This is a genomic window from Haloarcula amylovorans (assembly GCF_004681185.1).
GTDB lineage: Archaea > Halobacteriota > Halobacteria > Halobacteriales > Haloarculaceae > Haloarcula > Haloarcula amylovorans.
Genome location: NZ_SRIF01000002.1, coordinates 649,900 through 760,722, shown reverse-complemented (window position 1 = coordinate 760,722; position 110,823 = coordinate 649,900). Strand labels below are relative to the sequence as shown.

Sequence of the window (110,823 nt, the reverse complement as noted above, 5' to 3'; positions counted from 1 at the left end):
TGACCATCGGCTCGATGTGCGGACTCGGTGCGCTGTGGATATCGAATACGGTACTCAACGGGCCACAAGGTCAGTTTCAGGTGGCAGCCGGGGCGGCGACGCTGGCGGTGTTGGCGACGGGGCTGATAACGTGGCCGCTCGATATCGAGGAACCGTCGGCGTACTCGACGGCGCTGCTAACGCTGCTGGTGCAACCGTCTCAGCGGATGCCCTTCGTCGGTAGCATCTTCCTCGCCAGTTCGCTCGTTGCGATGGTCTTCGTCGTCTGGCGCGACCGCTTCTACGACCGGCGGGCGACGGTCCTCTATAAGTCCACTACCGGTGACGACCACGTCCTCGTCCCAATGCGCGGGGACGATGCGGGCGCGACAGCGATGCTCGCAGCGCGACTGGCGGCGGCCCACGACGCGGGGAAAGTCGTCCTCCTCGACATCGTCGACGATTCCGAGGTCGCTGAAACCGAGCGAGCGTTGCTGAACCGGCCGGGCGGACAGCGAAACACGTCGAACACCGCTGACATCACCGGCGAGGACGTGAGCGACGCGATTCGGGACGAGGTCGATCGGCTCGAAACGCGGGCATGGGAGGTGAAAACACGGGTCGGTGTCCCTTGTCAAGTGGTCGTCGCCGCGAGCGACGAACCGGCGGCTACGACGACGCTCCGGGCGGCCGACGACGCAAACTGCGACCTCATCGCTGCCCCCTACGAGAGCGAATACGGCGCATTGACGCCGTACCTGCGGCAGTTGTTCCGCGGCGATACGGACGTGCTGGTCCACCGCTCGCGGAACGGCCGTACTCGGTGGAAGCGCGTGCTGGTGCCCGTTCGCCGGGCCAGCGACATCGCACACAACATGGTCGATTTCGCCATCCGACTCGCCGGGGCGAGCGGTCGGGTCGCGGTAGCGACCTGTATTGGGTCGAACGGCGACCGCCGTCGCGCCGAGTCGATGCTGATGAATCTCGTCGAACCGTTCGACGCGCCCATCGAGACGCGAGGGGCGCGGACCGACATCCAGTCGTTCCTCGTCGACACTGGCTCACAGTACGACCTCGTCATCATCGGGGCCAGCCAGGACCGGAGCGCCGCCTCGCGGTTCATCGCGCCGCCGACGTTCGAACGGCTGCAGGACGTCGACACCGATGTCGCCATCATGGACCGGGGCCACTAGAGGTCGCTTTCGCGCTCGACGTCGAGTAAGTGGTCGGCGATGTTCTCCATCCCCTGTCGACCCATCGCCGACTGGACGAGCAGGTGCCCGCCGATGAGCGCGGGGCTGATGACCGTATTCGCGCCCGCTCGACGGAGTTTCTCGACGTTCTCGCGGTCAGTCGCGGCGGCGACGATGTTCAGGTCGGGGTTGAGGTTGTGTGCCGTCAGAATCGAGAGGGCGTCCTCCGCGTCGTCGTCGGTGGCGACGACCGCCGCGCGCGCGTCCTCGATAGCCGCTCGCCGGAGCGGTTCCTCGTCGCTCGGATTCGCGGTCAGCACCGCTATGTCTCGTTTCTGTAACCGAGCCGCCGTCTCCGAATCCGGCGTGATGACGACGAATTCGGCGTTCTCTGCGAGTTCGTCCAAGATCGGTTCCGTCAAGTCGCCGTAACCGAGGACCAGCACGTGGCCCTCCAGCAAGTCTAGTTGTGCATCTGTCATGTTTCCGAGTGCCTCAGAGAGGCGTTTTTCGATGGCCGGGCCGAGCAACGTCCCCAGCGCGATGGCGAAACTGGCCGTGCCGATGACGACGACCGAGAGGGCAAACAGCGTCGCCTGTTCGCTCTCCGGCGTCACGTCCCCGTAGCCGACGGTGCTGGCGGTGACGAGCGTGTAATAAAACGCGTCCGTGAGCGTCGAAACGTTGTTGAACTCCTCGCGCAGCGCGTAGGTGCCGACGGTGCCGTACACCTGCGCGCCCAGTAGCGCGGCCCCAGCCGCCAGTTGCGCCGCCGAGAGGTCGATCGCCCGGTCGAACCGCTTTCGGTTCAGCAACAGCGTCGGCAACGACACCAGCGAGAGGACGACGAGCGGCAGGGAGACCGGCGAGGTCTGGACGACGCCCTGTAGCGCCGAGATAGGCAACAGGACGAGGGTGACGAACCAGGCGACTCGCAACCGTCGGCGCAGCCCGACGACCGCGAGAAGCAGCGAGAACCCGGTGAGCGCGCCGGTAAAGCCGGCCGCCCGCTGGACGCTCTGTGGGACGAAGTCGAACATCGGTTCGGTGATAGCCACCTGGCTGATGTAGACGACGCCCGTCGTGAAGGAGAGCAGCGCCACTACCGCGGACAACAGTATCGCCGCGCGCGCGCCAAGCCAGTCCCGCCGTCTGTCCATACGCTTCGTAGCCATCGGACGGTGTAAATATACTGTCATCGGGCGGTCGGGACGGCGGCCGTCGGAAGCGATATATCATCCGATGCGCACGTAGGGGACATGGCTTCGCTCCCGATCGAGATTCTCCTCGGCATCTATCTCGGGTTGCTGTTCGGTGTCATCCCGGCGCTCGCCTCGTGGACGCTCGGATTCGGATTCAAGTACCTGACCGGGGTGACCCTACCGGGGTTCGGTGTCGCCGTCCTCGCCATCGCGCTGGCGGGTGTCAGCGGCGGGCTGCTGGCGCTGGCCGACGAGTCCATTACGCAAGCCCCCAACGCCGAGCGGGTCATCACCGCCATCCTGCTGGTCGGGATGGTGTCGATGTACGCCCACAGCAAGGGCGACCAGATGGGCGCGACGTTTCCGAAACGCCTCTCACTGAAGGGACTCCGGGACAGACGCATCTCCGCGGACGTGGTCGAACTGGTGGGCGGCGGCGACGAAGTGCGCATCAGCGTCGTCGGCGAAGTGGCCGACATGGAGGGGTACCCACCGCTCCCGGAACCGCTCCGGGCCGAGATCCGCGGCGTCGAGTACACCTTCCCCGTGGACCTCCGTATCGGCGAACTGGAATCACGCATGGCCGAGCGCCTGAAGACGGAGTTCGACCTCGGCGACGTCGAGGTGAGTATCGACGAACGCGGCCGCGCCAGCGTCGTCGCCGCCCCACCCTTCTCCGGGCTCTCGAAGCGGGTGGGCGACGGCCGTCACGCCGTCTCTGTAGACGCCGTCCTGCCGACCGGACTGGCCCGAAACGACGAGGTGACGGTTCTCACGCCGGACGCGCAGGTCCGCGGAACCGTGATGAGCGCGCGCTGTGACGACGCGAAAGACACGGCGGTCGAGATGCCCGACGACCCGGAGCTAGCCGACGCCGAGAAACCGCCGACGCCGGTTCAAGCCCCGACGACCGACGGCGGGGAGGGGCGGTTAACCGTGGCGGTCAACCGCACCGACGTCAAACCGTTACTTCGAAGCGCCGACGCGAAAGTAGTCGTCGAACCGCGGGGCACCCGCCGGGAGTACGAACTCGTCTCGCTGTTACGCCGGGCTGGCAACCGATTCCGGCGCGTCGCGGTTCGCTCGGCGGAACCGCTCGACGGGACCACCCTGGGCGAGGCGCGCGTTCGAGAGACCTACAGCGTGGCCGTCTTCGCCGTCCGTACGCAGGACGGCTGGCAGCTCGCGCCGCGGGGTGGCATCGACATCGAGGCGGGGAACGAACTGTACATCGCCGGGACCCGCGACAGTCTCGACGCCTTCGAGGAGGCAGTCGCGTGAGCGCCGCGTTGCTACAGGGCGGGTTCGTCCTCCAAAGCGGGTCCACGACGGCGGCGCTCGTCCGTCTGGCCGTGGAACTGCTGGGTCTGGGTATCGCCGCGGCCGCGGCCGCTGCCGTGGTCGCGATGGGATATCGGTGGTACGTCCGCGAACGCGTCCCGACTGGCCTCGGCGTCCTCTTCGGGTTGAGCGTCGTCGCGGTGTCTCTCGTGGGGATGCGAGGCGGGCTAGGTGACGTTATCCTCCAGAAGGAGGTCGCAGTGCTCGAATCGACCCAAGTCTTCGGCAATCTTGCGGCCCTCGTCGTCGGCGGGTTCGCCGCACTGACCGGGACGAAGGTCGGCGACCACCTCGGGACCGACCTCTTCGCCGCGACGGGGGGCCGCGACGTGAACGCCGACGTGAGCGAGATCGTCCAGACCGTCGGTCGGGTCACGTCGGTGAAACTGCCCGACAACATCGACCACATCGTCGGCTACGACGCGGTTCCCGAGGCAACCCAGGAGAAATTAGCCGGGCGGCGCTTCCTCTTTCCCCGGCGGCTGACGAAGGCGGAGTTACGCGACCGGCTGGTCACTCGGCTCAAGACCGACTACGGCGTCGGCCACGTCGATCTCGAACTCGACGATGACGGGAGCATCTCGTATCTTGCCATCGGATCGCGGGCGGCCGGTATCGGTCCGACGCTGCCGCCGGCGACCAACGCCATCGCCGTTCACGCGGACCCCGCACACGCTGCCAGCGCTGGCGATCTGGTGCAGGTCTGGGAGACCGACCCACTCCGACGAGTGCTCACGGGCGAACTCCGCGGCGTCGCCGGCGAGGTGGTGACCGTCGCGATCGACGCTGCCGACACGCAAAAACTCGACCCGAACGAGCAGTACAAACTCGTCACGCTGCCGGTCCAGAGCCGCCCCGACCGGGAGTTCGCCTCTCTCCTCCGAGCGGCCGACGAGACGATGGGGACGGTCCACGTCCAAGCCGGTAGCGAACTCGTCGGACAGGCGGTCGGCGACCTTGGCGTCATCGTCGCCGCCATCACCCGGGAGGGCACCGCGCCAGAGACGATTCCCTCCCGCGAACGAGTCCTCGCCGCCGACGACCATATCTACGCCATCGCCACGCCCGACGCCCTCCGGCGTCTGGAAGCGGCCGCGGTCGGCACTGAGGAACCACCGAGCCCGGTTGCTGTCGACGAAGACGACGAAGACGGCCGAAGCAACGAGTCCGAGGACGGCGAGCAGTCGTCCGCGACCGAACTCTCCTCAGAAACCGACGCGGTGGCGATCCCCGACGCCGAATCGCTGTCCGTGAACGACCCGGTCGAGTCCTCCGATGGGCGAAGCGACTCGCCACCGGCCGACGACGAGCCAGTCGAGGTGTGGGATCCGGACGAACGCGTCGGCACAGCGACCGAGGAGGCGGACGAAACCAACGAGACAAGCGCCGACGACGCTGAGAACGCGGCCACCGATGTCGCAGACGACGCGGCCGACGACGACACGTCTGTAACTGCTCCCGAACGGACCGACGGCGACGACACCGAACGCGACGGTGCGTGAGCGACGGTCGGTGAGCGGGTCGCAACCCTCTTTGTTCCGGCCCTCCCGTCCTCTGATATGGAGTGGAAACTGTTCGCGCACCTCAGAGACGCCGCCGACGGCCGAACCGTCAGCGTCGACGTCGGGGATGGCGCAACGGTCGAGACGGCGCTCGACGAACTGCTGACCGCGCGGCCAGCCCTCCGAGAGGAGGTCACGACGGACGGCGAGCTCGCCGACCACGTCCGCGTGCTCGTCGACGGCGAGGACCCCTTCGCCGCCGGCGACGGACTGGCGACGACGGTCGAGTCGGACACCGAACTGGCACTGTTCCCGCCGGTCAGCGGCGGGTGATGGGCGGGTCGGAGACGGTTTTCTCAGGTCAGATCCACCGACAGCACGAAGTCGGGCCAGTCGGCGAGGCTCGCGCGGACGGCTGCCGCCTCGGCAGCGTGTCGCGGCGTCTCTGGAATCAGGACGCGAGTACCATCGACGCCGAGGTCAGCGGCGTCGACTCGAATCGCCTCGAACAGCGCCGCGGCGGCGTCGCGATCCTTCCACGCCCCGACGGCGTACTCCGCGAGTGACTCCTCGGCCGTTGGGTCGACCGTCTCGCGGACCCGTGCGGCCATCCCGCGCGTGCCGTCGCCCTTGACGGAGAAGACCGCCTGCTCGTCGGCCAGCGTGTCCAGGCGCTCGTGGGTCAGCTCCGAGAGCGCCCACGCCTGCGTCGGGTCGAGCGCCAGTCCCGAGAGCGCGGTCCGGGCGTCGCTTCCCGTCCAGTAGCTCCACGCCGCCGCCGGGTCGCTCTCGACGACGAGTTCCTCGGGCGGCGTCTTCCCGCTCCCGCCGGGTTCGGGATGCGCCCACCGGAACTCGGCGAGGGGGTCGAACCCGGCGGCGATGGACTGGCCCAGCCCGGCGTCGTTCCACGAGAAGACCATGTTGCGACCGACGGTCGCGCCCTGCTCGCGAGCCCAGTCCATGAGGCGGTCGACCATCCGCAGGCCGAACCCCTCGCCGCGGTAGGCCGGGTCCACGCGGATGCCCTGAAACCACGCCTCGCTCTCGGTGAGGAAGACGGCCTGACAGAGGCCCGCCGCCGCGCCGTCGGCCTCGACGACGACGGTGTGTTGGGTCGGCCCGTCGCTCTCGACCCACTCGCGGAACACGTCGGGGATGTAGTCGACGGTCTCCGGTCGGTCGGCCCAGACCTTCTCGGCGAAGGCGACCACGTCCTCGTAGTCGTCGGCCCGCGCCTGCCGGACGGTCGGTTGCATGCGCTACCCGACGGCGGGAAGCGTGAAAAAGCTACAACCGAGGAGTCGATGAACGCGGCGTTGTGAACCGCCGTCACCGACGAATCACCGAATACATCGCCGAGGTCTGTGCGGTGTAGCTGTACGCACCGTATCCCATCGTCCCAAGTCCTAACAGCAGGACGACAGCGATTTGGGAGGGGCGTGGAGGGACCGTTGAACTCGAACTCCATATCGGCGACACAGCGTAGAGATTGTTATAAACAGGTGCCGTGTTTCGCACTCTGCACCGCCCTCGACAGGGAGGTCCGAGTAACCGACCTGTTATTTGAATCCAGTTGATGGGAGTTCAGATTCTTGGCTCTGTTGAAATCCTATTAGTTCGATACTTCTGCCGCTGAAACAGCCGTTAGGTAGCTACTGCATATTGACTACCTTAGATATTATCAAGAGGAGATAATGACACGAACCAGCTACTGAATAAAGAGTGCGTATCGGCCAGTAGCGTTTGAGCGTCAGTGGAAATGAAACTCTATAGATACGGCCCAGGCCTCTCTTATTGATTTCAGTTTGCCTCGCCCTGTTCAACTTCAAATATTTCATCTGCGGTGAGTCCGTGAGCTTCTTCGTGAACTTTCTCACCCGCTTCTTTGTTTGGGCCTTCGAATAGACAGAAGACGGCACCTTCGTCCTCGTCAACCCAGTAGTTCAGATATTTCACATCGTATTTCTCTTGGGTTTCGACGTCTTTCTTGTGTGCCTCTACAACGTCTTCAACGGATGCGTCAACATCTCTGTGGACGTCCATATATAGTGGCATGACATATAGCAATACAGCCGAGAACATAATAAAATACTAACAATTTCACGCAAAGCCGACTATTGATTAACTGAGTGACTATTTACAGTCACAGTTCTTGATACGGATTGGTAGATTGCAATCCGCAGTGAGACAGTGTTGCCCTGTATTGACCACAGCCGGGTCAGGACTTATTACCTGCTGAGGGCTTCAACAGAGCGATATTCTTCGAATTCAGAAAGCGACCGGTATAGAAGAATAGTAAAGCCAAGGGAATAGATACCGCTAAGGAGATACCAATCGCTGCTTTGTTCGCCGGCGGTGGAGCGCCACTCACAGGACACTCATAGAATAGCCTTGGAAACGGTTTCAGAGAATATGGATCCATCCCGAGTCCCACTGAACAACTCGCAGAATAGAAACTAAGTGTCGGGATGAACAGTAAGGCAAACGACTCGACCAGTGATCCATCGCAATAGGAGAGTATGACGGAGATTGCTGCGAGAGGGAGTAAAACCGTGAGAAGGGACGGAAAGGGTCCCGCAAAGTCGGAATTATAGGTGAGATAGCCGCCGGCCAGCCCTAGCAGGAACACGGTTGAGATTCTCCATAGATTGTAGCCCCGTTTTATCATCTCGGTCGACGGAAATGCCAACTCCATTATCCGATCAATATCTGCTGTGGAATCAAAAAACTATCCACTGAAATTTTCGCTGCGCCGGTAGCGTGTCCGTCAGCCTATAGCCACGGCGTCGAGCGGTCCTGAATCTCGCCAGCCAGCGATTCGCCCATCGCATCGGCCACGTCGTCGGCGTTTTCGAGCACCCACATGAGCTTCACTTTCGCGGTTCCGGGCAGCATATCCTCGCCCTCGATGACGCCGGCGTCGAGCAGGTCGCGGCCGGTGTCGTAGACACGGTCACAGACGCGCCCCTCTATACACTGGCTAGTCATCACGACTGGGATATTGAGGTCCTCGATGACGTCTATCCACGCCGTATTGACGTGGCCGAGACCGGTGCCTTCGAGGACGATGCCGTCCGCGCCGGCGGCGGCCGCCTCTAGTAGCGAGACGTCCATGCCGGGCGTGAACTTCACGAGCTCGACGGCCGTCGAGAGGCCGTCGTGGAGCGCTAACTCGGCCGCGCCGCGCTCGTCGTACTCGCGGTGGAACGTGACCTCGTTGGCCTCGCTGGCCGCACCGTACTCGACTTCGCCCAGCGGTTTCGCGCCGACCGTCTCGAAGGCGTCCCGGCGAGAGGTGTGGTTCTTCCGAACGCGAGTGCCCCGGTGGAGTGCACAGCGGTCGTCGGACTCGTCTGCGTGCATGCAGACCAGCACCTCCGCGCAGTCGCTCTTTGCGGCCTCGACGGCGCAGACAGCGTTCATCACGTTGTCCGAGGAGGGACGGTCCGCCGAGCGCTGACTGCCGGTGAAGACGATGGGGACCGGCGTATCGAGCATGAAGGCCAGCGCAGATGCGGTAAACTGCATCGTGTCGGTGCCGTGCATGACGACGACGCCGTCCGCGCCAGCCTCTATCTCCTCCTCGACGGCGTGTGCCAACTCCTGCCAGACGGCGGGCGTCATGTTCTCCGAGAGGATGTTGGCGACGACGCGCCCCCGGTAGTTGGCCATCCCCGCGAGGTCCGGCACCGCGCGAAGCACGTCCTCGGCGTCGAACTGGGCCGTCACCGCGCCGGTGCGATAGTCGACGGTCGAGGCGATGGTCCCGCCCGTCGAGATGAGCGACACCGTCGGGAGGTCCTCGTCGAACTCGATTTCCGAACTACCCTGCTCGTCCTGTGCGCTCTCGACGTCGTAGACGTCCGATTCGAGGACGTCTACGTCGGCCTCGTCGCGGTCGATCCCGACGTTGTACCCGCCGTCGAGTTTGACGACGACGTGGTTGGGCGTCGAAGAGGGGAGCAAGACGCCCTCGTAGCTCTGGCCCGCGCGTTCGACGCGGACCCGGTCGCCTGCGTTCATGCGCGAGGCTTCCCGCCGGCGTGACTTGAACCCATTCGTTTGACCCCGGCGAAATCGACAATCGGTAGTCGGCCTCGGACGTGCCGTTATCGAGCGTCCCCGCCTCGATGTAGCGCTATCCCGACGAAATAGCGGAAAATTTTATACCCGCATGTAGTAATCATTCAGTAGATGGTTGCTTAGGAGAAAGCCGTCAAACGAGAGCGCGAAGCCACACCCCTCTCGTGTCGACGGGCGTCGAAGACGACGGTCGCTTTTCGAAGGCTGTCAGCAGCGTATCGTAGCGGTATCGGCTCGGCGAAACGGCCGAGCGACGGCGGTGGTGAAACGCCGAAGCACCGACCGAGGGATAACCCCGGCCACGTCGGTTTCCCGGTGATTCGTCCCGTCGCCCGCGATTCGGCCGCTGCGGCTCCGAGAGAGCGGTACAGCCGCCCGCATCGCTCACGAAATGTCTCGAGAGAGATAGCGACTGCCAGAGAGAACACATGAATTCAACTAGCGTAAGCCGACGACACCGTTCGAAGAACCCAACAACACAGGCGACCGAGCAGCAGCCCGACGAGAGAGGGGCGATTGCCGCTCGGACACAAACGGAGGGAACCGCATGACGGAACGTCCCAGAGAAGACAATACAGACGACGTCGGAGCCGCGAACCAGCGGCTCTGGGACGCCTGGAGCGACGGGTTCCAAGCGATGTGGAACGCCGACACAGCGGAGGGGGAACTCCCGCCGGCCCCCTTCCCGCTTCCCGACGCCAGTTCCTCGGAGTGGTCCACGGATGAGCGTCCCGAACTCGATGGCGCGGACTTCGTCGAACTGGGCTGTGGCGGCGGGCAGGCCACGGTCGGTGCCGCCCGCGAGGGGGTCGAAACCGCCGTGGGACTCGACTTCTCGACGGCGCAACTTCGTCACGCGAGGTCCTTGCGGAACCTATACGGAGTCGACGCCGAGTTCGTCGCGGGCGACGTGACGGACACGCCGTTCGCCGACGATGCCTTCGATATCGCGTACTCCGGCTGGGTGTACTTCATGATCGAAGACATCGAGGCGGCCTTCCGGGAGGCACGACGGGTGCTGCGAGACGGCGGTCTGTTCGTCTTCGACGTCCCGCATCCGTTCTACGAGCTGTTCGACCCGGAGACCAACGAACTCGAACGGAGCTATCACGCCGCCGGTCCCAGACGCAACAACATCGACCACGACTTAGAGGAGGACATGATCGTCTTCGACCGGACAGTCGGGGAACTCCACAACGCGCTCGTCGAGACGGAATTCACCGTCGAGCGCGTTCTCGAACACCCCGACATGGACGACCCGGACGAGTACGAGGACAACCCCGTCGATAGCTTTCAGCCGGACCTAGTGTCGATGGTCCCGCGGTCGCTGCAGTTCTGGGCGCGCGTGACGTAGCGGGGTCTCGGTGGCCTTCGCACTGCGCGTGGCTGTCACTGGCCGGAACAGCCCCCACAAAGGACATACGTTCCGCGAGTGGAGTCACTGGTATGGCAGAGCGCACGGAGGAGCGAACCCGCGAGACCGAGGCGACCGTCGACAGCGCTGCCGCGACCCAAACGGATACCGGCGTCGACGTCGGTCGGCTCGACGGGTTTCAGACCGACACTGCCGAGGAAGAAGCCGAGAGCGGTGGGAGCTACTTCTCGCTGCGGGCGCTGCTGGTCGCGTTCGTCGCGATCGGCGGCGGAATAGCCATCGGGAGCCTCGTTCCGGTGATTCCGTTCGTGGCGCTCCTCGGCATCCCCGCGGGCGCGTTCGTCCACGGATTGGTCGCCAGCGAGCGCCGTTACGCCGAGTCGGCGCTGGCTGGCGGCGTCTCTGCCGGTCTCGTCACGGTCTCGTCGTTTCTCTCGCAGTTCGTCCTCAGGGGAGTGGCCGGCGGCGACCTCGGGATGGGACGGCTGTTCGCCATCGCGGCCGCCGTCGGTCTGGTCCTCGCTCTCGTGGGTCACTACTTCGGTCGGGACCTCAGAGACGGCGTGACGCGAGACATCGAGTAGCTATCGCAGTCGCCAGCCGTCGGCCGTCTCCTCGACGACGCCCTCGCCGTCGAGGCGACGCAGTGCCTCCTCGACCAGTTCAGGCGGGGCCTCGATGTCCCGCGAGAGCCGCGGAATCGAACGCTCGCCGCGAGCGAGCGCACTCACCAGTTCGGCGTACAGTCGGCCGTTGTCGTCCTCGACGCTCTCGTCGAACTGATCGCGGATCTTGGTTACGCGCCCTTGCACCCATCGTTGGGCCAGCGAAAGTTCGTTTTCGAGCTGTTCGAGGCGTTCGAGTTCGTGGGCGAGATCGCGGAGGTCGCTGCCGTCCTCGTCGCTGACGTCGATCGAGAGGTGCCGACAGGTGGAGATGTCGAGTCCCGGGTTCGCGGGATAGGCGCTTTTCGTGCCGAACTCGTAGGGCGAGACACGCACTTCGAGGCGGAGGTTCCGGGCGATGGAGAAGTACTTCCGGCGCTGGTCGTCGGTGCGAGACTCGACGAGGCCGGCGTCTTCGAGTTTCTGGAGGTGGTCGATGACGGCTTTCGGGCTGACGCCGATGTACTCGCTTATCTCGGTTACGTAACAGGGTTTGTGTGCGAGCAAGCGGAGGATGCGCCGCCGGTTGGCGTTCCCCAGCAAGTCGAGCAACTCGGCGGAGTCCATTCACCTGAGGGTAGCGGGTCGCGGTAGAAAAGGGTGACTCTCAGCGGCCGTCAGTTCCCGGGGTCCTCGGGCGGTTCTGCGCCGCCGTTGCCGGATGCTGCTTCGTCGCCATTACTACTGTCGCCGCCCTGTCCGTCACCGCGTTGTCCGTTTCCCGAACCACCGGCGCTCCCATCGTCGCTCTCGGTGGTCTCTGTCGACTCCTCGGTGTCCGTACTTCCGTCCTCGGGCTCTGATTCGGTCACGGTAGCGGTTTCGATAGCGGCCGTTGTCCTTTCGGTTTCCTCGGTATTGGCCGTCGCTGTTTCGATTTCAGGAGTATCGGCCGTCACCGTTTCCGTACTGTCTGCGTCGGTCGTCTCCGTCTCGTCCGTGCTGTTCGCGGCCGACGGCGGTCCTTGCCTGCCAGACGCGTTTTCCGCATCGACAGGTGGACCGTCATGTGACTGATTCGAGAGAGTTTGTGCCTGTGTGCTTCCGTTCGTCCGGTTCTGGACGTTTGAGCGAGGGGCGCTCTCGTTCGTCCGGTTTCGGACGTCAGTCGGTGGACCGTTCGCGTTCGATTGATTTTGCGCGCTTGAGGGCGGAGCGCTCTCGTTCGCTTGGTTTCGAACGGCCGTCAGTGGACCGCTTCCGTTCGCTCGCTCTCGAACGTCGGTCGGCGGTCCCCCCCGCGTCTCGTTTTCGCTTCGTGGCCCTGCATCCGTCGGCGGACCTGCGTTCCCCGGCGGGCCGCCACCGACCTCACGGGCGGTGACAGCAATCTCCGGTCCCGATAGCTCGCTGGCGTTCTCCTTGAGGCGCTGGATCCGGTCGGTGTCGACGTTCGCCTCGGCCGCCGCCTCGTCGGTATCGTTGACCGCGGCCCGTAGCGCCTTGATGCGAGCGTCGAGTTGGCTCTTCTGTGCAACGTAGGCAGGACGGGGCACCGAATCGTTCTCGTAGCGCGCCTGCAGACGCTGATTCTTGGTCCGCAGCCGGTCGAGTCGCTGTTCGAGTGCACCAGTTCGGCTCGTCACGCGATCGCTCTTCTGACTCCCGTTGGCCCGCTCAAACCCGGCTTTCCACATCTCGTTTTCGACCGTGCCGTCGGCGGCGGCCGAACTGGACTGCAGAAAGACCGTCAGCTGTGTGCCAAGACCGGGGCCGCTCCCGTTGGTCGCGGCCTCGTCGGGCGTCACCGTCTCCTGTGCCGCGACGGCCGGCAGGCCGACGAGGGCGACGGCGACGACGCAGGTCACGAGCAACACACCGTGGCGTCGAGTCATCTATACTGTTCCAAGGCCGACGTACCATAAAAACCGACACCTTCGTTCGCTTCGTTCAACCCTCGTCGAAACGGCCTGAAATAGTCCAACAGTGTTTAAGCAGCGCGCTGCTCCATCCTCGGCATGATAGCCCATGCAGCGACGACCGAGAGAACCGACAGCGCACCGGTGGCCCCGACGAGCACGAGTCCGGGGTCGTACCGAAGTGGCGGATAATAGCCGAAGCCGTAGTCGAGGACATCGTTCAACAGGGCCAGCGCGAGTGCGGTGATGAGCGCCCCACGCGTCGTCCGAGCGTAATGGGGAACCAACAGCCCCTCGGCGACGAAGCCCACGTGCGTGACGATGATGCCGAAGTACGCCCACGGCGCGGGGAAGTAGACGTCGAACCCGAGATTGAGCGCAACCACCGTCCAGACGCCCATTTTGACGAGCCAGACGAGCGCGATGGTGTGGAGGTACGCGAGCGGCAAGTTCGTCGGCACGTCGTCAAGTGACCGGCCGAGGAACGGCAAGAGGGTCACCAGCGACAGCGTCATCAAGAACAACGCGGCGGGTGAATCGGCGTATAGCGGCCAGAGGAACGTCGAAACCTCCGGCATCGTCTCGACGTAGTAGCGGACGCCGACCAGTATCGCTACGGCGTTTAGCACCACCAGCCACACCAGACTCGGCGTGTTCTCCAGATAGTACCGCGCGTAGCGGCGCGGTAACGGCCCCCGCTCGTTGCTCATACGCCTTCTCTCACCCCGGCGGGCGGAAACCCTGTCGGTCCCGTGGTACATCCCACACGATTGTTCGGTGAGATTGCACGACGGGAAAAGGATGGCGGCGAAAGCTTATGTGTGTGAATGACAAACATGAGGTCGTACGGATGTTCGAACAGTTCTCCCGCGGCTACTACCTCGGTCGCCTGTACGTCGAGCCGCGCGCCGACGGCGCGGCCGCGATGTGTCGGGACCAGCACGAGCGCGTCAACGAGCAGTTATACACCACGGACGAGGGCGTCACACGCACAGACCTCCCGCTCGTAATGAAACTCGGCTCGCGGCACTTCGCGGTTCAGGGCGACGAACGGGTTCCCGCAGATACACTCGCGGTTCCCGAGGACGTTCTGGACTCCGCGAATATCCGGAACCCGCCCAGTCTGAGCGAAGTGTTCCTCGCCAAGGCCGACCACGCGGCCCAGTTGCTGTCGGTGACTGACGCCACGTCGGCGCTGCCCGATAGCGCGGTGTAGTCCCGGCAGCCACTTTTAAGCCCGTCCCACTTCGCTGTCCAGTCGATGCTGGACCGGGTTCTGGGGCGCGCGTCGCTGAAGGCGCGTATCGACGAGTTAGAAGAGGAGAAGCGCCACCTTCAGCGGCAACTCGACGCCGAAGCGGAACGCCGCGCCGAGGCGTCGACAGAACGGCAACGGGCCGAAGAAGAGGTCAATCGACTGGAGGACCGAATCACGGAACTCGAAGACAGAGTCGAGCGACTGCAAGCCGACGCCGAGGACCGGGCCTTTCGCGTCGAAGAGCAGTTGCGCGGCGAGCGTCTCGGCGAGGTGCTAGACCGCCTCGAATCACTCGAAACGGAGCGCGAGGGCGTCTTCACCGCCTACGTCGCCGACGAACACGACCTGCCCGAGGCCGTTCGAGAGGCGTTCGGCGAGCGCGCCGATCTGGTAGCTCGCGCCGCTCCCTGCCTCGCGGTGACCGACGACGGGGGCCTGCTGTCGGCCTGTCTCTCCGTTCCCGTCCCGCCGGAACCGTTCGCTTCGTGGGACGACCACGTCGAACTGGACCGGTCGTGGTTCGAGCCCACCGGAAACCACACCGTCGCACTCGTCCGTTCAGACCTGTTCGCATTGGGTGAGTACGACGGCCCCGAACGTACCGCCTTCCACGGGTTCGACGCCCATCTCAAGAGCCAGCACTCGAAGGGTGGATTCTCCCAATCTCGCTTCGAGCGCCTACGCGACCAGCAGATAGAAAGCCACGTCGAGCGCTGTCGCGCCGCAATCGAAGAAGTCGATCCCGAGACGCTGTACGTCGTCGGCGAGGGCTCCGTCATCCACGAGTTCGCCGACACCGCCGACGTGACCCGCGCTGTCGACGCCACCGGCGACCCCGAAGAGGCCCTCGCGGACGCCGTTCGGTCACTGTGGACCGTGCGATTGCGCGTGCCCTAAAACCGACCGGCCCGCTCTCAGCGGTCCTCGACCCGAACGCGGAGGACGTGCCCGCCACAGCCACACTGGTCGACGTAGGTCCAGTCGATGCTGTCGCCGAACCTCGCATGGAGCACCGGCCCGAGATATGACTCCGGTCGGCCGTGTGCGCCGTGCGTGACGAGGTTGACGTGGTAGCCCGGCGCGGTGTGTTCGACCGCCTGGATAGCCCCGGTGACGACGGCATCGCGTCGTTCCTCGTGGACGGGTTGCTCTAGGTTCGCCGACCACGAGTTGTGGTGGACGCGGTCGGTCACGGGTTCGGCCGCCGAGAGAGTGTGCTCGCTCATCGCTCCTCCGGGTCGAACACCGCGTCGTTGGTCGGGCCGTCCGCGTGGATGACCGCAAGCGCGCCCTTCCGCGCGACCCGCGAGAGTGCGTGGTCAACCAGTTTGTAGTCGCCGGGCACGGGGAAGTGTGACGTGACGACGGCGGCGCTGCCGGGCAGAACCGGCGTGGTCTGGACGTAGCGGTCCGGTTCGGAGGCCAGCGCCCCCTGCGGGTACACCTCGTCCCAGACGCTCCCGATTGCGTGGAAACTGCTGAAGAGGTTCGGGCCGCCGACGGCGTAGTAGATGCGAACCGTCTCGTCGGTCCCGACTCGCATCTCGTCGTACCCCTGCGGACCGATGGCGTACTTCTCGCCGTTGGCGAGGACGTAGGTCGGGTTCTCGGCAGCCATTCCCGTGTGATCGAACTCGTGGTGTCCCTCTTGTCCGGCTTTTCCGTTCGTGTACACCTCCATCTGTCCGAGGTAGAACTCGCGGTCGACGGCCGGAAGCCCGTCCTCGGGTTCGACGAGGATGAGGCCGAACATGCCACTGGAGATGTGATAGTCCACATTCGCCACGGCGCAGTGGTAGACGAACGCGCCGGGGTAGGTCACCGTAAAGCGCAGGCGCTTCTCCTCGCCGGGGTTGACCGTGGTCGCCTCCGCGCCGCCGCCCGGACCGCGGCAGGCGTGGAAGTCGACGTTGTGGGCCATCGTGCTGCTCTCGTGGTTCCTGATAGTCAGGTCGACGGTGTCACCAACGCGCGTCCGGATGAACGGTCCGGGAATCTGCCCGTCGAAGGTCATGTACGTGAACGTGACGCCGGGTTCGATCTCGGCGACGACCTCGCGGGTCTCCAGTTCGACGGGGACGGTGGCCGGTTTCGACCGCGTGATGGGTTTCGGGATGTCCCGCGGGTCGGCGGCGACGCGGTCGACATCGGCGGGCTTCGCGGCGTCCAGACTCGCTTCCTCGACGCCGAGGTCGAGCGGTTGGGACACCTGTACGTCGTTCGTGGGCGAGCCGACCGTACAGCCAGCGAGCGCCCCGGCGCTGCCGACAGCCAGACCCTGCAATACGCGTCGTCGAGTGGGAGTGTACGTCATCTTAGTCTCTCCGATAGGCTGAGATTCCCCACGAGAGGCGATATAACTGGACGCACGTCCCCACCCGGCGAGAACCGTTCCCACCCGGCGAGAATCGTGTTTCTGAGTTAACTAATTGTGCCGACACTGTTCACCTATGCCCACCAACACATCCATTCAAGCCACCGAACTTAGCCGGCGAGACGTGCTTCGCGCCGGAGCCGGCGCGACGCTCGGGGCCGCCGCGCTCGGATCGGGCGTGCGACCAGCGTTGGCCGCACCCGACCCGGACGAGTTCGAAACGTGGCTCGCTGACGTCGACAACTACGACGGGATCGCCGACGAACGCGGCACGGCCGAGGTGACCGTCGCCGTCGGCGCGCCGGGTAACGACGGCGACTTCGCGTTCGAACCGGCAGCGGTGCGAATCGACCCCGGCACCACCGTCGTCTGGGAGTGGACCGGGAAGGGCGGCGTCCACAACGTCCTCGCCACGGACGACGCCTACGAGAGCGAGATGCTCGACGACGCGGGCGCGACGTTCGAACACACCTTCGAGAGCGAGGGCGTCAGTCGCTACGCCTGTCTACCCCACGAATCGATGGGGATGAAAGGCGCGGTCATCGTCGGCGGCGTCGTCGCCGGGGACGCCCCGCCAGCGGTCGACTACGGCGACTGGTTCGACGAGGTAGAGAACTTCACCGGGACCGTCGACCGGACCGGACAGAAATTAGTTCGGGTCGCCGTCGGTGCGACGGGCAACGGCGGATACTTCGCGTTCGAACCGGCGGCATTGCGGGTCGATCCCGGTACCACCGTCGTCTGGGAGTGGACCGGCGACGGCGACGCCCACAGCATCGCGGCGGCCGACGGGAGCTACGAAGCCGACCTGACCGATAGCGAGGGGGCGACCCACGCCTTGCAGTTCGACGGCGTCGGCGTCAGTAAGTACACCTGTCCCTCGCACGCGGCCCAGGCCATGCGCGGGGCCGTCGTCGTCGGCGACCCGATGGAAAGCGTCGTCGACGTCCCGCTCTCGGTCAGTATCGTCGGCGGTGGACTCCTCGCTGCCGCCCTCTCGCCGCTCGGTCTCGCCGCCCTGCTCAAACTGCGAGGGACCGACAACTAGGCGATCACGCCCCAACACGCCGGTGAGCCGTGCGAAACGACGGGTCGAGCCGTGGGATTCAGTCTAGTCGGGCCACTCTCTTCGGGCGGGAACTAGCATGATTTTTCAGAGTGATCCGAGCGTTCGCTCATCTCGTGAACAAATTTGTTCATCCCGTACAGTCGGCGTCGTCTCGATGTGTGACGCGTGTCGATGCCGAGAACCAGCGATAATCCACAATCTAGACGGTTTACACGCAATTTCTGCGAAGATCGTTAATAGATGAAGAGATACTACACCATAATTAGGGCGAACAATTATCCAAATGATTTATTAACCATGCACATCTCGTGAGCGATTGCATGCAGAATAAGCACAATCGGACCCGTCGGACATTCATCAAGAGTGCAGGAGCCATCGGAACCGTCGCCCTCGCAGGATGTAGCGGCGGAGACGGTGGAGATGGCGGAGACAATACCGCTGACGGCTCGGGAACGAGTACCGGAACCGGCTCTGAGTCGATGGCGGAGAAACTCGTCTTCTACAACGCCGGGAGTCTCAAATACGACCCCGGAACCGAAAAGAACATCGAGCGCTTCGAGGAGGAGACCGGCATCACAGTCGAGGTCAACGAAGTCCCCTGGAACAACCTCAAGACCAGCCTCACCACCATCTGGAAAAACGAGAGCGCGAAGGTCGACGCGTTCAACGGCCCGACGTGGTGGCTCGCCGACTTCGTCGCATCGGAGTGGCTCGAACCGCTCGGCCTCGGCGACAGTCACATGTCGAACTACCCGAAAAATCTGCAGAACCTCGTTACGCTCGACGGGAAGACGTACATGGCCCCCGAATTCGGCAAGTGGGGGACGTACCTCTACGATAAGCAGCACTTCGAGAAGCAGGGAGTCAGCGAACCGCCGAGCACGTGGGACGAGGTCGTGTCGAAGGGGAAAGAACTCAAGACCGAGAACACGTCGCCGTTCGCCTTCACGTGGTCGAACAAGGACGTGTTCACGTTCAAGCAGTTCCTCTATCAGGCCGGCGGCCAGCTATTCAACGACAGCAACCAGCCGGTGTTTGCCGAGGAGGGGACCAAGGTCATGGACTTCTTCACGCAACTTCGCGAGAACGACCTGATTCCCGACGGCATCTCCAGTATGGGCGAAGGCGGCGCTGGCGATACGTTCATCGCAGGCCAACTCGCCACGGTCGAGTCATGGACGCCGCTCGCCGCCCGTGCCTTCGAAGCCGACGGCTGGAGCAAGGAACGCGTCGGCAGCGCGAAACCGCCGAAGGGTCCCGACTCCCGCGCGACGTTCCAGGACACGAACGGGATCAGTGTCTCGGCCTTTTCCGAACGCAAGGGAGCGGCCAAGAAGTTCGCCAAGTTCATGACGACGACGGAGTCCTCGAAGACGAACATGAAAGTCGAGGGGAACCCCGCAGTCATCCCTGCGGTGTACGACGAACCGGAGATCCAAGAGCAGTATCCGTCGTGGCTGCTCGAAGACATGAAGTTCAACCTCGAACAGGCAAAGAGCGAGACCTACCTCGCCCAGCCACAGGTCGACGACTACCTCTCCGAACAGATTACGCCCGCGCTACTGGGCGATAAAGACCCGAAAGAGGCGCTCGAAACCGCCCAGAGCAACATCAAGACGCTCTATCAGGACATTGGCCTGCTCTAATCGGCGGTCGAACCGAGCGAGCACCACTAGCTAATCGTAGCGAGTATTTCAGCAAATGTCGACACAGAAACAATCACTGCGACGCATACTCGACCGACTGTTCGTCCCCCTGACGGTCGGCCCGACGATGCTCTGGATAGCCGCCATCATCGTCTACCCGACCCTGAAGCTGTTCTGGAGCAGTTTCTTCTGGACGAATCCCATCAACAGCGAACGGGAGTTCGTCGGCCTCCGGAACTTCGAGCGTCTCATCTTCGCCGATGGGGGAAGCGGGACCGTTTTCGGACTGGCTCCGGATTTCGTTTCGATCACGTGGCACACGTTCGTCTACGTGGGACTGAGCGTCAGCATTTCGTTCGTCCTCGGGTTGGGAATCGCACTCCTCCTGGATAAGGACCTCAAGGGACGGGGCTGGTTCCGTACCGCCGTCATCGTTCCGTGGATTCTTCCATACGTGATGAGCGGCCTGATGTGGCGCTGGATGTTCCAGTCGGAGTACGGCGCTATCAACGGCCTACTCACCCAATCTGGCCTCCTCTCCAGCAAGATCGCGTTCTTCTCGGACGGAACCCTGTCGATGATGGCGCTCATCATCGCCGACATCTGGGTGTTCACCCCGTTCATCATCATCATCCTGCTCGCGGGTCTCCAGAACGTCCCCGAGCAGTTGTACGACGCCGCCGAAGTCGACGGCGCTGGGAAGGTTTCGCGGTTCGTGAACGTCACGTATCCGTTCCTGAAGCCGTCGATTCTGGTCGCGCTGACCATCCGTATCATCTTCGACATCCGCGCGCTCGACCTCGTGTGGGTCATGACCCAGGGCGGTCCCGGGAAATCGACCGAGGTCTGGGCGTCGTGGCTCTATCGCACTGCACAGGTATTCAACCGCCCCGGAGAGGGTGCAGCACTCGGTGTCGTCCTGCTCGCGGTGACGTTCGTCATCGTGGCCATGCTGTACCGAATCTTCGGTGAGTCACCCTACTGACAATGAGCACGAAACAATCACCCCTCGACCAACTGGCCACCAGCCTCGGACTCAACACCGAGGACGAGTGGTCACACATCGTCCGCGAACGCCTCGTCGCCTACGGACTGTTGGGACTGTACGTCGTCGTCATCTGGTTCCCGATCTACTTCATCTTCATCACCAGCCTCAAACCGACGGGAGCGGTGCTGAACGTCCCTATCTCGTTCTTCCCATCGGAACCGACGGTCAGCAACTACGTCGAAATCTTCCAGAATCGGCCGTTCGAACTGTACACGCTGAACAGCATCATCGTCGCCAGCACGACGACGCTCATCTGCGTGACGCTGGGGACGGTCACCGGCTATTCGTTCTCCCGGTACGACTTCATCGGCAACAAGGCGCTGTTGCTCTCGATCGTCGGCGCGCGGATGATTCCGCCCATCGCGCTCATCGTGCCGTTCTTCAGCATCATGTCGGCACCGCCGCTCATCGGCGGCATCACCGGGAGTCTGTACGACACCCGCATCGCGCTTATCCTGACGTACACGTTCTTCAACCTCCCCTTCGCCGTCTGGATAATGAAGAACTACTTCGACGGCGTGCCCGAGTCGCTCGACGAACAGGCCCGTATCGACGGCTGTTCGCGCTGGGAAGGGTTCTTCAAGATTATCCTCCCGATGGCGAAACCGGGCATCGCCGCGACGGCGATTCTCGCCTTCATCTTCTCGTGGAACGAGTTCGTCTTCGCGCTCGTTCTCACCTCTTCGGAGCAGGCACAGACGCTGCCCATCGCCGTCTCGCTGTTCGTCGCGGACGACTTCGTGGACTGGGCACACCTCGCCGCCGGTGGCATGATCGCCGCGCTACCCGGCATCCTGTTCGGCCTGTTCTTCCAGCAGTACATCGTGAGCGGACTGACGCAAGGAGCTGTCAAGGAGTAATACACAATGGCACACGTAGAACTCAACGACCTCGTAAAGGAATTCGACGACGTCACCGCGGTCGACGGCGTCTCACTGGACATCCCCGACGAGAGCTTCACCGTCTTGGTCGGCCCGTCGGGCTGTGGGAAGACGACGACGCTCCGTCTCATCGCGGGACTGGAACGCGCGACCGACGGCGAGATTCGTATCGGCGACGAAGTCGTCAACGACCAACGCGCGTACGAGCGGGACATCGCCATGGTGTTCCAGAACTACGCGCTGTACCCGCACAAGACCGTGCGCGAGAACATGCGCTTCGGGCTGGAACAGCACGACACGCCCGAAGACACGATAACCCAGCGTGTCACGGAGGCCGCGGAGCTACTGCAGATCAACGACCTGCTGGACCGCCGGCCGTCCGAACTCTCCGGCGGACAACAACAACGTGTGGCGCTCGGTCGCGCTATCGTCCGGGACCCCGCCGTATTCCTGATGGACGAACCGCTGTCAAATCTCGACGCGAAGCTCCGTGTGCAGATGCGCGCCGAGCTCAACAAACTCCACGAGGAGCTCTCGACGACGACGGTGTACGTCACCCACGACCAGGTCGAGGCGATGACGCTCGCCGACCAGATCGCGGTCATGGACGACGGGCAGATACAGCAGGTCGGCGAGCCGACCTACGTCTACACGAACCCGCGTAATATGTTCGTCGCCGGGTTTCTCGGGTCACCGTCGATGAACTTCATCGAGGGGACCCTCGAAGAGTCCGGCGGGAAGTTCGAACTCAACCTCGGGACCGACACGCACGACGTCCCCGACGAGTTCATCGACCAGCTAGAGGGCCACCTCGGCGAACGGGTCGTCCTTGGCATCCGCCCGGAGAACATTGCCCTCAATCAGGACGGCGTCCCCTCGAACGTCCACCCGGCGACCGTGCAAGTCGTCGAGCCACAGGGGGAGAAGACCGTCCTCGAACTCAACCTCGACACTGGCGAGACCATCAAGGCCGCCGTCGATCCCGATACGACCGTCGAGATGGGCGACAGCGTGAACCTCCGGTTCGACCGGGACTCGCTGCAGTACTTCGACCCCAAGACCGGCCGATCGCTGACTCACGAGCCGAAGCCCGAGCGGAAAGCGGCGGTCTGACGATGCGACCGGACACTGTACGGGACCTCCCGCCGGCCGTGCTCGCCTCGTTCGGCATCGCCGTCGTACTTGCGGGTCTCGCCGTGTACAACTACGGTACCGGTGTCTACGGCGGCGCAATCGTCAGCAGCATCGGGACAGTGATTGCGGCGCTGTTCGGTGTGCTGGCTGATTGATACAGGAGAGATAGTATTTATGAACATTGATGTAGAACATCGTACAATCGACGACCACATCGAAGAATATCTCTGATACCTGTATGCCGCACACTATCCAATGGAACCGCGAATCGGTGACGACAGCGCCGTTGTGCGCGATACTAATGGAGATTATAGATAAAAATATACCTCTCGTAACCGTATGTCGTCGTACGACAGTGAACCGCCGACTTCGGGGCGATGATTGATAATGTTGCCTGAAGAACGACGGGATCAGATCGTCGAGAAAGTGAACAATTCCGACCGGGTAACAGTCGAAGAACTCACTGAGACGTTCGGCGTCTCGGGAGCCACGATCCGGCGTGACTTGGCCACGCTGGCCGAAGACGGGCGTATCGAACGATTTCACGGCGGTGCCCTCCCGGCGTCCAACGGAGACACCGGCGGCACCCAACGGCGAGATGGCATCAAAAACCCCAACGGCAAGCGAGCAATCGCCCAGCGAGCGGTCAAAGAGCTGAGCGATGGCGATGCCGTCTTCTTCGATACAGGCGCGACGACGATGGAAGTCGCTCGCGTGATTCCGGATTCGGTCTCGCTACTGGTCGCCACGAACTCTCCCGAGAACGCGTTCGAACTCCGGAAGACGTGTGGCGAAGTGAAAGTCGTCGGTGACTCGCTCCGGCGGACGTCCGACGCCTTGGTCGGGCGCAGCGGCGAATCCTACCTCCGGAAGACGAACTTCGACATCGTCTTCCTCGAAGCGGACGGCATTCAGGAGGACGGCGGTCTCTCCGTGTCCAACGAGGACGAAGCGCGAATCAAGTCGCTCCTCTGTGAGGGCGGCCGCCGGGTCATCCTCGTGGCGGACGGAAGCAAACTCGAAACCCAGAGCTTCCGGGAGTTCGCCACCGTCGACGACATCGACATGCTGATCACGGATGTCCCGCTGAGCGACGAGATGCGAAACGTGTTCGACCGCGCCGACGTCCTCGTCGTGGAGAACCTGGTCGCGGTCACGTGACCAACGCGCTAGAATCCGGTTATCACGTGGGAACTGTACACACTGCTTCCGACAAACACGATGTCGCTGCGAGCGCGACTGCCACTCAGACCAGCACGCGCCACAGGATACCCGGTCGAAACAGCGTGCTGGGCGGTCGTTCCATCATCATCACGCGCATGAACGCGTCTCGGAGCCGTCCGTCCGTCTGGGCCTTTCGGTTCAGTCGGGCGACGTAGTGATTCAGCAGGTCCGTCCCGCGCGGTTTCGGGCCGGTCGTCTGCGGAAACTGGAAGTCCGCGCCGACGGCCATCGCCCACGCGATGTCGACGACGTCTTCGCTCCGCTCGAAGAAACGCGGAGCCAGATTCTCCAAGCCGTCCGTGCGTAGTGTGTCGTGGAGCAAGAGCGCTTCGAGCGCGGCGACGGACATCCCCTGTCCGTACAGCGGGTTGAAGCTGGCGACGCCGTCGCCGACGACGAGCAGCCCTTCGGGGAAGCGGTCCAACGTCTCGTAGCGATACCTGCGGTTGGCCGGGAACGGGTAGTGGGCGATGTCCTCGCTGACCCACGCATGCTCGTCGAGCAAGTCGTTCACGTCCGAAACTGGGAGACTTGCCGCGAACGCCGCGAACCCCTCGCCGTCCGTCGGCGGGTGGTCGCCGTGGACGCCGCCGAGGGTCACCACCCACCGGTCGTCTTCGACGGGGAGTACCCCCGCAGCGCGTGGCTGTGCGCCGGTGGGCGTCACGAGATACGCGCGCTTGTCGTCGGTCGGTCGATCGACGAAGATGGTACTGTACGCCAGGTCGATGTGGACCTCGTCGGCCACGGGCGGCGTGTACCCGTGTTCGTCTAACCACGCGGGCGTCCGACTCGGGCGACCGGTGGCGTCGACCACCAGCGTCGCGTCGAGTTCCTCCGTCGCTCGCGCCTCGTTCCGGACCACGATACCCGTCACGCGCTTCGCCTCCGCATCCGTGAGATAGCCAGCGTACTGGCACTCGTCTCGGACGGTCACACCGTCTAGCTCGGCGAGACGGTCGCGCACCAGCCACTCGTACAGCGGCCGCGTCGCGGCGTAGTGCGGCAGCGGTTCCGGCCCGTCCGCGAGGAATCCGTCCTCGGCGTAGAAACTGACGTCCCGTGCGCCGTCGATTTCCAGGCCACCGGCCGAAAGCAGGTCCGTGCGATAGCCGGGAAACAGGTCCCCCAGCGTGGCCCTCCCGGCTTCTAACATGACGTGAACGTGCCGAGCCTGTGGAACCCCGTCGCGGACGCGCGGCCCGTCCGGGAGCGAGTCGCGCTCGACGACCGTCACCGCCTCGAACGCGTCGTCGAGCACTCGCGCCGCGAGCAATCCGGCGATACCGGCCCCGACGACCACGGCGCGGTCTCCGATCACGGCTGTCCGGTCGCTATCGTACTGCGGAACGGTTGCGAGCGTCATGTCGGGTGCCCTCATCGTATCGTTCGCAGCAAGTGGCGATAAGCGTTGACACGCAACACATCCTGGACGACGAAACGAGGGAGACGAGAGAGTCGATAGCGACCCGAATCAGTGTCCCGAGAGCCGACGAAGCGGCGCGAACAGTCGGCGCGGGAGCCAGCGCCCGAACGCGACGATGGGATGAAGGCGGCCCCAGCGCGGCGGCGTCGCGCGATAGCCGTCTGGCGTGCGCTCAGCGGGGCCCTTCGTTTCGAGGTAGGAAAGCGCCGGTTCGACACGGGTCGCAGTGAGGTCAATCTCCGCGGCGAGGTCGGCCGGGGACTGCGGCATCTCGGCGTCTTGCAGCGCCTGGTTGACGACGTTCAACGTCTGCAGCCGGAACATGACCTCGGCCGAATCGTCGTCGCCCCCGGAGACGAACTCGTGGCGATCACTCGATTCCTCGAAGCGCATCGCAGTGTACGCATCGAAGACGAGCCACGCACCGCACGTGGCGATGAGACCACCGAGAGCGTAACCGAGGCGTGTCTGACCGGGGTCGGTCCCGAATACAGGGAAGGCGAGGCCGAGCAGGAGGACCAGCACGCCGTATCCGAGGCGCGGGGTCTCCTCTGGGAGGACGAACACGTCGGTCGCCGCGTTTATCGCCGTCACTCCGCCGAGGAGGGCGAGCATCGGTACGAGGGTCGTCGGATCTGCATCCGATAACGCGACGAGGATGCCGGCGAGGGCGACGACGCCGAGGAGGGAGCGAACGTGCTCGTTTTCGGGGAGGAGGGAGGGCGTATCCATATGGGGAGGTCGTTCGAGGCGAACAAATTTCTTGGGTCGCGCTCGACGGATTCGCTGGCCCAGCGAATCCGGGTAATCGCCTTATTAGGGGGTCGTCTATGCAGAGATGTGTCAGACAACCCGTCACTCGGGGCGCGTCTCAAAGCCGACCTGACGAGCAACGTCACGGTGAGCGTCGTCGCCGTCCTGTGCGCCCTCGTTGCCCTGTTCGCGTTCGCACAGGTCGATGGGTCGCCCACCGGCAGCCTGCTTCTCGCGCTCAACGTCGCGGTGTTCGTACCGTACGCCTACGAGCAGTACTGGCCCGTCGAGTACGCGGGCGGCGCGGCCGTCGTCTGGACCGTCTCGGCGGCGCTGGTCACGACGGGCCTGTTCGTCGGCGTCTACCAACTCGCGCTCGGCGTCGCACCCACCGAGTACACTGCCGGAATCGCTTTTCTGGTGACCGTCGCCGTTCAGTACGCGGCCACCACGCTGTTCATGCGCGTCCGACAGAATGCGTGAGGTGCAAACAGCCGAGGACGGACGGCCCCTGGAGCACCCAAGATGAGTGCCGTCACAGCGACCACTCTTCGGGTCCACCACGAGTTACATGAGTCCCGCGCCGAAAGGAAGCGCCGACGCGTGACCGACGACGCGGACGCAGCGGAAGTGCTCGCCCTCCTTGACGATACGTACGCACAGTCAATTCTCCGGGAGACGCGCAACGAAGCCATGTCGGCGAAGGAACTCAGCGAGACCTGTGATATCTCTATCTCGACGGTGTATCGACGCGCGGAACGGTTGGTCGACTGCGGCCTGCTCGCCGAGCGACGCATCGCCCAGCCCGACGGCAACCACCACAGCATGTACGAGGCGCGACTGGACGAACTGACCGTCCGCCTGACTGACTCGGGACTCGACGTGACCATCTCCAAGAAGCCGACCGGTGACCTCGCGGACCGCTTTACCGACATGTGGGAGGGACTCTGATGGTCGCGCTTCAGGCCGCCGAACAGACGCAATCAGACGATCTGCTGTTGCTCGCGGCGTCGCTGATCGCGGTCGGGCTGGCGCTGTTCATCACCTTCCACGCCTATCGCGGCTACAGGCGCAACGACAGCGTCCGAATGTGGTACCTCGCCGCCGGACTCGCGCTCATCACCGTCGTCCCGATGACACTCTCTATCGGCGTCACTTCGCTCGGACAAGTGGTCGGGCTACAACCGCGCGTTCGGACGTTTTATCTGCCGATACTGAGCCGAGTGAGCGAGATTGTCGGGCTCTGCTCCCTGCTGTACTCGCTGCTCGTCACACCGGGCGGTTCGAGCGAGCGATGAGCCGGGTTCGGCGACTCCGACCCCGACCGCGGTGTTATTTCACTGTGGGTCCGGTACGGTGGGCGATGGCCTCGGAAAAGGAGAAGATGCTGAACGGCGACCGCTACGACCCGAGCGACCCCGAACTCGTCGCGGAGCGCGAACGGGCGCGGGAACTCACCCGCCAGTTCAACCGAACCGGCCCGAGCGACGACGAGGAGCGAGCGGCGATACTCGACGACCTGTTCGGGTCGCTGGGCGAGACGGTCACCGTAGAGCCGCCGTTTCGCTGTGACTACGGCTACAACATTCGCGTCGGCGAGGGATTCTTCGCCAACTTCGACTGCGTCTTCTTGGACGTCTGTCCGATAGAATTCGGCGAGAGTTGTATGCTCGGGCCGAGCGTCCACGTCTACACCGCGACCCACCCGCTCGACGCGAGCGAGCGGGTCGCCGGCCCGGAGTACGGGAAGCCGGTCACGGTCGGTGACAACGCCTGGATAGGTGGACAGGCCGTCCTGAACCCCGGTGTGACGCTCGGCGACGACGTCGTCGTCGGTTCCGGCGCGGTCGTCACGGAAGACGTCCCCGACAGCGTGGTCGTTCAGGGAAATCCGGCGACGGTCGTGAAGGAGCTGGAGTGAGCGGCGCTCTCAGGACGAAAACCGCTCGAAGTGGCCTCGACTGTCACAGTATCCCTATCAAGGACGTTAAACTGCTCGACCACGTACAGCCGCAAAATGGAAGAGGCACCGTCCGTTGTCGCCGTCTGTGGCAGCCTTCGTGAACCGAGCACGACCTATCTCGCTCTCGAACACGCATTGGACGCCGCCGAAGAAGCGGGTGCGGAGACCGAACTGATCGATCTCCGGCGCTGGGACCTGCCGCTTTTCGACCCCGACGCCCGTGAGCGAGGTGACGCCGACGCGTTGCGGACGCTGGTCAGCGACGCCGACGCGGTCCTCATGGGGACGCCGGTCTACCACGGGATGGTCTCCTCGGCGCTGAAAAACGCCTTCGACTATCTCGGCCGGGACGAGTTCGAAAACACGACCGTCGGCCTGCTGGCGACCGCCGGCGGAGGTTCGTACGCACAGACGCTCGAACACCTGCGGACCGGCGTTCGAACCGTTCACGGCTGGACGCTCCCCCACGAGGTCGGCATTCGCGGCGCGGCCGACGCCTTCGACGCGGACGGCGAGTTCGTCGATTCCGCACTCGAAGCGCGTGTGAGAAAGCTCGGTCGGATGGCCACCGAAAACGCTTTCACCGAACCGAAGCCGACCTGAGTGGCGAATTCGAGAGCTGCAGTTCTCTTCGATCACGGGCGTGAATCAGCGGCTCTTCGGTCGGCTCTCGAAAATACGTCTGTACCGAGAGGCAGTAACCGGTAAATCGGCTTCAGCGACATATTTCTGTGAGTGGCGCCGATATTAACGATTATGTACTCATATACAAGGATCTTCCCCATCTCTCAAACACATATAGCACCAATACACATATATTTGTGAGTGTTTTCTGCCAAGATGAGATTGTTTTTCAGCATTCTAGGACACACCAGCCACCGTTCTCCGTATTGTGACGTAGAACGAGAGGGAGCCGAGTTCGCGGAAGTGCCCGTGTTACTGAAGGTTCTACTGGCAGTGTTCAACTATCTTGACCACAGATCGATCGGAATCATCTTCGGGACGAATCGACGAGCTCTGTCACAAGCCTATCTTGCCGGAATAGCAGGCTTCAGCTCGACTGAGCGAGCGATCATCAGTGATGAAAGTCTACGACACCACTCAAAATAACAATAGTACGTCCGATATTTTCACCGTTTGTCGTTAGATATTATGCCCGGTCCAATTATCCAAGGATGTTGAACAACGAGCGCCGAGGGCAGGGTCGCCACAGATAGAAGCTCAATAGTGTGAGTAACTGAGTTCAATCACGTTTGCAGCCTTCTTCACGGCGGCGACCAGTTCGTCGAAACGCTCGTTTTCCTCGATTCGACTCTTCGGCCCGGAGACCGACACGGAGCCGACAACCTCGTCGGTACTTCGACTGTGAATCGGTGCACCAATGGTGAGAACGCCCTGTCGCCGGTCTTGGTCCTCGACGGAGTAGCCGCGTTCGCGCGTCTCGTCTAACTGCGCGAACAGCGCTTCCCTGTCTGTTACCGTGTACTCGTTCGCGCGAGGGAGTCCGTGCGTATCGAGAATAGCTTCGACGCGCTCTCTCGGATAGTGAGCGAGTATCGCCTTTCCGAGTGCCGTCCAGTGCATCTGCGTGTACTCTCCGACCGGTGCGTTGTCGTGAATTGAATCAGGCCCTTCAGACTTATAGATGAGTACTCGAAGCCCGTTTTCTTCGATTCCGAGGCTTGCAACTTCTCCCGTCTCCGCTTCGAGTTTGTCTACTTCGGGTCTGGCGGCGCGAAACAACTTCGATTGGTTTCGAAACGTCCCACCGAAATCGAGAAACCGATAGCTCAGCGTGTATTTCCCGCCAGCTTGGACGACAAACCCCTCGCTCTGCAGGGTCTGTAGATAGATGTGGACGGTACTTTTCGGGATGTCGAGCTGGCGTGCTAACTCTGAGAGTCCCACCGGTCCCGCGGATTTGACCTCTCTAAGGATGTTGAACGCTTTCTCAACCGAACCGAGCGTGTTATCGGTGTCGTCCGATGGATTAGCGGCCATGTCCGTATAGAACCGCTTCGTCGGTTTAATTGTACCTCTGTCCTCGCGGCTACCCCCTGTCGAGATAATCGAGACAAAGAGCGACATCGTCGAGGAGGATTCAGGATGAGTGGTATTCTTAGCCGTCCGGAGAAGTGAGTAACTTTGATTTCGTCAGGGCTGGACGAGATTCTCCAGAGATGCGGTGTCCCCCGTTTCGGAAAGTTGCGTGGCGTTCCTTGCGACGATCGCGGCGAGTCTATCCCAGTGTTCCGGGCTGTGGCCCGCGTTGTGTGGCGTGATGATGACGTTCTCGAAGTCCCACAGCGGATGGTCAGAGGGGAGCGGTTCGGGGTCCGTAACGTCGAGCGCAGCACCGCCGATCTGGTTCTGTTGAATCGCAGTGACGAGCGCGTCGGTGTCGATTATCTTTCCACGTCCCACGTTCAGAACCGTCGCATCCGGTGGGAGCGTCTTGAACTCCTCTTCGGAGAGGAGGCCGCGCGTCGTATCGGTGAGCGGAGCCGCGACGACGAGGTAGTCCGTTCGAGCAAGGGCCGTTTCCAAGCCATTCTGTTCGAAGCCGACAACGTCGTCCGTGGGCCCTCCTTTCTCAGGTGTATACCGGACACCGATCGTCTCCACGTCGAAGCCCGACAGACGCTCGATAATCGCCGTTCCGATAGCTCCGAGACCGACGATAGTGACGGTGCTCCCCATCAGCTCGTCGGCTTGATAGTGACGCCATTCGTTGCGCCGTTGGCGGTCTAGTCCCTCACGAAGTCGCCGCGAGAAGGTCAAGATGTAGCCCATGACCTGCTCTGCGATGTTGGGGGCGTGGATGCCCGAGGCGTTGGTTACCGCTACGTCCATCTCGTCAAACGTATCCAGTGGGAGATGGTTGTAGCCGGCCGCAATGCCTGCGAACAACTGAAGGTTCTCTGCGTGGTCTAGTAAACTCTCGTCGATGTCGACGGCGGAGACGACAGTCGCGTGTTCGATGAGCTCGCGCTCTTCGGCGGCCGTCGTCGCCAGTCGGACGTCGTGATTCGGTAATTGTTCCGCGAGCAGGTCCGCGTAGTCCCTGGTGAGGAGTCCGTGCGTGTTGGACCGCAAGACGAGAACGTCGGGTGCGTTGTCTGTCATGGATAGCTCTGCCTACAGGTGTGAGTGGGCACACTGTGGCTGTATGTCCACCCAACTGGAGAAGAGTATATTAAAGTTTCCCAGCGGCCTGCGGAGCATCAGCCGTCGATACCCCGAGACAGCCCGCAGAAACGAGATAGCGGGTCAAACAGCGCACTGACACACCTCAACTCGCCCGATCGATTCCGCCGAGTCGAGACAGCGATTCGGAGGGTTACCCAAACTATTATGTAGATTGACGGTAACGGTGGCAGTGTAGCACTCACCATGCATAGGCGTCAATTCCTACAAGCAGCGGCCGTCGGCGGGACGGCGGGGCTCGCTGGTTGTATCGGCGGATCGGACGGATCGAGCGGTTCAAACAGCTCCGGTAGTACAACTGTCGGCTACTGGGAGTACTTCCATTCCCAGTCAGAGGTCGCAAAGACGTTGATGGAGTCCTCAGTCGAGGAGTTCCAGAACTCCAACGACGTCCAGTTGCAGATGAACTGGGCGAGTTGGAACGACATCAACGGCGGCAAGTGGAAGAACAACATCCAGAACGGGAACCGGCCTGTCATCTACGACTCGACGAACTCCCTCGACGGGCAGTTCATCGAACCGGGATGGGTCAAGCCGGTTAGCGAGTACAAAGACCGACTCAACGAGGAGGCGCTTCAGAACATCGAGTGGGCCTTCGAGATGACGAAGAGTTGCTACAGAGGATTCGACGAGGACCTCTACGAGATACCGATTGGCCTCGAGGTCGGCGCGCCGTTCATCGCTCGGAAGGATCACTTTGAGAAGGCGGGCCTCTCTATCGAGGACGACTTCCCTCCAGAGAACTACGAACAGCTCGTGCAGGTAGCAAAACAACTGCAGGAGAAGGGCCCCGGGGACTACGGCTTCCAGATATACGGCGCGCAAGGCGACGTCACCGACGAAGCCCTCGTGACATGGACCACCTCGGAAGGCGGCTACGACGGAACGTATCTCAACAAGGACTGGTCGGACGTCAACTACGACAACGAAATTTGGAAGGAAGCGACGAGGAAGTACGTCGACTTGTATCAGAAACACGGTCTCTCCTCCGAGAAGGCACCAACCGCCTCGAACGAGGGTGCCGCACAGATGCTCATCCAAGGTGACGTAAGCATGGTGCAGGGCAGTACGAAGGACTTCGGTCTGCTTCGGAGTCGCGCCGAAGACATGCTCTCGGACGGAACGATCGTGTTCGGACCGTCGTGGGAAGGGGCCGCTGGTAACCGCGGTGACTTCTTCACCCAGTGCATCGCACTGATGCGGAAACCCGACGACGTTTCGGCGGATGTCTGGAAGCAGCGCGAAGACGTGGCCATCAACTGGATCAACAAAGTCCTCTCGAAGGAGTTCCAACAGGAGGTTCCCCGCTCGCTGGCCACCCTCCCCGCCCGCAAGGACGTCTGGTCGACGCTCAAAGAGGACGAGATGCTCAACCAGAGCAACTTCATCTCGACGCTGGAGACGACCGTCGATGGGATGGAACACGGCTGGTCGAGTCATCCCGGGATGAACGCGATTCAGTACAACATTGCCGGCCCACTCTTCCAAGAGGCCGTGCGCGGAAAAATATCTCCAGAAGAAGCGTGTGATCGGAGCGCGACCCAGATACGCGAACAACTCTCGCTCTAAGATGTCTTCACAAACTAGCCACACGCTCGCAGGAAAAACGCAGCACTACCGCGACGTCCTCACGGAGAACTGGTTCGCATATCTGTTGATTCTCCCCGTGCTGCTGTTCCTCGTACTGCTCATGTGGCTCCCCTTCGTGCAGGGAATCTTCATGAGCCTTCATAACTGGCCGTTCGGGGGTGACCCCTCTTGGGTCGGGCTCGGAAACTACGAGTACCTGCTCAGTTGGGAGCCGTTCATCACGTCACTAAAAGCTACGCTGATATTCTCGCTGACGACGCTCTTCCAACTCGTTATCGCGGTGGCGGCGGCGCTTGCCGTCCGCGAGATCCGGCGTGGAAAGAGCTTTGTCACCGGTGCCTTCCTCCTCTCGTATACGCTCCCGCCGCTCGTGACGGGAACGATCTGGGCATACATGCTTCAGCCGGACCTCGGGCCGGTCTTCGGGTACCTTACCCAGTGGGATCTCCTCGAAGAGACGATTTACTGGGGAAGCCACGGCGACTCGGCGCTCGCGGTGATTCTGTTCGTAACGACGTGGACGTTCTGGCCGTTCATGTTCCTCATTATCTCAGCCAGCCTAGAGAGTATTCCTGAAGAACTGTACGAGAGCGCGCAGATGTACGGAGCCAACCGTCTCCAGACGTTCCTTCGCGTGACGCTTCCGCAGTTGAAGAGTGCTATCCTCATCGCGGTCAGCATCCGAATCATTTGGAATATGACGAAAATATCCCAAGTGCTCCAACTTACGAACGGCGGGCCGGGATACGAGACGTCCATCCTCGCGGTGTTGCTCTATCGGTTCAGTTACGAGCAGGGACAGATGGGAATCTCGTATGCCGTCGGCGTTGTCTTGCTTATGCTGACGATCGGGTTCGTCTTCGTGTTCATCCGCGAGTTCGAGCGGGCCAGCGGAGGTGAGGCGGCATGAGCACCGCAGACTACGACGTCCTCGGCGTGACGCTGAAGGCGTCGACGTACGGCGTCATCACGTTCCTCGTGTTGTTGAACCTCGTACCACTCCTGTTCATCCTCTCGGTGTCGTTCATGCCGCCGGGCGAGTTCTTCGGAGCACCGCACCTCATCCCGCACGAACCCACCCTTGAAGCGTGGACTAGCGGCATCGCGGAACTACGAGACAACCTCATCAACAGCTTCCTCATCGGCGCTGGAACGGCGCTACTAGCGCTCGCCATCACCATTCCTGGCGCGTACGCGTTCGCTCGCAAAGAATTCTACGGCAAGAAAGTGGGATTCTACGCCATCATCTTAGCGATGATGTTCCCGTATATTCTGCTTGTTATCCCTATCATGGGACTGTGGAACGATCTCGGTCTGTACAACACGATTCCCGGGATGATTCTGGCCTATCAGGTATTCGTCGCACCCTTCGCTATCTGGATACTCCGGGATTTCTTCGAGAACCTGCCGAAAGACATCGAAGAAGCCGCGCAAGTGTACGGCTGTACGCAGTTCTCGGCATTCGTACGAGTCATACTGCCGCTTGCGGCCCCGGGCATCGTCGCCGTCGGGTTCCTCGCGTTCCTCACCGGCTGGAACGACTTCCTGTTCGCTAATCTGCTCACCACTGGGACTGGCCCGGTTCCGGCTGTGCCCGTCCTGTACGGAACTATCGGCGGTGGATCCGGCGAACGAGTCTACTGGGGGAAGCTGATGGCAGAGACGCTCATCATCGGAGCGCCACCCACGGTCCTGTACCTCGTGGCGAGACAATACCTCGAGAACGCATTTACCGTATGAGTGAAAACACCACCACAAAGAGAGAGCCGGATCGACCTTCGGACAATCGAGACGATACACCTATGAACGCTGCTACCGATCAAAATCACACCATGGACGGGACGGGCGACCATATTCGCATCCAGGGAATCCGAAAGACGTTCGATAACGGTGACATCGTCGCCTGTGACGACGTCAATATCGACATCGACGAGGGAGAGTTCGTCATCCTCGTCGGTCCCTCTGGGTGTGGGAAAACCACCACACTCCGCTGTATCGCTGGACTGGAAGAGCCCGACGAGGGCCAGATTCTCGTCGACGGCGACGACATAACCGGTCTCCAGTCCAAAGACCGGAACCTCGCGTTCGTCTTTCAGAGCATCGCACTGTTTCCCCACATGAGCGTACGAAAGAATATCCGGTTCGGGTTGGACATGAACACCGACCTCGACGGCGACGAAAAGAACCAGCGTGTCGAGAAAGTCGCTCAGACGCTCGGACTAGCCGAGATGCTCGACCGCAAGCCCAGCGCCCTCTCCGGCGGCCAACAACAACGCGTCTCGCTCGGACGCGCGATGGTGATGGAGCCCAAAGCATTCCTCCTTGACGAGCCATTCTCCGCGCTCGACGCGAACCTCAGAGACGAGATGCGCGTCGAGGTCAAGAAAATTCAGCGTGACCTGAACACGGCGATGGTATTCGTCACACACGACCAGGAGGAGGCGATGACGCTCGGCGACAAGATCGTCGTCATGAACGACGGACACGTCCAGCAGATAGGGACTCCGTACGACATCTACAACGACCCAAAGAACCGCTTCGTCGCCGATTTCATCGGATCGCCGTCACCGAACCTCCTCGAGTGTACGGTCGAACAGACGGCTGACGGAATCGCGTTCGTCTCGGAGTTCTGTACGATACCGGCGACCGAGCGCCAAGTCGAGCACGTCGAACATCGCGTCGGTGAGACGGTAATCTACGGGCTTCGACCGGAGTATCTCGACATCAAGGACAGTGACGGAGCCTTCGCTGCCGACCTCGACGTCGTCGAACCACTCGGTGACAGGGACGCCGTCCACCTCTCCGCGAACGGCACGTCTCTGTCAGCCGTCACCCCACAGGGCGAGGTCGCACGTGGGACAGACAGCGTCCACGTCGACATCCAGACCGAAGAGTCGTGGCTGTTCGAACGGGACGGGACGCGCATCGTCTGATCTACCGTCTCGAATCACAGCCCTCCGACCAGACAAAGAGTTAAGAAACGACACGTCTCACTACACAGTACGCAATCATATGTCACGACACGAGATCACACAGCGCGCTGCGACCGCTGGAGCGGAAGTCGCTCACGACCTCTTTCGGACGGAGCTAGATGTCGGGACGAAAGACTCGTCGATGGATTTCGTCACCAGAGCAGACACCGAGACACAGCGGCGCGTTATCGACACCATCCTCGACGCGTATCCGGATGCGACTGTCGTCGGCGAGGAAGGAGACGAGTTGAAATCCGTCCCTGCCGATGGTAGTGCGTGGGTCGTCGACCCGATAGACGGGACCTCGAACTTCGTCCACGGAATTCAACTCTGGACGACGACCGTCGCTGCGATTCGTGACGGGAAGACCGTCGGCGCGACGACGGTCGCGCCAGCACTCGGCGATACGTACACCGCTGGTCCCGACAGCGTAACGTTGAACGACGAGCCGATGTCCGTAAGCGGAAAGGCCGACGTCGAGGAATTCAAAGTCGCGTCTATCCTCCGCTATGGCCCGGAGCGCGACCACATGTTCGGCGAATTGTTAGACACCCTCATGCAACAGTTCGGTGATCTCCGTCGATTCGGTTGTGCACAGGTGACACTCGGAATGGTCGCGTGCGGTTCGCTCGACGCAGCCATCTCGACGCAGCCACAGCCGAACCCGTGGGATACGATTGCGGGAGTATTCCTCGTCGAACGGGCGGGGGGAACCGTAACCGACATCTACGGAGACCCGTGGACACCGGACGCCGAAGGGCTCGTCGCGTCCAACGGGAAGTCTCACAAAGCGGCGGTCGAACGCGTCGTCGACATCGTCGACTGAGCCGAACGTCGCTGTTGGGATGTCGACTTCGAAATAGACTCTTACTCAGACAACCCGGGTGTAGATCGATATACGCAGTTGATGTTTAAATATGTCGTTGTATTCAAAGAATGTCTCGAATATTGCTTATCGCATATATTTGAGGGCAGAGTAGAGTGGTTTCCGCCTCTTTGAAAGAGATATTTTCTAATATATAATTTTTTCTCGCCATATGTCCGATAATTGCACAGATATAAAAGTATCTATCTATATTTGCCACGGTTATCGGGAAAAATGGTACTGTTTACTGCGATGCTGTACGATACCTTGGGCAGTCGGCTTCGAGACGGGTTGTCGTTTCGCTTCGACCACGTCGGCGAGGCGACCGGCTCGCCGATGGCGTTTCTCTCGTCGGTATCCATCCGGCCCGAGCAGCGTCGGTTCGCGAACTCGCCGCCGAGAAGGGGTACTACGAGACGCCCCGCCAGACGACACTCGACGAGTTGGCCGAGTGTCTCGACTATCCGCGTTCGACCGTCTCGTATCGCCTGCGCCGCGCCGAGGCAGAACTGGTAGCAGAGTATCTCTCCTCGAATTGAAACGGATTTTCAGAGGGCCTACACAGCGTGCAGTCAGACGTGGGGTCACCCGAACAGCTGGTAGGTCGGGACCGACAGGTGTGGCAAGTCGAGTCCGAACAGGAGACAGAAGTAGCCGGACCGTCGCGGGTTCCTCGTCTGGTCACTGCAAGAGCGGCGCGCAATCGCTCGCAAATCGAGATCGGCGACGAGGGTCTCGCTCTACAGGGTCGGAAAAGCCAGTCGCTACGCGCTCTCGTCAGTCACGACGGCTTCGCGGAGACGGGCAACGGCGGTCAACACCGGGTGTGTCCAGCCCTCGTCGCCGTAGAGGTACGAACAGAACTCGGTTCCCTCGAACTGCTGTAAGCCGTGCTGGAGGTGTTGCTGTCGGGCCGACAGCACCGCGGTCAGTTCCTCGTCGAAGGACTCGCCGTACCACTCGGGAATCGTACAGCCGTCGAGTTCATCCAGGAGACTAGTCAGAGCTCGCTTCTGGTCGGCCAGCGCGTCCAGTTCCCGTTCGACGACCTCACAGAGCGCCGTCCGTCGCTCGACGCAGTCCTCGACGCTCGCGAGCACCAGCCGTTTCACCTGCGGAGAGAACTGCACGCCGCTTCCCGGGTCGAGCGCACCGCCGATGTCCGGGCTGAGTTCGGCCGTGACGTTCTGGAGGAGCGGCTCGTCGTACACCTCGTCGTAGTGGTCGACGGCCATGACGGTCTCTCGGTACGCGGTCCGGACTTCGGCGCACGCGGTCGAACCGGACGACGGCATCGACCACGACGGCGACTGGGTCGTCACGGTCTGTACGGGTTCGATAGCTTCCACTCGCTCGCGGAGCGCCGCGAACGCATCTCGCTCGGCCGTCAACTCGGTGTGCTCGCGCGCGGCCAGCGACTCGGCGGAAATCAGGGGTTCGAGGACGTACTCCCGCAACGAATCGACGAATAGCAGGGAGTCGTCAGGGTCGGAGACAGCGGCCATACCAGTATGCTAGCCGGTAACAACAATAAGTCTTTTACATATCTCGGGGCTGTCCGGTGTTCGACCGCGAGACTTTATATACTGAGCCGCGGCGACCGGCCTTCTGGGCCGTCACCCGACGCGTCACTCCCTTGTTCGGGTCGGGGATAGAAAAAGTCGGTGCGGAGTCAGCTAGCGAGCGGTGCCGGATACGAGCGGAACGCGAGTTCGCGAAAACATCGGACGCCCTAAACGCCAAAAAGTCAAAATACATCGTAGAATGTCTCTTGGCACGACTGATGATGTGGGATGCGGCGAGATATTGTCAAATTTGGATGTGGAGAGAGAATATAGGTATAATATGCTGAATCTATAGCCATATTTTCGAAATATGAAATCATATAATGAAAATTCACATCTAATCAATCGAAAGAGGTCGTACTCTCTGGACGAGCAGGGCACTCGTATCTCACCTGAGTCACTTTCGGTACTCGCACACACGACGATAGCACGATTACTTGCTCGGCCGGACCCGGTTCAGAAGCCACGAGAGCGTTTCGGCTACGGTGGCGACGCCAAGTGATAGCTGGTTTTACGATGCGAAATGGGAGAAATATCCGGTGGCTGATCGCCACGGTATCGAGGTCCATCTACTGCGCTCACGCTCGTGTCGTCTCTTGGTTCGTCGAACGCGTGGCGGTGCCAATGAATAACGACAGTACATGTGTTATGAGAGTCGCGACCCCTCCAGGCGAACGTTCGCCCCGCGCGTTTCGCTGGCCGATCGGCCCATCGCCCGACCATCAGGCATGGACGGTCACGGACAGCCCCACCGGATCGACGTGTCGTTGGGCCGTCGCGGGGTCGACACAGCCCGCGACGGCGGTCGGTTTCACGAGACGAAACGGCCGGGTAGCGATCTTGAGAGACACGTAGTTGACGGTGCACGCTCCGCACTCGATCACGCCGACGAACACCGCGGGGGGACGGTGTCCGCGACGTGGCTCTCTGCACCGCTACCGGAGTCCTGGCCGGTATAGCGTCGGATTTCGCCACACAAAAGAACCAAGTGCGACAGCCACGAACGTGTTGTCATGACTCACAACGCGAAGAACCCCATCAACGCCGACCTGACGCTGCTGGAGATCCTGGAAGCCTTAGAGCGACTCGGTGGCGGCCGGATTCAGGAGGTCGCTGCCGAGACGGACACCACGAAGAGCACGGTTCATAACCACCTCAGCACGCTCCGTCAACAGGGATACGTCGTCAAGGACGGCGATATGTACTCGCTGGGGCTGCGATTTCTCCAGTTGGGGGAAGCCGCACGAAGCCGGGGACCGCTATTCGCGTTCGGCCGCTCCGAGGTCGACAGTATCGCCGCCGAAACCGGTGAACTGGCGAACCTGGCGACGCTAGAGAACGGACGCGGCGTCTACCTCTACCGGACGCAGGGGGAACGCGACGTTCGGTTCTCGACCGATGCGGGCGAACGCCACGACCTCCACTGCTCTGCGACCGGGAAGGCGATGCTCGCCTACTCACCGGAGTCGGCCCTCGACGACGTCATCAGCACGCACGGACTGACCGAACACACGGAGAACACGATTACGACGCGGGACGACCTCGAAGCGGACCTCGAAGCGGTGCGGGAGAACCAACTCGCACTCGACCTCGAAGAGTACGAGAAGGGACTCCGATGTATCGCTTCGCCGATTCTCGACGAGGAAGACCGCGCTATCGGAGCCATCAGCCTGTCAGGGCCAGCGATGAAGTTCACGGGCGAGTACTTCCACGAGGAACTCGCGGAAGCAGTCAAGAGCGCGGCGAACGTCATCAGCCTCAACATTCCACGGGCAGCGGAGACGTCCTACTACGCCAAGAGCTAGAACGCGCTGTTTCGCACGACAAAACGCTGCCGTGCCACCGACCCGATACGAGCATGGGACAACATTTATAATAATTGTAAACCTCGTCTCTCGTGTATGGCTAACCAGTCCGACAGTCTCGCCGAACGAAGCGAGCAAGCGAGGCAAAACCCACTCGCCGACCAGTTGAAGGAGACGCCGGTCATCGACATGGACGTCCACACGTCGTTCCGCCACGAGGACATCCAGCGCGACATGCTGGAGCACTTAGACGACCCGTTCCGCAAGGAGGTCGAGTACTACCTCCAACCCGACCACTCTTCGTACGACGGGCTCTACCCGACCGACAACTGGAACCGCGACCTCAACGGGAAGCTCCCGACCGAACTGATGCAGGTAACGGACCCACAGGAGGACATCGAAGAGGTCCTCTCCAACGAGTTCCACGTCGACTACCCTATCGTCAACATGCTTCCGGAACTCAACATGGTCCAACAGACCGAGAAGGCTGTCGCGCTCAACCGCGCGGCCAACAAGGTCCTCGTCGAGCGGTTCCTCGACGGGCAGGACAACTTCCGCGGACTCGCGTCCGTCGTCCCCCACGACCCCGCACGGGCGGCCGAGGAGATCGACCGCGTCGCACAGGAAGACCAGATCTGTGGCATCTTCATGAACTCTAGCGGCGTGAAATCGCCGCTCGGCAATCCGGAGTACGACCCCATCTACCGCGCGGCCGAGGACAACGACCTCCCGATGGTGTATCACGGGGCCGCTGCGCCCGGCATCGCGCTGGACTTTCCCATCCTCCAGCACGAACTCCAGACGTACATGGCCAACCACGCGCTCTCGCATATCTACTCGCAGTTCCTCACCGTGACGAGCCTCTTCGAGAACGGCACGCCCGCGAAGTTCCCCGACCTCGACTTCGTCTTCCAAGAAGCGGGCATCGCGTGGATGACGCTCGTCTTCCGACTCAACCGCGAGTACAAGCAGCGACGCAGCGAGCTTCCCCTGCTGGAGAAGACCCCCGAAGAGTACGTCCGCGACCAGTTCTACTTCGCCACGCAGCCGTTAGACGAACCGAACGACGACAGCATGATGAAGCAACTCGTCGAGATGTGGGGCGGCGACGCGCTGATGTTCGCGACGGACCACCCGCACTTCGACATCGACAACACCGAGGCGCTGTTGAAGTATCTCGGTGACTTCAGCGAGGAGGAGCGCAACAAAGTGCTGTACAAGAACTCCGCGGACGTCTTCGACATCGACGTGTGACCATGAGCAAGGAAGCTACGAATCCGGCGCTTGACGACGACGAACACGTTGTCGCCCGCAGCGACGAACTTGATGAGGGTGAGCGGATAATCGCGCTACTCGACGGCAAGGAGATCGGCGTGTTCAACATCGGCGGCGAATTCCACGCCTATCCGAACTGGTGTGCCCATCAGGGCGGCCCGCTCTGTGAGGGGATGCTGAGCGGCACCATCGAGGGTGAGTACGACCGGGACGAACTGGAGACGGAACTGGAGTGGTGCCGCGAGGGCGAGATACTGAGTTGCCCGTGGCACGGCTGGGAATTCGACGCGACGACGGGTGAATGTCTCGTCGACAAAGGCTGTCGTCTCCGGTCGATCCCAGTTCGCGCCGAAGATGGCAACGTCATCGTGACGCTGTAGCCACAGCGGTTCCACCCGGTATCGTCGGCTGATTAGTACGCACCGACCAGACGAACGAACCCACACGAGACAACCCATGACAGAGACCGAGATACTCACCGAATTCGAAGACCTGTACACGCCCGCAATCGCCGACGTGCTGCACGACTACGGCTACGAGGAACAGACCCTCAGCCCGGAGATCACGCCGCTCGAACAGGGGATGCGCATCCTCGGCACCGCCTTCCCCATCGTGGGCCGTCCCAACCGGAGCGTCGACGCCGACGAAGTGCTCGGGCGGTTCTTAGAGATGCACGAAGACGTTCCCGAGGACGGCGTGATGATCTACGACACGAACGACGACACGTCGGCCCACCTCGGCGAACTGGAAGTCACCTCGCTCCAGCCTGAGGGCGTCGCGGGGGCGGTTATCGACGGCGGCGTCCGCGATACGAGCGTCATTCGCGAACGCGGATTCCCGGTGTTCAACCGCTACACCTCGCCGGTCGATTGCATCTTCCGCTGGGAGCTGCTCGACTGGAATACGGAGGCCGTCGTCGGCGGCGTCCGCGTCTCGCCCGGTGACGTAGTGGTCGGCGACGACGACGGCGTCGTGGTCGTCCCCGAAGACGTGGCCACCGACGTGGCCGCCGACGCACAGGAGATGGTCTCCTCGGAGGACGCGGTTCGTGACGCGCTCGAAGCGGGCGTCGAAGCGACCGAGGCCTACGAGGAGCATGGCACCTTCTGAGCGAGAGCGACAGAGAACGGAGCGCAAACGGCACAGACAACGCCGGAGAAAACGGCGACGGCGAAATGTGGGACAGACGACCGACGACGCGGTTCAGCGGTTCCGGTAGACAGTCTTCGTCGTCGTGTAGAACTCCAGACCGGCGTCGCCCTGTTCGCGGTACAGTTCGTTCGAGGACGCTTTCATCCCGCCGAAGGGGACGTGGAGCTCGAGTCCCGTCGTCTTCTCGTTGACCTTCACGACGCCCGCGTCCACCTCGTCGACGAACGCGTCGATCTCGTTCGCGTTCTCGCTGACGATGCTGGCCGAGAGGCCGTACTTCGTGTCGTTGGCCACCGCGACGGCCTCTTCGAAGTCACCGACCGTCAGGACGCTCAGAACCGGGCCGAAGACCTCCTCCTGAGCGATTCGCATGTCCGACTCGACGTCGGCGAAGACAGTCGGTTCGACGTAGTGGCCACCGTCGAACACGCCGCCGTCGAGGGTCGACCCGCCCGTTTCGAGCGTCGCGCCTTCGTTCTGTGCGATCTCGACGTAGTCGAGCGTGCTCTCCAGTTCTCCCTCGCTGACGTGCGGGCCCATGCCGGGGTCGTCCAGTCCCGGTCCGACGTCGAGGTTCTCGGCGTACGCGACGATGCCAGTGAGAAACTCGTCGCGGACAGCCTCGTGAACGATGGCGCGGGAACACGCGGTACAGGACTGACCGGTCGTTCCGAACGCGCCGCTACCGACGATATCGACGGCGTCGTCGACGTCGGCGCTGGGCATGACGACGGTAGGGTTCTTTCCGCCCATCTCTAACTGGACACGCTTTTGATCGTCAGCGGCGTCCTGATAGACGATGTCGCCCGTACCCGAACTCCCAGTGAAGGAGACAACGTCGACGGCATCATGAGTGGCGAGCGCGCCGCCGACAGTGCTACCGGAGCCGGTGACGAAGTTGACGACGCCGGGGGGCAGTCCCGCCTCGTCCAGACACTCGATCAGTTTCTTCGCGCTGATGGGAGCTTCCGAGGCCGGTTTCACGACGGCGGTGTTGCCGGTAGCCAACGCCGGGGCGAGTTTCCAGGCCGGGATGGCGATGGGGTAGTTCCACGGCGTGATGAGGCCGGCGACGCCGACCGGTTCGGTCTTCGTCCGAATCTCGCCGCTGGACGAACTCGACGGTTTGACATCGCCGCCGTGGTCGCGGGCCTTCTCCGCGTAGTAGAACAGGATGTCGATGGCTCGCTGGACCTCGCCGCTGGCCTCGCTTCGGGTCTTGCCCTCCTCGCGGACGAGCGTCTCGGTCAGTTCGTCCTTTCGGTCGGCCGCGATGGAGCCAGCGTCGCGGAGGATTCGCCCTCGCTCGGGGCCTGGAACGGCGGCCCACTCGTCTTGGGCATCCGCTGCCGCTTCGATGGCCCACGTCGTGTCGCTCTCGGTGGAGTACTGGAGGCGGCCGACGACATCGGTTTCGTCGGCCGGGTTCGTGACGGCGAATGTCTCGCCGGACTCCGATGCGACCCATTCTCCGTTGCAGTAGTTCTCGTGCTCGGTCGGCATACAGCGCGAACGTCGCAATCTAGTCGGTTAATTGTTTGGGAGAGGGCAGTCGATCGGACGAGAAGCCCGGCTGAAGTCAGTCCCGCGCGAGCCAGAGTAACGGCAGCCCCGTGAGCACGAAACAGCCGAGCAGGCTCGCGAACGCCGTCGAGTAGCCGAACCGTGTGGCGACGGTGCCGACGTAGGCGGGACCGAGGCTGCCGACGGCGAAGTACACCGTTCGAAGCGCGCCGAGATCGCCGCCCATCGTCTCTTCTGCGAGCACGTCCGAGAGATAGACGTACATGATGGGCCAGATCGTCGTCAGGCCGACCGAGAACGCGAACAGGCCGACCCCGATCCAGCGAAGCGACTCCGCAGTGACCAGCGTGAGGAGGCCGAAGGCACCGGTCCCTATCGCCCCGAGGCCGACGTTGGTGGGCCGAAAGCGGTCGCTGAGAACGCCGGCCACCGGCGTGGCGACCATCCCGACGACGAAGACGAGCGAGAACGCGACGGTGGCCTCGAAGGAGGTGAACGCCTTCTCGGCCTGCAGATATGTCGGGAGGAAACTCGCGCTCCCCTGCCAGAGAAACATCGAGACGGACATCACGAGCAAGACGGCGTAGGTCTGTCGGGACTGGAACAGTCGAGCGGAAACCGTCCGCAGGTCGAGCGTCACGGTCGAGACGGCGTACGGACGGCAGTTGAGTCGGTGGTTCCCGACCGTCAGGACGCCGAGCAACAGGATGACGGGGACGAAGGCGTCGCGCCACGTCGCGGCCCCGACGACGGCGACGGCCAGCAGCGCCGACAGCGCGCTCCCCAGGTTGACCGCCGCGTCCCTGATACCGAACGCTCGACCGCGGTTCTCTTCGAAGAGAGACTGGAGGAGGACGAACCCGGCCGGTTCGAACAGGCCGTAACCCGCACCGACGAGGCCGAGACCGACGACGAACGTCGGGAACGACTTCGAGACCGCGAGCAGGAGGAAGCCGCCGAGCATCACGCCCTGACTGATGAGGAGGACGAGTCCCGAGGACAGCCGGTCGGCGTAGCGACCGCCAGGATACTGCGCCAGTGCGTTGCACGCCCACATGAACGAGATGGAGAGACCGGCCGCTGCCGAGGTGATGTCGAAGTAGTCGATTATCTCCGGAAGCATGGGCGCAACGACGAGGACGCCCGCGAGGGAGACGACGATTCCGAGCGCGTGAACGTTCAGCTGTCTGCCGCTGTGATTGCGAAACGTCTCTAACATCTGGATTCTGCGACCGTGTTCGCACCGCTACCCGAGAGCGGACTGCACCCGGGAGTCGTTTGGCTATCGGCTCACGATACGCTATCGCAACCGCTCAGTCGGACTCGTACCGCGGGGCGTGACCGCAGCCAGGACACGGGCCGCGCCGTGACGATTCCAACCGATGGCTACACTCTGGGCACTCGTGTTGGAGCACACTGACACGTGGACGGGACTGGTAGATAAAACTGCCGAGGGAACGGACTGCTCAATCCCGGGACGTGATCTCCGCGTCCGCGACGATGGTCTCGAACTCGTCGGCGTCGACCTGAAAGACGGTGTTGGCGTCGACGTCGCGGGTCCGGAACACGGTATCGATCGGCTGGCCGTCGACACGGATCTCCCAGCGGCTCACCTCCGAGGGCGAGGGGTCGACGAACTGTATCTGACAGTCGTAGCGCGATTCGAGTTTCTCGACGACGGTGTGGACGTAGACGCCGTCCTCGAACTTCGGGGCGTCGTATCCCGGGAGGTCGAGTTCCTCGCGAATCTCGACACTCTCTTCCCACCACGGCGGGACGTCGCCGCGGTCGTCGCTCGTTGAGTCCTCGGACATACGAGCGAATCGGTCGGCCATCACAATGAAAGTTCGGCTCCCCGCTACTGCGAGAGGAGGACGACGGCGACGACGGCGAAGCCCAGCCCGGCCAGTTCGATGGACGTGAGCGTCTCGTCCAGAAAGAGGATGGCGAGCACGGAGGTCACGAGGAGGTACATCCCGCTGACGCTGGTGGCGATGGCCGCCGACCCGCTGTTCAGCGCCGCGTAGTACGCGAGCGTCCCGCAGCCGAGGAACAGGCCGCTCAACAGCCCGTAGCTGATCCCGACCGTGGACCCCGAGAGGTCCCCCCCGACGAGGAGGAAGTAGCCACCGACGGCGACCAGTCCGGCGACGTATGTCACCGCGACCGCCTGTCCGACGGGAATCCGCTGCGTGGCGAACTTCGCCAGCAGTGCCCACCCGGCATAGAGGAACATCGCGGCCACCGCAAAGAGGATGGACTGGTTCGTGACCATGCTACCGACCTCCCGCCGGTCGGAACGACTGGCTCTGCAGACGATACCGTCGAAGCGTGCGCTGCCCGCTCATACGTGATGGTGGCGGCCGGGCCTGATAAAACTAGCCGGCGACGAGCGCAGCGGCCGCTCGGTCGGGAAGCAAATTTTTATGTATGGTTAACCGTGTACGTTTAGGCAGAACCATGATAGGCGACGTCACTGGAAAGAGTGGCAGCCATGGCCGGTCGGTGTGGCCGTCGAAAACGACGGTGTATCGCTCTCGGCGTCGGGCCAACGACCGGTGGGCCGCCCGCATCACGTTCGAGTGTCGCTCGGCCGCCAAGTCGAGGCAAGAATGAGCGGGGAATCGAAGGGTGCGCTCGCCTCGTTCCGTGACGAAATCGAGCTCCCGGTGTTCGTCGGCGGCGCGATACTGACGATTCTCGCCATCGGTCTCATCGCCGCGCGGCCCACGGCGGCGGGCAAGGCGTTGACGACGTGGAACGAGTGGCTCTGGCGGGAGCTCGGCTGGATCTACATGTGGGCGATGTTCCTCGCCGTCGTGTTCTGCGTGTGGTTGCTGGTCGGCCCGTGGGGGAGTATCAAGTTCGGCGGCCCCGACGAGGACCCGGAGTTCTCGTACTTCTCGATGCTGGCGATGCTGTTCTCGGCCGGTCTCTCGACGGGACTGGTCTTCTACGGACCCGCCGAAGCGCTGTATCACTACAGCTCCGGTATGCCCTTCTTCGGGTCGAGCGCGGAGAGCGCGGCGGCGGTGCCCGACGCCATCCAGTATACGCTGTTGCACTGGGGCATCTCGCCGTGGTCGGCCTACCTCGTCGTCGGTATCACCATCTCCTACTACGTTCACCGGAAGAACGCCCCAATCAAGCCCTCGACGGTGTTCGCCCCCTTCATCGGCGTCGGCAACCTCGACCGGTGGTGGGTGAAACCGCTCGACATCGGGATGGTCGTCGTCTCCGTCGGTGGCGTCGCCGTCTCGCTCGGTTTCGTCGTGACCCAGTTCCTCTCGGGGATGGGCTACAACTACGGCGTCGAAGTCGGGAACCTCGGGACGCTCCTGGTTACGGTCGGGCTCACCGTCGGGTTCACCATCTCGGCGGCGCTGGGCGTGAAGAAGGGCATCCGTCGCATCTCGAACTTCAACATGTACCTGTTCGGGCTGTTGCTCTTCTTGATGTTCGTCTTCGGACCGACGGCGTACCTACTGACCGCAGGAACGCAGGCGCTCGGGGGGTATCTCAACGACTTCGTCTCGATGAGCCTCTACATGAATGCCGCCAACGACGTCTCGTGGGTCGGCGGCTGGACCGTCTTCTACTGGGCGTGGTGGTTCTCCTTCGCGCCGATGATCGGGATCTTCATCGCGCGAATCTGTCGCGGCCGCACGGTGCGACAGGTCGTCTTTGCCGGACTGGTCGGGACGTCCGCGGCGTCGTTCCCGTGGTTCGTCGTCATGGGCGGCTCCTCGCTGTGGGCCCAGCAGACCGATCGGGCCGACTTGCTCTCGGTCATGTCCGAACAGGGGATGTCCGTCGCTGGATTCCCGCTGTTCGAATCGCTCGTTCCCTTCGGAAACCTGTTTTCGGCCGCCTATCTGCTGCTGGTGCTCACGTTCCTCATCACGACGGTCGACTCGACGACGCTGAGTCTGGCGATGTTCACGACCGGCGGCGACTCGAACCCCTCGACGATAAACCGCGTCACCTGGGGCGTGCTGGTCGGGTTCCTCACGTCGCTGCTGCTCATCACCGGCGGCGTCAGCGCCCTGCAGGACCTCGTCGTCTTGCTGGGGCTGCCCATCGCGTTCGTCATCGCGCTGTGTGTCGTCGGAATGATTCTCGAACTGGAACAGGTCAGCCCCGTGCTCCTGACCGAGCGATACGGCGACGACACTGACGACACCGACTCACAGACGGTTGCTGGGTACGTCGCCAACCGTCGCCCCCTCCGCGGCGACGCGGACGACTGAATCGGTCGTTGCGTCGCTGTCGAACTATCTCGAAGACCGATTTTGCGACCGCGTCCGGCGCTACTCGAAGAGAACGTTGAGAACCGGAACCGGTGAGTCGAACAGGACCTTCTGCGTGACGCTGCCGAACAGGGCCTTGCCGGTCGGTGAGCGTTTCCGCCCGCCGACGACGACGTAGCGCGCGTCGATCTCGTCTGCATGGTCGGCGATCTCCTCGGCCGGGTCGCCGACTCTGACGGTCACTGTCGTCTTCGCTGCCGTCGTCTCGTCGGTCACGCGTTCGACGAGGTCACGCCCGGCCTCTTGGACCTCGTAGTTCTCGGCCGGGTTCTGTTGTTCGACGTCAGTCTCGACGAGCGAGACCAACTCCGACCGTTTCACGACGTGGAGTGCGTGAACGTCGGTCCCGAGGTCCGCCGCGAGTTCGTGGGCCTCGTCGAGTACTGTTGCTGCTCGCTCCGAGTCGTCTATCGCTGCCAGTATCGGCATAGTCGTTGTCTCGGCACAGACCGGCAAAAGCGTTCGGGACGGGCCGACTCGCCACGGGCACCGCGACGGTGCAACCCTAACTTTAAGATGGTGGGTCGAAATGTACACTATGAGCTATGAGTGACAAGACTGTGGTACTCGGTGGTTCCGGCGCGATGACGTCGGGCTGTGTCTATGACCTCCACAAGACGAGCGACTTCGACGAGATCGTCGTCGCCGACGCCGACGAGGAGAACGCGCGCCGACTCGTCGAGACGCTCGACGACGACCGGTTCCGGTTCGAACCAGTCGATGCGACGGACGCCGACGATATTGCCCGCGTGCTGGAAGACGCCGACTACGTGGTGAACGGCCTCCCCTACCAGTTCGAGGAGAACGTCCTCGACGCGATGGAAGCAGTCGGTGACCTGACCGGTGTCGACCTGAACGCCTTCGACTTCGACGACGTCCTCGACCGCTCCGAGGACTTCGCCGAGGCGGGCAACTCGCTGTGGTTCGCCAACGGCGGTCTCGTAAGCACTATCGCGCTCGGGATGGTCGCCTGCGAGACGCTCGACGACGTCGAAGACGTCAACTTCTACTGGGGGATGTGGCGACTGCTCACCCAGACGACACCCGGCCTGACGGATACGGTCACGTACGAACACGACCCGAACGTCGACGAACGAGCGAAGTGGGTCGACGGCGAGGTCATCGACGACCTGCCCGCGTTCAGCGAACAGCGCACCTTCGAGTTCCCAGAGCCCATCGGCGAGGAGTCGACGTACGTCATCTCCCACCCCGAACCCATCACGTTCCCCGAAGCGCCCATCGCACAGGAGAAGGACGTCGACACGATCATCACCCGCGGCGCGTGGCACGACGAGTGGAAGCAGTACGAGCGCACCCTCCACGCCGCGGACGCGTTCGACTCCGACGGCGTCGCCGTCGGGGACGAGACAGCAGACCCAGTTGAGGTGATGCAGGAACAGATAAAGGCCGAGGGCAAGGCGGGCGAGTCCGAATGGCGACCGCCGAGCGAGCTCTCGCCGGAGACAGAGTGGACGCCCCAGACGATTCTCTCCGCGGAGGTGACCGGCAGCGCCGACGGGAGCGCGGACCGGACCGTCCTCCACTTCGAACAGCCGTTCCCATTCTTCGACGGCAACGACATCACGCTGATGCGCGAGTATGGCTGTTACGTCGGTGTCCCGCTGTCCGTGACGCTCCAGTTGATGGCTGATGGTGCCGTCGAGGAGGACGGTATCTTCATCACCGAGACCAGCGGCCTCGACGCGCATCGGTACTTCGAGGAGATGGAATCTCGCGGATTCTCCCTCGTCGAAGAACAGACGCCTGGACGTGAATCGGCTATCGCGGCACAAGACTGAGTAACCGACGCGCGCGTAGCACGACACCCGAACTCTTGGAGCGGTACAGTGCGGTGGCTCCCGCTTTCTCCTAGATCACGGCAGGTATCGTTCGCCTCATTTGTTCTCTCGTTCGTCTCATCGCTTCGGATTAACCTTGATCGAATCTGGCCGTAGATGTAGAGTTCTGGAAGTATATGTGTATATCTATGAAATATTTGTACTCATAATTGCACTAGTATCCCCAGATTATCGTAATTGTTTGCTAAAATAGCATATATGGGTAGTTATATCAGATATGAACGATATATGAGTGATATCTATCATCTAAATAAGAGTATATGATCTTATATTTGACGAAATGCGAGTACAGTACGAGTAAGACTTACGGAACCTCCGTATACGTCAGCCAAAGGACTACAATTCCATCGAGAGAGCCATCTCGTCCGTGCAATCCGGAATTCTCAGACAACGCGCCACAGCGTGTTCACGTGAGCAAACACAGTCTATACGTTATCAAAACCTCTGTTCAGCATTGTAGGACATAGTTCCAAACTATCAGACGATCGGTCTCCGTCGTCGTCATATTCGCCGATTCTTCGAAAGTGCGGTTTTCTAGCGGTAGGTTGGCTATGGCGCGTGTGAACTACGCCCACGAATTGCGCATAATTAGGGTACTTTTGTTATTTCTATCGTTCAGCTATTTGGAACGCATTTTCCATTCTACAGAAACCACCGCTCTGAAAGTGAACGCCAGTTTCGGTAACGCGTCTAAATGGTCAGCGTACGAGATGGAGCAAGAACGCGAACCGCTGACGAGAGGGGGAGAGCGGCGTTCGGCGAGTATCTCGACTCCGGTCAGTAGTTCAGATAAACCGTCTTGCTGATGGTATAGAAGTCGAGGCCCGCATCACCTTGCTCTCGGTAGGTCTCACTGGACGACGCCTTCATCCCACCGAAGGGGACGTGCAGTTCGAGTCCGGTCGTCTTCTCGTTGGTCTTGACGACGCCAGCATCGACCTCGCGAACGAATCGATGCGCCTCCCGCAGGTCGTCGGTGACGACGCTGGCGGAGAGTCCCTGTGTCACACCGTTGGCGACGTCGAGCGCCTCTTCGAAGCTCCCGACGGATATGACAGAGAGAATTGGGCCGAACACCTCCTCCTGAGCGATTCGCATGTCCGGCTCGACGTCGGCGAAGACCGTCGGCTCGACGAAGTAGCCATCGGCCAGCTCGTCGTCAAGTCGGTTTCCACCCGTTTCGAGCGTCGCGCCTTCGTTCTGTGCGATCTCGACGTAGTCGAGCGTGCCCGCCAGTTCGGCCTCGCTGACGTGCGGTCCCATATCGGGGTCGTCGATGCCGGGACCGATCGAGAGCGACTCGGCGTACGCGACGATAGCGTCCACGAATTCGTCGTGGATGTCCTCGTGGACGACGGCTCTCGAACATGCGGTACAGGACTGGCCGGTCGTCCCGAACGCGCCGCTGCCGACGATGTCGGTCGCTTCGTCGATATCGGCGCTGGGCATGACGACGGTGGGGTTCTTCCCACCCATCTCCAGTTGGACGCGCTTCTGGTCCGGTGCGGCGGCCTGATAGACGATGTCGCCGACGGCTTCGCTACCAGTGAAGGAGACGGCGTCCACCCGGTCGTCGGTCGTGAGTACGTCGCCGACGGTGTCGCCCGGGCCGGTGACGAGGTTGCAGACGCCGTCGGGGAGTCCGGCGTCGTCGAGAACACGGACGAGCTCGATGGCCGTGACCGCGCCCGCCGTCGCCGGTTTCAGGGTGGCGGTGTTGCCGGTGGCAAGCGCAGGCGCGAGTTTCCAGGCCGGGATGGCGATCGGGTAGTTCCACGGCGTGATCGCCGAGACGACGCCGACGGGTTCGCGGTCGACGTAGAGGTACCGCTCCCGGGCGCTGCTGGCTCTCACCTCGCCGCCGATGTCGGCGGCCTTGCTGGCGTAGTAGTGAAAGATGTCGACCGCGCGCTGCAGTTCGCCCGTGGCCTCCGACCACGTCTTGCCCTCCTCGCGGACGAGCGTTTCCGTAATATCCTCTCGCCGAGTATCGAGCAGATTCCCCGCCTCGCGGATGATTGCGCCGCGTTCCGGGCCGGGGGTTGCCGCCCACTCCTCGCTTGCGGCCGCCGCCGCGTCCACTGCCGCCGTCGCGTCGGCTGCCGTCGACTGGGGAACTTCCCCGACTACCTCGTCCGGCGCGGCTGGGTTCCGACTCGCAATCGTCTCGCCCGATGCCGAGTCGCGCCACTCTCCGCCGATGAAGTTCTGATACGCCATCACGTATCGAGAGAGTTGTCGAAACTACTATACAAGTGTTTTGGTCAGGCAGTATCCGATACCCAAACATATTTTAACTATTAATCGTTCTCTCGCTGTATGCAGTACTACCAGCTAGGCGGCGACGACACCGGTCGGTTAGTCGTCTCGACAGAGCGCGGGCTGTACGACCTGACCGCGGCAAAGGCGCAGCTCCGCTCGTTTCGGGACCTCGCTAGTGCGGCGAGCGTCGCGGGAATGCTCCCGGACGACCTCGCCGCTCGGCACGTTCGTGAGGACAACGAGATCACGCGCGAGCGCGTCGAGGCGAATCACACCGTCCCCGTCACCGCGGACGAGGTGTGGGCCGCCGGCGTGACCTACCAGATAAGCGAGGAGGCTCGGCGACAGGAGAGCGACACGCCCGATATGTATCTGAACGTCTACGACGCGGAACGCCCCGAGGTATTCTTCAAGGCGACGCCGAGTCGGACGGTCGGGCCGGGCGAACGGGTCGGCATCCGAGAAGATTCCGAGTGGGACGTTCCGGAACCCGAGCTTGGCATCGTCCTCTACGAGGGCGAGACGGTGGGCTACACCATCGGCAACGACATGAGCAGTCGCTCTATCGAGGGGCAAAACCCCCTCTATCTCCCACAGGCGAAGGTGTACGACCGCTGCTGTTCGCTTGGTCCCAGCGTCGTAACCGACATCGAAGACCCCCACTCGCTGACGCTCTCGATGTCGATCCACCGCGACGGCGACTGTGTCTACAGCGGCGAGACGAACACGAGCGAGATGGTTCGGGACTGCGAGGAACTGGTGTCGTGTTACACCGCGCACAATAGCGTCCCCGAACTCGCCGTCTTGCTCACCGGGACGTCGCTGGTCCCCGACGAGGGATTCACGCTACAGGACGACGACCAGATCGACATCGACATCGAGGGGATCGGAACGCTACGCAACTCGGTGACGACCGTTTGAGGTCCTGCGACGCGCGTAGACGGGGGCTGTGTCTGCGATGCGGGTACGTCCCGTCTCACGGCGCGGACTGACCACGTGACAGCGACCGGCGTGCCCGTCGTGAGTGTCGACTATCCGGGCCGGTCGCACCGAACAGAGGTAACATCCCAGAAACGTTTTTTATGATGGACGTTCAGGTCAGCGTGTCGCATGAACTACGCAGATTTGCGTGACCCCAACGCAGAGTACACGATGCGCGACCTCTCGGGGGAGACGATGGGACTCACGGAGTCCCGCGGCGAGAGGCGCGATGTCGAGATTACCGACGTACAGACAGTCATCGTCGACGGCAACTACCCGTGGACGCTCGTCCGCGTTTACACGGACGCGGGCGTCGTCGGCAACGGTGAGGCCTACTGGGGCGGCGCGCTCCCCGAGATAATCGAACGGCTGAAGCCGTTCGTCGTCGGCGAGAACCCGCTTGACATCGACCGTCTGTACGAGCACATGGTCCAGAAGATGTCCGGCGAGGGGTCGGTCGCGGGTAAGGACATCGCCGCCATCTCGGGCATCGAACTCGCGCTACACGACGCCGCCGGGAAGGTACTGGACGTGCCTGCCTACCAGCTGCTGGGCGGGAAGTACCGCGACGCCGTCCGCGTCTACTGTGACTGTCACACCGAGGACGAAGCCGATCCGGTCGCGTGTGCCGACGAGGCCGAACGGGTCGTCGACGAACTGGGGTACGACGCCCTGAAGTTCGACCTTGACGTCCCCTCGGGCCACGAGAAGGACCGCGCGAACCGCCACCTTCGCAAGCCCGAGATCGACCACAAGGCCGAGATCGTCGAACGGGTCACCGAGCGAGTAGGTGACAAAGCCGACGCCGCCTTCGACTGCCACTGGGCGTTCGGCAGCGGGAGCGCGAAGCGACTCGCGGAAGCTCTCGAACCGTACGACGTGTGGTGGCTCGAAGACCCCGTGCCGCCGGAGAACCACGACGTTCAGCGCGACGTGACACAGTCGACGGGGACGCCCATCGCTGCCGGCGAGAACGTCTACCGAACGCACGGCCAGCGCCAGCTCATCACGGACGACGCGGTGGACATCATCGCGCCGGACGTGCCGAAGGTCGGCGGGATGCGCGAGTCGGCGAAGATCGCCACGCTCGCGGACATGTTCTACCTCCCGGTGGCGATGCACAACGTCTCCTCGCCCATCGGGACGCTCGCGTCGGCCCACGTCGGCGCGGCGATTCCCAACGCGCTCGCGCTGGAGTATCACTCCTACGAGCTCGGCTGGTGGGAGGACTTAGTCGAAGAGGACGACCTCATCGAAGACGGTCGCCTGCAAATCCCCGAAGCGCCCGGGCTCGGCGTGACGCTCGACTTAGACGCCGTCGAAGCACATCTCGTCGAGGGACAGGAACTGTTCGACGAAGCCTAATAGCTCACAACGACGTCCCTCGCCGAGGGCGGTTGCACCAGTTCGACGCGTATTGCCGCTCGAACTCCGCTCTCGGCCCCTTTTGTGGTCGATTCACTGCGATGAGCGATAGTTTTATATCCCATCAGACAGACCCGTATACCTGTATGGTCAAACGTGACAAACAAGACCGGACCATGGATCGGAGAAAGTACCTCGCAGCGTTGAGCGCAGGGGCCGCAGCCGGCATCGCCGGCTGTGGCGGTGACGGCGGTGACGGCGGCGGTGGCGATGGCGGCTCCGGTGGCGACGGTGGTAGCGGCAACGGCAGCACCGGCGGCACGAGCGGCGGACAATCGGGAGCCACACTCGAAGTTCTTCACGGCTGGGCCGGGGGGGATGGTGAGGCTGCCATCAACGCGCTCATCGAGACGTTCAAAGAGGCACATCCGGACGTAGACACGAACTTCCAGGCTGTCGGGGCGAGCGCGAACGTCAACCTGAACGCGACGATCCTGCGACGGATGGTGAACAACAACCCGATGAGTTCTTTCGCCAACTGGCCGGGGAAGAACCTCGAACGCTACCGGGGGAACTTGATGGACCTCGAATCGGACGTGTGGGACGCCGCAGGGTACAAGGACACGATGCAGAGTCGCGCCGTGGAACTCTGTACGTTCAACGAGAAGATGCCGGCCATCCCGCTCGGCTCCCACCGGATGAACAACCTCTTTTACAACATCTCGGCGTTCGAAGAGGCCGGTGTCGACCCGCAGAGTCTCGACAGCATCGACGCCCTGATGAGCGCGCTCGAAACCATCAACTCGGAGACGGATATCACGCCGATGGGACAGGCGATGGTCGCGCCATGGACCGTCCTGCAGCTGTGGGCCGTGGTCCTGATGGGCCAGTCCGGCGTGGACGCCTACATGAACTTCATCGAGGGCAACGGCGACAAGCAGCAGATAGTCTCGGCGCTGGAAGCCGTCAAAGAGATTCAGCAGAACTACATAACCAACGACGCCTCGTCGGTGAGTTTCACCGACGTCGGCGGGAAGATGATCAACGGCGAAGTCGCGTGTATGCACCAGGGGAACTGGCTCGCGGGGCAGTTCCGTAGCGACGACCAGTTCAACTACAAGGAGCAGTGGGACTGGATCCCCTTCCCCGGTACCGAAGGCGTCTACGGCTACCACATCGACGCCATCGTCGCGCCCGCGAACAACCCAACGCCCGAACAGACGGTCACGTGGGAGACGTTCGTCGGGACCAAAGAGGCACAGGTCGCGTTCAACAACCTGAAAGGGTCCGTCCCGGTCAGGACGGACATCGATTCGAGCCAACTCGGCGACTTCATCGCGATGACCTACGAAGACCTCACCAACTCCGAGCGGTACCCGCCGACCATCGCCCACGGCCTCGCTGTGACGCCCGAGCAGATGGGGGCATGCAAGACAGCGATGAGCGACAACATGATGGGGCCCTACGACACCAGTGCGGCGGCTGACGCGCTACTCAGTGCGGTCTCACAGTAACGCACCGGACAACTGAACTATTTATTACTAAGGAACGAAATCAGTCTATCTATGGATACGCACGAAACGGCCGATGCCACGAAGACATCCGCCGAAGAGGTCGACTGGGAGACGAAGGTACGGTACTTCCTCAACAGCGACTTCGTTCGTTCGTCGCCGTACTGGGGACTCCCCTTCGTCATCATGGGAATCGCCGTCTACGGTGGGATGGGATTCAACGTCGCTATTTCACTCACCGACGCCCGAGGGCTCACTCCACCAGATTATAGCCTGAGCAACCTGGACCTGGAGATGTACACGCAGGTCTTCGAGAGTTCCGCGTTCGTCCAAGCAACGCAGAACAACCTCGTGTTGCTCGTTACGTTTACGACGATCTGTCTCTTCCTCGGGCTGTTCCTGGCCGTGCTCATCGACCAGGGGATTCGGTTCGACGACAAGATACAGACGATATACCTGTTGCCGATGAGTCTCTCGTTCGTCGTTACGGCCCAGATGTGGCTCTGGATGTTCAACTACGACAACGGGCTGTTGAACATCATCGTGACCGCGTTCGGGTTCGGCCCGGTCAACTGGATCGGGAACCCGTCTATCGCGCTGGGGGCGATAATCTTCGCGCTCATCTGGCAGTTCAGCGGCTACGCGATGGTCGTCTACTTAGCCGGCCTGCGCTCGCTCCCCGACGATCAGTTCGAGGCCGCCCACGTCGACGGCGCGAGCACGATGAAGACCTACTTGCGCATCATCATTCCCCAGTTGAAGGAGTCTTCAGTCAGCGCGGCCGTGGTGCTGATGGTGTTCGCGCTGAAGGCGTTCACCTTCCTGTACGCACTGACCGGCCGCTACCGACCGCCGAACGGGACCGACATCCTGGCGACGCTGATGGTCCGTGAAGCGTTCAAGTTCGGGAAGTGGGCGTACTCGGCGACGATCGCCACGTACCTGATGCTACTCGCACTGGGCGTCATCGCACCGTACCTCTACTACCAGTACAAACAGGGGAGCCTCTAACAATGTCACAGTCGACTTCCGGCTCGAACATCGACGTCGCATCGCTCGTCGAAGACGTAAATCTCGCTCGTATCGCCCAGTACGTCTTGGTCATCATCTTCATCGGCTTCTTCCTCGCACCGCTGGAGACGGGTATCATGACGGCACTGAAGACCAACGAAGCCGTCGCGCGGACGATTCCGCTCGCTCCGCCGACCGGAGAAGGGTTCACCTGGGGCAACATGCAGTTCGCATTCGAGCGGCTCTCGGGCGCGTTCTTCAACTCGCTATTCATGGCGATCCCGGCGACCATCGGAAGCGTCCTCTTCGGCAGCATGGCTGCCTACGGCCTCACGATGGTCAACTGGCGCGGCCAGATGGGAGTACTCGTGTTGTTCCTCATCGGTATCTTCCTGCCGTATCAGGCAGTGTTGGTGCCGCTAGCGCGGTTCTGGAACAACATCTTCCCGCTCGCCTCGATGCTCGGGCCGACGTTTGCGGCGTTGCCGTTCCTTCAGGCGTACCACTCGAACCTCGTCCCGCTCATCATCACGCACATCGCGTACGGGATTCCCATCTGTACGATCCTCTTCCGGTCGTACTACCAGAGCCTCCCGAACTCGCTCGTCGAGGCCGCAAAGATCGACGGCGCATCCATCTCGAAGATCTACCGCCGCGTCGTCCTCCCTATCTCGAAGCCGATGTTCGGCGTCGTCTTCATCTACCAGTTCACGCAGATCTACAACGAGTTCCTCTTCGCGTTCACGCTCATCACTGGTTCCGACACGCAAGAGGCGGTGGTAACGCTCATCCTGCCGGCAGTCGGTGCCTCGACGTCCGGTATCGACTTCGGGATCCGCATGTCCGCGGCGTTCCTCGCGGCGATTCCGACGCTCATCATCTACGTCGCCTTCGCGGAGCAATTTGCGAAGGGCCTGCGGACGGGAGGTGGATGAGCATGGGACGAATCTCGATCGAGCACATGACCAAGCGGTTCGGCGAGACGGTGGCAGTCGACGACCTCTCGCTGGAGATCGAAGACAGCGAGTTCCTCGTGCTCGTCGGTCCCTCGGGCTGTGGCAAGTCCACGACGCTTCGCTGTCTCGCGGGACTTGAGACGCCGACGGAGGGCGACATCTACATCGCCGGCGACCACATGAACTACCGCGTTCCGCAGAACCGGGACATCGCGATGGTGTTCCAGGATTACGCGCTCTACCCCCACATGACCGTCCGGCAGAACATCCGATTCGGGCTCGAAGAGGAAGAAGGATACACGAAAGCAGAGCGCAACGACCGCGTCGAGGAGATCGCCGCGACGCTCGGCATCTCCGACCTACTCGACCGCAAGCCCGACGAACTCTCCGGCGGGCAACAACAGCGCGTGGCGCTCGGCCGTGCCATCGTCCGTGACCCGGAAGTGTTCTTGATGGACGAGCCGCTGTCGAACCTGGACGCGAAACTCCGCGCGGATATGCGGACGGAGCTGCAACAACTCCAGAACAACTTCGACGTGACGACGGTGTACGTCACCCACAACCAGACGGAAGCGATGACGATGTCCGACCGCATCGCCGTGATGAACGACGGTGAACTCCAGCAGGTCGGCGGACCGCTGGAGTTGTATCACGAACCGAACAACCGCTTCGTCGCCGGGTTCATCGGCGAACCGATGATGAACTTCATCGAGGGAACCAACGACGCGGGCACGTTCGTCGGAACGTACATCGAGTACCCCTTCGACAGCGACATCCGCGACGCTGTCCAGGGAACCGACGACGTCGTCCTCGGCGTCAGGCCGGAGGACCTCGAAATCGAGTCGGCCGAGGGAGCCGACCCCGCAGACCTCGGGGACCATGCGTTCTTGATGAACGTCTCCGTCGTCGAACCCCACGGCGACCAGAACGTCCTGCACCTGAACCACCCAGAAGACACGGACCAGGAGGACCTCTTGCACGCACTCACCAGCGGGACGAACATCTTCGAAGCGGGGACGACGGTCGTGGTCTCTATCGACCCGAACAACGTCCACGTCTTCGATGGACGGACCGGCGACGCGTTGCACAATCGAAGCGTCGAACCCGAAGCGGAGGTGACGAACGTCTAATGGCCCGTTTGACACTCGACGACGTGACCAAGGTGTTCGACGACGGCGAGGACGAAATCGTCGCCGTCGAGGACGTCTCGCTCGACATCGAGGACGGGGAATTCCTCGTTCTCGTCGGGCCCTCGGGCTGTGGGAAATCGACGACGCTGCGGATGATCGCCGGACTAGAGACGATTACCGACGGCGAGATCCGCCTCGGGACGGAGACGCTGAACGACATGAAGACCCAGGACCGAGACATCGCCATGGTGTTCCAGTCCTACGCGCTCTACCCCCACCTCACGGCCCGGGAGAACATGTCCTTCGGGCTGGAGGAGTCCACCGAGATGTCCGATAGCGAGATTGACAGCCGCGTCACCGAGGCTGCGGAGATGATGGGCATCGAGGACCTGTTGGACCGGAAACCGGGCCAACTCTCCGGCGGCCAACAACAGCGCGTGGCGCTCGGCCGTGCCATCGTCCGTGACCCGGAAGTGTTCTTGATGGACGAACCGCTGTCGAACCTGGACGCGAAACTGCGCGCGGAGATGCGCACGGAACTCCAGCAACTCCAGCAGCAACTCGGCGTGACGTCCGTCTACGTCACCCACGACCAGACCGAGGCGATGACGATGTCCGACCGCATCGCCGTGATGAACGACGGGAAACTCCAGCAGGTCGGTCGGCCGTTGGAACTCTACCACGAACCGGCCAACCTGTTCGTCGCCGAGTTCATCGGGGAGCCGTCGATGAACTTCCTGACCGGCCGACACGAGCGGTCGTCGTTCGTCTCCGACAATATCGAGTACCCCTTCGCCGACGATATCGATCGGGCCGTCGGTGACGTAACGGACGTCATCCTCGGCATCCGCCCGGAGGACGTCGAGATCGTCTCCGGCTCCAGCGTCACCGCCAATGGCACGGGCGACGACGCCGCCCACGAGTTCGAGATGACGGCGACCGTCGTCGAACCGATGGGCAACCAAAACGTCGTCCACCTGGAGTTCCCGGGCGAGACAGCGGGGACCGAGGACCTCGTCGCCATCACCGAAGGGTCGCGAAAAATCAAAGAGGGCAGCTCCGTGACGGTGCGTCTTCCCCAGGACGCCGTCCACGTCTTCGATACGAAGACCGGCGAGACGCTCCACGACCGGCGGCTCACCTTCAACGAACAGGCGCTTCGGCTGTAATATTCGGCGCTACTCTCTCCCTCTTTTTCCACCGACTCTCGACGCTCAGAAGGCGCTATCGGCGAAGCCGCCGTCGACGGTGAGGACTTCACCCGTCACGTACGAGGAGGCGTCACTCGCCAGATAGACGGCCGCGCCGACCATCTCCTCGCGGTCCGCGACCCGACCGAGCGGCGTTCTGCCGTCGATCTTCTCCCGCTTCTCGGTGCCCTCGGCGTACGTCTCGGCGTTCTGGGGCGTGATGACGAACCCGGGCGCGATGGCGTTGACGCGGATTTCGGGCGCGAGTTCCTTCGCCGACGCACGGGTGAACGCCTCGACGCCGCCTTTCGCGGCCGAGTACGCGGGAAGGTTCGCCATGGCGAGCCGTGCGGCCAGCGAGGAGATGTTGACGATGGAGCCGCCTTCGTCCATCGCCGGAGCCATCGCCTGTGTGACCCTGCGAACGCCATCTAGGGCCACATCCGTGACGAAGTCCCAGTCGTCGTCGCCGATGTCCCGAACCGTCTCCCGGGAGATAGCTCCCTGCGAAGCGACGACGATATCGACGCCGCCAAACGCGTCTTCGGCCGTCTCACGCACCTCGTCGAGCGTCTCGGCCTCCGTCACGTCGCACGTGACGCGCGCGGTGTCGACGCCGTATCCTTCAATCTCCGTGGCCGTCGCCTCGACGGCGTCCTCGCTGCGACTGGTGGCGATGACGTCCGCGCCCTCCGACGCGAATCCGAGGGCGATAGCCTGTCCGATTCCGCTGGTCCCACCGACGACGACGGCCCGTTTGTCCGCAACTGTCACTGGCGTGTGTTCGTAGGAAACCATACGCCACACGTCGGCGCGTGCCTATTTGACGTTTGTGGACCTAAGAGCGACTACCAACATCGCGCCCGCCGGAAGGAGTATCTCGAGAGTCCCCTCCGGCGAACTCCTTGCCACTACCAACCGCTAGGCTGGGAACCATAGAATTATTACGCCCGAGTGATTCCCAAACCGTATGCGTGGACTAGCCAAGGTAAACCGTAGTCACGGCGCTATGGAGTTCGTCGACCGCGACCGACCGGAACCGGCCGCCGACGAGGCGCTCGTCGAAGTCGACTACGCCGGTCTCTGTGGAAGCGATGCAGGCATCTACGAGTTCGAGTCGGCCTTCGAGCGGATGGACCTCCCGACGGTCATCGGCCACGAGTATTCCGGGCGCGTCGTCGAGGTAGGCGACGCCGTCACGAAGTTCGACGTGGGCGACCGAGTCGTCGAGCGACCGATTCGGGGCTGTGGCGACTGCTATCAGTGCGAAATCGGGGAATCGAACGTCTGTCAGAACGCGGTCATTACGGGCGTCGACCACGACGGGGCCTACGAGCAGTTCGTCGCCGTCCCCGAACGGGCGCTGCATCCGGTTCCCGACAGCGTCGAACAGCAACACGCCGCGATGGTCGAGCCCACGAGCATCGCCGCCCGCGCGGTCATCGAGAACTCGCGGGTTTCGGCGGGCGACCGCGTCCTCGTGGAGGGGCCGGGGCCGATCGGTCTCCTCACGGCACAGATTGCCGACACACAGGGCGGCAAAGTGCTCGTCTCCGGCGTCGGCCAGGACGCCGAGTACCGCCTGCCGCTCGCGGAGGAGTTGGGCTTCGAGACGGTCAACGTCACCGAGGACGACGTGGCGGCGCGCCGCGAGGCCGTCACCGACGGCGTCGGCTACGACGTGGTGTTCGACACGACGGGTCATCCTTCGGGGCTCCCTTCGGCCGTCGACGAGGTGCGAAAGGGCGGCCAAATCGTGCTCATCGGACAGACGGGAGAGACGACGATGCCGTACTCCCCGCTGGTCCGCTCGGAGATCGACCTCCAGTGTTCCTACGCCTCGATGTACGACGACTTCGACCGCTCGCTCAGACTTATCGACAGAGGAGACGTGGACGCCGAGACGTTCCTCGACGACCGGTTCTCCCTCTTAGCGGCCGACGAGGCCTTCGAGGCGTTCGTCGCGGGCCAGACGTGCAAGCCGGTCTTCGATGTCTCAGAACTCCACGACTGAGGGGGCCATCTCTCGGTCGGCCCCAGCTACTTCTCCGCTACCTGATACGTGTCCGAAGATTTTACTCCCCGTCTCCGGTAGCCAGTAGCGATGAAAGACTGGCTCGACACCTACGATGAACGCGACTGGCAGACGACGACCGAGGGTAGCGTCCGATACGCGCTATTGGGACTGGGCTGGTGGACGATGGACCTCGCCCTGCCGGCCATCGAGAACTCCGACCTCGGCGAGGTGACGACGCTCGTCAGCAGTTCGACGGCGAAGGCACAGCGGCTGGCCGAGGAGAACGATGTTGACCACGGCATCAGCTACGACGAGTTCCACGACGGCGAGGCGAGCGACGCCTACGACGCGGTGTACATCGGCACGCCGAACGCCTACCACCTCGAATACGTTGAGACCGCGGCCGACCTCGGCAAGGCGATTCTCTGTGAGAAGCCCATGGAATCCACCGTCGAACGGGCCGAGCAGATGGTCGACGCCGCAGAGAGCGAGGACGTGCCGCTGATGGTTGCCTACCGGATGCACACCGACCCCGCCGTGCGACGCACGAAAGAACTGATTGCGGACGGCTTCATCGGTGACCCGGTCTCGGTGTACGGCAACAACACCCAACCACTCTTGGAGATGATGCCGGACCACGATCAGTGGCGACTCGACCCGGACATTTCGGGGTACGGCACCTCGGTGATGGACCTGGGCATCTACTCACTCAATACGGCCCGTTTCATCTTAGACCGGGACCCCGTGGCCGTCCAGTCACAGATGAGTTCCCACCACGAAGCGTTCGCCGACGTACCCGACGAACGCTCGGGGTCGGTCCTCGTCCTTGAAGATGACGTGAAGATGATCACGACGACGAGCCAGAACGCCCACGAGGATACGCAACTGAAGCTAACCGGCACTGGGGGACAGATCGACCTGCGCCCGGCGTTCCACGGCAAGTGTACGATGCACCTCTCCCGCGGCGATATGTCGGCCACGGTCTCCCACGAGGCGTTCGACTCACAGCGCGAGATGCGCGAGGAGTTCGATTACTTCGCCGACCGGGTGCTCACGGATGGCGAGTTCGTCGCCGACGGTCACCACGGCCTCCAAGACATGCGAATCATCCGCGCCATCCATCAGGCTGCAGAGAGCGGTGACGTGATCGAGCTGTAGGGATCAGTCGTCTCGGCACCGCTTCGTTGCCATCTCACCGTCTCGCCGTCTCTGTCCGTCGTACCGACTGTCCGGACAGTATATTCCGCTGAATAGCTATCTCGATAAAATGAACAACTGTTTTGTGTGTCTGAATCGAGATAGTGGATATGCCGAGTACAGCCCAAAACCCCGTCAAGTCCGTCGGCACGACATTCGAGATACTCAACGCGCTGAAGGAACTGGGCGGTGCCCGCGTGACCGACCTCGCGCGTCACCTCGATTTGCCGAAGAGCACCGTCCACAACTACCTCAGCACGCTCGAACAGGAGGAGTATATCGTCAAGGACGACAACGTCTATCGGGTCGGACTCCGGTTCTTAGAGCTCGGCGCGTACTCGCGTCACGAGCGAAAACTGTTCCAGATAGCGAAACCCGAAGTGGACCGTCTCGCCGACGAGACCGGGGAACTGGCGAACATCCTCGTCGAAGAACACGGCCGCGGGTCGTACCTCTATCGGGCCTACGGCGAACAGGCGGTCCGGGTGAAAGCACACGTCGGCACGCGCGTCTCACTCCACACGACGGCGCTTGGCAAGGCCATTCTCGCGTATCTCCCCGAGGAACGCGTCGACGAGATCGTCGACCGGCACGGGCTGACCGGGAACACCGAGCAGTCCATCGAGAGTCGCGCGGAACTCGAAGAGACCCTCGACGCCATCCGCGAACGCGGCGTGGCGTTCGACGACGAAGAACGGCTCAATGGCCTCCGCTGTGTCGCTGCACCGGTACTCGACAACAGCGACCGTATCATCGGCGCCATCAGCGTCGCCGGGCCGACCAACCGCTTTCGCGGCGACCGGTTCCGCGAGGAACTCCCGCAGAAGGTACTCGAAGTCGCGAACGTCATCGAGCTCAACTTCACGTACTCGTAACTCGGCGAACGAACTGGTATTCACTATAGCTGAACGAATATTTCCAGATACCGACTACTGTTTCGAGCCTGACGATAGTCGATTCATCGGTTCGAGGAGGGCTCACGCCGGGTTCCGCTCGACCGACAGGACGGTGCCAGCGACGGCGTTCGAATAACAGACGTACGTGGATTAGCTATTCGTTCACCATTACTGAACGGCGATTCGGCAAACAGTCGGACGGTGAGTCGAGATTGGCTCGTGACAGCGTCGACGGCGGAAACAGCGAGCGGGTGTGACGAACCACTAGGTTTATTCTACTGCCACTCGCCCACATCGGTATGCGATTCGGAGTTCTCAGCACAGCGAACATCGGCGTCGAATCTGTCATCCCGGGCATCGTCGCGAGCGAACACGAAGTCGGAGCGATCGCCTCACGGGACGTGAGTCGGGCTGAATCGGTCGCCGAGCGGCACGACATCCCCGAGACGTACGGCAGTTACGAGGCGTTGCTCGACGACGACGGACTGGACGCCGTCTACATCCCGCTCCCGAACGGTCTCCACGCCGAGTGGGTTCGAAAGGCCGCCGACGCGGGCTTGCACGTCCTCTGTGAGAAGACGCTCACCGAGAACGCCGAGGAGACGCGTGCGGTGTTCGACTACTGCGCCGACCGCGGCGTCACGCTGATGGAGGGGTTCATGTATCGCTTCCACCCGTTGACCGAGCGCGCGGCCGAGATCGTCGAGACCGAACTGGGCGAGGTTCGCAACGTCACGTCGACGTTCACGTTTCGGCTACCCGACGGCGCGGAGGACATCCGGATTGATCCGGATCTGGCGGGTGGCAGCGTCATGGACGTGGGCTGTTACGCCGTCAGCGCGGCACGACTGTTCCTCGGCAATCCCGAGCGAGCCTACGGCGTGACGAACGACAAGCGCGACTGCGGCGTCGAGACGGAGATGACGGGCGTCCTCGAATACGAAAACGGTGCGACGGCGCGACTCCAGTCCGGGTTCGAGACGCCACTGACGCAGTACTACCGCGTCGAGACCACCGACGGGTGGCTCCGTGCGGAACCGACCTTCGACATCGGCGTCGAGAATCCGACGCAACTGACCTACGCCGTCGACGGCGAGGAGGAGACGGAATCGTTCGATGCGACGGACCACTACCGTCTCGAAGTCGAACATTTCGCCGACAGCGTCGAGGCCAGCGAGGAGCCCCGAGTTGGCCGAGACGAAAGCGTCGACATCATGCGCATCATCGACGCGCTGTACGAGAGCGGTGACGACGGACAGCCGGTCGCCCTCGACTGACCGCTAGTTGGTCGGAATTCGTCGATGTATCGCTCACAGCTGGCACGTCTGGCTGTGTTAGTACCCCCAATGATAGATATAGTTCCCTAGATAATTACAAAAAGACTGATTCTACATCCAGAGTAACTAACTGCGATTTCATCTGCTGCTATTCACATATACATTCGGTCCTCTGGGTAGTCGTGGCTGCCGAGAGAGTCCGATTCCTCGGCTATCGAGGCCATTCGGTTGGCCAACTGCTCGTAGTACTGCTCGAACTGCTCGCCCAGTTCGCGGAGTTCCGTCTCGTCGACCTCGAATCCGTACACCGTCGTCAGCGCGTCGAGGAGTTTGAGCGCGGCGTCGACGTCCGGTCCCGGCGGATGAGTCGGGGTGACGAACACACCGATTTCCGAGCCCGCTTCGTCGAGGCTGTGCGTGACTAGTTCTCCCACGACGCCGTCGAGGAAGCCGCCCTTCAGCGGTGGGATCTCCACGTCGACAAGTCGGGCCTCGTGAAATCCTGGCGTCGAGACGTGGAACACTTCGTGCTCGTCCGGACCGTGAGGGAACGGAACGCCGTGCAAGACGACGACCTCTTCGATGGCCTGTTCGTCTATCCACTCGATGAGGGCGTCGGTGTAAGGCCGAGCGCTCGTCACCGGAATGAACAGTTCCTCGACGAGGACCGTCAAATCGGTCGAATCAAGGGTGTAGAACCGGCTGTGGTGTCGCGGTGTCCCTTCTTCGAAGGGCGCGATTCCGGGGAGCTCCGCGGGCGAGAGGTGACCGAGCTGCGTCGCGTCGAGGTGCCGAACGAGGTAGTCGACCGCAGTTACCCCCGCCATCCCAGGGTGTGCCTGGCCGACGACGAGCGTCGTGTCGGTCCCTGTCCCGGCGGGCGTGTCGATGTCGAAGGAGTGCGTCGCTGGCATACACCACATTCTCTCACGGTGGTCCCGTAGTTATAACCGGAAATCCCGGCGTAGCCACTCGATACCGTCACGTCGACGGTCGCCGTGAGACGGTTCCAGTCGGAAGGACCGGACTACTACCGCGTCGCTCGTGCTCACTCGGCCAGTCGCCTTAGATGACGAGGACGTGTCGGTCGGTCCGCTCTAGCACGCCGTCTAAGACCGACCCCCTCGATTTCCGGTGCGATTGTCCCTGATACCCCATGACGACAACGTCGGCATCGACCTCGTCGGCGTACGCCACGATGGCCGCTTCCGGGTCGCCGTGGCGTACCTCCCGTTCGACGTCGATGCCGCGTTCGGCCCCGCGGCCGACTAACTCCGTCAGCAGGTCCCGCCCTTCGTCTTCTAACTCGTCTACGAACAACTCGACGCTGCTGAGTGCGGGTTCGCCGTAGAGACCGGTGTCGACGACAAATAGCGTGTGGATGACGCTCTCGTCTTCCTCGGCTAGTCGGAAGGCGACTTCGATAGCGTCCTCGGCGCGTTCACTCCCGTCCGTCGGGACGAGAATAGTGTCGTAGTGACCCATCGAGTAGGTGTTCGTCGCCGGAATGGAAATACGCTCGTATAATATATCAGTCATTTACTCCGCGCCATGGCTCACCCCTCACCGTAGTCCCCGCCGTACTTCAGGAAGAAGTACGCGAAGGCGAAGACGGCAAAGATGGTGGCAGCGGCACCGACGCCGAGAGTTATCAAGCCTTCCGGCACGCTCGGAAGTCCCTCTTGAACGCCGCCGTCTCCACCCCCCTGCGGCTCCGTCGTCACGGTTAGCGAGGCGACCATCCCGACCGTCTCGTGGGGGATACAGAAGTATCCGTACTCGCCTTCGACGTCGAAGGTGTGTTCGTAGGTTTCGCCGCCCGCGACGTCTCCCTGCTGCGGGTACGCCCCCCGTGCGGCCTCTTCGCTCTCCGACCCGCCCGAGGCGAAGAACTCGGCCTCCGCCGGAATCTCGTCCTCGTAAGCGGTCACCGAGTGGCCGACCCCCCCGACGTTCTCCCAGACGACGGTCGTCCCCGGCGCGATCGTCCGCTCGTCTGGGTCGAACACCAGGTCGTCGGTCATGTCGATGGTGACGGTTTCGCCACCACCCCCGTCGCCTTCTTGCGCCGCGGCCCGGCCCACAGTCCCCGTGACACCAGCCGCTCCCGCAGCGACCTGGAAGAACTCTCGCCGCGATACGTCAGGCTGTAGACTCTGATTGCCCATACTCCAAACTCGGCTTCGACCCACAAAGCAGTTCGCGTGGGTACTGGGGTCACTTCGCGGTGTATCCCCCGTCGACGACGAGATTGTGCCCGGTGACGTACGCCGCATCGTCGCTCGCGAGGAATAGTGCGGCCCCGGCGATATCCGCAGGTTGACCGTCTCGGTGTAACGGAATCTGCTCGTCCATCGCGCCAGCAGCCGACGTGTCTTGGGTTGTCATCGCCGTCTCGATGACGCCGGGGTTGATAGCGTTGACGCGGATGTCGTCCGGGCCGAGTTCGAGCGCGAGTTCCCTGCTGAGGTTCGCGACCGCTCCCTTCGAGGCGCAGTAGGACGCGGCGTCGTCGTAGCCCACCAACCCCGCGATCGAGGAGATGTTGACGATGGCACCGCCTCCCCCCTGCTCGCGCATCTGGTCCGCTGCGAACTTACACCCGAAGTAGGCGCTCTTGAGGTTGACGTCCATGACGCGGTCGTACTCCGCCTCCTCGACCGCCTCTATCGGATGGCTGCCGGGGAATATCCCGGCGTTGTTCACCAGTACGTCGAGGCCGCCGAACGCCGACACCGTCTCCTCGACGGCGTCGTGCATCGCTTCGACGTCGGAGACGTCGGTCTCGACGAACTCGGCGTCCGTGACGACCTCGTGCGTCGGCCGTCCACCCTCGCGCGGCTCCTCGCGCACGTCCGCGACGACGACGTTCGCGCCCTCCTCGGCGAACCGAATCGCTATCGCCCGGCCGATGCCCGACGCCGCGCCCGTAATCAGTGCTGTCCGGTCTGCGAGTCTGTCGACCATTGGGAATCCCACGCAGAACTGCCGCGGCCAGCAATATAATACCGTGTGACAAACTACCGAGTTGCGAACTAGCACACCCCGAACGACTCGCCGACTGACGACGGACGTCGTTATCTGGCACAGACCTGCAGCGTTTTAGTATCCCACCTGCCAACACGTGGGACGTGAACGAACGCGACACACGGTACGCGCCCCTTCAACGAATCGGGCTGGTGCTCGGTCCGGTCGCGTTCGTTCTCGTGCGGTACGTCGTCTCCCTAGCCGGCCTCGCGGTGGAGGCCAGACAGCACGACGACGTGCGCCACCAGATGGCGACGCTGTATTTCGGACTGGACGGCGGAACGGACTCGCTGAACCCGGGGAACCTCGGCCAGCACTTCGACCGGCTCGAACGGAACGGTGACAGCTACACCCTCGTCGTGAAGCGAGACCCGCGGACGTACCGCTACGAACTCCAGCGACTCACCGACGAGTGAGACGGCTGTGTCGGACCCACTTCGGCTCGGCCGGCGGTTCACCGCTGGAAGCAACTGATTACCACTGGCCGAATCACCCTCCCGACGGCGTCTTCCCGCTGCTCGGCTGCGTCGGCACGTCACGTCAGGCTCGTCGTCGCGACGCCACGGTTACAGAGACAGTAACATAGGTACATATGTTATAACCACGCCGGTATCGATGTCTTATCGGGCAAAGAGGGGAGTTCCTTCGGAGCGTGTTCGCGCCGGTCGAGCGGTCGCATATCACTGCCATGTCTTCGTAAGCAACCGTTGCGAAGCAGTAAGGTCGACTGTCGCCGAGTGGACACCTCCAGGGCTAAACTACAGGTACCGTCGAGAGTGGGGCCGGCTCGGGGGCGGTCCTCTCGCGAGCGGTACTGCCGTCGAAACGCCGGTCGGTGGGCGTATACTATTGTACGCTGACCCTCGAAGTCCAACTGAAGAACGATGCCGATACGCGACGTGGCGCGAACGAGCGTCAAGACAGCGCACAGAGAGCAGTCCGCGGGCAACCTCGCGACGGTGATGAAAGAGGAAGCGGTCGGGAGCGTCATCATCGAGGACGACGACCGACCGGTCGGCATCGTCACCGACCGCGACCTCACGCTGCAGGTGTTAGAGCCCCGGCGCGACCCAACGGCGGTAACTGCCGAAGACGTGATGACGGAGACACCGACCACCGTCGACGCCGAGACGGGGATTCTCGAAGCGACGGCAAAGATGTACGAACACGCGGTCCGGCGGATGCCGGTGGTGGATGCCGACGGTACCGTCGCGGGAATCATCACGCTGGACGACGTCCTCGTCTTGCTCACCGACGAACTCGACAACCTCGTAGGCGTCATCGAAGCCGAATCGCCGCCGTACTGAGCACTACGACCGCCCCGACGCTCACAGCCTCGCGGAGGACGCGGTCGCGCAGTTCCGGCGTGTTACGCGACGGGTGCGCCGGTCGATCCGCACATGGCCGACCAGTTACTGGTGTTCCTCGCGCTCGCGGGCGGCCGGGTCCGCATTCCGTCGGAAACGGCACACGTCCGAACGAACGTAGAACTGCTCGCTGCCTTCGGCAGCGACGTGCACGTCGTCCGAGAGTCGGATGGCACGTACTCGCTGGAAGCGTCCGCCCACCCGGCCCTCGCTGTCGAGGGGCGAGTCGTGGCCGGGAAAGAGTATTTGCCGACCGGTGCTAACACGGTATACATGGGCTCGCACTCACATCCACAGCGGGACTCGCCGGACTGGGAGAATCCGGACTTCTGTCCGTTCTGCGGTGCGGCACTGACCGACGGCGGTGTCGGATTCGTCGATCACATCAAGGACAGTCCGCCCTGCGAGGAACGCTTCGAGTCGTGGCGCGATCAGATAGCCGACGACGTCGGCGGCGAGTGGGGCGGCTGAACGACTCGAACGGAGACCAGTATGGCGCGGCAGCACTCCCCGAACTCGCTGTCACCCGCCCTGTCGAGGACGTTGCCGCTGCGAGGGAACTCCACAACGCGAGCTGGCGACTCCGATGGAGTCAGGAACGGTTTGGTAGTCCCGTAAGGGCGGATTTGGGAATGTTTTAGAGGAAATACAATCATATGCTGGGAATAGAGATAGAAAATAAGGGCAGATCCGGGAGTATTACTTCTAAAGCCGATATAAGAGATTCAGATATGCGAAATTGTACTTATAGTGTGAGAATATAACTACACCAGCGCCACCATGAGAGCACCGAACCGATCAGAGCGAGCGATCACCGGTTCTCCGTTCGACGGACGGGATGCGGCGGACGAAAGGATGTTTTAGGCTTGGCGTCCATCTGTCTCGATAATGAGCGAGTCCGACGGGGCCAAACAGGTAGATGACCCCGACTACCACAGCCAGAACCACACGGCCGCACAGGCCTGTGGCTGGACGAAGAACGCGATGCGGGGCGAGGGGAAGTGCTACAAGTACATCTTCTACGGGATCGAGTCCCACCGGTGTATCCAGATGACGCCCGTCGTGAAGTGCAACGAGCGCTGTGTCTTCTGCTGGCGCGACCACGCGGGCCACGCCTACGAACTGGGCGACGTCGAGTGGGACGACCCGGCGGCCGTCGTCGACGCTTCCGTGGAACTCCAGACGGACCTGCTTTCGGGCTTCGGCGGCAACGACGAGGTGCCCGACGACGTTTTCGATCAGGCGATGGAACCGCGTCACGTCGCTATCTCGCTGGACGGCGAACCGACGCTGTATCCGTATCTGCCGGAACTCATCGAGGAGTTCCACGAGCGAGACATCACGACCTTCCTCGTCTCGAACGGCACCAATCCCGAGATGCTCGCCGAGTGCGACCCGACCCAGCTGTACGTCTCCGTCGACGCTCCCGACCGCAAGACGTTCGACTCGACAGTCAAGGCCGTCGAGGACGGCGCGTGGGAGTCGCTAATCGATACGCTGGATGTCCTCGCCGAGAAAGACGAAACACGCACCGTCGTCCGGACAACGCTCGTCAACGGCCACAATATGCACCACCCCGAGTGGTACGCGGCGATGTGCGACCGAGCGAACGCCGACTTCGTCGAGATGAAGGCGTACATGCACGTCGGCCACTCGCGCGGGCGATTGGATCGGGACTCGATGCCCGAACACGGCGAGGTTCGGGAGTTCACCGAGGCCGTCGGCGAGTATCTCCCCCACGACGTGCTCAAAGAGGTCGAGGAGTCCCGCGTGGCCGTCCTCGCCGAGGACGAGCAGACGTGGGTGCCGAAACTGGAGAAGGGCAGCGAGTTCTGGGAGCGAGACGCGCTCGTGGAGTACTAGAAGCGGGCCGCTTCGTGGGTGACAGTTCGAGACAACGCTTCGCGCGTTGCTCACCGTTCCATTTCTGGAACACATATCACGTTCGGTACGCTTATCGGGCGCGACTTCATAGCTCACTACATGGCTGAATCATCGGGACAGGTCGTCGGGCACGACGAACTGGCGACGTTGAAACTGCTCGCGCTGGACGGCGCGATGGACGAGCCGACGAAGGTGTCCTGTGCGGACCTCGCGGCGCGACTCGACGCCTCGAACCAGACAGCCTCGCGCCGTCTGCAACGCCTCGAAGACGCTGACCTGCTGGACCGCGACATCGTCAGCGACGGACAGGAGGTCCGCATCACCGCCGCGGGCGAGCGTCGCCTCCAGTCTGAGTACGCAGACTACCGGCGCATCTTCGAGTCGGACGCGAGCGTCCACTTGAACGGCATCGTCACCTCGGGGATGGGCGAGGGACGACACTACATCACGCTCCCGGGGTACATGGAGCAGTTCATCGAGCGACTGGACTACGAACCGTTCGCCGGGACGTTGAACCTCGAACTCACCGAGGAGAGCGTCCGCAAGCGCGCGCGACTCGGCGCGCTGGAGCCGGTCACTATCGAGGGCTGGGAAGACGACGAGCGCACCTACGGCCCAGCGTACTGCTACCCGGTCTCCGTCGAGAGCGGCGACGGCGAGTACGAACCCGCTCACGTCATCGCGCCCGAGCGAACCCACCACGGCGAGGAGCAACTGGAGGTCATCGCCCCCGAGAAGCTCCGGGACGTGCTGGAACTGGAAGACGGTGACGAGGTGACCGTCCATGTCTCGGAGTGAGTCACCCGTGGACACGGACAGCGCCGCCGACGCCGTCGCCGCGTTCGCACGCGGCGAGCCCGTGTTGATCCACGACGCTGCCGATCGCGAAGGCGAAACAGATATCGTCTACCCGGCGGGGGCGGTCGACCCGGCAGCGGTCGCGCGCCTTCGCAACGACGCGGGCGGCCTCGTCTGTGTCGCCCTCTCAGACGCCGTCGCCGACGCGCTCTCGCTGCCGTTCATGCAGGAGGTCGTCGACCACCCGACCGCCGTGGACCACGAACTGGGCTACGACGAACGATCCTCGTTCTCGCTCACGGTGAATCACCGCGACACCTTCACCGGCATCACCGACGAGGACCGCGCGCTGACCATCCGCGAACTCGCCGCTACCGCCGCCGACCCCGATGCCGCGACCTTCGCCGAGGCGTTCCGTTCGCCGGGTCACGTCCACCTCCTGCGGGCCGCCCCGGCCCTCTTGGAAGATCGGGAAGGCCACACTGAACTCGGGATCGCGTTGGCCGCTGCCGCTGATCAGCCCCCCGCCGCGGTCGTCTGTGAGATGCTCGACGACGAGACGGGCGAGGCCTTGCCGCCGGCTGCCGCCCGCGCCTACGCCGAGCGTGAAGGCTTGGTCTACGTCGAAGGGGCGGCGCTGCTGGCCGCGCTCGACTGAGTTCTTCGATACTCCGAGCTACCGACACCTAAGCCGGGCTTGTCGCAGTCGCTCTTTCGCTCAGCCCGGCTTACGCATTTCTACGGCGGGAATAACAATGCCCGCTTGTCGTGGGTGATTGGATGCATGGCACCGATCCCAAGTTCGAACTGGCTTTCTGGACGACGACTCCTCACCATACTCGTGGTGGTCTCCGTCCTACTGGTACCGCTGACCGGCCTGGCCGCATCGCAGGCCGACGAGACGCCGACCGAGACACCGACCGACGACCCAATGGAGACACCGACCGACGACCCAATGGAGACGCCGCCGGACGACGAGGCGGAACCGACGGCGACGCCGGCGGATGACGAAGCGGAAACGCCGACGGATGACGGCGAGGAGGAGACGCAGACCGACGAAGCGGCGAGCGCCGACGCGCAGTCGTACGCCGCCGTCCAGGGCGGGCAGTGTACCGTGGTAACGCCGATCTCCGGCAACGAGTCCGCACTGGAGTTCTACGACTATCGCCTCCCGGAGGAGTTCTCCGATAACCCATACGTTAACACGACGGGCGATGCGTACGGCTCGGAGGGGACGACGAACCTCCAGCGGGCCAACACGAGCATCGTCTTCCTGTACTCGGACACGAACGGGACCGAGGACACGGCCGACGACACGCTGAGCCTGGTGTTCGTCCACGGTAACGAGGGCAACGCCAACTCGACCGGCGGATCCGCCTCCCTCGACATCACCGAACTCCCGGCCAACGGGACGTGGACGGTCCGTGACGACGAGTACGACGGGCCTACCAGCTACGACGTCTGGACCGTCGACAACGAGACCGCTCGCGTCGACTGGACGTGGGGCGACGCGGCCACGGACGGCGGCGTCTACAGCGGCCTCGGCGAGAACTTCTCGGTCAGTGTCAGTCCGGCCTTCAACGACGACGCCGTGCTGGCCGGCCAGTACTACAACGGCACCGTCGAGAACTGGGAAGTGGTCTCGGCCAACGCCTCTGACGAGGACGCGGAGCCGACCCGGACTGCGCTCGACCTCTCGGAACCGATGACGCTCTCGACTGGCGGCTGTGAGGGCGTCGCCGCCGCGGACGAGAACGCGACCGACCAGCAGGACGAGAATATGACCGGGACGCCGATGGACGAGTCTGGCACTGACGGCGAGAGCGAGGGAACACCCTCGGATGTCATCGTCCTCGAACCGGACGAGGAGACGGCCACGCCTGAGAACGAGACCGCGACCGCAGCTAACTGACGTAGCGCGTCTCGGCGAGCGCGAGGGCCCACGAGGGACTCGTGCGCTCGCCGACGAGGCGTCCTTTCTTTTGGCGTCGCCGGCACCCTGTCAACAGTGGACAGACACCGTCAACACTCTTAACCAAGGGATTCAATGGGGGATATATGACTCACGACGAGCGAACGGTCGGTACCGAAAGTGACTGTCGGACCTCGGGGGAAGGGGCATGAGCGAGCGTCCCGAGATGTTCGAGGGCGTCGAGGAGGTCTGGATGGACGGCGAGTTCGTCGACTTCGAGGAGGCGAACGTCCACCTGCTGACCCACGCGCTCCACTACGGCACCGGCGTCTTCGAAGGCGTCCGCTGCTACGAGACCGAAGAAGGCCCGGCCATCTTCCGCTGGGAGGAGCACCTCGATCGCTTCTACGACTCCGCGGAGGTGTACGACATCGAAATGCCCTTCGAGAAGGACGACCTCACCGAGGCGACAGAGGAACTCATCCGCCGCGAGAACCTCCAGTCGTGTTACATCCGCCCCATCGCCTTCTACGGCTACGGCCCGCTGGGACTGAACCCCGGGAAATCGCCGGTGCAGGTCGGCCTCGCCGCGTGGCCGTGGGGCGCGTATCTCGGCGAGGAAGCGCTCGAAGACGGCGTCGACGTGGCCGTCTCCTCCTGGCGGAAGTACTCCTCCAGTCAGATTCCGACGAACGCCAAGACGACCGGGACGTACGTCAACAGCGTCCTCGCGTCGCTGGAGGCGAAGGGCAACGGCTACATGGAGGCCATCGTCCTCAACAAGGAGGGCAACGTTGCCGAGGGGCCGGGCGAGAACATCTTCCTCGTCCGCGACGGCGAGATATACACGACCGGACTGGCCGAGTCCATCCTCGACGGGATCACGCGCCGCACCGCCATCGAACTCGCCGAGGAGCGCGGCTACGAAGTCCACGACGAGGCGACCATCTCGCGGGGCGAACTGTACACCGCCGACGAACTGTTCTTCACCGGCACCGCAGCGGAGGTGACGCCCATCCGCAGCGTCGACGACAACCAGATCGGCGAAGGGACGAAAGGCCCGGTGACCGACGAGATTCAGAACGCCTTCTTCGACCTCGTGGAATCGGGCGAGCGCGAAGAGTGGTTCCGGTACGTCTGAGCGGCTCCGCAGCTAGTCTTCGCCCGTGATCGGAAGCGGGCTCTCACCCTTGTCGGTGTCGCCGAACCCGGCGCTGAGGATGCGCGTCAGCGCGTCTTCGACGCGTTCGTCGGTCTCCTCGTAGTCCTCGGGGTCGACTTCGATGACGAATCCGGTGGTGATGTTCGGGGCCGTCGGCAAGAACAGGACGTCGCGGCCGTCGTCGGTCGTTTTGCCGGTCTTGAACGCGGTCATCCGCAGCCCGTCCCACACTTCGAGTTTCACTGGTTTCTGGAGTTCTTCGGTGCCCGACACTGCCGTCTCGACCGCCATCTTCGAGGCGTTGTACACCACCCGAAGCCCCGGAACGTGGTTCATCGCGTCGTCTAGGGCCCGTTCGACGATGTCGCCGAAGGCGGTCCGCATAAGATAGCCTACGGAGAAGACGAGCAAGACGAACAGGACGAGCGCGACGAACACCTGGGCGAGTTCGACCGCTCGGGCGGTGGCGGCGTCGGCGGGCACCCCGAGCGCGATCAGGAGCCCGGAGTCGATGGCGGGAATGAAAAACGCCGCGGAAGCTAAGATGCCGTAGAGGTAGATGATGACGGTGAGGGTGACGATGATGGGCAACAAAACGATGAGGCCGCTCGCAAAGTCACGCTTCCACGACGAGGACGAGGCCATAGGAGATAGTGGCTGGCACGGGATATGAGCCCTTTCCTTTCTGGTCCCGCGTGCTGAGCACTAGCCGCTGGTGAGTGCGCGAAGCGCGAACAGTGCGTTCTCCTTTCGTTCGAGGACGCGCCGCCAGAAGTACGCGGGCCACTCGCTGCCGAAGGGGGCGTACTGCCAGACGTCACAGACGCCCGCGAGTTCGTACTGGGCGTCGGTGCGCACGCCCATCAGCATCTGCACCTCGTAGGGCGTCTCGTACTCGCTGTAGAGGTCCGCTGCCAGCGTCAACATCTCGGGGTCGTGGCTGCCGACGGCGATCCCGCCGGTGCGCTCACGGAACACGAACTCCAGATCCCGGCGATAGGCTTCGTTCACCTCGGCTTTGTCCTGATAGGCCACGTCCGCGGGGGGGTCGTACGCGCCCTTGACCAGCCGAAGTTTTCCGGGCACGTCGGCGAGCCGTTCGAGATCGGCAGCCGTCCGACGGAGATTCGACTGGAGGCAGAGACCGACGCCGCCCCCGTGTGTCTCGGCCTGCGCTTCGAAGGCATCGATGGCGGCGTCGGTCGTCGTGTGGTCTTCCATATCCATCCAGACGAAGACGCCGTGCTCGGCAGCGGTTTCAACGACGCGCGCGAGATTCTCGCGGAAGAATGACTCGTCAACGAGCAGTCCCAGTTGGGAGGGCTTGACCGAGATGCAGGCTCGGAGGGCGCTCGCGCCGATATCCGCGACGAGTCGCTCGTAGGCGGCGGTGTCGGCGGCCGCGGGAGCGCGCTCGTAGTAGTGTTCGCCCAGCCGGTTGCAGATGACGCCGACGTTCCGTTCGTTCGTCCGGCGGGCGTGTTCGAGGGCTTCGGCGGCCGACTCCCCGGCGACGAACCGACGTGCCAGTGGCGGCAACATGCCCGATAGTTGCCACCCGGACGGCAAGAAGGTTGCCGCGTCGCGCTGTCGTCGTGACACGCGTTCGGTACGAGTCACACGCGTTAAGACGCCGGGCCGAGACGGCGCGGACATGGACGTCTTCGGTGTCGTGGTGACGGCAGTGTGGGCGATGCTGCCCGCGTACGTACCCAACAACGCGGCAGTGCTCGCCGGCGGGGGCCGGCCGATCGACGGTGGACGGACGATGGGCGACAGCCGACTGCTCGGTGACGGAAAGACGTGGCGCGGGACCCTCGTTGGGACGCTCGCTGGACTGGCGCTGGCAATACTGCTTTCGATGCTGGCACCCGCGGCGAGCGACCTCGTCGGCTACGCGCTCCCGACGTTTCCGCTGCGCGCGGGCCTCGGACTGGCGTTCGGAGCGATGCTCGGCGACATCGGAGCGTCGTTTCTCAAGCGCCGGAGCGGCCGCGAACGCGGAGCAGCCTTCCCGGGACTGGACCAACTCGACTTCGTGGTCGGCGCGCTCGCCTGCGCGTTCGTCCTCGCACCGTCGTGGTTCGGCGAAACGTTCACCGTTCCCGTCTTAGTGGCAATTCTCCTGCTCACGCCGCTGTTGCACGTGCTGACGAACGGCATCGCCTACGCGCTCGGATTGAAAAACGAGCCGTGGTGAGCCTATCGGCGGCGCGCGAGCAGGCCGGCTAGCAGGACTGCCAGCGCCGCGAGCGCGGCGGTGAAGCCGGGACCGCTTCCGTCGGTAGTTTCGACCGGCGACCCGGGGGGTTCGTCGGTCACAGTCGTCGCGGTTCCGGTCGGTCCCTCGCCGTTGCTCGCTGTCCGAGTCGCATCCGCTGTCGTTCTCTCGGCTGTCACGCCACTCGTCTGAGTCGTCCGTACAGCGGTGTTGGTCGCGGATTCGCCGTTCGCCGGTCCCGGCCCGTCCGGCACGGTAGTCGCCTCGCCGGACGGCGTCGTGGTCGCCCTGTCGCTCTGTGAGCCGCCGGTCGCCCCGCTGCCCGTACCGCCACCCGTGCCGCCGTCGCCACCGCCGCCGCTCGGCGGGGCGCTTCCGCCCGACGGTTCGCCATCGCTCGACTCGGTCGCCGTCGCCCCGCTCTCAGTCGAGCCATCGCCGCCGGTCGCCCCGTCGCGACCGCCGCCTGTCGCGCTCTCGTCCGTCAGAGCGTACACCTCTCCGGCGTCGGTCCCGACGATAACCGTGCCGTCGACGAGGGCTGGCGGCGAGACGGCGGATCCGCTGAGTTCTCTCGTCCACAGGTGGGTTCCGTCCGTCGAGATACCGTGGACCGCACCGGCATCGGTGGCAGTCACGAGCGTGTCGCCGTGTAGCGACATCGAGACGCCGTCGACGCCGGTCGCCGAGACCTCCGCCGTCCACGTCGTCGCGCCATCGCTCGTGTCGTCGAGCGCGATCACGTCACCGGCGGCCGTCGCGGCGTAGATGGTGTCACCAGTGACGACCGGCGAATAGAGCACTGCATCACCGAGCGTGGTCGCCCACTGCTGAGTGCCGCTGGGCGCGTACGCGGCGACGGTGCCGTCGGCCGCGCCGACGGACACCGACCCGTCAGTGACGGCCGGTGAAGTGAGTCGTTCGTCGGCGATCGATTCGGTCCACAGGCCGCTGCTGTCGGTTCCGACCGCGTGGAGCGTCCCGTTGCGGTCGCCGACGTAGACGGTGCCGTCGGCGACGGCCGGGGCAGTGGTCGAGAGGGACGCCTCGGCGTCGTAGGTCCACTCCATGTCGCCGGTGTCGGCGTCGACGGCGTACAGCGTTCCGTCGGTGCTGCCGACGTAGAGGGTGCCGTCGTGGACCGTCGGCGGCCCGAAGGCGGTTCCCGAGAACGACGCCGACCACTGCTCGTTCCCGTCAGCGGTGCCGAGGGCCGTCACGCCGTCGGCCGTCGTCACGTAGATGGTCCCGTCGGCGGCGGCCAGCGAGTCGTATCGCTGGTTGTCGATGTCTCTGGTCCACTGTCGAGTTCCGTCCGCAAGCGCGTGCGCGTTGACGAACTCGCCCGTCGCCACGAAGGCCTGTCCGTCGGCGACGACGGGACTGGCAGCAACGTCGCCGCCGGGTGCGCGGTTCCAGTCGTCCGTCGGCGACTCCAATGACGGCAGCGACGTAGCGGCACCGGTGTTGCGTTCGCTGCCCGCGTAGCTCTCCCACCCGTCGACGCCGGGAGCACCCGCCACCGGGGCCGCGAGGACGACCGCGACCATCGCTAGCACGAAGAGGCCGAACGCTCGTCTGTCCATCATCAGTTACAACTCTTTCACTAACCGACGCAGCGTTCGGTAGTCTATCTTGTGGTCGCTCAGAGCGACGGTCGACTCGCGAGAAACCCGTCCTCGTCGACGCTCAGAAACCGCGGCGGCCCTGTTCACCACGCCGGCACCCCCCGCCGTACCGGTGAGTGCCAGCACCCCGATGCCGGCGATTCCCACCAAGAACTCACGCCGGCGCATCGCGTCTCTCCCACCCTGTACTCCCCTGCCGTGCGTGCCAGTCAGTCACTGTCCATGCCAGTGCACGCACCGGTCGTACGATATTGCCGCTATTAAATCTTTAGGAATTATTACTTACAAGGTTTTCAGTGAGAATCGGCCGCGGGAAGTGATGTGCTTTTCAAAGCGGCCCGTCGAGAGAGACGTATGACTACACGCGGGGACACGCTCCGACTCGCCACGCGCGGCTCCGATCTGGCGTTGCGGCAGGCGGCCACGGTCAGGGACGCACTGGCCAGCCGACGACTCACCGTCGAACTGACCGAGGTCGAGACCACCGGCGACCAGATACGCGACGAACTCATCCACCGCCTCGGCAAGACCGGCGCGTTCGTCCGCAGTTTAGACGAGAAGGTCATCGCGGGGGAACTCGACGCCGCCGTCCACTCGATGAAGGACATGCCGACCGAGCGACCCGACGAACTGGTCGTCGCCGGCGTCCCCGAACGCGCTGCGGCGGGCGACGCCCTCGTGACGCCCGATGGACTCGAACTGGACGACTTGCCGGAGGGTGCAACGGTCGGCACGTCGAGTCTCCGCCGCCGCGCGCAGTTGCTCGCCGAACGACCCGACCTCACCGTCGAACCGCTGCGGGGCAACGTGGATACGCGCATCGAGAAACTGCTCGCACCGACGCTCCAGCGCGAACACCAGGAGCGCCACGAGGCCGAGCAAGAGCGGAAGGAACACGCGGGAGGCGAGGCGCAACGTGCCTCGGAAAATTCGGGCGGGCAAGGCCCGCCCGCAGCGGAGGACGACGACTACGAGTTCCCCTACGAGCAGGACGTCGAGGGCTGGTTCAACGGGTTGGCGGAACTCGAGCGTCGGGCGATGGAGCGCGACCCGGACGTCGAGTACGACGCTATCGTCCTCGCGCAGGCGGGACTCGACCGCGCCGGCCTCTCCCATCACGTCGGGACGACGGAACTGGACACCAGCGCGTTCGTTCCCGCCCCCGGACAGGGGGCGCTCGCGGTGACGGCCGTCGACGGTGACCTCGCCGTAGACATCAAAGACCGCATCGACCACCGACGGACCCGGGTCGAGACGACCGTCGAGCGGACCATCCTCGCGGAACTCGGCGGCGGCTGTGTAGCTCCCATCGGCGTCTACGCCACCCTCGAAGGCGGCGTCGTCCACACCAACGTCCGCGTCCTCTCGCGGGACGGCGACGAGGAAGTGCGGGTCGGTCGCGACCTCCCCGCCGAACGCCACATCTCCGCCGCCGTCGACCTCGCCGCGGAACTGGCCGAGCGAGGGGCCGACGATCTCATCGCCGAGGCCAAGCGCGACGCGGGCGCGGCCGACGACGACGCGGCGACCGCCCGGGAGGAAGAAGACGAATGAGCGGTCAAACTGCAGTCGGCAAAGTCTACCTCGTCGGCTCCGGTCCCGGCGACCCGGAGTTGCTGACGGTGAAGGCCCGCCGCCTCCTCGACGAGGCGGACGTGGTGTTACACGACAAACTGCCCGGGCCAGAGATTCTCGACCTGATTCCCGAGGACCGACGCGAGGACGTGGGCAAGCGCGCTGGTGGTGAGTGGACGCCACAGGAGTACACGAACGCCCGGCTGGTCGAGCTTGCCCAGGAGGGAAATACGGTCGTCAGGCTCAAGGGCGGCGACCCGACGGTGTTCGGTCGCGGCGGCGAGGAGATGGTCACGCTCGCCGAGAACGAGATTCCGTTCGAAGTCGTGCCGGGCATCACCAGCGCTATCGCCGGCCCGGAGGTCGCGGGGATTCCGGTCACGCACCGCGACCACGTCTCTTCCGTCTCGTTCGTGACAGGCCACGAGGACCCTACCAAAGACGAGTCGGCTGTCGACTGGGGGGCGCTCGCGGCCACCGGCGGCACCATCGTCGTCCTCATGGGTGTCGGCAAACTGCCCGACTACACCGCAGCGCTCCACGAGGCGGGGATGGACCCTGAAACGCCGGTCGCGCTGGTCGAACGGGCGACGTGGCCCGACCAGCGAGTCGCTACGGGCACGCTCGAAACTATCGTCGATGTGCGCGACGCGAAAGATATCGAACCGCCCGCTATCACCGTCATCGGGACCGTCGCGGGCCAGCGAGCGCGCGTCGTCGAGTTTCTGGAGGGGGACTGATGCGCGAGGAACCGCGCCTCCGCGTCGCGGCGTTCCGACCGGACGACGAGCGATTGGCGGCGGCCGTTTCCCTGCTCGAATCGCTGGGCGCGGACCCAGTCCCCGACCCGATGCTCGCCGTCGAACCGACCGAGAGCGTTCCGCGAAGCGACGCCGACTACGTCGTCCTGACGAGCAAGACGGGCGTCGAACTCGCCGCCGACGCCGGCTGGTCGCCCGGTGAGGCGACGGTCTGTGCCATCGGCGACGCGACGGCCGCGGCGCTCCGTGAAGCCGGGTATTCCGTTGACGTGGTCCCAGAGGAATTCTCCTCGTCGGGACTAGTCAGCGCGCTCGAATCGGAGGTGGCCGGCACTCGCATCGAGGTGGCCCGCTCGAACCACGGCTCTGCGGTTCTGACCGACGGCCTGGAAGCCGCGGGCGCGTACGTCCACGAGACGGTGCTCTATCGACTTGTCCGCCCGCCCGAGTCTGGCGAGTCGGCCGAGCTCGCCGCCGCGGGCGAACTGGACGCCGCGCTGTTCACCTCCTCGTTGACCGTCCGGCACTTCCTCGCGGCCGCCGAGGAGCGCGGCATCCGCGAGGACGCCGTCGCCGGGCTGCGGGATGCGACGGTCGGCACCATCGGGAATCCCACGAAGGAAACAGCCGAGAACGCGGGGATTCCGGTCGATATCGTCCCCGACCGCGCGGACTTCGAGACGCTGGCCTGCGAGACTGTCGAAGCGGCGGCACCGACGCATCGCGAATGAGTCGGTTCTATCGGCAGGCGACAGCGGGCCGCGACGGCGGCGCTCAGTCCGCGGTTTCGCGCACCTGCTCGTCCGCGTCCATCTCCTTTCGCAGCGTCTCCAGTTCGTACTCGACGGCCTTCTCGTTCGAGAGGCGGTCAAGTTCCCGGTCGATGTCGTCGCTGTCGTCTAAGACGGACTCCAACTGACCGCTCTCTTCGAGTTCTTCGAGAGCGGCGGCACGGGCCTCCATCCGCTCGGTCCGTTCGGTCGCGCGTTCGATGGAGCGACTGACGTCGGCCATCGTATCGCCGACGCCGGTAAAGGCCTCGGAGACGCGGGCCGACGCTTCCGCGGCCTCGTAGCGGGCCTTCACCGTCTCCTTTCTCGTGCGGAACTGCTCGATCTGACTCGACAGTTCCGCGCGCTTGCCGACCAGTCGGTCCTGGGTCTCCTGGAGCGAATCTATCTGCTCGGTGAGGTCGGTTATCTGGCCGACGTGGGCCTGCTTCTTCTCTAAGGCCCGCCGCGCGAGGTCGTCGCGGTCCTGACGCATCGCCTCGCGGGCCTGCCCGTCGTACTTCTCGACGTTCTCACGGAGTCGCCGCCGGTGTATCTCCAGTCGCTTCTTCTGGGTCGTCACATCGGCGATGCCGCGAGTGACTCGCTGGAGTTCGTCGCGCAACTCCTCGTAGGAGTAGTCTAACTCCGCCGAGGGGTCCGACGCCCGATTCAACAGGGCGTTGAGCTTCGCGCGGATAGTGTAGGAGATGCGACCGAGTAGACTCATCGGCGCACCTCGCCGTGCTCGTCGGACGCCGCTCGCGGGTTTCGTGACATACCGCTTTCTACGGCTGACAGCGCCATAACAATATCGTCGGGAGCGCTGTAGCGACGACCGGGAGTTTATATCCGAATCCGCACGTACCCTGCCACGATGGCCGGTCCCGTTCCCGAACTCGACGAACGCGCCGCTGCGGGCGCACGACGCCTGCGGTCGGCCGACCGCGTCCTGCACGCTTCCCACATCGACGCCGACGGTCTGACCAGTGCCGCGATCGCCACGACGGCACTCGAACGCGCCGGAGTGTCCGTCGAGACGGTGTTCAAGAAGCAACTCGACGCCGATGAGATAGCGAGCATCGCCGCCCGCGAGCACGAGACAGTGCTGTTCACCGACTTCGGCTCGGGCCAACTCGACGCCATCTCCGAACACGTCGCCGCGGGCGACTTCGAGATGGTCGTCGCCGACCACCACCAACCGGCCGACCCCGCAGACTGTCACTCGGACGCCGTCGTCGACACGGACGGCTACGCCGACTTTGAGTGTCACGTCAACCCCCTGCTGGTTGGCCTCAACGGGGCCTCGGAACTCTCTGGCGCGGGCGCGGCGTACGCGCTGGCCCGCGCGCTCGAACCCGAGGACGGTGACAACCGCGACCTCGCGGCGCTGGCCGTCGTCGGGGCCGTCGGCGACATGCAGGCCACCAGCGGCGAACTACTCGGAGCCAACACGGGCATCGTCGAGGAGGGCGTCGCCGCCGACGTGCTCTCGGAGGGCACGGACCTCTCGCTGTACGGCAAGCAAACCCGCCCGCTTCCGAAACTCCTCGAATACGCCACCGAGGTGCCGATTCCGGGCATCTCGAACGACCAAGCGGGTGCGACTCGCTTCCTCGAAGACCTTGGGCTGGAGCTGAAGGCGAAGGGCGAGTGGCGGACGTGGGCCGACTTAGACGCCGACGAGCGCCAGACAGTCGCCAGCGCACTGGTCCAGCGCGCGGTCAAGCGCGGGGTGCCAGCCTCGAAGATAGAGTCCCTCGTGGGCACCACCTACACGCTCACCGCCGAGCCGACCGGTACGGAACTGCGCGACGCCAGCGAGTTCTCGACGCTACTCAACGCCACCGCACGGTACGAACGCGCGGACGTGGGGCTGGCGGTGTGTCTCGGTGAACGCGCCGCGCCGCTCGACGAGGCCCGTTCCCTGCTTTCAAACCACCGCCGGAACCTCTCAGAGGGGCTAGACCTCGTCAAAGAGCGCGGCGTCACCCAGTCGGAGTACGTCCAGTACTTCGACGCCGGCGACGTGATTCGGGAGACCATCGTCGGCATCGTCGCCGGGATGGCACTCGGCACGAACGGGGTGGATTCGGACAAACCCATCATCGCCTTCGCCGACGCCGACGGCGAGCGGAAGGTGTCCTCGCGCGCAACCGGCCCGCTCGTCGGTCGCGGCGTCGACCTCTCGGTGGTGATGCGCGAGGCTTCTCAGTCGGTCGGTGGCGACGGCGGGGGCCACGACATCGCCGCCGGCGCGACGATACCCGCCGGCAAAGAAGACGCGTTCATCGACGCCGCCGACGATATCGTCGCCGAACAGTTGGACTAGTTCCCGGCAGCAAGAGCTATACGCCCCCATATCTCATTACGGGGACGAATGGACTCCCGGCTGTCGTTCGACCTCGTGTTGGTCGTCCTCGCAGCGCTGCTCTCGTACACAGAGACGTTCGGCTTTGCGGACCCGCGAGCGACCATCATGGATATCTTCGATATTTTGGTGGGATTGGATATCCGCGTCTACCTCGTTCTGGGCGGGCTGGTAGGCATGTCGTTCGTCGCGTACCTCGTCGTCTACCTCCCCCAGAAGGAGGCTCGCTCGGCGGGCCCCTGAGAATGCGACGACCGACTCCGCGTCACCTTTATTCCCCGGCGTCCATCTCCCGCCAATGACGGAGTTCGATCCCGAGAAATTCGAGGACAAGTACGCGAACTACTTCCCGGAACTGCAGAAGGCATACAAACAGGCCTTCGAGGTGATGAACGACCGCTACGACTCCGAACTCGTCCACGCCATCGACCAGCAGATTCTCAACGAGTCCGAGCCGTTCTACGACGAGGCAGAAGGCTTCTACGTCGAACTGCCCGAGAACCCGCTCGACCGCCTGACCGCCGTCATCGCCGACGACGAGAAAGCCGAGACGATACTCGACGAGTTCGTCGCCGAGATCGAATCCCAACTCCGCCGCATTTTCGACGTCTAGTTCTTTGGGTTATCGTTACTGGTGCACCTGTTCGAACGACGACTGCTTAGAGTCAGAAAGCCCCACCTGATAGCTGGTTGAGCAACCGACACGGGTGGGACTGAAAGGGGCCGGACGCGTGGCGGCGTCGCCGCCACGTTAGACGAGGTCGGTGAAACCGACCTCGCGCTCGTGGAGTGAGATGACGTAAGCACCGCAGGCCCTTGGCCGAGGAGCGCAGCGAGTCGTAGCCCACGAGCGTTCGGGGCTTTCTGGCTGTTCGAAGTCTTCTTTGTCTCGACGGTCTCACAGAAGTCCCCTGTCTTTCCTCGGCGACATGGGAAGGTTCGTTACTGTCGAACTGTAAGCCGCCGACATGGACCAACGCAAGCCCCCGCAGACGGAGGAGGGCTGGTACGTGCTGCACGACTGTCGGCGAATCGACTGGGATGCCTGGCGCGACGCGCCACAGCGAGTCCGTGACCGAGCGCTCTCCGAAGGCGTCGAGTTCCTCTCGGCCTACGAGGATGTCGAAGACGTTGCCGAGCGACGCGCGGCAGGCAGTCAGACGAAGTCTGACGACGCCGAGGAGGGTCAGACGGCTGTTTACACCGTACTCGGACACAAGGCCGACGTGATGATTCTGCACCTGCGGCCGACGATGGGCGATCTGGACGCGGCCGAGCGCCACTTCGAGCAGACGGAGTTCGCGCAGTTCACCGAGCGGGCGTTCTCGTACGTCTCGGTGACAGAGGCGTCGGGCTACACGGAGAAGGCCCGCGAGTACTTCGACGGCGAGGTCGACGACGACTCGGGACTGGCCCAGTACATCCAGTCGCGCCTGCACCCCGATATTCCAGATGAGGAGTTCGTCTGCTTCTACCCGATGGACAAGCGCCGCGACCCGGAACAGAACTGGTACGACACGGCCTTCGAGGAGCGAGCGGCCCACATCAAGCGCCACGGCGACATCGGCCGAGGGTACGGCGGCGAGGTTAATCAGATGATTTCGGGCTCTATTGGCTTCGACGACTGGGAGTGGGGCATTACGCTCTGGAGCGAGGACACGACCAGCGTCAAGGAGCTGCTGACCGAGATGCGGTTCGACCCCTCGACGTCGCGATACGCGGAGTTCGGGCCGTTCTACGTCGGCCGGCGCTTCGACCCGGTGGACCTGCCCGCGGTGCTCGCGGGGCAGCGAGTGCCCACCGACGACCACCTCGCTGTCGAACAGGCCGCCCACGCAGACGGCAAGGCGACCCACGCTCATGCCGAGCGAGAAGCGGGCCACGCTCACGCGGGCGATTCCGAGGGTCACGGAAGCGCCCATCCCGGCAGCGCCGGCGAGGGTGACCATCCCCACAGCGGTGCGGCAGCGGACGCCGACCACCCCACGAGCGACCGCGGCCACGACGGGGACGACGGCGAGGACGATTCCAGTCACAGCGGCGGCCGCCCCGACGTCTCGGGTGACTTCGAGGAAGTCGAGGACGCCGCCCAGCGGGTCGGCCGCCTCGGTATCCACGAGGGCGAGGAGTACGACGCTGGCGACTACGCGCTGATCTTCCGCTCTTCTGCTGACGCCGAGTCCCTCGTCGACGACGTCGAGGACCTCGCCGAGAGCTTCGACCACTACGACCGACACGTTCTGACCACCGTCCGCGCCCAGAGCGGACAGGCCCACGTCGTCAGTATCTGGACGGCGAAGGAGGCTGCCGAGACGGCCGCCGGGTTCCTCACCGACTTGGACGGTATCGAATCGCAAGTCGGTGGACCGCTCGGCGAGAGCGACGCGGACGACGAAAGCCGGAGCGAGAGCGAAACCGACGAGGACCACGCCGAAGCGGCGGCCTCCTCTCAGTCCATCCGCGAGCAACTCGAATCCGAAGGGGTCTACGCTGGCCAACCCCACGGCGAAGATGTCTACGCGCTTGTCGTCTACTCCGAAGCCGAGACGGACAAACTGGCCGACGAAGTCTCGAATCTCCGGAGCGCGTTCGAACGCTACGATACGCACGTCCGCACCAGCATCTACGCCGACCCCGAGGCGGATACCGCGGCCGTCGCCTCGCTGTGGGACACCGAGGACGCCGCAGAGACTGCGAGCGAGTATCTCACCGACCTGCCGGGCGTCGTCCGTAAGCAGGGCGAGTCCGACGGGTTCGGGACGATGGGGATGTTCTACACCGTCAAGCCGGAACACCGGGCCGACTTCGTCGAGAAGTTCGCCACTGTCGGCGACCTTCTAGAAGACATGGACGGTCACCGCGAGACGGCGCTGCTGATCAACCGCGAGGACGAGAACGACATGTTCATCGCCAGCCAGTGGGACAGCAAAGAGGACGCGATGGACTTCTTCCGCTCCGACGCCTTCTCCGACACCGTGAGCTGGGGCCGAGACGTGCTGGCCGACCGGCCACGGCACGTCTTCCTGGCGTAGGCCCGCGAGTGAGCGGAGCGAACGAGCGTTTTTTCGCCCACGTTTTTCGAGGAGCCTTCCAGGAGTGAGCGAAGCGAGTGAGGAAAGGCGACGATGAAAAAGGGTGGTGGCGGCCGAGACGTGCTAGCCGACCGGCCACGGCACGTCTTCCTGGCGGAACTCGCTCGTCCGTTTTCCTCGCGTAACTCCGTTCAGTACTGCTGATAGCTCGCGCTGCCGATACGAATCTCTAGACAGGCCCACTCTATCTCGTCGCCACCGTCGGTCGCTTCTCCATCTTCGTCTGTCTCAGACGACTCGTCTCCGCTGCGATAAATCTCGTCCATTCGCGTCTGGACGTGTTCAATACGCTCGTCGTCTTCGACTTCTCTGGCGGTTCCGAGCAACTGGACGCTCCAGTCGACGTCGGGGCCGTCCGCTCGCTCGATAGAGACGGCGACTCTCGGGTTCGCGCGGACGTTCTCCAATTTCTTCCCGCCCGTGAGGACGTACAGCGTCGCGCTCTCCGCTGTCTCGTCACTCGGCTCGAAGACGTACCAGACGGGGGCGACGTGGGGCCGGTCGTCCACGCTGGTCGCGACGTGGGCAGAAAGCGACGCGTCGGCAATGCGGTCGACGACCTCGGACGAGATAGCCATGTTACGAGTACGGTCGGTAGGGGAGTAACGTTTGCGCGACCACTCGGCTCACCGCTTGGCGACGAATCGGAGACGACGGTAGTCCGCCGTCCACGTCTCCGTCTCCGGGTCGAAGAGGTCCTCACGGAGACGGTCCTCGATGTCGTCGAGAGCGTCGTCACGTTCAGTTTCGGACAGTCCGGCGAAGAAGTCGTCGCCGAACATCTCGAGCCAGTTCCGCAGACCGTCAGCACCCCCTTCCAACTCGGTCGGCCGGTCGAACAACCGGGCGAACGTCACTTCGAACCCGTGGTCTTCCAGTCGCGGAGCGTACTCCCCGATACTCGGGAAGTACCACGGGTGAGAGACGTCCTCCCCCCGTTCGTCTAGCTCCGCTTCGAGTGCGTCGACGATGCGTTGGACGTTTCCATCGCCTCCTAACTCCGCGACGAACCGGCCGCCCTCGCTCAGCGTGTCGGCGGCCATCGACAGGATGTCGTCGTGATCCGTGCCGGGCGTCCAGTGGAGCGCGGCGTTCGAGAAGACGGCGTCGAACTCGCTGTTGGGGTCGTACTCGCGAGCGTCGGCCTGTTCGAAGACGAGGTCGGGGTAGGTCTCACGCGCCTTTGCAATCATCGCCGACGTGGCATCGATACCGACCACGTCGGCCCCGCTATCGGCGATGGCGGCCGTCAGATGCCCCGTTCCACACCCCACGTCGAGAATCCGCTCGCCGGGTTGCGGGTCGAGAAGTCGCAGGACGTCTCTACCGTACTCGGTGACGAAGCCGTGACCGTCGTCGTAGTCGTCGGGATTCCAGTCGTTGTCGCTCACAGGCGAACGTCGACCCGTCGGTGGAAAAACAGTGTGCCTGCGGAAGCCGGTGCGTTACTCCGGCGTCTCGGCGTCGTCGGCTTCCGTCTTCGTCTTCTCGATGTCCAATTCGTCGAAGTAGATGTCCAGCCCATCCTGTGCGACTTTCTCGGCCAACACAGCACATTTCACTCGCATCGGAGAGATATCGACACCGAGCATATCGATGATGTCGTCGCGGTCCATCTCCCGCAACTCTTCGACTGCCATCCCCTGTAGCTTCTCGGTCAGCATCGACGCCGACGCCTGCGAGATGGCACAGCCGTCGCCGCGGAAGGCGACGTGCTCGATGGTCTCCTCGTCTTCGCTCAGCACGACGTCCATCCGAATCTCGTCGCCACACATCGGGTTCTCGCCGATGTGGGTAAACGTGGGGTCCTCGATCTCGCCGGTGTTGCGAGGATTCTTGTAGTGGTCGAGAATCTGCTGTCGGTACATATCTGAGCCGCCGATACCCATTGTTAGCGTCTCATACGCCATTGGCGCGGAAAAGGCTTGCCGTCCGACCTTTTTCTTCGTCGGGTTCGAGTCGCGCCTTTAGCGCGCTCGAACCGCTCCTCGAAAAACGTCGATGAAAAAGGCCGAACTCGCGGCGTCGCCGCGAGTTCGGGGAACCGGCGGCGAAGCCGCCGGATGCTATTGCAGGCCTGCCCTTCCCCGAGTCGTTCACGGGCGGCTTCGCCGCCCGTTAGCTCGGGAGACCCTCGGTCTCCCGGTGCGCGATGAAACGCGCTCCCGGCCACCGCACCGCTCAGATTAGATGTCGTCGTAGGGCCCGCCCTTCGAGTCGGCGAGGCGCTCGAACTGATCGTCGGAGAGCGAGACGCTGGCCGCGTCGAGGTTCTCTTCGAGTTGGTCCACAGTGCGGGCACCGACCAGCGGCGAGGCGACGGCGTCGTGGTGCATGAGCCACGCGAGTGAGACCTGAGCGGGCGTGGCATCGACCTCGTCGGCAACGGTGCGGACTTCGTCGACCACGTCGAAGTTCTCCTCGGTGAGGTAGGCCTCTTTCCAGCCCTCGTCCTCGCTGGCCGCCGAGTCCTCGGCCTCGCGGTCCTCGCGGTCGTACTTCCCGGTGAGGACGCCCTGTCCAAGCGGACTCCACGGACAAACGCCGAGACCGTAGTCGCGGCACATGTCGAGGTAGTCCCCTTCGACCTCGCGGTTGACGAGGTTGTAGCGGGGTTGGGAGACGGTAAATGGTTCCAGTCCCTCTTTTTTCGCGATCTCGTTGGCCTTAGCGACTCGCCACGCGTTCGGCTCGAACGTCGACGCGCCAAGATAGTTGACCTTCCCGTCCTCGACGAGTCCATTGAGCGTGTGCATGAGTTCGCGGGCCGGCGTCTGCTCGTCCCAACGGTGGATGTAAAGTACGTCCAGATACTCCGTTCCCAACCGATCGAGCATCAGGTCGATGTTGCGCCGGATGTGCTTTCGCCCGAGGCCGCGACCGTTGGGGTCGTCCTCGCGGGTCGGCCAGTAAATCTTCGAGGCCAGCACGAACTCCTCGCGGTCCCGCTCGTCGAGCCAATCGCCGATCCAGTCTTCACTGTCACCGCCGCCGTAGACATCGGCAGTGTCGATGAAGCGCCCGCCCGCGGACTCGTACGCATCGAGCAGTTCGTGGGCACGCTCTTCGTCGATTTCGACCGTTCCCTCGTCCGTCTCGCGGCCGAAGCGCCACGTCCCGAATGCGAGTTCGCTGACCGACAGTCCCGTCTGACCGAGTCGGACGTAATCGAGGTCCACGTCTTCGAGTGTCATGTGTCTCGAAGGCATTCGAGCGGCGGCCGCTTCAATGGTCGGGCGGCGGTGGCGTTGGCCGGTGTCTTCCGCGGCGGTCAGTCCTCGGTCCAGTACATCAGCGCTTCCTTTTCGCTTCCGCAGTTGGGGCAGGTGTCGGGCAGCCCCTCGTCAATCTCACCCATCTCCCCACAGACCGTGCACCGCCACATGAGTTCGGCCTCCCCGAAATCGTGACCGGAACGGGCGTGCTCGATGCTCAGGCTCTCGACGCCTTCGCGGGTGGTGACGAAAAATCCGCCTTCTTCTATGCCGCGTATTGTCCCGAGAACTGCTCCGTCGGCGTTGTAGACAGTCTCTCCGAACGTGGCTGATTCCGCCTGTTGCTCCGGTTCGTCCGCGTTCTCTTCGTCGGGGGTTTCACCTCGTCCGCTCATACAGGTGTTTGGATTTCGACACGCTTCAAGGCTCGCCCCTCGTTTCGAACTACCCACAGGCAAACAACTGCCGCGCCGGGCGAGACTCGCTTTCGCTCGTCTCGCTGGCTCTGCGCTCACTTCGTTCGCGCAGAACGTCGTCGACGGCTTCGATCAACGTATCACCTTCCTCGTCAGTTGGGCGTCTCGCGGGTCGCTTGCTCCCCGCTCGACTATTCGAGGCGCGGAGCGCCTCGCTAGGCGAACAACTGCCTCGCGTCGTCGACGGCTTCGACTAGCTTGTCGACTTCCTCGCGCGTGTTGTAGACGTAGAAGGACGCGCGCGCCGAGGCGGCGACGCCCAGTTTGTCGTGGAGCGGTTGGGTGCAGTGGTCGCCGGCCCGGATCGCGACGGCAGAGTCGTTCAGGATCGAGGAAAGGTCGTGGGCGTGGACCGACCCGACGTTGAAGGAGACGAGGCCGCCGCGTTCCTCGCCCGCGGGCGGGCCGTAAATCTCCACGTCACCTTCGTCTTCCAGCCGCTCGATGGCGTAGTTGGCGAGTTGTTCCTCGTGGTGTTGGATTCGCTCCATGCCGATGTCGTCGAGATAGTCACAGGCCTCGGCGAGGGCGATGCCCTGACAGATGGCCGGGGTTCCGGCCTCGAACTTCCAGGGGAGGTCGTTCCACTTCGAGTCCTCGAATGTCACCTTCTTTATCATCGACCCGCCGTAGAGGTACGGCTCCATCTCCTCTAGAAGGTGTTTCTTGCCGTAGAGGACGCCAATACCGGTCGGCCCGGCCATCTTGTGCCCGGAGAAGGCGAAGAAGTCGGCGTCGATGGCCTCGACGTCGACTGGGCGGTTGGGGACCGACTGTGCGCCGTCGACGAAGATGTAGGCGTCGTGGTCGTGAGCGATGTCGGCCAGTTGCGAGACGGGATTGACGGTGCCGAGTGTGTTCGAGACGTGGACGACGCTGACCATGGCGGTGTCGTCGGAGATGAGTTCGCGCGCGTGGTCCATATCGAGCGTGCCGTCCTCCTGGACGCGGATGAACCGGCAGGTCGCGCCGGTCTTCTTCGCGATCTGTTGCCACGTCACCAGCGAGGCGTGGTGTTCCATCTCCGTCAGGACGATCTCGTCTTCGGGACCGAGTTCGTTCAGACCCCACGCGTAGGCGACGAGGTTCTCGCTCTCGGTGGTGTTCTTCGTGAAGACGATCTCCTCGCGCTCGCCCGAGGCTCCGATGAACTCGGCGACCCGGTCGTGGGCGTCCTCGTAGGCGATGCTGGCCTCCTGACTCAACTGGTGGAGCCCGCGGTGGACGTTGGCGTTCGTATGGCGGTAGTAGTGAGCGATGGTATCGACGACGCGGTCGGGCGTCTGCGTCGTCGCCGCGTTGTCGAGGTAGACGACCTGCTCCCCGTCGAACTCCCGCTGGAGGATAGGATACTCCTCCCGGATGCGGTCGACGTCGAGCGGCTCGATATCGGTTTGACTCATTGGGTAGACAGAGGGACTCGACGGCCAACTTTCCTTCGGTTCGCCTAAACCCGCCATAACGGGCCGTTTAGCACCCATCTAAAGTCCGGTTAGCGGACACAAAACAATGGTGGTACCCCGTATGATTCAGGGTATGCTGGGGGACCAGGAGACAGACGAGAATGGACCGGTTACCCACGTTAAGGCCGACCAACCGCAGCGAGAGGAGTGGTGTGACCGCCGAGACGGCGTCCACCACCGACCTGACGCGCGACGATCTGAACTGCCCGGGACCATTCCTGTGGGTGCGTACCGAAGCTATCGTCACAACGGCCGCTGGGAGTCCGAAGATGTCTCACTCTCACCCGAGGACGGACGCAATCTCCTCGTCACTGACGAGTGGCTGACCTATGAAGTCGACGCCCGCGAGGCGGGCTCGCACGAGATCACGCTTCGAGTCGCCGCAGCGGACGGATTCGGCGGCGGCGCAGTGGGCTTCGTCGTGGACGACGACCCCCGAGCGCGCATCGCGTTCGACGCGACGGGCGGCTGGGAGCAGTGGGGAACCGTGACGACGCAACTCGACTTGCCGCGCGGCGTCCACACGCTTCGCGTCGTCGTCCTCGAAGGCGGCTGGAAACTCGACTGCCTGCAGATAGCGTAGCGCCGGTAGAATCGAAGCGAGAGACTAGAGCCAGAGCAGTTGTGCGTGCCGGGTCCCGTCGACGTCGAGGACGTTCTCCTCGTCGATAAAGCCGTGTTCGACGGCCACTTCGACGCTGTCCTCGCCGACGATGTTGGCGACGCTACACCGAGTGAGGCTGTCGATGACCTCGTCTTCGGAGACGGTCTCTCCGCCGTAGAAGCCCTCGTTGACGGTGATGGAGACGGGGCCGTCCTCGAACGTCTCGCCCATGATGTCCGGGTCACAGACGGAGACGAGCAGGCCCTCATCGGTGTCGCGCTCGTTGAGTATCATTCCAGCAGTTGCTGTTCGGCGTCCTCGCGCATCTCCTCGACTTCCTCGGCCAGTTCCTCAGCTCGATCGTGCTCGCCCATCTCTTCGAGCGCGCGCGCCTTCTCTTCGAGGACGTCGGCGTTGCGAAAGCCCAGCCGAATGGCGTTGTCGAACGCTTCGACGGCGTCTTCGGCGAGGCCGCGCTCTAAGAGGAAGAACCCGCGGTTGTACCACGCCTGCTCGAACCGCGGGTCGATCTCGACGGCCCGTTCGGCGTGTTCGAGCGCCTGTTCGGAGCGGCCGGACTCCCAGAGCGCGTACGCGAGGTTCGTCTCGGCGGTGGCGGCGTGGTCGGACTCCTCGTCTCCGTCGAGCGCTTCCTGATACGCGCCGATGGCGGCGTCCCACTCTTCGAGTTCGGCGTGGGCGGCCCCCTTGTTCGTCCACGCCTCCTGTTCGAGGCGGTCGTCGTCCGTGTACTGGGCGACGCGCTGGAACGTCTCGGCGGCCTGTTCGTGGCGGTTGATGTGCATGTACTCCAGGCCGACATCGAGTAGTTGCTCGGCGTCGATGTCGTCGGCCGGCACTTGCCGCCGATCGAGCATGTCAGTGACGACGCGGGAGTCAACGGGATCTACCTTGTCCGGGTCGACTTCGAACTCCGGTGGTTCGAGGTCGAAACCGTCGTAGGGGTCGTCGAACCCCTGTCCCTCGGAGAACTCGTGGTCGTCTGGCTCACGGTCTGTCATGCTCTCGGTTTGGCGACGGGGCGGGTTAAGGGCTACGTCAGCGAGACGTGACGATTCAAGTCATAACCTGCCGAACTATCGACCGTGCGCGACCCGCTGGCTCTGGACGCCCTCCTTGTCGTCTTCGGCGGCAGCGTAGCGATACTGACTGGTGCGGTGATATACGCCGACGGCGGCTCGTTGGTCGTCCCCGTGGCCCTGACCGGTGTCGCGGTCACGCTTATCGTGGCGCTACTCGCCCGCCGGTTCGCCTCCCACATAGACGTTCCCGATTACTGGCGAACCGAACCGGCCGAGACGCCGCGGAAACGTGCTCTGCTCGCCCTCTTGATGATGGCGCTGATATTCGTACGGTTCTTCGTGTTACCCTTGTTACCACTCGACGGCGTCTTCGGTGCCGCGGTAACCGCGGTCGTCGTCGGACTCGCTCGTGCACTGACCCGAACAGTATCGGGTTCGACTGCGACCGTGTGACCCGCCTGTGACGCCTCGAACCGTCTGGACAACCCGCCGGAGCTTTCTTGCGCTCGACGCCGTAGCCCCGCCATGAGCAAGCGACTGTTCGTCAGCGTCGATCTAGATGGCCTCGACGACGCAATTCGAGCCGTTCAGGAGCGCTTCGAGGGTGCATCAGGGCTCCGGCTCACTGACCCCGGACAGACTCACGTCACGCTGAAGTTTCTCGGCGACACCGACCCGGACCGAATCACGAACCTCGTGACCGAACTTGAAGCCGCCGTCGGCGACAGCGGCGTCGACCCCTTCGAAGCGCGCTTCGGTGGACTCGGCGTCTTTCCGTCGCTCGACTACATCAGCGTCGTCTGGGTTGGGGTCCGCGAGGGCCACGGGAACGCGGAACTGACGGCGCTCCACAAAGCTATCGAGGCGCGAACCGTCGAGATGGGATTCGACCCCGAGGGTCACGAGTTCACCCCGCACGCGACCGTCGCGCGGATGGACCACGCAGGCGGGAAAGCCCAGGTCCAACGCGTCGTCGAAGAGAACGACCCGGAGGTCGGCCGGTTACAGGTCGAGGAGATACGCCTCACCGAGAGCGTCCTGCGCGACGACGGCCCCGTTTATCGAACTATAGAATCAGTGTCACTATAGTCGCATCTCGCTAGCTCTAGGCCGGCCAAAAACAATCAAACTAGTGACAATTGTTATAGCGTCGACTCACCTAGGGTCGATATGGTCGCCGTCGAGAACGTGGCCTTCGTCTTCGTCGCGGGATTGCTCACCGCGTTGGCGACCGGGCTGGGCGCGATACCGTTCTTTCTGGTCGAGGAGTTCTCCGACCGGTGGAACGTCGTGTTGTGGGGGCTCGCGTCGGGCATCATGGTGGCCGCGTCGCTGTTTGGACTCGTGCGCGAGGGACTCGCCTACGGGTCGCCGATACTGCTGGTTCCGGGGCTGCTCGCGGGCGTCGCCCTCGTGGAAGTCGCCGACAGAGTGCTCGATGGCGTCGAACACGGGCCGAAGCAGTTCGAGCAGGCCGACTTCAAGAAACTCCTGCTCATCCTCGGCATCTTGACCGTCCACAGTTTCCCAGAGGGCGTCGCCGTCGGCGTCTCCTTCGCCGAGCTCGGGCTGGAGGGCGCGTCGCCGGCGAACGCCGTCGTCATCGCTGGCATTACCGTGCCGCTGCTGGCGGTGTTCATGACCGTCGCGATCTCCATTCACAACGTTCCCGAGGGGACCGCCATCGCCATTCCACTTCGGTCCCTCGGCGTCAGCGAGTGGCGGATGGTCTGGTGGGCGGTGTTTTCCTCGCTGCCCCAACCGCTGGGGGCAGTCATCGCTTATTACTTCGTGACGCTCGCAAAGGAATTCCTCCCGTTCGGCTTCGGCTTTGCGGCCGGTGCGATGGTGTACCTCGTCGCCACCGAGTTCGTCCCCGAGGCGCTCGAATACGGCACGGGGCTCGCAGGCGGCGGCAAACGAGAACTGGTCGCCGGCGGTGCAGTCGGTGTACTGGCGATGGTCCCGCTCGCGTTCGTCTAGAACGGCGAACGACTACGGATCACCTTCAGGTCGACGAACGCCGTCAGGGGGTCGTCGTACTTCTCGACGCGGGTCTCCATCCGGTAGTTCGAGTGATCGACAGCGAAGTAGTACGGTCCCGCCATCTCGACGGGTTCGCGGTTCCCGCCGTCGGCTGTCGACGCTTCATAGAGGCCCGATCCTTCTTTCGGTAGCGCTGTCTGGCTGAAGGCAGGGTGTCCCGACGGCGTGCTGTCTGGTTCGTGGCCTTTGATGTAGGAGTCGTACTGGGAGAAATCGGTGTCATCGGCGAAGAAGTAGATGTCAAAGGGCGTCTCCGACCGGACGATGTACTCGATCTCGCCGCCGGAATCTGAGAGGTCCGGAATCTCTTTCTCTATCCACGCGTTCTGTGGCTCGACAGTGACGTCCTGTTGAATACTGATGACGACTTCTCCGCCGCCACCAAGACAGCCGCTGCCGAGGGCTGTCACCCCTGTTCCTACCGTCCGAAGGACCACCCGGCGCTTCATCGAATGATGCTCTGCCGATATTCCTACTTAGTTCTACGTCCCCGCTTACAAACCGTGATAACGCCGGACAGCGGACGGTCCCCGCCGTCGACGAGCGCGGCCAGAAAAGGAAGGAATTTAAGTCACGGGGCGGAACACACGGGACACCATGAGTAAGAAGTCGAAGGCCAAGAAGAAGCGGCTGGCCAAACTCGACAACCAGAACAGTCGCGTGCCGGCTTGGGTCATGCTCAAGACCGACCGCGAAGTGCAGCGTAACCCGAAGCGCCGCCACTGGCGGCGTAACGACACCGACGAATAATGAGTTCCAGTGATTTCGAGGAGCGTGTCGTCACGATTCCGCTCCGAGACGCCCGCGCGGAACCGAGCCACCAGGCCGCTGACAAGGCGATGACGCTCATCCGCGAACACCTCGCCAAGCACTTCTCGGTCGAAGAAGACGCCGTCCGCATCGACACCTCCATCAACGAGGCCACGTGGGCCAAGGGACGGTCGAACCCGCCGAGTAAACTTCGCGTCCGCGCCGCCCGCTTCGAAGAAGAGGGCGAGGCAGTCGTCGAAGCCGAGACCGCAGAGTAAACTTGCTCCGCGCCGCGTTCTCCGGGTCGTCGTACGTCGGTGTCTTCGCCCGTGCGACCGACGACTGTGTGCTGGTTCGCCCCGACGTAGACGAATCGCTGCGAGAGGACTTAGGCGAGGAGTTGGAGGCTCCCGTGGTTCCGACGACCATCGGCCAGTCAGGAACCGTCGGCGCGCTGGCGACCGGCAACGGGAACGGCCTCCTCGTCTCCGCTCGGGTTCGAGACACCGAAATCGAGCGGATTCAGGAGGTCGTCGACGTGCCGGTGACGAAACTGCCGGGTCGCATCAACGCCGCTGGCAACGTCGTCTGCTGTAACGACGCGGGCGCGTACGTCCACCCGGACCTCTCGGATACGGCCGTCGAGACGGTCAGCGACGGACTGGACGTCCCCGTAGAACGCGGCGTCATCGCCGGAGTCAACACCGTCGGTACCGCCGCCGTCGCCACTAACGAGGGCGTGCTCTGTCACCCGAAGGCGACCGATGGCGAACTCGACACCTTGGAAGACCTGTTGAGCGTCCCCGCCGACATCGGCACGGTCAACTACGGCGGTCCGCTCGTCGGGTCGGGACTGGTCGCCAACGACTACGGCTACGTCTGCGGGTCCGACACCTCCGGGCCGGAACTGGGCCGCATCGACGCGGCGCTCGGCTACATCGACTGACCAGTCTTTCTTCGCAGTCGCTCTCGGGACTGCCAGCGCTGCCGCTCGCGTTCTTTCAGGACGGATGCTGGTGAGAGAGCTTCTCCGCGACGACGCCAGGGACCCGCGTCCCGCAGTCCGCACAGGTCCACGTCGGCGTCGCCCCCGTTCGCTCGCGCGTCAGATCCTGTCGGAACCGAAGCGTCGCCCCGCAGAGACACTGGTGTGTCGTCCCGCTCATGCTCCCGCCTAGGTACCGAGTGAGGGTAAATTCTCCGAGCGGTCGAACCAACCCGTCACTGGTCGGCCGATGGCACATAGGCCGTGACAATAGTTAACATCACTGAGTCGAAACAGACGGATATGACTCAGCGATCCGACGACGCCGAGCGGCCGAAACTGCTCGTGTGTCGAAAGTGCGGGTATCAGACGGACGTGCTCCGGTCGTCCTGTCCGGAGTGTAAGGGCGATATGATAGCCGACCATCGCACCGAGGAGTGACCGGGACGACACCGCCTTGACGCCACCCGCTCAGAGGAAGGTGACGAGCGCGATCGTGTTCAGGGCGACGACGAACGAGGAGACGAGCGCGAACCCGACGAGCGCCGCCGTCGAGCGGCGTTCGTCGAGGGCGGCCCAGACGAGGGCGACGACGAGGAGCGCCCCGATTTTCAGGATCGCGAGACCGACGACGCCGTAGCTCTCGATGAGCGCCCGTGCGACGGCGTTTCCCTCCCGGAGACCGAGTTCGAGTCCCACTGTCGTCGTCACGACGTCGAACAGCGACGTGAGGAGGATGACCGTCCACAACACCGCGTGTGACACCGACAACTCTCCGCCGATTGGAATCCAGCGCGCTAGCTCGCCGTCGGTCAGTGAGTAGTCCGGTGTCACCCTTGTCAGCCGTTATACGGCCCTCCATCCTTACTAATCGCCGACTAACCGAGGGATACGACCGTTATACTGTTGGATAACCGAACAGGACCGCGCGAGAAGCGGTCCGTTTTGGATCGAAATCGGCTCAGGCGAACGCGACCGGTTGACTGCCCGAATCTTCCTCTTGGTCGAGCTTCTCTCGGGCGGCGCGGAAGTCCGCCTGTTCGACGGTCGTTCGGTCGTCGCGGATAGCGAACATCCCGGCTTCCGTCGCCAGGGAGGCTAGTTCCGCGCCGGAGAGCCCGTCGGTTTCGCGAGCGAGCGCTCGCAGGTCCACTTCCGAGTCGAGGTTCATCTGTTCGGTGTGGATTTCGAGGATGCGCTCGCGACCCTCGACGTTGGGGTTGGGGACTTCGATGAGGCGGTCGAAGCGACCGGGCCGAAGGATAGCGCGGTCGAGCATGTCGAAGCGGTTGGTGGCAGCGATGATGCGAATCTCGCCGCGGTCGTCGAAGCCGTCCATCTCCGAGAGCAGTTGCATCATCGTCCGCTGGACCTCGGCGTCGCCGCTGGTCTTCGACTCCGTTCGCTTCGCGGCGATGGCGTCGATCTCGTCGATGAAGATGATGGCCGGTTGGCGCTCGCTGGCCAGTTCGAAGAGGTCGCGGACGAGCCGCGCGCCTTCGCCGATGAACTTCCGAACAAGTTCGGAGCCAGCCATCTTGATGAAGGTGGCGTCGGTCTCGTTGGCGACGGCTTTCGCCAGCATCGTTTTGCCCGTCCCGGGCGGGCCATGGAGCAAGACACCGCTCGGTGGGTCGATACCGACTTCGTGGAACTGTTCGGCGTTGATAAGCGGCTCCTCGACGGCTTCGCGGACCTCTCGGATCTGCTCCTCTAAGCCACCGATGTCCTCGTAGGAAACGTCCGGCGACGCCTCCACTTGCATCGCCTGTGCGCGCGCGTCCGTCTCGGGATCGAGAATCTCCTTGACGCCGAACGAATCGTTGATGGCGACGCGGTCGCCGGCTTCTAAGCTCTCTCGCATCGACGGGGAGACCTCCGTTAAGACCTCCTGATTGTTGCCGTGCTGTTTGACGACGACGCCGTCGTCGGTCAGCTCCTCGACGGTGGCGATGTACAGCGACGAGGTCTTTAGCATCTCGTTTTCGCGTTCGAGCTGGTCTACCTCGTCGGTGAGCGATGTCTGCCGACCGCGGGCGTCGTCGAGTTGGTCGGTTAGCTGTTCGTTGACGCGGACGATCTCGTCGAAGTGGTCCCGGAGTGCCTCTAGACGCTCCTCGGGCGTCATATCTGGATCGAGGTCGAGCCGTGGCCTGTCCGGAAGCGAGGGGCTACGCGACATTTGGGTGGCCGGTACTACACGGTTGAGACACAAAGTGCCTTTGGGTCAGGTACGCGATATGCAGGGTGCGACTGCGTCAGGTCCCCGTCGCCAAGCGACAAAATGGCGGATACGACGAACAGTCGCTACGTTCGGTGGAGTAACTGGTGAGTCACAGGAGGTTGGCGAACTCGTCTAAGTACTCGCCGTACGTCGAGAGCGCCGAATCGACAGGTGCGGGACTGGTCATGTCCACGCCCGCGTTCTGGAGGAGTTCCAGCGGGTACTCCCGGGACCCGCTACGCAGGAAGTCGACGTAGCGCTCTGCGGCGTCGTCGCCCCCGTCGAGGATGTTCTCGACGAGCGCGACAGCCGCGGAGATGCCGGTGGCGTACTGATAGACGTAGAACGCGCGGTAGAAGTGCGGGATTCGCATCCACTCGCGGGCGATGCGGTCGTCGAGTGTCGCCGGTTCGTAGTAGTCGCCCTTGAGGTCGGCGTAGAGGTCGTCCAGTCGGTCGGGCGTGAGCGGTTCGCCCGCCTCGCTCATCTCGTGGGTACGGTGTTCGAACTCCGCGAACATCGTCTGGCGGTACAGCGTCGAGCGGAACCGTTCGAGGTACTCGTTGAGGACGTGCCGACGCAGGCGCTCGTCCTCGACCGTTTCGAGCAGGTGGTGAGTCAACAGCGTCTCGTTGACGGTGCTCGCGACTTCGGCGACGAAGATCTCGTAGCCCGAGTACACGTACGGTTGTTCCTCGCTAGTGAACTCCGAATGCATCGAGTGGCCGAGTTCGTGGGCCAGCGTGTACATCGACTCCACGTCGTCCTGATAGTTCATCAGGATGAACGGCTGGGAGTCGTAGGTGCCCCCGGAGTACGCGCCCGACTGCTTGTGCTCTGTCTCGTAGACGTCAACCCACCGGGACTCCAGCCCCTCCGCGAGGCGAGTCTGGTACTCCTCGCCCAGCGGCGCGACAGCCTCGGTAACGTGTTCACAGGCCTGTTCGTACTCGATTTCGGGCGATTCCTCCTGAACGAGGGGGACGTAGAGGTCCCACATCTGCAGTTCGTCAGCGTCGATGGCCTCCCGTTTCAACTCCGCGTGGCGGTGGAGGTGGTCCAGGTTGTCGTGGACGGTATCGACCAGCGTGTCGTACACCTCGACAGGGACGTTCGGGCCGTTGAGAGCCGCCTCGCGGGCGCTGTCGTAGTTGCGCGCGTCGGCCATCTTCACGTCGGTCTTGACCGCGTTCTTGTAGGCCGTGCCGACGGCGTTCCTGACGCCCTCCCACTCGTCGTAAAAGGACTCGTAGACGCGCTGGCGGAAGTCCCTGTCCGGGTGTTTCTGGAGCGTCGTGAAGTTGTTGAGCGTGACTGCTCGGGTCTCGCCGTCGGGGTCCTCGACGGTCGGGAACGCCATGTCGGCGTTGGCGAGCATGTTGTACACCTCGCCGGGCGCGCCGGTCACCTCGCCCAGTTCGGCCAGCAGGTTCTCGACTTCGGCCGAGCGGGTGTGTGGTTTCATCCGGAGTACGTCGTCGAAGTAGTGCCTGTAGTCGTCGAGGTCGGGCTCTTCGTCCATCATCGACTCGACGTCACCCCGGTCTAGTTCCTGCAGTTCGGGTTCGATGAAGGAGGCGGCGCTGTTGGCCTCCGAAGAAAGCGACTGACTGCGGGCCGTCAGCGCCTGATACGTGTCGTCAGTCGTGTCCTCGTCTCGCCGCATCCGTGCGTACGCGGCGACGTTGGCGACGACGCGCATCAGCTCCTCGTACGTTTCGAGCACTGCCAGGAGCGTCTCGGCATCCTCGGTGACTCGCCCCTCGTAGGTTGCGAGGTCCGCTATGCGTTCTTCAGCCTCCTCGTATGCGGCTTCCCAGTCGTCGTCCGTCGCGTAGAGGGACTCTAAGTCCCACTTGTACGCCTCGTCGATGTCGCCGCGGGCGGGTACCGAACTCATGCCCCGGTCTAAGCGGGGGTGTCGGGTAAGGCTTTCCGGCTACGGCGGGTCGACGTTCCGACTACGAGAGACCGTCTCGGAGGGTCCCGGCAACCCTCGCCGCCGTCTGCCGCTCGGCCCGCAACGCGCCGAAGATTTCTCGGGCGCTTGCGCGAGCGTCGGAATCGGCATCGAACTCGACGCCGGGGTAGGCTACGTCGGTCAGCACCAGCGGGTACGCCGGCGCGGGGGCGACACCCTCGGGACCCTCGACGGGGTCCGCGTCGAGGACTCGCTCGACTTTCGGGAACGACGACTCGCCGCGGGCGACCTCGGTGATCAGCCCGACGACTCGCCGGACGAGCTGGCGACAGAAGCCGCCCGCCCGCAGTTCGATGACGAAGAAGTCGCCGTCGCGGGTCAACGACCCGTCGAGGGTCCGAACCGTCCCCGTCTCATCCGGCGTGAGGTTGTGGAAGTCGTGTTCGCCCCGGAGCGCGTCGAGGGCCGCCCGCGCCATCACCTCGGCGGCGTCCGGCGCGTAGAGATGGTACGTGTAGGTGCGTTCGCTCGCGTCGTGAGTCGCGTGGAACCGCTCGGATACGTTGGCGCTGGCCCACGCGCGAACGCTCGCCGGGAGTTCGCTGTTGAACGCCGCGGGTGTGAGCCATTCAGGCACGTCGAAGGCGACTGTCTGGGCGACGGCAGAGACGCCGGCGTCGGTGCGGCCGGCCGCCGCGTAGCCCTCGGGCGGGTCGTCACCTCGCTCGTAGACGCCGAGCCGCGAGAGCGCGTCGAACAGCGCGTCCTCGACTGTCGCCACGTCGGGCTGGCGCTGGAACCCGTTGTAGGGGCGGCCGTCGTAGGCGATTCGATAGGCGCGCATGACCGTGATTCGTCGAGCAATCACTTGTGTACCCCGACTCTCAATCACTGAGAATCGAGGGGATGAGTTTAGAAGTGTCCTATCCCTAGCACTACGTAATGGCTACGTCCGCCGACGAGGTTCGCCAGTTCCCCCGTCCGCCCGTCACGTTCACCGACCAACGCTCCCGAACGCTCGAGATAACGGCTTACGACGGCGACCCGTCGCCGCTGGTGGGGATGTACGCACAGTTCGACAACGAGTCCCGCGCGCAGGGGGTCCCGCCACGGGGAGAGACACAGATACGCGAGTGGGTCGAGACGCTGTTAGACGAGGGCCTGAACGTGGTCGTCTGGCACGACGAGACAGCGGTCGGTCACGCTGTCCTCATTCCCGAAGGAGAGTCCTCGGAACTGGCGATCTTCGTCCACCCCGAGTACCAGTCGGCGGGCATCGGAACGCGACTCATCGAGGTATTGCTGGGCCACGGACAGGAGAACGGTCTCGACCACGTCTGGTTGGCCGTCGAGCGGACGAACCACGTCGCAATGAAACTGTACGACGGGGTCGGGTTCGAGACGCGCTTGCGGGACCGGGCTGAACACGAGATGGAACGGCCCCTCTAGACGAAATCCTCGAAGGTCGGTCGGTCGTCCTCGCCGGGGAACGAGTCGACGGGGACGCTGACCTGTTCGCCCCCGTCCATCTCTTTCAACGTCACTTCGTCGTTCTCTAGGTCCTGTTCGCCGACGATGACGACCGTCTCGGCGTTCACATCGTCGGCGTAGCCCATCTGCGCGCCGAAGGAGCGACCGGCCACGTCGCTCTCGACGACGTTCCCGCGTTCACGCAGGTCACGGGCGATGCGAGCCGCCGTCGGGCGGGTGTCGCCCACCTGCAGGACGTAGTAGTCCGTCGTCAGTTCCTCGGCGGGCCAGACACCGGCCCGTTCACAGAGCAGTTGGAGCGTGGCGTGGCCGGGCGCGAATCCGACGGCCGGGGTCGGCTGGCCGCCGAAGCCCTCGATGAGGTCGTCGTACCGGCCGCCGCCGAACACCGCACGGGACACCTCACCGGTAGAATCGAAACACTCGAAGACGACGCCGGTGTAGTAGTCGAGACCGCGCGCGGTCGAAAGCGAGAGCGTAACGTGCTCACGGACACCGAAATCCGCCGTGGCGTCGAGCACGTCCTGCAGGTTCTCGGTGGCGTCGGCGACGGCTTCGGAACGCTCCGCGAGCGTGTCGAGTTCGTCCTCACCGGCCTGTAGCAGGTCGTCGAACTCCTCGGCTTGGTCGTAGCTCAGTCCCGTCTCGTACAGCGCATCGAGATACTCCGCTCGGTCGATTTTCGCGCGCTTGTCGACAGTGCGGATGGCCTCGCGGGTGTCCACGTCCGCGTCGAACGATTCGAGGAGTCCAGAGAGGATATCCCGATGGGAGACACGAATCTCGAAGTCCTCGCTCGTCAGGCCGAGGTCCGTGAGCATGTCGACAGCGACGGCCAGAATCTCGGCGTCGGCCGCTGGCTCCGAGGATCCGAAGATGTCGACGTTGGTCTGGTAGAACTCACGGAATCGGCCCTGCTGGACCTGCTCGTAGCGCCAGAACGGGCGCGTCGAGACCCACTTGATCGGCTTCGAGAGCGCCTGCTGCTTGGCGACGACCATCCGCGCGACCGACGGGGTCAACTCCGGGGTCAGCGCCACCTCGCGGCCGCCCTTGTCCTCGAAGCTGTACAGTTCCTCGACGATCTCCTCGCCGCTCTTGTCGACGTACATCTCGGTCGATTCGAGCGCGGGGGTGCCGATCTCTCGGAAGCCGTACCGGCGGGCAACGTCCTCGACGGTGTCCATCGCCCACCGACGCGCCTGCATCTCCTCGGGGTAAAAGTCACGAAAGCCCTTGACGCGGTCGTACATGTCCGCGCATACAGCGAGGGCGCGCTTGAACCTGTTCGTTCGTGGCGGGTCACCCACGCAGGCGACTCACTCGTCTGCGATAGGAGCGTACTCCGCTTTAGTCTCTTGGACGACGTAGAGATCAGTGTCGAGTCGCGCGGCGACCCGGCCGCCAACGGTGTTTACGGGTCTGACGAAGCGACCGATGTTATCGCTGCCGACCACGACGAGAGTAGCGCCGTTCTCGCGGGCGACGTCCCGTAGTCGCCGCGCGATACTCCCCGACTGGGCCCGCCCGGCGAGGACTATCGGGCGAAACTCCGCGGTCGGTGCGAGTGACGCGACGCGCGCCTCGAAGCGCGAGACGATCGCCTTTGCGTCGAACGTCTCGTCCGCCGTTATCCACTCGTGGTCGAGGGCGTTCTCCCGGTCGCGTGGAACGACGGTCGAGACTACTACCGGCTCGTCCAGTGAATACGCGAGCGACTGGGCGCGTTCGAGCGCCGCGCTCGACACTGTCGTCCCATCGTACGGCACGAATATCGTCATCTCAATTCCCCCACGGGTGAACGTCGGTCGCTAACTCACTTAGCAGTAGTCGGTGGTTCTCTCCCGGTGAGAATACCACGGCCGGTCCCGCGCTATCGAGACAACCCACGCACCCGCGACTGGGTGTGTTCGGGAAACACCTCGCCGACGGCCGACTCGCCGTACTCCTCGGCCAGCAGTGTTCGCAGTTCCACTTCGTAGTCAGCCTTCGGGATTGCTTCGCTCGGCCCGGCCTCCACCTCTAGCTTCTCGGCGGCCATCGCGTCGATAGCGCCGCGACCGACGCCCGCGAGCGGCGCGAGGTAGTCCACGTCGAAGCGGTCCTCGACGCTCTGAGCCAACGGGCGGTCAATCGTCGGTACGCGGTCGTCGCGGCGCGTCCCGTCGGCGACGGCATCCAGCGAATCGGTCCACTCGCCCGCCGCCAGCGTCTCCACGGCGTGTTCGTGGACCTGCTGGATACCGTTTCGCGGGTAGCCGTCGTCGCTCATCTGGGAAACGGCAGCGTGAGCGACGCTCGGGTCGAGTTCGACGGTTTCGTGGGCGAAGCCGACGGCTTCGGCGGCTTCGCGGGCAGGAGCGAGATTGGCGATGCCGAACGTTCCGGTGACGAGGGTCACGTCGTAGAAGGGGTCTAAGAGGAGCGCCGAAAGCGTCGAGTCCTTGCCAGCGCTGTACAGCAGTCCGCAGTGCATCTACCGGCGCTTGATGTCGAAGCTCTTCGAGTCGGGAGTGAGTTCCGAGAGCAGTTCCTTCATCTGCTCTTCGTCGATCTGGCCCTGCACGCGACCGCTGCGGGCCAGCGCGACGACCTGCTGTTCGATCTGGTCGCCGATGTCAGGCTTGGACATCTTGACGGTGTTGAGCCGTTTGCGAGCGCCGTCGGTGAGGTGTTGGCGCAGGACGGCTTTCTTCTGGGCTTCCGCCTGCTCCTGTGCGGCCTGCTGGGCCTCGGCGTCGCCACCCTCTTGCTGTTCTTTGAGCTGTTCCATCTTCTGCTTGCGGAGTTCTTCGATGTCTTCCTCGCTGGGGTCGCCGCTCATAGCTAGGTGAAACTATCGGTGTCGGCGGGAAAACGATTTCGGAGACTCGACTACGGGCCGAAAAGGGAGAGACAGGCTATGCGTAGCGTTCGAGTTCCGGACGATCGATCTCAGAGAGAACCTCGCCCGCGGTGTCGTCTAAGAGCGCGCGGCCGTCACCCGTGACGCGGCGGCCGTCGTTCTCACTGGTCTCGACGTAGCCGGCATCTTCGAGCTGCTGGAGCGCGGTGCGGATGATGTTACCCGAGCCCTTTGCCTTGCGCTTGGGGCGGACGCGGTAGCGCGTCGAACCCTGCTTGGAACTGCCGTACTCGCTGCGAAGCGCGTTGACGCCGACCGGCCCGTCGACGGCGACCTTCCGGAGCAGGCTGGCGGCGCGGCGCTCCCAGAAGTCGTCCTGTTCGGGCGGGAGTTCGCGGTCGACGCCAGTCTTGGTGAAGGTGACCCACTCGGGGGCCTCGATGTCGTCTTCGTCCTCGAACGTCTCGGTGAGGGCCTCGATGAGGTCCTCGGCGGGCGCGTCGTAGAGTGTCGTCATTGGCCCTTGCTTTCCGTCGGCGTCATTTAAGCGCATCGTTCGCGTCCCCGGGCGTGAACCGTTCACTCCCCGGGGCTGGCGGCCGCGTGATTCGCGCCGAGAGCGCTCGCGACACCGGCCCCGACAAGCGTCGGGAGCAGATACGTCGCGCCTCGGTGGATGAGGACCGCTGACGCCGCCGCCGCCGCCGGGACACCGGCGGTGGAGACCAGAAGCGTCACTAACACTGTCTCGATAGCGCCCGACCCGCCGGGAAGCGGGGCGATACTGGCGATGCTGCCCAGGGGCACGACCAGTAGCACTGTCGCCACCGGGACGGCGTAGCCGATCGCGTACAGCGACGTCCACAGCGACGCGGCCAGACACCCCCATCCGACGGCAGAGAGGCCAAGCGTCTGAACGACGGTCCGTCTGTCGGTAGCGATGCGCTCGATGGCCGCGAAGAAACTCTCGATGCGCGTCTCGATGACCGCGGCCGTCGGCGGCGACCGCCGCGGAACGACCCGGCCGAGCGCCCGAACGACCGGCGTAAACACGCGGACGACGGTAGCTTCGAGTTCGTAGCGATAGCGCCACCCGAAGTACGCGCCGAGGGGTAAGCCGACCGCCAGTACGGCGACGGCGACGGCGGCGAAGACGAGGTTGCGGCCGAGCCGAACCGCGCCGGCCGCGACGAAGGTGAAGCCGATGATGGCGTAGCCGATAGAGGGGACGAAGTGGACGGTATCGACGGTGGCGATGGCGGCCAGCCCCGTCTCGTACTCGCTGTCGGCCGCCGAGGAGATGAGTAGCGCGGAGAGCGGCTCGCCGCCCGCCTGTCCGAACGGCGTGACGTTGTTCGAGAAGACGGCCGCCGTGTAGACCAGAATCGCGGTGGCGGGTGCGATGGGGTTGCCGAGCGCGGCTAGCACCGACCACAGCGCCAGGCCCCACGCAGTCATCCAGACGACGGCGATCCCGACGACGGCGAGCAACACGGCGGGGTCGGCCTGCAATAGTGCCGACAGCGTCCGGTCGACGCCGACGACCCACACCAGCACCGCGAGGACACCAAGCGCACCGACGAACCCGGCGACTGTCGCCCAGCGATTGCCGTCCATATCGGTGCCGTCGGGCGTCGCCGGTTTGAACGTACCGACGTGCGCGCGACACGGCTGGTCAGGGATGGAGAGCAGCTACCGTCACCGCGCGGCGTATCCCCTGTCGTTTTGCGCCGGGAGGGCGACGGGCCTCGTATGGACGAACAGGCTGCCCTCGCACTCATCGGCGACCGCCTCCCGGCGGCGGGTGACGACTGCGCCGTCGTCGACGGGCAGGTCATCACGACGGACATGCTCCACGAGCGGACGGACTTTCCAGACGGGACGACCCGCTACACCGCCGGGTGGCGGGCCGTCGGCGCGTCGCTGTCGGACGTCGCGTCGATGGGGGCCGAGGCGACGGCGGCGGTGGCCGTCTACGCCGCCCCCCAGTTCGACGGCGACGAACTGCTGGCGTTCGTCGACGGGGCGGTCGATGTCTGCGAGGCGGTCGGCGCGGAGTACGTCGGCGGCGATCTAGACGGCCACGAGGAGTTCACCGTGGCAACGACGGCGCTGGGCGACACGGAGGACCCGGTCCTGCGCTCCGGCGCGTCACCGGGAGAAGTGGTCTGCGTGACTGGCACGCTCGGTCGCTCCGCCGCCGCATTGCGGTTGTTCGAACGGGGCGACAACGAAGCAGCTAACGACCTATTTCGGTTCGAACCGCGCGTGCGGGCGGGCGTCGCGCTCCGCTCGTACGCGACGGCGATGCTGGACTCCAGCGACGGTCTGGCCCGGTCGGTCCACCAGCTCTGTGCGGCCAGCGACTGCGGGGCGGCGCTCGAACCGCCGCTACCGATAGACGAACGGGTCGATGCAGTCGCGACCGACGACGGCGACCGGCGAGAGCTGGGCGTGTTCTTCGGCGAGGACTTCGAACTGGTGTGTACGGTCCCCGAACGCGACCTCGCTGCCGCACGCGAAGCGGTCCCCTGTCCGCTTCAGCGGGTCGGTACTGTCACCGACGACGGCGTGACGCTCGACGGCGAGACGCTCCCCGACCGGGGGTACTCACACTAAAAGCGGTCGTCGGCGAGCGCTGTCTCGACCTGTTCAGCGGCCGCCGCTGCGGCACTTGCCCGTTCGTCGTCCGTGAGTTCGTTCCCGTCTCGGTCGCCGTCCACGTCGTCGGCCACGCCGGGGTCGGTGGTCATGCTATGATCGAACGTACGAGGCACACCCCCGTATAAACACAAGACCGTTCGCCGACGTTCAGCAGTTTCACAACAGTTTGGGACGTTGCAGCCGTTGTTCTGGACCGCCAATCGAGCGAGTGAACCGTGTGAAACCGTCGAAAATACAGTCTTTCGTGGTCCACCGCGGATGGATTGTGAAACAGTCTCACTCACGCGATAAAAGAGTGGCTACGCGGTGACTATCTCGAACGGAATCGGGGTAAAGCAGGCGATTCCGAGGGCAAACGTCACGAGGCCGAGTGCGATTCGCCGACGGTCCAGTGGTTCGTCGACCGTCGGCTCCGCCGGTCCCGCGTAGGCGAGTCCGGTGGCGAAGACACCCCAGAACGCCCACAGCGTCCAGACGCCAAAGCCGATGGGAGGCGCATCGCGGGTGAGATAGAGGTATCCCGAGAGCGCGAACAGCGCGCCGGGTACCGCCGCCGCGATGGTCTCCTGTCGGCGGCCGATGATCGCACGGACGATGTGGCCGCCGTCAAGTTGCCCGACCGGGAGCAAGTTG

General features: G+C 63.5%; 122 protein-coding genes (2 of these 122 cut by a window edge). 70 read left to right on the top strand and 52 right to left on the bottom strand.

What is annotated here, in order from left to right; genetic code table 11:
• Nucleotides 1-1,172, top strand: partial view of an HPP family protein gene (locus E4S61_RS11070; RefSeq protein ID WP_135303993.1) — the 3' portion only. Its footprint begins 286 nt before the window's first position; 1,172 of the gene's 1,458 nt are visible here — the last part of the coding sequence; its start codon lies off the left edge, out of view; its stop codon occupies nt 1,170-1,172.
• On the opposite strand, the gene E4S61_RS11065 is transcribed toward E4S61_RS11070, so the two are convergent.
• Nucleotides 1,169-2,332: an NAD-binding protein gene (locus E4S61_RS11065; RefSeq protein ID WP_135303992.1), complete on the bottom strand. Its 1,164-nt coding sequence runs from the start codon at nt 2,330-2,332 to the stop codon at nt 1,169-1,171. The genes E4S61_RS11070 and E4S61_RS11065 overlap by 4 nt on opposite strands.
• Before the next feature lie 27 nt (nt 2,333-2,359).
• Here E4S61_RS11065 and E4S61_RS11060 point away from each other — a divergent pair, with 27 nt between their 5' ends.
• Genes E4S61_RS11060 through E4S61_RS11050 form a run of 3 tightly spaced genes read left to right on the top strand, consistent with a single transcriptional unit; the run spans nt 2,360 to nt 5,550 of the window.
• Nucleotides 2,360-3,655: a potassium channel family protein gene (locus E4S61_RS11060; protein ID WP_394346448.1), complete on the top strand. Its 1,296-nt coding sequence runs from the start codon at nt 2,360-2,362 to the stop codon at nt 3,653-3,655.
• Nucleotides 3,652-5,217, top strand: coding sequence for a TrkA C-terminal domain-containing protein (locus tag E4S61_RS11055; protein ID WP_135303990.1), 1,566 nt, complete (start codon nt 3,652-3,654; stop codon nt 5,215-5,217). The genes E4S61_RS11060 and E4S61_RS11055 overlap by 4 nt, the downstream gene beginning before the upstream one ends.
• 57 nt (nt 5,218-5,274) lie before the next feature.
• Nucleotides 5,275-5,550, top strand: a complete 276-nt coding sequence (locus E4S61_RS11050; RefSeq protein WP_135303989.1) for a ubiquitin-like small modifier protein 1 — start codon at nt 5,275-5,277, stop codon at nt 5,548-5,550.
• A 23-nt stretch (nt 5,551-5,573) separates the two neighbouring features.
• Here the strand turns inward: E4S61_RS11050 and E4S61_RS11045 are convergent, their stop codons facing one another.
• The 3 genes from E4S61_RS11045 to gatD all read right to left on the bottom strand — a co-directional run bounded on the left by E4S61_RS11045 (nt 5,574) and on the right by gatD (nt 9,243).
• A complete protein-coding gene (locus E4S61_RS11045) occupies nt 5,574-6,476 on the bottom strand; it encodes a GNAT family N-acetyltransferase (protein WP_135303988.1) in 903 nt (300 codons plus the stop codon).
• Nucleotides 6,477-7,020: 544 nt separating this feature from the next.
• Nucleotides 7,021-7,263 (bottom strand): DUF4242 domain-containing protein, encoded by a 243-nt coding sequence (locus tag E4S61_RS11040; RefSeq protein WP_209309481.1) that lies wholly within the window; start codon nt 7,261-7,263, stop codon nt 7,021-7,023.
• A 729-nt stretch (nt 7,264-7,992) separates the two neighbouring features.
• A complete protein-coding gene (gene gatD / locus E4S61_RS11035) occupies nt 7,993-9,243 on the bottom strand; it encodes a Glu-tRNA(Gln) amidotransferase subunit GatD (RefSeq protein WP_135303986.1) in 1,251 nt (416 codons plus the stop codon).
• 607 nt (nt 9,244-9,850) lie between these two features.
• Between gatD and E4S61_RS11030 the strand changes: the two genes are divergently transcribed.
• Nucleotides 9,851-10,657, top strand: coding sequence for a class I SAM-dependent methyltransferase (locus tag E4S61_RS11030; RefSeq protein WP_135303985.1), 807 nt, complete (start codon nt 9,851-9,853; stop codon nt 10,655-10,657).
• Nucleotides 10,658-10,749: 92 nt separating this feature from the next.
• Entirely contained in the window at nt 10,750-11,262 is a 513-nt protein-coding gene (locus E4S61_RS11025) for a hypothetical protein (RefSeq protein ID WP_135303984.1), read from the top strand.
• On the opposite strand, the gene E4S61_RS11020 is transcribed toward E4S61_RS11025, so the two are convergent.
• The 3 genes from E4S61_RS11020 to E4S61_RS11010 form a co-directional block, all read right to left on the bottom strand.
• Entirely contained in the window at nt 11,263-11,910 is a 648-nt protein-coding gene (locus tag E4S61_RS11020; protein ID WP_135303983.1) for an ArsR/SmtB family transcription factor, read from the bottom strand. It abuts the gene before it with no gap.
• 50 nt (nt 11,911-11,960) lie between these two features.
• A complete protein-coding gene (locus E4S61_RS11015; RefSeq protein ID WP_135303982.1) occupies nt 11,961-13,178 on the bottom strand; it encodes a hypothetical protein in 1,218 nt (405 codons plus the stop codon).
• A 95-nt stretch (nt 13,179-13,273) separates the two neighbouring features.
• Nucleotides 13,274-13,912 carry a DUF1405 domain-containing protein gene (locus E4S61_RS11010; protein WP_135303981.1) on the bottom strand — a complete coding sequence of 213 codons (639 nt, stop codon included), beginning with the start codon at nt 13,910-13,912 and terminating at the stop codon, nt 13,274-13,276.
• 140 nt (nt 13,913-14,052) lie between these two features.
• Here E4S61_RS11010 and E4S61_RS11005 point away from each other — a divergent pair, with 140 nt between their 5' ends.
• Both E4S61_RS11005 and E4S61_RS11000 read left to right on the top strand, forming a co-directional pair.
• Entirely contained in the window at nt 14,053-14,418 is a 366-nt protein-coding gene (locus E4S61_RS11005) for a DUF5802 family protein (protein ID WP_135303980.1), read from the top strand.
• Between the two features lie 45 nt (nt 14,419-14,463).
• Nucleotides 14,464-15,357, top strand: a complete 894-nt coding sequence (locus tag E4S61_RS11000) for a Vms1/Ankzf1 family peptidyl-tRNA hydrolase (RefSeq protein ID WP_135303979.1) — start codon at nt 14,464-14,466, stop codon at nt 15,355-15,357.
• A gap of 17 nt (nt 15,358-15,374) precedes the next feature.
• Here the strand turns inward: E4S61_RS11000 and E4S61_RS10995 are convergent, their stop codons facing one another.
• Both E4S61_RS10995 and nirK read right to left on the bottom strand, forming a co-directional pair.
• Complete coding sequence (locus E4S61_RS10995; protein ID WP_135303978.1) at nt 15,375-15,686, bottom strand: CGCGG family putative rSAM-modified RiPP protein; 312 nt, start codon at nt 15,684-15,686, stop codon at nt 15,375-15,377.
• On the bottom strand, nt 15,683-16,774 hold the full coding sequence (gene nirK, locus E4S61_RS10990) for a copper-containing nitrite reductase (protein ID WP_135303977.1): 1,092 nt from the start codon (nt 16,772-16,774) through the stop codon (nt 15,683-15,685). Before nirK ends, E4S61_RS10995 begins: the two co-directional genes overlap by 4 nt.
• Nucleotides 16,775-16,910: 136 nt before the next feature.
• On the opposite strand from nirK, the gene E4S61_RS10985 reads away from it, so the two are divergent.
• The 7 genes from E4S61_RS10985 (at nt 16,911) to glpR (ending at nt 23,773) form a co-directional block, all read left to right on the top strand.
• Nucleotides 16,911-17,882, top strand: a complete 972-nt coding sequence (locus tag E4S61_RS10985) for a halocyanin domain-containing protein (protein ID WP_135303976.1) — start codon at nt 16,911-16,913, stop codon at nt 17,880-17,882.
• Nucleotides 17,883-18,223: 341 nt separating this feature from the next.
• Entirely contained in the window at nt 18,224-19,549 is a 1,326-nt protein-coding gene (locus tag E4S61_RS10980; protein WP_135303975.1) for a sugar ABC transporter substrate-binding protein, read from the top strand.
• 55 nt (nt 19,550-19,604) lie between these two features.
• Nucleotides 19,605-20,534, top strand: coding sequence for a carbohydrate ABC transporter permease (locus tag E4S61_RS10975; protein ID WP_135303974.1), 930 nt, complete (start codon nt 19,605-19,607; stop codon nt 20,532-20,534).
• A 2-nt stretch (nt 20,535-20,536) separates the two neighbouring features.
• The gene (locus E4S61_RS10970) at nt 20,537-21,457 is read left to right on the top strand and encodes a carbohydrate ABC transporter permease (RefSeq protein ID WP_135303973.1); all 921 of its coding nucleotides are present in this window, start codon (nt 20,537-20,539) and stop codon (nt 21,455-21,457) included.
• Between the two features lie 6 nt (nt 21,458-21,463).
• On the top strand, nt 21,464-22,591 hold the full coding sequence (locus E4S61_RS10965; protein WP_135303972.1) for an ABC transporter ATP-binding protein: 1,128 nt from the start codon (nt 21,464-21,466) through the stop codon (nt 22,589-22,591).
• Between the two features lie 2 nt (nt 22,592-22,593).
• Complete coding sequence (locus E4S61_RS25390) at nt 22,594-22,767, top strand: hypothetical protein (RefSeq protein WP_167768476.1); 174 nt, start codon at nt 22,594-22,596, stop codon at nt 22,765-22,767.
• 232 nt (nt 22,768-22,999) lie between these two features.
• Nucleotides 23,000-23,773, top strand: a complete 774-nt coding sequence (gene glpR, locus E4S61_RS10960) for an HTH-type transcriptional regulator GlpR (RefSeq protein WP_135303971.1) — start codon at nt 23,000-23,002, stop codon at nt 23,771-23,773.
• Between the two features lie 85 nt (nt 23,774-23,858).
• Here glpR and E4S61_RS10955 read toward each other — a convergent pair whose 3' ends face one another.
• Both E4S61_RS10955 and E4S61_RS10950 read right to left on the bottom strand, forming a co-directional pair.
• On the bottom strand, nt 23,859-25,217 hold the full coding sequence (locus E4S61_RS10955; protein WP_245180686.1) for an NAD(P)/FAD-dependent oxidoreductase: 1,359 nt from the start codon (nt 25,215-25,217) through the stop codon (nt 23,859-23,861).
• A gap of 93 nt (nt 25,218-25,310) precedes the next feature.
• Nucleotides 25,311-25,994 carry a hypothetical protein gene (locus E4S61_RS10950; RefSeq protein WP_135303970.1) on the bottom strand — a complete coding sequence of 228 codons (684 nt, stop codon included), beginning with the start codon at nt 25,992-25,994 and terminating at the stop codon, nt 25,311-25,313.
• Nucleotides 25,995-26,102: 108 nt separating this feature from the next.
• On the opposite strand from E4S61_RS10950, the gene E4S61_RS10945 reads away from it, so the two are divergent.
• From E4S61_RS10945 to E4S61_RS10925, 5 genes are all read left to right on the top strand, one after another.
• Entirely contained in the window at nt 26,103-26,498 is a 396-nt protein-coding gene (locus E4S61_RS10945) for a hypothetical protein (RefSeq protein WP_135303969.1), read from the top strand.
• 120 nt (nt 26,499-26,618) lie between these two features.
• Nucleotides 26,619-26,966, top strand: coding sequence for a helix-turn-helix domain-containing protein (locus E4S61_RS10940; protein ID WP_135304690.1), 348 nt, complete (start codon nt 26,619-26,621; stop codon nt 26,964-26,966).
• Complete coding sequence (locus E4S61_RS10935; RefSeq protein ID WP_135303968.1) at nt 26,966-27,313, top strand: DUF7521 family protein; 348 nt, start codon at nt 26,966-26,968, stop codon at nt 27,311-27,313. The genes E4S61_RS10940 and E4S61_RS10935 overlap by 1 nt, the downstream gene beginning before the upstream one ends.
• Before the next feature lie 65 nt (nt 27,314-27,378).
• Nucleotides 27,379-27,936 (top strand): sugar O-acetyltransferase, encoded by a 558-nt coding sequence (locus E4S61_RS10930; protein WP_135303967.1) that lies wholly within the window; start codon nt 27,379-27,381, stop codon nt 27,934-27,936.
• Between the two features lie 96 nt (nt 27,937-28,032).
• Complete coding sequence (locus tag E4S61_RS10925) at nt 28,033-28,581, top strand: NADPH-dependent FMN reductase (RefSeq protein ID WP_135303966.1); 549 nt, start codon at nt 28,033-28,035, stop codon at nt 28,579-28,581.
• A 618-nt stretch (nt 28,582-29,199) separates the two neighbouring features.
• On the opposite strand, the gene E4S61_RS10920 is transcribed toward E4S61_RS10925, so the two are convergent.
• Together E4S61_RS10920 and E4S61_RS10915 are read right to left on the bottom strand one after the other, a co-directional pair.
• Nucleotides 29,200-29,979: an IclR family transcriptional regulator gene (locus E4S61_RS10920; protein WP_135303965.1), complete on the bottom strand. Its 780-nt coding sequence runs from the start codon at nt 29,977-29,979 to the stop codon at nt 29,200-29,202.
• Between the two features lie 153 nt (nt 29,980-30,132).
• Nucleotides 30,133-31,104 carry a D-2-hydroxyacid dehydrogenase gene (locus tag E4S61_RS10915; protein ID WP_135303964.1) on the bottom strand — a complete coding sequence of 324 codons (972 nt, stop codon included), beginning with the start codon at nt 31,102-31,104 and terminating at the stop codon, nt 30,133-30,135.
• A 267-nt stretch (nt 31,105-31,371) separates the two neighbouring features.
• On the opposite strand from E4S61_RS10915, the gene E4S61_RS10910 reads away from it, so the two are divergent.
• From E4S61_RS10910 to E4S61_RS26155, 6 genes are all read left to right on the top strand, one after another.
• Nucleotides 31,372-32,754 (top strand): ABC transporter substrate-binding protein, encoded by a 1,383-nt coding sequence (locus E4S61_RS10910; protein ID WP_135303963.1) that lies wholly within the window; start codon nt 31,372-31,374, stop codon nt 32,752-32,754.
• Nucleotide 32,755: 1 nt separating this feature from the next.
• Entirely contained in the window at nt 32,756-33,685 is a 930-nt protein-coding gene (locus E4S61_RS10905) for a carbohydrate ABC transporter permease (protein ID WP_135303962.1), read from the top strand.
• Complete coding sequence (locus E4S61_RS10900; RefSeq protein ID WP_135303961.1) at nt 33,682-34,515, top strand: carbohydrate ABC transporter permease; 834 nt, start codon at nt 33,682-33,684, stop codon at nt 34,513-34,515. The genes E4S61_RS10905 and E4S61_RS10900 overlap by 4 nt, the downstream gene beginning before the upstream one ends.
• 62 nt (nt 34,516-34,577) lie before the next feature.
• The gene (locus E4S61_RS10895; protein WP_245180684.1) at nt 34,578-35,708 is read left to right on the top strand and encodes an ABC transporter ATP-binding protein; all 1,131 of its coding nucleotides are present in this window, start codon (nt 34,578-34,580) and stop codon (nt 35,706-35,708) included.
• A gap of 79 nt (nt 35,709-35,787) precedes the next feature.
• Nucleotides 35,788-36,573: an inositol monophosphatase family protein gene (locus E4S61_RS10890; RefSeq protein WP_135303959.1), complete on the top strand. Its 786-nt coding sequence runs from the start codon at nt 35,788-35,790 to the stop codon at nt 36,571-36,573.
• 482 nt (nt 36,574-37,055) lie between these two features.
• Nucleotides 37,056-37,151: a hypothetical protein gene (locus E4S61_RS26155; protein ID WP_245180681.1), complete on the top strand. Its 96-nt coding sequence runs from the start codon at nt 37,056-37,058 to the stop codon at nt 37,149-37,151.
• 225 nt (nt 37,152-37,376) lie between these two features.
• On the opposite strand, the gene E4S61_RS10880 is transcribed toward E4S61_RS26155, so the two are convergent.
• Nucleotides 37,377-38,117: a DUF7260 family protein gene (locus E4S61_RS10880; protein WP_135303958.1), complete on the bottom strand. Its 741-nt coding sequence runs from the start codon at nt 38,115-38,117 to the stop codon at nt 37,377-37,379.
• A 788-nt stretch (nt 38,118-38,905) separates the two neighbouring features.
• Between E4S61_RS10880 and E4S61_RS10875 the strand changes: the two genes are divergently transcribed.
• The 5 genes from E4S61_RS10875 (at nt 38,906) to E4S61_RS10855 (ending at nt 42,367) form a co-directional block, all read left to right on the top strand.
• Nucleotides 38,906-39,136, top strand: coding sequence for a hypothetical protein (locus E4S61_RS10875; RefSeq protein WP_135303957.1), 231 nt, complete (start codon nt 38,906-38,908; stop codon nt 39,134-39,136).
• Nucleotides 39,137-39,190: 54 nt separating this feature from the next.
• Complete coding sequence (locus E4S61_RS10870) at nt 39,191-39,982, top strand: IclR family transcriptional regulator (protein ID WP_135303956.1); 792 nt, start codon at nt 39,191-39,193, stop codon at nt 39,980-39,982.
• 96 nt (nt 39,983-40,078) lie between these two features.
• Entirely contained in the window at nt 40,079-41,236 is a 1,158-nt protein-coding gene (locus E4S61_RS10865; protein WP_135303955.1) for an amidohydrolase family protein, read from the top strand.
• A gap of 2 nt (nt 41,237-41,238) precedes the next feature.
• Nucleotides 41,239-41,637: a Rieske (2Fe-2S) protein gene (locus tag E4S61_RS10860; RefSeq protein WP_135303954.1), complete on the top strand. Its 399-nt coding sequence runs from the start codon at nt 41,239-41,241 to the stop codon at nt 41,635-41,637.
• Nucleotides 41,638-41,713: 76 nt separating this feature from the next.
• Nucleotides 41,714-42,367 carry an RraA family protein gene (locus E4S61_RS10855; RefSeq protein WP_135303953.1) on the top strand — a complete coding sequence of 218 codons (654 nt, stop codon included), beginning with the start codon at nt 41,714-41,716 and terminating at the stop codon, nt 42,365-42,367.
• A 93-nt stretch (nt 42,368-42,460) separates the two neighbouring features.
• On the opposite strand, the gene xacF (E4S61_RS10850) is transcribed toward E4S61_RS10855, so the two are convergent.
• From xacF (E4S61_RS10850) to E4S61_RS10835, 4 genes are all read right to left on the bottom strand, one after another.
• The gene (gene xacF / locus E4S61_RS10850; RefSeq protein ID WP_135303952.1) at nt 42,461-43,912 is read right to left on the bottom strand and encodes a 2,5-dioxovalerate dehydrogenase; all 1,452 of its coding nucleotides are present in this window, start codon (nt 43,910-43,912) and stop codon (nt 42,461-42,463) included.
• A 76-nt stretch (nt 43,913-43,988) separates the two neighbouring features.
• The gene (locus E4S61_RS10845; RefSeq protein ID WP_135303951.1) at nt 43,989-45,152 is read right to left on the bottom strand and encodes an MFS transporter; all 1,164 of its coding nucleotides are present in this window, start codon (nt 45,150-45,152) and stop codon (nt 43,989-43,991) included.
• A 247-nt stretch (nt 45,153-45,399) separates the two neighbouring features.
• The gene (locus tag E4S61_RS10840) at nt 45,400-45,747 is read right to left on the bottom strand and encodes a hypothetical protein (protein ID WP_135303950.1); all 348 of its coding nucleotides are present in this window, start codon (nt 45,745-45,747) and stop codon (nt 45,400-45,402) included.
• A gap of 44 nt (nt 45,748-45,791) precedes the next feature.
• Nucleotides 45,792-46,208, bottom strand: coding sequence for an EamA family transporter (locus tag E4S61_RS10835; protein WP_135303949.1), 417 nt, complete (start codon nt 46,206-46,208; stop codon nt 45,792-45,794).
• Between the two features lie 337 nt (nt 46,209-46,545).
• On the opposite strand from E4S61_RS10835, the gene E4S61_RS10830 reads away from it, so the two are divergent.
• A complete protein-coding gene (locus E4S61_RS10830; RefSeq protein WP_135303948.1) occupies nt 46,546-48,183 on the top strand; it encodes a BCCT family transporter in 1,638 nt (545 codons plus the stop codon).
• 60 nt (nt 48,184-48,243) lie between these two features.
• Here the strand turns inward: E4S61_RS10830 and E4S61_RS10825 are convergent, their stop codons facing one another.
• Nucleotides 48,244-48,672, bottom strand: a complete 429-nt coding sequence (locus E4S61_RS10825) for a universal stress protein (protein WP_135303947.1) — start codon at nt 48,670-48,672, stop codon at nt 48,244-48,246.
• Between the two features lie 116 nt (nt 48,673-48,788).
• Here E4S61_RS10825 and E4S61_RS10820 point away from each other — a divergent pair, with 116 nt between their 5' ends.
• On the top strand, nt 48,789-50,042 hold the full coding sequence (locus E4S61_RS10820; protein WP_135303946.1) for a saccharopine dehydrogenase family protein: 1,254 nt from the start codon (nt 48,789-48,791) through the stop codon (nt 50,040-50,042).
• 837 nt (nt 50,043-50,879) lie between these two features.
• Here the strand turns inward: E4S61_RS10820 and xacF (E4S61_RS10815) are convergent.
• Complete coding sequence (gene xacF / locus E4S61_RS10815) at nt 50,880-52,322, bottom strand: 2,5-dioxovalerate dehydrogenase (protein WP_135303945.1); 1,443 nt, start codon at nt 52,320-52,322, stop codon at nt 50,880-50,882.
• Between the two features lie 99 nt (nt 52,323-52,421).
• Between xacF (E4S61_RS10815) and E4S61_RS10810 the strand changes: the two genes are divergently transcribed.
• The 7 genes from E4S61_RS10810 to E4S61_RS10780 all read left to right on the top strand — a co-directional run bounded on the left by E4S61_RS10810 (nt 52,422) and on the right by E4S61_RS10780 (nt 60,487).
• Nucleotides 52,422-53,285 carry a fumarylacetoacetate hydrolase family protein gene (locus tag E4S61_RS10810; RefSeq protein WP_135303944.1) on the top strand — a complete coding sequence of 288 codons (864 nt, stop codon included), beginning with the start codon at nt 52,422-52,424 and terminating at the stop codon, nt 53,283-53,285.
• A 189-nt stretch (nt 53,286-53,474) separates the two neighbouring features.
• Entirely contained in the window at nt 53,475-54,710 is a 1,236-nt protein-coding gene (locus E4S61_RS10805) for a mandelate racemase/muconate lactonizing enzyme family protein (protein WP_135303943.1), read from the top strand.
• A gap of 176 nt (nt 54,711-54,886) precedes the next feature.
• Nucleotides 54,887-56,224, top strand: coding sequence for an ABC transporter substrate-binding protein (locus E4S61_RS10800; protein ID WP_135304688.1), 1,338 nt, complete (start codon nt 54,887-54,889; stop codon nt 56,222-56,224).
• A gap of 51 nt (nt 56,225-56,275) precedes the next feature.
• A complete protein-coding gene (locus E4S61_RS10795; protein WP_135303942.1) occupies nt 56,276-57,232 on the top strand; it encodes a carbohydrate ABC transporter permease in 957 nt (318 codons plus the stop codon).
• A 2-nt stretch (nt 57,233-57,234) separates the two neighbouring features.
• Nucleotides 57,235-58,167 (top strand): carbohydrate ABC transporter permease, encoded by a 933-nt coding sequence (locus E4S61_RS10790; RefSeq protein ID WP_135303941.1) that lies wholly within the window; start codon nt 57,235-57,237, stop codon nt 58,165-58,167.
• A 2-nt stretch (nt 58,168-58,169) separates the two neighbouring features.
• Complete coding sequence (locus E4S61_RS10785; RefSeq protein ID WP_135303940.1) at nt 58,170-59,318, top strand: ABC transporter ATP-binding protein; 1,149 nt, start codon at nt 58,170-58,172, stop codon at nt 59,316-59,318.
• The gene (locus tag E4S61_RS10780) at nt 59,318-60,487 is read left to right on the top strand and encodes an ABC transporter ATP-binding protein (RefSeq protein WP_135303939.1); all 1,170 of its coding nucleotides are present in this window, start codon (nt 59,318-59,320) and stop codon (nt 60,485-60,487) included. Before E4S61_RS10785 ends, E4S61_RS10780 begins: the two co-directional genes overlap by 1 nt.
• 45 nt (nt 60,488-60,532) lie before the next feature.
• Here the strand turns inward: E4S61_RS10780 and E4S61_RS10775 are convergent, their stop codons facing one another.
• A complete protein-coding gene (locus tag E4S61_RS10775; RefSeq protein WP_135303938.1) occupies nt 60,533-61,306 on the bottom strand; it encodes an SDR family NAD(P)-dependent oxidoreductase in 774 nt (257 codons plus the stop codon).
• A gap of 172 nt (nt 61,307-61,478) precedes the next feature.
• Here E4S61_RS10775 and E4S61_RS10770 point away from each other — a divergent pair, with 172 nt between their 5' ends.
• The 4 genes from E4S61_RS10770 (at nt 61,479) to E4S61_RS10755 (ending at nt 65,895) form a co-directional block, all read left to right on the top strand.
• Nucleotides 61,479-62,522 carry a zinc-dependent alcohol dehydrogenase gene (locus tag E4S61_RS10770; RefSeq protein ID WP_135303937.1) on the top strand — a complete coding sequence of 348 codons (1,044 nt, stop codon included), beginning with the start codon at nt 61,479-61,481 and terminating at the stop codon, nt 62,520-62,522.
• 90 nt (nt 62,523-62,612) lie between these two features.
• On the top strand, nt 62,613-63,683 hold the full coding sequence (gene gfo6, locus E4S61_RS10765; RefSeq protein WP_135303936.1) for a D-xylose 1-dehydrogenase Gfo6: 1,071 nt from the start codon (nt 62,613-62,615) through the stop codon (nt 63,681-63,683).
• 149 nt (nt 63,684-63,832) lie between these two features.
• Nucleotides 63,833-64,597, top strand: a complete 765-nt coding sequence (locus E4S61_RS10760) for an IclR family transcriptional regulator (RefSeq protein ID WP_135303935.1) — start codon at nt 63,833-63,835, stop codon at nt 64,595-64,597.
• A gap of 320 nt (nt 64,598-64,917) precedes the next feature.
• The gene (locus E4S61_RS10755) at nt 64,918-65,895 is read left to right on the top strand and encodes a Gfo/Idh/MocA family protein (RefSeq protein WP_135303934.1); all 978 of its coding nucleotides are present in this window, start codon (nt 64,918-64,920) and stop codon (nt 65,893-65,895) included.
• Nucleotides 65,896-66,047: 152 nt separating this feature from the next.
• Here the strand turns inward: E4S61_RS10755 and E4S61_RS10750 are convergent, their stop codons facing one another.
• The 4 genes from E4S61_RS10750 to E4S61_RS10735 form a co-directional block, all read right to left on the bottom strand.
• On the bottom strand, nt 66,048-66,809 hold the full coding sequence (locus E4S61_RS10750) for a proteasome assembly chaperone family protein (protein WP_167768475.1): 762 nt from the start codon (nt 66,807-66,809) through the stop codon (nt 66,048-66,050).
• Between the two features lie 151 nt (nt 66,810-66,960).
• A complete protein-coding gene (locus E4S61_RS10745) occupies nt 66,961-67,380 on the bottom strand; it encodes a universal stress protein (RefSeq protein WP_167768474.1) in 420 nt (139 codons plus the stop codon).
• Between the two features lie 71 nt (nt 67,381-67,451).
• Nucleotides 67,452-68,063, bottom strand: coding sequence for a plastocyanin/azurin family copper-binding protein (locus E4S61_RS10740; protein ID WP_135303931.1), 612 nt, complete (start codon nt 68,061-68,063; stop codon nt 67,452-67,454).
• Nucleotides 68,064-68,112: 49 nt separating this feature from the next.
• Nucleotides 68,113-68,862, bottom strand: coding sequence for an SDR family oxidoreductase (locus E4S61_RS10735; protein WP_135303930.1), 750 nt, complete (start codon nt 68,860-68,862; stop codon nt 68,113-68,115).
• A 164-nt stretch (nt 68,863-69,026) separates the two neighbouring features.
• Here E4S61_RS10735 and E4S61_RS10730 point away from each other — a divergent pair, with 164 nt between their 5' ends.
• From E4S61_RS10730 to E4S61_RS10690, 8 genes are all read left to right on the top strand, one after another.
• Nucleotides 69,027-69,338, top strand: coding sequence for a hypothetical protein (locus tag E4S61_RS10730; protein ID WP_135303929.1), 312 nt, complete (start codon nt 69,027-69,029; stop codon nt 69,336-69,338).
• Between the two features lie 468 nt (nt 69,339-69,806).
• On the top strand, nt 69,807-70,229 hold the full coding sequence (locus E4S61_RS10725) for a CBS domain-containing protein (RefSeq protein WP_135303928.1): 423 nt from the start codon (nt 69,807-69,809) through the stop codon (nt 70,227-70,229).
• A gap of 93 nt (nt 70,230-70,322) precedes the next feature.
• Nucleotides 70,323-70,760, top strand: a complete 438-nt coding sequence (locus E4S61_RS25855) for a DUF7501 family protein (protein WP_209309479.1) — start codon at nt 70,323-70,325, stop codon at nt 70,758-70,760.
• Nucleotides 70,761-71,177: 417 nt separating this feature from the next.
• On the top strand, nt 71,178-72,152 hold the full coding sequence (gene twy1, locus E4S61_RS10710; RefSeq protein ID WP_135303927.1) for a 4-demethylwyosine synthase TYW1: 975 nt from the start codon (nt 71,178-71,180) through the stop codon (nt 72,150-72,152).
• Between the two features lie 120 nt (nt 72,153-72,272).
• The gene (locus tag E4S61_RS10705) at nt 72,273-72,971 is read left to right on the top strand and encodes a DUF120 domain-containing protein (RefSeq protein WP_135303926.1); all 699 of its coding nucleotides are present in this window, start codon (nt 72,273-72,275) and stop codon (nt 72,969-72,971) included.
• The gene (gene ribB, locus E4S61_RS10700) at nt 72,958-73,629 is read left to right on the top strand and encodes a 3,4-dihydroxy-2-butanone-4-phosphate synthase (RefSeq protein ID WP_135303925.1); all 672 of its coding nucleotides are present in this window, start codon (nt 72,958-72,960) and stop codon (nt 73,627-73,629) included. Before E4S61_RS10705 ends, ribB begins: the two co-directional genes overlap by 14 nt.
• Nucleotides 73,630-73,755: 126 nt before the next feature.
• Nucleotides 73,756-74,883, top strand: a complete 1,128-nt coding sequence (locus tag E4S61_RS10695; protein WP_135303924.1) for a hypothetical protein — start codon at nt 73,756-73,758, stop codon at nt 74,881-74,883.
• A 208-nt stretch (nt 74,884-75,091) separates the two neighbouring features.
• Nucleotides 75,092-76,024, top strand: coding sequence for a branched-chain amino acid transaminase (locus E4S61_RS10690; protein WP_209309478.1), 933 nt, complete (start codon nt 75,092-75,094; stop codon nt 76,022-76,024).
• Between the two features lie 12 nt (nt 76,025-76,036).
• On the opposite strand, the gene E4S61_RS10685 is transcribed toward E4S61_RS10690, so the two are convergent.
• Nucleotides 76,037-76,690 (bottom strand): DUF502 domain-containing protein, encoded by a 654-nt coding sequence (locus E4S61_RS10685; protein WP_135303923.1) that lies wholly within the window; start codon nt 76,688-76,690, stop codon nt 76,037-76,039.
• A gap of 60 nt (nt 76,691-76,750) precedes the next feature.
• Complete coding sequence (locus tag E4S61_RS10680; protein WP_135303922.1) at nt 76,751-77,587, bottom strand: proline dehydrogenase family protein; 837 nt, start codon at nt 77,585-77,587, stop codon at nt 76,751-76,753.
• 112 nt (nt 77,588-77,699) lie between these two features.
• Between E4S61_RS10680 and E4S61_RS10675 the strand changes: the two genes are divergently transcribed.
• Nucleotides 77,700-78,245 (top strand): CDP-2,3-bis-(O-geranylgeranyl)-sn-glycerol synthase, encoded by a 546-nt coding sequence (locus tag E4S61_RS10675; RefSeq protein ID WP_135303921.1) that lies wholly within the window; start codon nt 77,700-77,702, stop codon nt 78,243-78,245.
• 2 nt (nt 78,246-78,247) lie between these two features.
• On the opposite strand, the gene E4S61_RS10670 is transcribed toward E4S61_RS10675, so the two are convergent.
• Both E4S61_RS10670 and E4S61_RS10665 read right to left on the bottom strand, forming a co-directional pair.
• Entirely contained in the window at nt 78,248-79,855 is a 1,608-nt protein-coding gene (locus E4S61_RS10670) for an outer membrane protein assembly factor BamB family protein (RefSeq protein WP_135303920.1), read from the bottom strand.
• Between the two features lie 3 nt (nt 79,856-79,858).
• The gene (locus E4S61_RS10665) at nt 79,859-80,062 is read right to left on the bottom strand and encodes a hypothetical protein (RefSeq protein ID WP_135303919.1); all 204 of its coding nucleotides are present in this window, start codon (nt 80,060-80,062) and stop codon (nt 79,859-79,861) included.
• 186 nt (nt 80,063-80,248) lie between these two features.
• On the opposite strand from E4S61_RS10665, the gene hemC reads away from it, so the two are divergent.
• From hemC to E4S61_RS10650, 3 genes are read left to right on the top strand one after another with little or no spacing between them, the layout of a single operon-like run.
• Complete coding sequence (gene hemC, locus E4S61_RS10660) at nt 80,249-81,448, top strand: hydroxymethylbilane synthase (RefSeq protein WP_135303918.1); 1,200 nt, start codon at nt 80,249-80,251, stop codon at nt 81,446-81,448.
• Entirely contained in the window at nt 81,445-82,209 is a 765-nt protein-coding gene (cobA, locus tag E4S61_RS10655; protein WP_135303917.1) for a uroporphyrinogen-III C-methyltransferase, read from the top strand. The genes hemC and cobA overlap by 4 nt, the downstream gene beginning before the upstream one ends.
• Nucleotides 82,209-82,961 (top strand): uroporphyrinogen-III synthase, encoded by a 753-nt coding sequence (locus E4S61_RS10650; protein ID WP_135303916.1) that lies wholly within the window; start codon nt 82,209-82,211, stop codon nt 82,959-82,961. Before cobA ends, E4S61_RS10650 begins: the two co-directional genes overlap by 1 nt.
• A 43-nt stretch (nt 82,962-83,004) precedes the next feature.
• On the opposite strand, the gene E4S61_RS10645 is transcribed toward E4S61_RS10650, so the two are convergent.
• Nucleotides 83,005-83,730: a PspA/IM30 family protein gene (locus E4S61_RS10645; RefSeq protein WP_135303915.1), complete on the bottom strand. Its 726-nt coding sequence runs from the start codon at nt 83,728-83,730 to the stop codon at nt 83,005-83,007.
• A gap of 147 nt (nt 83,731-83,877) precedes the next feature.
• Here E4S61_RS10645 and E4S61_RS10640 point away from each other — a divergent pair, with 147 nt between their 5' ends.
• The 4 genes from E4S61_RS10640 to E4S61_RS10625 all read left to right on the top strand — a co-directional run bounded on the left by E4S61_RS10640 (nt 83,878) and on the right by E4S61_RS10625 (nt 88,403).
• Nucleotides 83,878-85,332, top strand: a complete 1,455-nt coding sequence (locus E4S61_RS10640) for a single-stranded-DNA-specific exonuclease RecJ (RefSeq protein WP_135303914.1) — start codon at nt 83,878-83,880, stop codon at nt 85,330-85,332.
• Between the two features lie 48 nt (nt 85,333-85,380).
• Entirely contained in the window at nt 85,381-85,614 is a 234-nt protein-coding gene (locus E4S61_RS10635; RefSeq protein WP_135303913.1) for a hypothetical protein, read from the top strand.
• Between the two features lie 55 nt (nt 85,615-85,669).
• Complete coding sequence (locus E4S61_RS10630; protein WP_135303912.1) at nt 85,670-85,984, top strand: DUF5783 family protein; 315 nt, start codon at nt 85,670-85,672, stop codon at nt 85,982-85,984.
• Between the two features lie 355 nt (nt 85,985-86,339).
• Nucleotides 86,340-88,403, top strand: coding sequence for a heme-binding protein (locus tag E4S61_RS10625; protein ID WP_135303911.1), 2,064 nt, complete (start codon nt 86,340-86,342; stop codon nt 88,401-88,403).
• 191 nt (nt 88,404-88,594) lie between these two features.
• Here E4S61_RS10625 and E4S61_RS10620 read toward each other — a convergent pair whose 3' ends face one another.
• The 6 genes from E4S61_RS10620 to E4S61_RS10595 form a co-directional block, all read right to left on the bottom strand.
• Nucleotides 88,595-89,041 (bottom strand): pyridoxamine 5'-phosphate oxidase family protein, encoded by a 447-nt coding sequence (locus tag E4S61_RS10620; RefSeq protein ID WP_135303910.1) that lies wholly within the window; start codon nt 89,039-89,041, stop codon nt 88,595-88,597.
• A 48-nt stretch (nt 89,042-89,089) separates the two neighbouring features.
• Entirely contained in the window at nt 89,090-89,854 is a 765-nt protein-coding gene (locus E4S61_RS10615) for a methyltransferase domain-containing protein (protein WP_135303909.1), read from the bottom strand.
• A gap of 54 nt (nt 89,855-89,908) precedes the next feature.
• The gene (gene sufU, locus E4S61_RS10610) at nt 89,909-90,352 is read right to left on the bottom strand and encodes a Fe-S cluster assembly sulfur transfer protein SufU (RefSeq protein WP_135303908.1); all 444 of its coding nucleotides are present in this window, start codon (nt 90,350-90,352) and stop codon (nt 89,909-89,911) included.
• A gap of 297 nt (nt 90,353-90,649) precedes the next feature.
• Complete coding sequence (locus tag E4S61_RS10605) at nt 90,650-91,657, bottom strand: aldo/keto reductase (RefSeq protein WP_135303907.1); 1,008 nt, start codon at nt 91,655-91,657, stop codon at nt 90,650-90,652.
• A 77-nt stretch (nt 91,658-91,734) separates the two neighbouring features.
• Entirely contained in the window at nt 91,735-92,073 is a 339-nt protein-coding gene (locus E4S61_RS10600; RefSeq protein WP_135303906.1) for a DUF7130 family rubredoxin-like protein, read from the bottom strand.
• A 236-nt stretch (nt 92,074-92,309) separates the two neighbouring features.
• Nucleotides 92,310-93,557, bottom strand: a complete 1,248-nt coding sequence (locus E4S61_RS10595; protein WP_135303905.1) for an aminotransferase class V-fold PLP-dependent enzyme — start codon at nt 93,555-93,557, stop codon at nt 92,310-92,312.
• A gap of 121 nt (nt 93,558-93,678) precedes the next feature.
• Between E4S61_RS10595 and E4S61_RS10590 the strand changes: the two genes are divergently transcribed.
• The gene (locus E4S61_RS10590; RefSeq protein ID WP_167768473.1) at nt 93,679-94,200 is read left to right on the top strand and encodes a carbohydrate-binding protein; all 522 of its coding nucleotides are present in this window, start codon (nt 93,679-93,681) and stop codon (nt 94,198-94,200) included.
• A gap of 24 nt (nt 94,201-94,224) precedes the next feature.
• On the opposite strand, the gene E4S61_RS10585 is transcribed toward E4S61_RS10590, so the two are convergent.
• Both E4S61_RS10585 and E4S61_RS10580 read right to left on the bottom strand, forming a co-directional pair.
• The gene (locus E4S61_RS10585; RefSeq protein WP_135303903.1) at nt 94,225-94,515 is read right to left on the bottom strand and encodes a DUF424 domain-containing protein; all 291 of its coding nucleotides are present in this window, start codon (nt 94,513-94,515) and stop codon (nt 94,225-94,227) included.
• Nucleotides 94,512-95,243 (bottom strand): tetratricopeptide repeat protein, encoded by a 732-nt coding sequence (locus E4S61_RS10580; protein WP_135303902.1) that lies wholly within the window; start codon nt 95,241-95,243, stop codon nt 94,512-94,514. Before E4S61_RS10580 ends, E4S61_RS10585 begins: the two co-directional genes overlap by 4 nt.
• An 84-nt stretch (nt 95,244-95,327) precedes the next feature.
• Between E4S61_RS10580 and E4S61_RS10575 the strand changes: the two genes are divergently transcribed.
• The 3 genes from E4S61_RS10575 to E4S61_RS10565 all read left to right on the top strand — a co-directional run bounded on the left by E4S61_RS10575 (nt 95,328) and on the right by E4S61_RS10565 (nt 97,247).
• Nucleotides 95,328-95,717 (top strand): hypothetical protein, encoded by a 390-nt coding sequence (locus E4S61_RS10575; RefSeq protein ID WP_135303901.1) that lies wholly within the window; start codon nt 95,328-95,330, stop codon nt 95,715-95,717.
• 72 nt (nt 95,718-95,789) lie between these two features.
• A complete protein-coding gene (thpR, locus tag E4S61_RS10570) occupies nt 95,790-96,353 on the top strand; it encodes an RNA 2',3'-cyclic phosphodiesterase (RefSeq protein WP_135303900.1) in 564 nt (187 codons plus the stop codon).
• An 81-nt stretch (nt 96,354-96,434) separates the two neighbouring features.
• Nucleotides 96,435-97,247: a ZIP family metal transporter gene (locus E4S61_RS10565; RefSeq protein ID WP_135303899.1), complete on the top strand. Its 813-nt coding sequence runs from the start codon at nt 96,435-96,437 to the stop codon at nt 97,245-97,247.
• Here E4S61_RS10565 and E4S61_RS10560 read toward each other — a convergent pair.
• On the bottom strand, nt 97,244-97,759 hold the full coding sequence (locus tag E4S61_RS10560) for a hypothetical protein (RefSeq protein ID WP_135303898.1): 516 nt from the start codon (nt 97,757-97,759) through the stop codon (nt 97,244-97,246). The two genes, E4S61_RS10565 and E4S61_RS10560, sit on opposite strands and share 4 nt — an antisense overlap.
• 148 nt (nt 97,760-97,907) lie before the next feature.
• Between E4S61_RS10560 and E4S61_RS10555 the strand changes: the two genes are divergently transcribed.
• From E4S61_RS10555 to E4S61_RS10545, 3 genes are read left to right on the top strand one after another with little or no spacing between them, the layout of a single operon-like run.
• Nucleotides 97,908-98,060, top strand: a complete 153-nt coding sequence (locus E4S61_RS10555; RefSeq protein WP_135303897.1) for a 50S ribosomal protein L39e — start codon at nt 97,908-97,910, stop codon at nt 98,058-98,060.
• Nucleotides 98,060-98,338: a 50S ribosomal protein L31e gene (locus E4S61_RS10550; protein ID WP_135303896.1), complete on the top strand. Its 279-nt coding sequence runs from the start codon at nt 98,060-98,062 to the stop codon at nt 98,336-98,338. Before E4S61_RS10555 ends, E4S61_RS10550 begins: the two co-directional genes overlap by 1 nt.
• 2 nt (nt 98,339-98,340) lie before the next feature.
• A complete protein-coding gene (locus E4S61_RS10545) occupies nt 98,341-99,006 on the top strand; it encodes a translation initiation factor IF-6 (RefSeq protein ID WP_135303895.1) in 666 nt (221 codons plus the stop codon).
• 55 nt (nt 99,007-99,061) lie between these two features.
• Here E4S61_RS10545 and E4S61_RS25385 read toward each other — a convergent pair whose 3' ends face one another.
• Complete coding sequence (locus E4S61_RS25385) at nt 99,062-99,226, bottom strand: hypothetical protein (protein WP_167768472.1); 165 nt, start codon at nt 99,224-99,226, stop codon at nt 99,062-99,064.
• A gap of 122 nt (nt 99,227-99,348) precedes the next feature.
• Between E4S61_RS25385 and E4S61_RS25380 the strand changes: the two genes are divergently transcribed.
• Entirely contained in the window at nt 99,349-99,486 is a 138-nt protein-coding gene (locus E4S61_RS25380) for a hypothetical protein (protein WP_167768471.1), read from the top strand.
• 30 nt (nt 99,487-99,516) lie between these two features.
• On the opposite strand, the gene E4S61_RS10540 is transcribed toward E4S61_RS25380, so the two are convergent.
• The 4 genes from E4S61_RS10540 to truA all read right to left on the bottom strand — a co-directional run bounded on the left by E4S61_RS10540 (nt 99,517) and on the right by truA (nt 104,034).
• Nucleotides 99,517-99,879: a DUF5658 family protein gene (locus E4S61_RS10540; protein ID WP_135303894.1), complete on the bottom strand. Its 363-nt coding sequence runs from the start codon at nt 99,877-99,879 to the stop codon at nt 99,517-99,519.
• Between the two features lie 127 nt (nt 99,880-100,006).
• A complete protein-coding gene (gene pan2, locus E4S61_RS10535; protein WP_135303893.1) occupies nt 100,007-101,227 on the bottom strand; it encodes a proteasome-activating nucleotidase Pan2 in 1,221 nt (406 codons plus the stop codon).
• Nucleotides 101,228-101,378: 151 nt separating this feature from the next.
• Entirely contained in the window at nt 101,379-103,169 is a 1,791-nt protein-coding gene (gene pepF, locus E4S61_RS10530) for an oligoendopeptidase F (protein WP_135303892.1), read from the bottom strand.
• A 61-nt stretch (nt 103,170-103,230) separates the two neighbouring features.
• Entirely contained in the window at nt 103,231-104,034 is an 804-nt protein-coding gene (gene truA / locus E4S61_RS10525; RefSeq protein ID WP_135303891.1) for a tRNA pseudouridine(38-40) synthase TruA, read from the bottom strand.
• Between the two features lie 98 nt (nt 104,035-104,132).
• Between truA and E4S61_RS10520 the strand changes: the two genes are divergently transcribed.
• Complete coding sequence (locus E4S61_RS10520; protein WP_135303890.1) at nt 104,133-104,639, top strand: GNAT family N-acetyltransferase; 507 nt, start codon at nt 104,133-104,135, stop codon at nt 104,637-104,639.
• Here the strand turns inward: E4S61_RS10520 and hisS are convergent.
• From hisS to E4S61_RS10490, 6 genes are all read right to left on the bottom strand, one after another.
• Entirely contained in the window at nt 104,636-105,934 is a 1,299-nt protein-coding gene (hisS, locus tag E4S61_RS10515; protein WP_135303889.1) for a histidine--tRNA ligase, read from the bottom strand. The two genes, E4S61_RS10520 and hisS, sit on opposite strands and share 4 nt — an antisense overlap.
• Nucleotides 105,935-106,000: 66 nt before the next feature.
• On the bottom strand, nt 106,001-106,462 hold the full coding sequence (locus E4S61_RS10510) for a universal stress protein (RefSeq protein WP_135303888.1): 462 nt from the start codon (nt 106,460-106,462) through the stop codon (nt 106,001-106,003).
• Between the two features lie 92 nt (nt 106,463-106,554).
• Nucleotides 106,555-107,157 carry a DUF7411 family protein gene (locus tag E4S61_RS10505; RefSeq protein WP_135303887.1) on the bottom strand — a complete coding sequence of 201 codons (603 nt, stop codon included), beginning with the start codon at nt 107,155-107,157 and terminating at the stop codon, nt 106,555-106,557.
• A complete protein-coding gene (locus E4S61_RS10500; RefSeq protein ID WP_135303886.1) occupies nt 107,158-107,505 on the bottom strand; it encodes a DNA-binding protein in 348 nt (115 codons plus the stop codon).
• Between the two features lie 76 nt (nt 107,506-107,581).
• On the bottom strand, nt 107,582-108,043 hold the full coding sequence (locus E4S61_RS10495; protein ID WP_135303885.1) for a 30S ribosomal protein S19e: 462 nt from the start codon (nt 108,041-108,043) through the stop codon (nt 107,582-107,584).
• Nucleotides 108,044-108,105: 62 nt separating this feature from the next.
• Nucleotides 108,106-109,143 carry a lysylphosphatidylglycerol synthase transmembrane domain-containing protein gene (locus E4S61_RS10490; protein WP_135303884.1) on the bottom strand — a complete coding sequence of 346 codons (1,038 nt, stop codon included), beginning with the start codon at nt 109,141-109,143 and terminating at the stop codon, nt 108,106-108,108.
• A gap of 135 nt (nt 109,144-109,278) precedes the next feature.
• Between E4S61_RS10490 and thiL the strand changes: the two genes are divergently transcribed.
• The gene (gene thiL / locus E4S61_RS10485) at nt 109,279-110,145 is read left to right on the top strand and encodes a thiamine-phosphate kinase (protein ID WP_135303883.1); all 867 of its coding nucleotides are present in this window, start codon (nt 109,279-109,281) and stop codon (nt 110,143-110,145) included.
• Here thiL and E4S61_RS25375 read toward each other — a convergent pair.
• Together E4S61_RS25375 and E4S61_RS10480 are read right to left on the bottom strand one after the other, a co-directional pair.
• Nucleotides 110,142-110,279 carry a hypothetical protein gene (locus tag E4S61_RS25375; RefSeq protein WP_167768470.1) on the bottom strand — a complete coding sequence of 46 codons (138 nt, stop codon included), beginning with the start codon at nt 110,277-110,279 and terminating at the stop codon, nt 110,142-110,144. The genes thiL and E4S61_RS25375 overlap by 4 nt on opposite strands.
• Nucleotides 110,280-110,489: 210 nt before the next feature.
• Nucleotides 110,490-110,823, bottom strand: partial view of a site-2 protease family protein gene (locus E4S61_RS10480; RefSeq protein ID WP_135303882.1) — the final stretch only. Its footprint extends 848 nt past the window's final position; the window shows 334 of its 1,182 coding nt (coding positions 849-1,182); its start codon lies off the right edge, out of view — the gene reads right to left on this strand; the stop codon is at nt 110,490-110,492.

Coding starts and splice junctions, on each gene's coding strand:
- E4S61_RS11065 (WP_135303992.1), bottom strand. CDS start 2,332: ATGGACAGACGGCGGGACTGGCTTGGCGCGCGCGCGGCGATACTGTTG.
- E4S61_RS11050 (WP_135303989.1), top strand. CDS start 5,275: ATGGAGTGGAAACTGTTCGCGCACCTCAGAGACGCCGCCGACGGCCGA.
- E4S61_RS11045 (WP_135303988.1), bottom strand. CDS start 6,476: ATGCAACCGACCGTCCGGCAGGCGCGGGCCGACGACTACGAGGACGTG.
- E4S61_RS11040 (WP_209309481.1), bottom strand. CDS start 7,263: ATGGACGTCCACAGAGATGTTGACGCATCCGTTGAAGACGTTGTAGAG.
- gatD (WP_135303986.1), bottom strand. CDS start 9,243: ATGAACGCAGGCGACCGGGTCCGCGTCGAACGCGCGGGCCAGAGCTAC.
- E4S61_RS11030 (WP_135303985.1), top strand. CDS start 9,851: ATGACGGAACGTCCCAGAGAAGACAATACAGACGACGTCGGAGCCGCG.
- E4S61_RS11025 (WP_135303984.1), top strand. CDS start 10,750: ATGGCAGAGCGCACGGAGGAGCGAACCCGCGAGACCGAGGCGACCGTC.
- E4S61_RS11020 (WP_135303983.1), bottom strand. CDS start 11,910: ATGGACTCCGCCGAGTTGCTCGACTTGCTGGGGAACGCCAACCGGCGG.
- E4S61_RS11015 (WP_135303982.1), bottom strand. CDS start 13,178: ATGACTCGACGCCACGGTGTGTTGCTCGTGACCTGCGTCGTCGCCGTC.
- E4S61_RS11010 (WP_135303981.1), bottom strand. CDS start 13,912: ATGAGCAACGAGCGGGGGCCGTTACCGCGCCGCTACGCGCGGTACTAT.
- E4S61_RS11005 (WP_135303980.1), top strand. CDS start 14,053: ATGTTCGAACAGTTCTCCCGCGGCTACTACCTCGGTCGCCTGTACGTC.
- E4S61_RS11000 (WP_135303979.1), top strand. CDS start 14,464: ATGCTGGACCGGGTTCTGGGGCGCGCGTCGCTGAAGGCGCGTATCGAC.
- E4S61_RS10995 (WP_135303978.1), bottom strand. CDS start 15,686: ATGAGCGAGCACACTCTCTCGGCGGCCGAACCCGTGACCGACCGCGTC.
- nirK (WP_135303977.1), bottom strand. CDS start 16,774: ATGACGTACACTCCCACTCGACGACGCGTATTGCAGGGTCTGGCTGTC.
- E4S61_RS10985 (WP_135303976.1), top strand. CDS start 16,911: ATGCCCACCAACACATCCATTCAAGCCACCGAACTTAGCCGGCGAGAC.
- E4S61_RS10980 (WP_135303975.1), top strand. CDS start 18,224: ATGCAGAATAAGCACAATCGGACCCGTCGGACATTCATCAAGAGTGCA.
- E4S61_RS10975 (WP_135303974.1), top strand. CDS start 19,605: ATGTCGACACAGAAACAATCACTGCGACGCATACTCGACCGACTGTTC.
- E4S61_RS10970 (WP_135303973.1), top strand. CDS start 20,537: ATGAGCACGAAACAATCACCCCTCGACCAACTGGCCACCAGCCTCGGA.
- E4S61_RS10965 (WP_135303972.1), top strand. CDS start 21,464: ATGGCACACGTAGAACTCAACGACCTCGTAAAGGAATTCGACGACGTC.
- E4S61_RS25390 (WP_167768476.1), top strand. CDS start 22,594: ATGCGACCGGACACTGTACGGGACCTCCCGCCGGCCGTGCTCGCCTCG.
- glpR (WP_135303971.1), top strand. CDS start 23,000: ATGTTGCCTGAAGAACGACGGGATCAGATCGTCGAGAAAGTGAACAAT.
- E4S61_RS10955 (WP_245180686.1), bottom strand. CDS start 25,217: ATGAGGGCACCCGACATGACGCTCGCAACCGTTCCGCAGTACGATAGC.
- E4S61_RS10950 (WP_135303970.1), bottom strand. CDS start 25,994: ATGGATACGCCCTCCCTCCTCCCCGAAAACGAGCACGTTCGCTCCCTC.
- E4S61_RS10935 (WP_135303968.1), top strand. CDS start 26,966: ATGGTCGCGCTTCAGGCCGCCGAACAGACGCAATCAGACGATCTGCTG.
- E4S61_RS10930 (WP_135303967.1), top strand. CDS start 27,379: ATGGCCTCGGAAAAGGAGAAGATGCTGAACGGCGACCGCTACGACCCG.
- E4S61_RS10925 (WP_135303966.1), top strand. CDS start 28,033: ATGGAAGAGGCACCGTCCGTTGTCGCCGTCTGTGGCAGCCTTCGTGAA.
- E4S61_RS10920 (WP_135303965.1), bottom strand. CDS start 29,979: ATGGCCGCTAATCCATCGGACGACACCGATAACACGCTCGGTTCGGTT.
- E4S61_RS10915 (WP_135303964.1), bottom strand. CDS start 31,104: ATGACAGACAACGCACCCGACGTTCTCGTCTTGCGGTCCAACACGCAC.
- E4S61_RS10910 (WP_135303963.1), top strand. CDS start 31,372: ATGCATAGGCGTCAATTCCTACAAGCAGCGGCCGTCGGCGGGACGGCG.
- E4S61_RS10905 (WP_135303962.1), top strand. CDS start 32,756: ATGTCTTCACAAACTAGCCACACGCTCGCAGGAAAAACGCAGCACTAC.
- E4S61_RS10900 (WP_135303961.1), top strand. CDS start 33,682: ATGAGCACCGCAGACTACGACGTCCTCGGCGTGACGCTGAAGGCGTCG.
- E4S61_RS10895 (WP_245180684.1), top strand. CDS start 34,578: ATGAACGCTGCTACCGATCAAAATCACACCATGGACGGGACGGGCGAC.
- E4S61_RS10890 (WP_135303959.1), top strand. CDS start 35,788: ATGTCACGACACGAGATCACACAGCGCGCTGCGACCGCTGGAGCGGAA.
- E4S61_RS10880 (WP_135303958.1), bottom strand. CDS start 38,117: ATGGCCGCTGTCTCCGACCCTGACGACTCCCTGCTATTCGTCGATTCG.
- E4S61_RS10875 (WP_135303957.1), top strand. CDS start 38,906: ATGGACGGTCACGGACAGCCCCACCGGATCGACGTGTCGTTGGGCCGT.
- E4S61_RS10870 (WP_135303956.1), top strand. CDS start 39,191: ATGACTCACAACGCGAAGAACCCCATCAACGCCGACCTGACGCTGCTG.
- E4S61_RS10865 (WP_135303955.1), top strand. CDS start 40,079: ATGGCTAACCAGTCCGACAGTCTCGCCGAACGAAGCGAGCAAGCGAGG.
- E4S61_RS10860 (WP_135303954.1), top strand. CDS start 41,239: ATGAGCAAGGAAGCTACGAATCCGGCGCTTGACGACGACGAACACGTT.
- E4S61_RS10855 (WP_135303953.1), top strand. CDS start 41,714: ATGACAGAGACCGAGATACTCACCGAATTCGAAGACCTGTACACGCCC.
- xacF (WP_135303952.1), bottom strand. CDS start 43,912: ATGCCGACCGAGCACGAGAACTACTGCAACGGAGAATGGGTCGCATCG.
- E4S61_RS10845 (WP_135303951.1), bottom strand. CDS start 45,152: ATGTTAGAGACGTTTCGCAATCACAGCGGCAGACAGCTGAACGTTCAC.
- E4S61_RS10840 (WP_135303950.1), bottom strand. CDS start 45,747: ATGTCCGAGGACTCAACGAGCGACGACCGCGGCGACGTCCCGCCGTGG.
- E4S61_RS10835 (WP_135303949.1), bottom strand. CDS start 46,208: ATGGTCACGAACCAGTCCATCCTCTTTGCGGTGGCCGCGATGTTCCTC.
- E4S61_RS10830 (WP_135303948.1), top strand. CDS start 46,546: ATGAGCGGGGAATCGAAGGGTGCGCTCGCCTCGTTCCGTGACGAAATC.
- E4S61_RS10825 (WP_135303947.1), bottom strand. CDS start 48,672: ATGCCGATACTGGCAGCGATAGACGACTCGGAGCGAGCAGCAACAGTA.
- E4S61_RS10820 (WP_135303946.1), top strand. CDS start 48,789: ATGAGTGACAAGACTGTGGTACTCGGTGGTTCCGGCGCGATGACGTCG.
- xacF (WP_135303945.1), bottom strand. CDS start 52,322: ATGGCGTATCAGAACTTCATCGGCGGAGAGTGGCGCGACTCGGCATCG.
- E4S61_RS10810 (WP_135303944.1), top strand. CDS start 52,422: ATGCAGTACTACCAGCTAGGCGGCGACGACACCGGTCGGTTAGTCGTC.
- E4S61_RS10805 (WP_135303943.1), top strand. CDS start 53,475: ATGAACTACGCAGATTTGCGTGACCCCAACGCAGAGTACACGATGCGC.
- E4S61_RS10800 (WP_135304688.1), top strand. CDS start 54,887: ATGGATCGGAGAAAGTACCTCGCAGCGTTGAGCGCAGGGGCCGCAGCC.
- E4S61_RS10795 (WP_135303942.1), top strand. CDS start 56,276: ATGGATACGCACGAAACGGCCGATGCCACGAAGACATCCGCCGAAGAG.
- E4S61_RS10790 (WP_135303941.1), top strand. CDS start 57,235: ATGTCACAGTCGACTTCCGGCTCGAACATCGACGTCGCATCGCTCGTC.
- E4S61_RS10785 (WP_135303940.1), top strand. CDS start 58,170: ATGGGACGAATCTCGATCGAGCACATGACCAAGCGGTTCGGCGAGACG.
- E4S61_RS10780 (WP_135303939.1), top strand. CDS start 59,318: ATGGCCCGTTTGACACTCGACGACGTGACCAAGGTGTTCGACGACGGC.
- E4S61_RS10775 (WP_135303938.1), bottom strand. CDS start 61,306: ATGGTTTCCTACGAACACACGCCAGTGACAGTTGCGGACAAACGGGCC.
- E4S61_RS10770 (WP_135303937.1), top strand. CDS start 61,479: ATGCGTGGACTAGCCAAGGTAAACCGTAGTCACGGCGCTATGGAGTTC.
- gfo6 (WP_135303936.1), top strand. CDS start 62,613: ATGAAAGACTGGCTCGACACCTACGATGAACGCGACTGGCAGACGACG.
- E4S61_RS10760 (WP_135303935.1), top strand. CDS start 63,833: ATGCCGAGTACAGCCCAAAACCCCGTCAAGTCCGTCGGCACGACATTC.
- E4S61_RS10755 (WP_135303934.1), top strand. CDS start 64,918: ATGCGATTCGGAGTTCTCAGCACAGCGAACATCGGCGTCGAATCTGTC.
- E4S61_RS10750 (WP_167768475.1), bottom strand. CDS start 66,809: ATGCCAGCGACGCACTCCTTCGACATCGACACGCCCGCCGGGACAGGG.
- E4S61_RS10745 (WP_167768474.1), bottom strand. CDS start 67,380: ATGGGTCACTACGACACTATTCTCGTCCCGACGGACGGGAGTGAACGC.
- E4S61_RS10740 (WP_135303931.1), bottom strand. CDS start 68,063: ATGGGCAATCAGAGTCTACAGCCTGACGTATCGCGGCGAGAGTTCTTC.
- E4S61_RS10735 (WP_135303930.1), bottom strand. CDS start 68,862: ATGGTCGACAGACTCGCAGACCGGACAGCACTGATTACGGGCGCGGCG.
- E4S61_RS10725 (WP_135303928.1), top strand. CDS start 69,807: ATGCCGATACGCGACGTGGCGCGAACGAGCGTCAAGACAGCGCACAGA.
- E4S61_RS25855 (WP_209309479.1), top strand. CDS start 70,323: ATGGCCGACCAGTTACTGGTGTTCCTCGCGCTCGCGGGCGGCCGGGTC.
- twy1 (WP_135303927.1), top strand. CDS start 71,178: ATGAGCGAGTCCGACGGGGCCAAACAGGTAGATGACCCCGACTACCAC.
- E4S61_RS10705 (WP_135303926.1), top strand. CDS start 72,273: ATGGCTGAATCATCGGGACAGGTCGTCGGGCACGACGAACTGGCGACG.
- ribB (WP_135303925.1), top strand. CDS start 72,958: ATGTCTCGGAGTGAGTCACCCGTGGACACGGACAGCGCCGCCGACGCC.
- E4S61_RS10695 (WP_135303924.1), top strand. CDS start 73,756: ATGGCACCGATCCCAAGTTCGAACTGGCTTTCTGGACGACGACTCCTC.
- E4S61_RS10690 (WP_209309478.1), top strand. CDS start 75,092: ATGAGCGAGCGTCCCGAGATGTTCGAGGGCGTCGAGGAGGTCTGGATG.
- E4S61_RS10685 (WP_135303923.1), bottom strand. CDS start 76,690: ATGGCCTCGTCCTCGTCGTGGAAGCGTGACTTTGCGAGCGGCCTCATC.
- E4S61_RS10680 (WP_135303922.1), bottom strand. CDS start 77,587: ATGTTGCCGCCACTGGCACGTCGGTTCGTCGCCGGGGAGTCGGCCGCC.
- E4S61_RS10675 (WP_135303921.1), top strand. CDS start 77,700: ATGGACGTCTTCGGTGTCGTGGTGACGGCAGTGTGGGCGATGCTGCCC.
- E4S61_RS10670 (WP_135303920.1), bottom strand. CDS start 79,855: ATGATGGACAGACGAGCGTTCGGCCTCTTCGTGCTAGCGATGGTCGCG.
- E4S61_RS10665 (WP_135303919.1), bottom strand. CDS start 80,062: ATGCGCCGGCGTGAGTTCTTGGTGGGAATCGCCGGCATCGGGGTGCTG.
- hemC (WP_135303918.1), top strand. CDS start 80,249: ATGACTACACGCGGGGACACGCTCCGACTCGCCACGCGCGGCTCCGAT.
- cobA (WP_135303917.1), top strand. CDS start 81,445: ATGAGCGGTCAAACTGCAGTCGGCAAAGTCTACCTCGTCGGCTCCGGT.
- E4S61_RS10650 (WP_135303916.1), top strand. CDS start 82,209: ATGCGCGAGGAACCGCGCCTCCGCGTCGCGGCGTTCCGACCGGACGAC.
- E4S61_RS10645 (WP_135303915.1), bottom strand. CDS start 83,730: ATGAGTCTACTCGGTCGCATCTCCTACACTATCCGCGCGAAGCTCAAC.
- E4S61_RS10640 (WP_135303914.1), top strand. CDS start 83,878: ATGGCCGGTCCCGTTCCCGAACTCGACGAACGCGCCGCTGCGGGCGCA.
- E4S61_RS10635 (WP_135303913.1), top strand. CDS start 85,381: ATGGACTCCCGGCTGTCGTTCGACCTCGTGTTGGTCGTCCTCGCAGCG.
- E4S61_RS10630 (WP_135303912.1), top strand. CDS start 85,670: ATGACGGAGTTCGATCCCGAGAAATTCGAGGACAAGTACGCGAACTAC.
- E4S61_RS10625 (WP_135303911.1), top strand. CDS start 86,340: ATGGACCAACGCAAGCCCCCGCAGACGGAGGAGGGCTGGTACGTGCTG.
- E4S61_RS10620 (WP_135303910.1), bottom strand. CDS start 89,041: ATGGCTATCTCGTCCGAGGTCGTCGACCGCATTGCCGACGCGTCGCTT.
- sufU (WP_135303908.1), bottom strand. CDS start 90,352: ATGGGTATCGGCGGCTCAGATATGTACCGACAGCAGATTCTCGACCAC.
- E4S61_RS10605 (WP_135303907.1), bottom strand. CDS start 91,657: ATGACACTCGAAGACGTGGACCTCGATTACGTCCGACTCGGTCAGACG.
- E4S61_RS10600 (WP_135303906.1), bottom strand. CDS start 92,073: ATGAGCGGACGAGGTGAAACCCCCGACGAAGAGAACGCGGACGAACCG.
- E4S61_RS10595 (WP_135303905.1), bottom strand. CDS start 93,557: ATGAGTCAAACCGATATCGAGCCGCTCGACGTCGACCGCATCCGGGAG.
- E4S61_RS10590 (WP_167768473.1), top strand. CDS start 93,679: ATGATTCAGGGTATGCTGGGGGACCAGGAGACAGACGAGAATGGACCG.
- E4S61_RS10585 (WP_135303903.1), bottom strand. CDS start 94,515: ATGATACTCAACGAGCGCGACACCGATGAGGGCCTGCTCGTCTCCGTC.
- E4S61_RS10580 (WP_135303902.1), bottom strand. CDS start 95,243: ATGACAGACCGTGAGCCAGACGACCACGAGTTCTCCGAGGGACAGGGG.
- thpR (WP_135303900.1), top strand. CDS start 95,790: ATGAGCAAGCGACTGTTCGTCAGCGTCGATCTAGATGGCCTCGACGAC.
- E4S61_RS10565 (WP_135303899.1), top strand. CDS start 96,435: ATGGTCGCCGTCGAGAACGTGGCCTTCGTCTTCGTCGCGGGATTGCTC.
- E4S61_RS10560 (WP_135303898.1), bottom strand. CDS start 97,759: ATGAAGCGCCGGGTGGTCCTTCGGACGGTAGGAACAGGGGTGACAGCC.
- E4S61_RS10555 (WP_135303897.1), top strand. CDS start 97,908: ATGAGTAAGAAGTCGAAGGCCAAGAAGAAGCGGCTGGCCAAACTCGAC.
- E4S61_RS10550 (WP_135303896.1), top strand. CDS start 98,060: ATGAGTTCCAGTGATTTCGAGGAGCGTGTCGTCACGATTCCGCTCCGA.
- E4S61_RS25385 (WP_167768472.1), bottom strand. CDS start 99,226: ATGAGCGGGACGACACACCAGTGTCTCTGCGGGGCGACGCTTCGGTTC.
- E4S61_RS25380 (WP_167768471.1), top strand. CDS start 99,349: ATGACTCAGCGATCCGACGACGCCGAGCGGCCGAAACTGCTCGTGTGT.
- pan2 (WP_135303893.1), bottom strand. CDS start 101,227: ATGTCGCGTAGCCCCTCGCTTCCGGACAGGCCACGGCTCGACCTCGAT.
- pepF (WP_135303892.1), bottom strand. CDS start 103,169: ATGAGTTCGGTACCCGCCCGCGGCGACATCGACGAGGCGTACAAGTGG.
- truA (WP_135303891.1), bottom strand. CDS start 104,034: ATGCGCGCCTATCGAATCGCCTACGACGGCCGCCCCTACAACGGGTTC.
- E4S61_RS10520 (WP_135303890.1), top strand. CDS start 104,133: ATGGCTACGTCCGCCGACGAGGTTCGCCAGTTCCCCCGTCCGCCCGTC.
- hisS (WP_135303889.1), bottom strand. CDS start 105,934: ATGTACGACCGCGTCAAGGGCTTTCGTGACTTTTACCCCGAGGAGATG.
- E4S61_RS10510 (WP_135303888.1), bottom strand. CDS start 106,462: ATGACGATATTCGTGCCGTACGATGGGACGACAGTGTCGAGCGCGGCG.
- E4S61_RS10505 (WP_135303887.1), bottom strand. CDS start 107,157: ATGCACTGCGGACTGCTGTACAGCGCTGGCAAGGACTCGACGCTTTCG.
- E4S61_RS10500 (WP_135303886.1), bottom strand. CDS start 107,505: ATGAGCGGCGACCCCAGCGAGGAAGACATCGAAGAACTCCGCAAGCAG.
- E4S61_RS10495 (WP_135303885.1), bottom strand. CDS start 108,043: ATGACGACACTCTACGACGCGCCCGCCGAGGACCTCATCGAGGCCCTC.
- E4S61_RS10490 (WP_135303884.1), bottom strand. CDS start 109,143: ATGGACGGCAATCGCTGGGCGACAGTCGCCGGGTTCGTCGGTGCGCTT.
- thiL (WP_135303883.1), top strand. CDS start 109,279: ATGGACGAACAGGCTGCCCTCGCACTCATCGGCGACCGCCTCCCGGCG.
- E4S61_RS25375 (WP_167768470.1), bottom strand. CDS start 110,279: ATGACCACCGACCCCGGCGTGGCCGACGACGTGGACGGCGACCGAGAC.